Below are 115,343 nucleotides of genomic sequence, written 5' to 3'. Positions count from 1 at the left end.
AAATACATAAACCGATTCAAAGAAGAGTCAAGTTTTTACGAACGCCAACTCAAACTAGGAGAACGATCTAGATGGCTGACCCCCGTGGATTTATAAAGTTTCAAAGAAGCGGTCCAAAGCGACGACCGCCAGAACTTCGCATCGCCGACTGGAAGGAGGTCTACCTACCCTTTAGCGACTCGGAATTAAATGACCAAGCTGCACGGTGCATGGATTGCGGAATTCCATTTTGCCACCAAGGTTGCCCACTTGGAAATATCATTCCGGAGTGGAATGACCTTACCTATCGAAAAGAGTGGAGGGAAGCAATCAATCGACTTCATGCCACCAACAACTTCCCTGAGTTCACCGGAAGACTATGTCCCGCCCCCTGTGAAACCGCATGCGTGGTAGGTATCTCCAACGAGCCAGTTGCTATCAAGCTCGTCGAGCGAGAGATTATAGAACATGCCTTCGCTTTGGACCTTGTAACGCCGATAATCCCTAAAAGCCAAACCGGCAAGCGAATCGCCATTATTGGCTCTGGTCCATCCGGTTTAGCTGCAGCTCAACAACTTACCAGAGCAGGCCATGAAGTTACGGTCTTTGAGAAGGCAGATCGCCTCGGCGGCCTTCTTCGATATGGTATCCCAGAGTTCAAGATGGAAAAAGCTATCTTGGATCGTCGATTAAATCAAATGCGAGAAGAGGGGACCCATTTCTTAACCAATATCGAGGTTGGAAGGGATATCTCGGGTCCCGATCTAGAGGCCAACTTCGATGCCATACTTTTAACGATTGGATCAGAGATTCCTCGAGATCTAAACGTATCTGGGCGGAACCTAAAGGGAATATATCAGGCGATGGACTACCTACCATGGGCTAACCGTCTTCAAGAGGGCGACATCGATGAATCACCTGTCTCCGCTAAGGGTAAGAAGGTGGTGATCATCGGGGGTGGTGACACTGGAGCCGACTGCCTAGGTACCGCACATCGCCAGGGGGCAGCGAGCGTAATGCAGATCGAGATTATGCCGCGACCGCCCATCGAGCGTCCGCAGGCGAATCCATGGCCCACCTATCCTATGACATATAGGGTCTCTTCGGCCCACGAAGAGGGCGGAGTGCGCGACTATGCCATCAACACCGAAGAATTTCTCGGTGATGAAAACGCCAATCTAAAGGGAATTTCCGCCCATAAAATCGAAATGGTGCGCACCGAACGCGGATTCTCTTTTGAAAAGATCGAAGGATCAGAATTTATAATCGATTGCGATCTCGTCTTTTTAGCCATGGGCTTTGTGGGCGCAGCATCTAAGACTCTCCTTAATCAATTTGGGGTAGAGATCAATGAACGTGGTTCCATAGCAACCGACCAGAATTGGATGACCTCCAAGGAAAAGATCTTTGCGGCTGGAGATGCACGCCGTGGACAATCGCTAATAGTTTGGGCAATAGCAGAAGGTCGATCGTCAGCAAGCGCCATCGATACTTACCTAATGGGAACGACGGATTTACCCTCACCGATCGAGACTAAATCTTTTTCAATGACAATCTAGTTAAGCCATATCAGCTCATTATCGGGACTCATCCGTATTATTTCGAGCCTTTTGCCCTAGCAGTGATGGCCGATCTAAGGATCAATCACCTTTGCGACCTGGGTCATCAAATCCCAGGTCGTTATCTTCAACTTCTAAGGGCTATGACTTATTCAAACCTGAAAAACACAATTTGATCGATTAGGACCAGGGCGCATTTTAGCCATAGGCCAAAATCAAGGATTGAGACAAGATCAAGGATTAGGGAGTGTCTTGGCAATTCTTATCGGACCTTGAATCTCTTCAAAAGCTGCAGCGATCGATGGAGTCGCCAACGAAGAAGGTCCATTTGTAACCACTGCCGCACCAGCCACTAGCTCCGAGTTGCTGATTACGGGGTAGTTCGCCAAAATACCTTCGCGGTGGCCCCAACAACCACGCCCCGATGGCGAGTGACAGTCGATATTGATTGTATTGTTTGAGCTACCCGCCCAACCGTCGTTATACATCCAATCGTAGTCAGCCATCAAAACGTTTTGGTAACTGCCAGCCCAAATGCTATTGAACTGAATCCAGTTTCCATCGGCATTCGATGGATTCGGGTCTTTGCCGCTCTTAGCGCCAATCAATGAATCTGACATCAATGCAGTTGTTACTCCGACATATGGTGGTAAGCCTCGACTAGTTCTTTCAGCGTTTACTATCACCAAAACCTGCATCGCTGGGGAGAGACGCCCATAACTGAGGGGAAGGACTATCGGTGAAAATCCCTCGGCAAGGTGTCGCTTATTGATCTCCCTCAACATTGCCTGATTGCACGCCTTGGTATTTACCAAAGCATTCTGGTTGAAGTTGAGGGGGAACTCATCTAAGGGATATCGAGCATTTTTATTACCTGCTACGCAGATATTCCAAGTGACCAAAGAGATCGAGTGATTCTTGGTGGGATTTGCAAATTTAAAGGTGTAACTCTCACCCACAGGGCGCGATGAGCCAAAGACCAACCCTATAGCCAATGTCACTAAGAGTAAAACTCCCCGAACGCCTAGATGTCGCCCCTTTATCACCACTGTCTCCGTGGTCATCGACACGGTATCTCCTAGATCCCCAAGATATGATGACCCTGGTTACCCAAGAGCCTAATCGTACTTAAATCTATATGACCAATTGCCAATAGAGCTAAAGTACACAGCTACATAATCTCTCATCCTTGATGAGAGATCCCAAGGATCCACGCCAACCTATGGCTCGGATTTTGCTTTGGGCCATTTACCTTGCTTTTCAATTCACACGCTATTGAACCCCGCTATTGAACTTTGAAAACATGTCGCCAACAAATAGATGAGATGGCCGGTGAAAATCTTTCACCAACCATCTCATCTAAATCAAAGATAAAACTCGCACTCAGAGTTCACCGATCGCATATGGGCAACTGGGGCAATATTTCAATCTTGCTCTAGAAGTAGCTAGCGAAGAATCTCCTTAGGAGTTACTCAAAGAGCGACATATCATAAGCGACTGCCTTTTGCTTGAAGTACTCTCCCTTGGAGGTAAATCGAGCAATAATAACCAGCGGAATACCAAGTCCAATTGAAATCAGAACAGGAAGCGATGCTGAAAACCCAGCCTGCACCACCACTTGATAGCCAATCCAGAGGAGGAAGACCCCTCCTAGAAACGGCAAAATTCCAGCGAAGATCAAAAGCGAAACCTTCTGGGTTAGAACTTTGCGATGGCCCCAGGCACTTGCGATTCCTGTTACTCCATAATAGAAGGCGACCAGGATTCCAATTTGAGAGATCAGGTTTCCAAAGACGTTATTTACGCTAGAGGAAAAGGTGGTTAGCCAAATCCCTACGAACGCCAACGCTGCCAAAATAATCGTGCCGTAAGCTGGGGTAAGCCAATTCTTATTGATCGAAGCAAATACCTTTGGAAAGACTTTGTCACGAGCCATAGCCAAGGTAATTCTCGAAGCAGGCAACAATGTGGTCTGCGTCGTAGCAATGGTAGAGGTCAAAATTGCCAAAAGCATAATGTAGTTCCACGGAGCCGGAAGAACTTGCTGTGCAAAGTAATAAAGTGCATTTCCACCTTGCTTTTGAATGACACTACTTGGAACCAGCATCTGCATAGCAATATTGTTAATCAAAAAGACTATCAGCAACAAGAACATGGAATTGATTCCAGCGAGGCCAGGATTCTCACTTGCCTCTTGGCTCTCTTCATTCAGGTTCGCGGATGTGTCCCAACCCCAGAAGAAGAAGACGCCGAGAACGGCACCTGAGGCCAGTCCGCTCACTCCATGAAGAGCAAACGGATTCAACCACGCAATATGAAAGCCAGTAGACCCCTTTGGGTGCGAACCCAAAACCTTTATCACAGCGAGGACCGAAAAGATAATTACTGCGACGTATTCAATGGCCACAAGGACCCACTGGAAGTTAGCGGTTGCCCTGATTCCAACTAAGCAAATCCAGGTAATCAGGATGAACCAAAGTGACGCCACCAGTGCGGTCCAATATATAGATCCAGCTGTTGCTGAAGAGACAACGCCCAATGTATTCAAGAAAGAAAGGGTGTTTTGCCCAATTAAGATCGATGCTGAGGTACAAAAGATAACGCTGGCACAGACCTGAACCCATCCATTTACCCAACCTAGGTATGGGCTAACGGTTCTAGAAACCCATGAGTATGAGGCCCCACAGTTTGGATCTTGCTTATTCATGTAATAATATGCAAAAGCAATAGCCAAAACTGGGACAAAGCTGACCAAGATCACCGCTGGCGAGGTAAATCCCACCGCGGCGACCACTAGGCCGATGGTTGAGGCTATCGAATAGGCCGGGGCAACGCTCGCAACTGCTACTGCCGTGGAGTCGAAAAGCGTTAGCACATTCGACTTTAGATGCATCTCGGAGGGTGATCCGGAACCTGCCGGGGCACCTCCAGGTGGCTGATCCTTTGTCATCGACATATAGTTAGATCTCCTTATCAGTATTTTCATAATCAGGAAAATGCGAGGAACGACCCACCGGTTTTATTGACATCTAACCGTCAAAATACCCAAGCAGTCAACAACATAAAGATCAAATCGAAAAAACAACCATTTTGTCACCGATAAGGTCTCTTCCCCCGAATTTCCCCTAGTAATTATTATCACTCCGAACCGAAGTTTTCTATTGTTTTCGTTACAATTGTGATAAATTGATGAAATAAACGCATAAAACTAGCTCATTTACTTAGGATTCCGCAAAATATTGACCTCTCAGGCGATCCGAAGAATCTTTCAAACTTCGAAATCGTCTAAAGAAAGATAAGGACCATTCAACTAACCTTGTAGCTAGAACGTCTTTCTGATCGGCTCGTCTTCTTGAAAAAGATTCACACAAAACCAAAAGTAGGTCTTACCTTGACGAAATCGCCCGGAGGAAAATCCATAGCCGCGAAGCCGCTAGTATTAGTGGGGCTGACGATCGTCTTCTTGATCACAAGCGCTTGTGGCACCGCTGTCACTTCAACTAGTCCATCCAATAGCTCCACAACCAAATCCCAGGTACTGACAGTTCCAACTTCCACGACCTCGTCCACCTTGGCGCTTACTCCGAATAGGGCCGGCATAGCACCGCTATGCTCGGCATATTTCCAAGTGGTCTCTGACTATTTTCTGTTACCCCAAATTGCTCAACAAAGCGCATCGCAAATAAGTAGCGGACAAAGCCTATATCTGGCTGATATCTCAACGCTCAAGAATAAGGCGTCAATTACGCAGGATCCAACCCTAGTTCCGGCCTTAGATCAGCTCACCAAATTGAAGTTCACGCCCAGCGCCCAAGGATCCACGCCAACCAAAATTAATTTTGTCTCCGCCCTCACGTCGCTGCAGAACGGTTTCGCAACGCTTTGTGGAGTCACTCATCCAACTTCGCCACAATCTAGCGCTATAACCAACGCTGCCATAGCAGCTGGAATGACTTCGAGTTGCGCAGCGGCCTCGACGATAACCATATCAAGCGCCGATCCATCCTTCGCCGTTGATACTGTTTCAAGTCAAACAACGTCCAAGCCAGCATGTTTCAAGGACGGATCAATTGGGGTTGTATTGCGGGTTCAGGATATAAGCGCTTCCTTCGTCCAAACCTTTGTAACATTTCCCTGTGGTCAGATGGCGCCAGCTATCCTAGACAGTCTTTTCGGGACAAAGGCGCTAACTCTTTGCTACCCTGGCCCCACATCACCGATACCACCAACGGGCCTCTGATACAGCCGCGACCTAAAAGGTAAAAACACAAGTCGTAAAAAACTTGATATGAAATCCAATATGGCCTCCTCGGCCAAGAATAAGCGGCACTTCGGATTTAACGGTGGCTAGAGGTTAAAGTTCCATTTTTATGAAGTCGCTTTGGAAGTGGTACAGGGGTTCTGCCAGAATGGGATTTGACAAAACTCACAATGGAGAGCCCCTGTGGAAAAAGATCATAAAGCAATTTCTAAAATCTTGGTTGGTTTAGTTGATATTAATTTGATACGCGTTGAAGATAATCTTGGTGAACCGCTCCATGTTCACATTGAGTGTTCTGATTCACAAAAGCAATGTCCAACCGCTGAAGGCAAAGTTCACCATAATGGCCTCAGAGTTGTTGAGGTTGTAGACCTACCGTCTTTTGGTCGCAGGGTTATTCTTTTTTGGTCTAAGCACAGATGGCGATGTGCAAACAAACACTGCCCCCAACTTCTCTTTTAGTGATGATGATCCAAAAATAGCTCAATTTCAAATACCCACAAGGTCGTCTTCGCCTAAGTGATCGGGCGGCTAGATGGGCAACTTATGCTGTTGGAGCCCAGCGTCGTAGCGTTTCTTGTGTGGCTAAGGAACTTGGCTGTGATTGGCATACGATAAATGACGCAGTCGTTGCCTATGGAGCTGCATTGGTGGATGATCCTTCACGTTTTGGTGCTGTGGATGCTCTGGGACTAGACGAGGTCTTGTTCTACCGTGAAGGTAAGTATCACAAACAGAATTGGGCTACAACTATTTCTAGATGTGAGACGTGGTGTAGCTTTAGATGTTGTAGCGGGTCGAGGCGGAGCCAATCCAAAGGCTTGGATTGAAAGTCAAGAACAAAGCTGGCGTGATGGAGTTAAATGGGGAACCCTCGATCTACCTGGTGGTTACAAAGCCGTATTTAGAAAGGCTCTGCCAAAGACAACCCTTGTAGCCGATCCATTTCACCTGATCAAGCTGGCCAACCAACGAATCGATTAAACTAGGCGTCGAGTTCAGAACGAGCTCTGTGGGTCACGCGCAAGAGCAGGTGATCCTTTGTATAGAATACGACGATTACTAACTATGGCAGATGAACGATTGACTAGTTATGCCAAAGATAAGCTCGTTGGACTACTCAAAGCCGACGATCCAGGCAATGAGGTTGCTACTGCTTGGCAGGCCAAAGAGGCCCTAAGGGAGCTATATGCCATTTCTGACCCGAGCCTTGCACGTAGATATGCAGACAGCCTATTTCTAGAACTTACAGGAGCTGACAATCCCAACTCTAGGTGTCAGGGGAGGTGGCATTCCTTGGGAGAACTCTTACATCTTGGAAAGAGGAGATCCTAGCCTGGCACTCTTGTCATGTCACCAATGGACCTACTGAAGCTATGAACAACTTGGTCAAGGTGACAAAGCGTGTCGCCTTTGGCATGACTAACTTCTACAACTTCCGCATTCGAACACTCCTTAGCGGTGGCAAGGTCAATTGGGACCTTCTAGCAACCGTAACACCGACATTTCGTTAATCTCCAGCGTGGCAGATAGAAAATCGTAGCCCTATCAAGATGACCATCTCTAGCTGATAGCTATCAGCTAGAGATGGTCATAGCCGAAGCCTATTGGAAGTCGAAGGTCATTGGAATGGGCAGAACGCAAAGCGTTCTGCCCATTCCAACATTGTTCTCCTGGCAATTTTCCACAGAGTTAGTCAATCTTGACGACGCGCAGGTCCCGCTGAGGGCCAACAACCTCTTATATCAGGACCCAGGGGCTATTGCGATCTTATCCGTGGCACTTTATCGTCGCACCTGGGGACTTAGTTCAAGATAGGCCTTAGTTCAAGATGAGTCATGGATCAAGCTTGCTCTTGTATTCGAGCAGTCTCCGACAACCTAATTCACACTAAACGTGGTGATATGCCAATTCTCAGATAGTTGTAGATTCATCAAATGGGATAGATGTTCTCGTGGATGTTTGGGTTCGCCAATGGCGAACCCAAACATCCACCTTATGAGTTTTAGAGATCTCTGGTCGATAATTGATCGTCGTCCAAGGAGCCATTAGACGTGCCAACCCCTATCTCTATAGCCCAAAGCCAGAGGCTTTATCTCATTTAGATGCTTACTTTCCACCGTTAAATCCGAAGACCCGAATAAGCCGCATCAAATCACGGCTTCGACGAACAAAGAAAACTATTGGTCTATCAAGCTTTAAGATCTGAAAATTAACACCGTCATTGACTTAAAAGCCCATTTAAAAACCCAGCACGAAGCTGATTGAATGCCTTGCAATTGATTATGAATTGCCAAAGTGGCTTTAATCGCACCTTGATAATCACCACATTTATCAGGCAGGTAAAGATCCTTAGGTGTGAACCATTGCCAGCTATGTCAAAATTATCGCTCTTTTCTATGGCAAAAGAGAAATCAGAGCTTAAATTGACCAAGTCGTTGTCTTGATCGTCGCAAATTAGGCCCTCAACAGGCCAAATCTACCATCTCCTTGCGGGCGAATCCATAAAAATCCAATAGAGCTTCACAGCTCTTCAAAAGATAGTTATTCGACCTCGTCGATATCGCCTTGCTCCACGATCTCGGGATCTGACGGTTCTTTTAGGCTCATACCTCGCATTAGGATCATTCGCAAAGCGTTTGCTACCTCTAGCTGCTCTTCCTTGCCAATACCCTCCACCAGTCGGCTCTCTTCGTAATTGTACGAAGGAGCTACAGCTTCGACGGTCTTTCGACCCTCGTCTGAAAGAGCTACGATAACGCGACGACGATCTTGAGAATGACCCTGCCGCACGCATAATCCACGCTTTTCGAGGGTCTTTACTACGCCTGTTAAGGTTCCCTTGGTGACACCGGCCCTACTAGCTAACCGGTTGGATTCCATGTCTCCCCATACCCAAAGGGTAAACATGACTATGAATGCCGTGAAGGACAGGTTGCACTCTCCAAGCACCTCGCGCTCCATGTGGTTACGCAATAGCGATGCAACTCTATATACATTCGACAGCACGCCAGTGGCAAAGACATCGATCTGCCTATCGCCAATTCGTGAATATATATCGCGTTCTGCAGGAGTGAGAACTATGTCGTCATCTCCGATAAATCCCCAAGCCAAACTTTTCCATCCCCAGCATGTGCCTACTATCGACCCCGCATTCGATCAGGCATTAACAGTAATCCTACAACCAAATCATCGAGAGATATCGTCCAACTTGCATCAGTCCAAACCACGCCATCAAAAACTAATTGCAAACGGGATTCCAACCCTCACAGCCAGGACCACATCTCCCTTTAACTCGATATTTGCACGTGCTTATCTCATTAGGAAATCTTCCGGACGCTCAAATAACAAAAATGGCGGCTCGACTTCGAATACGTGCCAATGGATCATTTAGTGATTGAGGCGTCCTCCCATTTTGTGATTCCAAAGGTGAAGGTTAAAATCTCCGCCGGATCATTCACAGTAGCGCCATGCCAATGCCTCTCGCCAGGGGTAACAACCACCAACGAACCCTTTTTTACATGAGCCGGCTCTTCACCTTCAACCCCGATAATGGCGCTCTCTGAAAGAATGTAGATAAATTGCCCACCCGGATGCCGGTGCCAATTGGTCACACAATTTGGCTCATATTGAACATGAAGTATATCGCCATCGGCTGGATTTGGTGAAACTCGAAGGGCTTGAATTGCAACATCCCCACTATATCTCTCTGGTCGAATCGGAAAGGTCTCGCCAAGTTCAACGATCTTCATCTAAAAATTCTTCACAATCTAAATAAAAGTAGCATTCCAATTACAACCACGTCTATATTCTGATCGTTATTGACGACCATTCACCGACAAAACGATGTGATATTCTTCACACTATCAAATCTATCCGAAGTCGATTACTACAAAAATAGCATTCCATGCACTAAATCAACCTTGTCTTCTAAGTGTCGAGCTATCAGGAACAAACGAGTGTGATCATCCACAAAAGACAGAGGTTTGCCATTGCTAATCTCTTAATTGAATAAAGATGGCCAACGCCTCGGACCACCCAACCAACTAAAGTGTCAGTAGATCTTCGTCTACAAGTCTCCTCAAACTTCACTAAAATGATGATTGACACCAATTGAATGAGTTGATTATGTTAGTAAAAACTTCACTCAGACAGGATAACACGCGCCGCCAAGCCATTGTGACATCCACTCCACCCTTATGGACAAGGCTTCCATAGCCGCTCACGCGGCCCTGCCTGGTTGACGCTTCACCGGGTCCCTATGGGTGACGGCGTGCGATGTTCCTCCACATCCCAAGACCCAATGTCGGCCCTTCAGCTTTTAGCGGGGTGTCCTTGCGAGCTTTCGGCTAGTTCATCATGAGCTTGGGTATTGGAGGTAACCCGTTGAGAACGGCTCCTAACCCCTAGGTTGCGTTGTTGCTGTGCCCCCTAAGTTGCGTTGCTAGGTTCCATACGTAGCGAGCATCGAAGCAGTGACCCTAGGTGTCAAGGGAGTTGGCATCTATTCGAATAGAATACCAACCATGCAGGGCGAGAACTTTGATCGAACACGATGTAGCCTTATCCAAAGGATCAAAAAGAAGCTGTTGTCAAGAGGCTGAGGGAGCTGTTGTCAGATCCCAATGCACCCAGAGGTGCAATCGCCGATTTGGCTAAACAAGTCCAGATACCAAAGACAACTATCTACATCTGGAATCGTGAATTAAAGGACCAGATAGATCGCCAAGATCCAACTAAGCGAACCCCAGCCAGTTTATGGAGTTCAGAGGCTAAGTTCCAAGCCGTGCTTGCAACTGCAACAATGTCTGAGTTGCAACTTGGAGAATACCTTCGCACAAAGGGAATCTTGAAAGAAGAGCTAAATGACTGGCGTATTACCTGTTCAAAGGCGAACGATAAGACTGGTGAAGCGGTATCCAAATACAGATCTGCACTAGCAAGTGAGAAGGTCAGATCAAAGAAGTTCGAGTCAGAGCTAAATAGAAAAGAAAAGGCACTCGCAGAAACTTACACATTGCTGGAGTTGCTAAGGAAAAGCCCAGGCGACCTGTCGGGGACAAAGAGGTCGAATGACCTCCCCTTCAGATCGCCTACTTGTAAGTAGAACTTATTGAGGAAGCTCATAACGGCGGAGCTAGGCTTAGACTAGCGGTCAAGGAACTTGGACTGTCACTACGTAGCTTTCAGAGATGGAAAGCTGAAGGTGACAACACCCACGACAAACGCCCCTTTGCCACTAGGGCTAAACCCAGCTTTGCTCTAGATGAATCTGAACGTCAAGAGATCTTAGATACCATGCATAAGGAGGAGTTCTCGTCACTTCCTCCAAGTCAAGTAGTTCCAGCCTTGGCCGATAAGGGAATCTATCTCGGATCGGAATCTACCTTTTATCGAATTCTTCGTGACCACAAGCAAAACAACCATAGAGGTAGAGACAAAACAGCAGTTAAACGTGGTACTCCTAGTCATTTGGCAAATGCTCCCCTTGAAATTTGGGTCACAGATATATCCTGGCTACGTGGACCAGTACATGGAGTTTTTTACTATCTATATTTTGTAATGGACCTTTATTCGAGGAAGATAGTTGGATATGAAGTATACGGATGCGAATCATCTCAGCAACTTGCCGATTTAGTTGTAAGAGCAACTCTCCTAGAAGGAGGAAGAGCTCCTAAAATCTTACATAGCGACAATGGATCTCCTATGAAGGGATCTTCTCTATTAGAGCTTTGCTACAAAATGGGGATCACTACCTCGAACTCACGACCTCGGGTTTCTGATGATAACCCCCACATAGAGTCGCTCTTTCGCACTACCAAGTACTGGCCTGGTTATCCATATGGAGGATTTGAAAACCTTAGAGATAGTCGGACCTGGGTGGAGAAGTTTGTCAACTACTACAACTACCACCACCGACATAGTGGTCTAAAGTTCGTTACTCCCCATGATGTTCATGAAGGAAACCATCTCGAAGTACTCTCGATGCGACAGAAACTCTACGAAACGACAAAGGAACTCAACCCAAAGAGGTGGATCAACTCTAAAGCGAGAGACTGGAGCCCACCTGGCGAGAACCTGGACTACACCTCCGCGAGATAGATCGGTTGTTAGGCAAAGTTTGATCACTTAGATCAATCTAGGGACAAGTCAACTCTTCAATGACTATTTGACTTAGTTGGTAGTAGCAGTAGAAGCAAATTATTGGTGGTAGTGGTCAAGGATTGGGCAAATGTGTCTAAACGCTCCGCGTTTAGACACATTTCAATAATCACTTGCGAAGTGATTATCCACATGAAATAACCGTTGCGAGAAACCGCGAAATCAGACAGACTAAAACGGCTCAAAATTGCCAAATAACCATTAATCTGAGAGCTGGCAAATGGGTCAACTATCCTGACATTCACCGGCCTCGAAAGCAAGGCAGGCGAAAATGTCGTTGCAGTAATGCGAGATTTACAAGGCCCTAAACTTAACAGACAAATAGGTGACGAGGCGTTCCACATCGTGATATCCGCTCTTGCCAGCGGCCTTGAACCTTTACGGACTAATTGTCTATGTTTGCCTGCCACCGACAACGTTCATAGAGACCATACTCCCTTAGGTTGAGCTGCTCGCATCGACCGATCACGCGAAGCAGACGGATAACACCTTTCACCACTTGTAAACATTCGGCCAACCCGTTAGAGAGTGACCTCCCGGGCCAATCTGATATCCTGTTGCGTTTTCACTCAGGTGAATCAAGGATGCTCCGATAGTCACGGTGCAGCGGGTAGAGATAGACGTCCTTGACAGAGAGAGCGTATTGGTTGTAGCGATCAAGTTTGCCCCGACCTTTGGTTTGCCCGACACGGATCCAGTTCGCCGCCTTGTAGCTCGCTTCGGTGAACCGGGCAGACTCCACGAAGGTCTCCAAGAGTACAGGTTGGTACCCGTAGGCGAGTAGCCAGTCGCCAGGGGGAGGCGGCGAGCGACACGGGAGAGGATGTATGAGGCGAGGTTCACAACACGTACCTGAGGAAGAATGAGAAACCTCGCGTTGCCAACCACAAGGTGCAGCCGTGCTTCGCGGGTCGCTTTGTCCCAGCCGATATAGTTATCGCGTGGTGCGCAGCTCCATGGCGAGGCAGCGAAGCCGATCGCACCGATAGTTCCAGAGGAGCTCTCGATGAGATAGCGCCCCTTAGCACCGGCAAAGGTGGTGTAGCCGAGGTAGTGGTAGCTTGCAATGAGGTTTCGCCAGCGCTGCTATTGGGCTTTGGTATCTGCTATGGCGAACTTGATTGGACAGAGATCGTCGAGCGATTCAGGATAGGCAAAGGGTAGCTCAGCGATTGGCTCTGCGTAGCGGGTGATGCGGCCGTTGCCGTTGCCATGCAGTGGCTTAGGCAAGGTGATGAGTCCGTCTCTGTCCATGCGCAACAATGCAACGCGCGCCGACATGTCCTTCTTGCGCCCGTCGAGACGATACCAGCCAAGCGCCTCGCAGACTGCGTCAGCAATTGCCTGTCTTGTCGGGTACACAGCGATCAGGTCGGAGATGACCTCAAGGTCTGCTTGGGAGAAGTCCCGCCCACAGTAGCGCAGTGTTTCACTCATGGTGTCGGACCAGGTGGCGATATGCGCCACTCAACAAGATCAGTCTCGCTCGCAACCCAGGGGAAGAACCGCTCCAGCGCGGCGGGATTCGGGGCCTTTCCCCCAGCGGCGGCACATTCTTGTAGGTAGGCGATGAGATAGGCGAGTGGGTTGCACCCAGCACGCTGGGCGGTGGCGGTAATGGTCCAGATCCGCGCGGCCAGGGTGGCTGCCCATATTGAACCGGATCCATAGCAGTTCTTGCGTATTACTGCCGGGTTGCGAAGTACAGCCTCTGCTGGGTTGTTATCGAGTGGCAACTCGGGAAACTCTTCATGACGGCAAAGGCCTTCCCATTCACGATCCAGTGTTGCGAGCACCTTTATGGCCCCAGGGTGAAGCGTCGGATCGCAAGCCTCAGCCTTTCTGGCAGTATCCATTGCTCTGATGATCCTGGTAAAGTCCTCCTCAGCGCGTAAGCGCCCGGTAGTTCCCGTCTCAAGTGCTTGGCGTGCATGATGTGCTACATAAAGCGACCCGATGCGAGCGAGCCATGAAGTAGTCCAACTCCGCAGCTCTTGATGCGCATCGCTAGCGCGGATGAAGTAGCACCTGATGTGTGCTCAACACCACAACGGGTCTACTCCCTCAAGTGCACCAAGGGACTGGTAGACACTGTAAAAGTCTGAGCTTATCAGGAGCTGTCGGCCAGGTTCGAGCGAACCCGCATCTATATCGATACCCAAATGCTCGGCTACCACTCTCGTCGAGCATTTGGGATCGATCAAGAACACCACGGTGTCGGGACCGAGGAAGGTCCACAGCCACCAGCGGTTGCCCGCTTTGTCAGCTACCGCCTCGAACACCTTCCAGGATGTCTCGTCGATGTGCAGATGCGCCGACTTTGCGTTCCTCTCCCTAATCGCTGCGTCAAGTTGCTCAAGTAGGTCCGAAAGCGCCTTGAGCGCTCCTGTCAAGGTGCCTTTTGAAACCTCGAACCCGTCATTTGAGAGAGCTGCGACGATGCGTTCCAAGGGACGCCCGAGCACGTACTTCTCCACTACCAAGCGGCCCAGGAACCCTGAGGTGAACATTCCCCTGGGGATTGGCTTGGCCGGGACCGGTGCGACGAGCATGCCCCGAGTCTGACACTTGCAGGTGCGCCGGTAAGTAGGGCGGCGATGTCGGTGTCGCACGATGTGTACTTGCCAGTCGATCTGATAGGAGGTCTCTTCGCCGAAGGCGGCATAAGGTGCCCCGCAACCCGAACAGATTCGCTCGTTGTCTGGTACGTCGTGGATCACTTCGACGGTTTCAAGGGCCGAGTAGTCCCGTCGGCCATGCCCTGGACTCCCTGGTTGTTGACCACGGGGGCGTTTCTCACCTGTGATATCGTCTTTGCCTCTTCTAGGCTCGACTGGCTTACTCTTCTCCTACGAGGTGCCAAAGACTGTAAACAGCGGAATTAAATTGACCCACATCAGCGATAAAAATTGACCCACCCAACAGACAATACTCTTGAGTGAATTATCCAATTTCACGAAGGAGTTTTACATGCTGGAGGGTAGGCCACTTATGAACATATTTGATTTGAAGCAACAAGGTCTCAGTTACCGAGAAATTGCCCGAGAAACTGGACATTCAAGAAACACCGTACATAAATATCTAAGAGACGGAGCAAGTTCTAAACCAATCGAGACAAAGCCACAACGAAACTCAAAACTCGATCCCTATAAGTCTGAGGTCGATCGACTTGTATCTGAAGGACTTCTGAGCGTTCCGGCAATCATGTCAAGAATTGTTCCACTGGGTTATACCGGTAAAGAAAGTATCTTGAGAACCCATTGCGTAACGTTACAGAACTATCTCAGCTGAGAACTGAACAGAGAGGAGAACCCATTGCGTAACGTTACAGAACTATCTCAGCTGAGAACTGAACAGAGAGGAGAACCCATTGCGTAACGTTACGGAACTACCTATCTCAAAGATCTGCGAGAGACAGGGGTGTGATCAAATACTTCCGGAAGATTGCATAGGAAGACCACAAAGGTACTGCTCAGCAGCTTGTCGTATGGCAGCTCATAGACAGAGGAAAAGAGGCCTGATTAGAGCAGAGGTACATTTTGGTTCTGCAACTACCCGGAGTCGACCAGAGGAGCGATCCTGGATGGTCAAGTTACTTCGAGATAATGAAGAAGTGATAGTCACCTTCGGTCAAACAGAGATAATGCAGAGCGTCTTACTGCTCGGCTAAACGAATTTCTCAACTGAGATTTTCAGATCCACGGTGTCTTAGAAATGAGACACTTTTACTGACACCAACAACTACTATTGAACTCAATTGGCTGGGTCAATTTTTATCGCTGATGGTGGGTAAAAAAACGTCGCAGTTTACAAAGACGAGCTTGGTAAGCGTTACCACCTTCTCCGAGAGTGCACCAATCTGGCCTTCGAGTTCACTAACCCGTGCTCGAAGCTCGGCGTTCTCCGCTTGAAGACGGGCATTATCGTGGGCCAAATGCGCGTTGTCATCAGCCAGACGTTCTATCTCTGCCCGCAAGTACGCTGTCTCAGTTGTATTCAAACTGTCCATGACTACCAGTTAACACTAATTTGCGCTCCGTGTTCAGTCCTGTTTTCGTCAGGGGTGGTACGGGTTCACCGAACGTTTACCACGACTTTACATAAACATAATAAAAATCCGTATCTTTACGTAAATGAAAGAAAATAGGGTTTCGCGAAGAAGATGGTCGGGCAAGACAACAGTTACAATCCTTGTCTTGATTGCATTACTTTTGATTGTTGTGAGAAACGTAGAGTACGCGAACCACGGCGCTAAATCTACTTCTAGTCCTGGAATATCTCCGTCTAATAGCTCACACGGACTCCTGCTACGTGTGAGTGATGGTGCATCACACTCGGTAACGACACCGGTCGAAGGAACCAATCTCGACTATTCCGGGTTGGCAGAACCATACGGCGATACATCAGTGATGAACGCAGTCAACTCGTTAGCTCTTGGTACGATCCGGTACCCCGGCGGGACCATCGCAAACTACTGGAGTTGGCAGACCGGAACCGTCAATCAACCACCATCGACGACCAAAACCAGATTCGGCACTACCAAGACCCAACCTAGTCGACACCAAACGTACGGTTTCACATTATCCACACTTAAACAACTAACTAGCGCGACGGGAGCTGTTCCCATCTTTGACCTCAATGTGATGACCTCTACGTTGCAAGATCAAATCCAGATGTTGCAGTCCGCGGTGAAGCTAGGGCTGCCTGTTCGCTACGTCGAGCTCGGTAACGAGTTCTACCTATCCAATTCCAACTATCTCAATGCCTTCCCAACAGCAACTTCCTATGCGGATCTGGTCGCGTCATGGGCACCTGCGATACGCGCTGAGTTCCCAAACGTACAAATAGCCGCGGTGGCAAGCATAGCGGTTGCGACGCCACGTGAACAAAGTTGGAATTCGACGCTACTCAGGATTGCCGGTAATGACATCAACGCAGTAACTTTGCACGACTATCCTGGAGTTTCCACCTCAGAGAACACTCCGCACTCGCCGGAAACTCTGCTGGCAGGAGCAAGCATCGAGTGGCAACCCGTTAGAACCATAATCAATTCGTTTCCGCCACGTTTGTCAGTGTGGTTAACTGAGTACAACCTTGGCCCCGGCGCCCGCTCTAAGGGTTCGCCTGCACTAGGAACGACTTGGGAACATGCTTTGTACATAGCCGGGCTTGAAATGCAGATGTTGGCATCAACAAGGGTTACGATCACTGATTACTGGGATCTTTTTGGCAATACCGAAGATGCACAATTCGCCGAAACGCTACCAATCACAACAACACCTACTGGCAGTGCAAGTCAGCTAATCAATCAAGCGATAAAGGGAGCGAATGAAATCACAGTACTTAACATCACGAATGACCCGCCATTGGACGGTTCTGTGAAATCAGTGAGTGGTATAAAAGTGACTACTGCTTCTGGGCTCGAAAAACTTATCTTCGCCAATCTTGGTTCGAGTTCCGTAACTCTTGCTGGCGGAAATCTAGTCCCTGCGGGTGCTTCTGCAGAGCAGTTGAGTGGTTCACTTTCGATACAGGCACTCAATGTGCAGTCAATACATATTTCGAATCACCTGGATTTACCTCCGAATTCAGTTACAGTAGTCACTGTGTAGATCTGAAATGTTCAGCGAGCCGTCTGATAAATCGAGCTAAATTGGCAGATTAAGCTAGCGATATAAATTGAACTTGCATGAAAAGCATCACCTTGTGAATTCCTAAAATCTTCGTACGTACTTCCGATAAGGATAACAAGACCCAGTAACTACCAGAGAAATCACCGTAAGGTATTGAGTGAAGACGTGTCACCATTGCAGTTAATTAGGGCAATTTCACCTAGGAGTTCTTAGCAATCTGGAGGCAAACAGGAGAGCTATACTGACGGCCCTTCAGCTTTTATAGAGCTCACACTCTGACTTGCTCCTTGAAATCAAGCAAAGAGTATGGGAATGTCGTCGTGTTGAGATAGTCGACTAATTCCTTTGTGACTGGTTCAATCTTGGGAATGAAGCGATTGTGGGTTACAGCAGAGCGCCCTTGCTTCCAAACGTGTTCCTGGGGATTAAGTTGCGGAGAATACGGAGGGAAATGGACTGCTTCGATGTGATGCTCCCTAATTGCCTCTTGAGCGACGCTCCCTCTGTGCCATCCTGCCCCATCCCATATAAGCAGAATCTTCTCTCTTGGGTAGATCTTGCGGATCGCCAGCAGTATGGCCGCTGTTTCATGCATAGTCTGGCGCTCTGTTGCAAATGCATGCTCCTTGCCTGTCTTGAGGTTTAAAAACCCATAGATGCTCCGGTTCATTCTGGTTCCATTGGTCTCAATTACAGCTGGTGTGGTTCCTTTCGGTATCCACACTTTCTGAGTAGTTGTCGCCTGAGTGAGAACCATCTCGTCCTCACAGAGAATCACCGTATCTGGATCAGAGAATGCCTCTTTCAGACGTTCTTGCTGCTCGTCTTTCCATTCAGCTACCGCTTGTGGATCAGCCTTCTCGTACTGTTTGCCCGGCAGATGGAAGCTGAACTTACTTTCCCGAAACAGAACGTAATAGCTAGTCCTAGAGGCATAGAGAACACCGTATCTGCGCTTGAGTACTGTAGCCAGGATCCGTGTTGACCAAAACGGGGAACTGCTATAGCCGTGGTCATTGGGAGTTGTAGTCGTGAGCATGATTGCCACTTCATCTCTTTGAGACTTTGAGAGAAGTACCGGAGCGTTGTTATGGCGCTTGTCCTTGAATGCCTCAGTGCCAACGCTGCGGAATGACCGTCGAATTCGCTGTACATGCTTGACAGAGAGGCCTGTCCTGTTGAGGGGACTCCCATCTTCAAGGGTGAGAACTGCCAGCGCCCGCTTATATTCGTCGATGTTTTCAGTCTTCGCCATGAATGCTTCAATAGTGGCGAGTTCCTCGGGTGTAAGCATGTCATGAGAAGATTAACACACTTTACAAGAAATTAAAAGGGCTCATTGGAGCATTTCAGAGTGTTATGCGAATAGCGGGGTCTAGGTGTATATCTCTCCTGTTGCGCTATGAATCAAGTAACAACCTAGGTAACCAAGTTCATTTTGAAAACAAGAGGGACGGGGGAGCCGGTAGCTTTACAAGCTGTGAAACAAAACAAAGCCAATATAGGCTCCCCCGTCCTTTTCGATCCTAGCGATATTTGTAGTGCCTTCGTTGGCTTAAAGGGGGTGAGAGTCCTCCATTACCAGAGAACTGGTCCTGTAGCCGAGATCGCTATTGAAAAGATCGTCTCAGAAGTCCGCTGTCCTATGTTTGGTTTTATAGCGCATGCAAAGGAGCGACCCTTGGCTACCTACATCGATCTTCCATTTGGAGGTACTCCTACGAGGATCAAGTGGAAGAAACTCGGATGGTATGTATCAATCTTTCGTGCGAGAAGAGAAGCTGGACACTTGGTGATCACCGTATTGCAGCTTCACATAGTTTGCTCACAACTAGGGCTGCCAAGTGGGCAACAAAGCAGGTTGGTGGAGGAAGATGCGTATCTGAAGTGGCAAAAGAACTCCCTCAGGCTCAACAACCAGCTACTACTAATTAACAAAAAAGGCTCTATGAATTTCCCTTAGAGTCGCTAACCCCTAAAAACAACCCTATCCAAAAATCACATTAATTTTGGACCATTAAATGGGGACACGCCACCAAGAAAATTAATCACAAACCATGCGGAATAGCGATTTTCAAAGTATGTTTAAAAACCTCTTCGACACGAACGGAACATTGCTCATTACCACTAGCGATCGTCCACAACTCAATAACCCCAGTTAGCTTCCTAAAGAGCTAGAGGCCTGAGATCTCAGAGGGAAGGTGGGTATAAATCACACCACAAGTCCGCCATCGATCAACACAGCCAGGAGGTTTCCTATTTGCGAGCTCCAATGGTCCGTTGCGTGACGATAGTGCGACGATTTTGTTATCCAGCTTCGATTTCATGAGCCCAAAGATATTTAGGATTGTCAATTAGTTAGCCAAATTGGCAGACCCAAGTGTAGTCATTTGATCTAGTTGCCGGCGATAAGTCGATCCATGAGGAACCTAAATTAACTATATTTTGGCGGCACGAAGGTGCCAGAAAACCATTAATCTGAAACTAAGCAAATGCGCCCACTATCTTGACACTCACCGATGGTGACCCATGAAGAGTTGACGTCAAAAAAAGATCTACTTGAGAAACGCTAAGCAATCATCTCAACGTTAAAATAATTTAATTACCCATCTCATCGATGGGACAACTCTCGCATAACCCCAATGAACAGGTCCAAAAGGATAGCTCAAATTGAATATAAACGATTCGGATTTAACATAAACGAGGATCCATAGCGCCTCATTGGGGCTATGGATCCTCTTCATCTCCAAATCAGCCGCTACTAAAAGCTGATCGTCTAAATTAAATTTTCAAAGACACGAGCCCCAGTGCAGGCCTTTCAAGCTCACTTCCAAAGTGGTTACTTCATCGAGTCCAGGATCAAATCCACATCGTCATTTGATGTTAGCGGATTGACAAAACAAAGACGCATCATTCGCTCGCCTCTAAATGTCGTAGGCTGAACAAAGGCCACCTCATTTTGGAGCAATCCCTCGCTCCAGGAGATGTAGTCTTGATCGCTCCAACCCAAACGCCTAAACACCACAACCGTGAGCTCAGGTTCAATTGCGAGATCTAAATATTCACGCTCTATGATCTGATTTCGACAATATGTGGTCACATCTAAGGTCGCCTCGATCGCCTCTTTATAGGCGTTGGTACCATAGGTGGCCAATGAAAACCAAAATGGCAACCCGCGCGAACGACGGGTCAGATGATACGCGTAGCTAGCCGGGTTCCACTCACGCTCTTTGTTGACGTCGTCCAAGTAGGAGGCTTCCTGTGTCATAGCGTATGCAGCGTCCCTGGGATCGCCATAAATTATTGCAGCACAGTCAAACGGTGCAAAGAGCCACTTGTGCGGATCGACCACAAAGGAATCTGCCAACTCGATACCATTGTATAGCTCTGCTAAACGAGGAGCCAACATCCCGGCTCCACCATAGGCTCCATCGACATGGAACCACAGTCCTTTCTCTTTGGCGAAGGCGCCTGAGGTTGCGAGGTCGTCTACGATTCCAGTATTAGTAACTCCGGCTGTAGCTGCCACGCAAAATACTCGTTCCGCATCCATCGGCGAAAGAGAGTCAAAGGTTTCGACAAGCGCATCTCCACGAAGTTTTCCATTGGCGTCGCCTTTAGCCAGTATGACATCTACATCCATAATTCGAGCGGCCATCGAAATGGACGAGTGCGCATCGCTAGAGGCCAATATGGCACCGCGCCCTTTTAGCTTGCCAAGGCGTCGCGCTCGCTCGCGCCCTGCCACTAGTCCACCTAGGTTACCTGCCGAACCTCCTGAAACGAAAGTACCTCCGGCGTTCGGTCCCATTCTCGCCATTGATGCCAAAAATGAAAGCGCCTCATTCTCCAAGTAGATCGCGCCGGCACCCTCAATCCAAGTGCTCCCACAGATACTCGAAGCAGAGACCACCAAATCAAAGAGGGTCGCTGCCTTGGTTGGCGCGACAGGAACAAAAGCCAAAAATCGCGGATTATCCGAGCTGAGCGTTGCCAAAGAATAACCTTCAACAAAGCGCCTAAGTGCCTCTTTGCCACCGATTCCTTCTTTAGTTATGTTGGCTCCATAGAGGCCGGCTAACTCCTCATTCGATTTGGGGCCATCAAGCGGGATTGACTCTACCGCGACTCGACCCAATGAATAGTCGACTATTGCATTAGCCAACTCCTTAGTTTCCTCATTAAAACGATGCATTAATTCCAATGTATCCCCACGTTCACCGAAAAAGAAAGGCCTGGTGCTCAAAGGCCACGTAATAAAAACAGTTCGAAGTACCACTAGTTCATGAGGCTTCGAACATTTGCACTCTAAGTCATGATCATAGTTCGCCAATCAAAGGTATCACCTTGTGATAGCGAGACTAAAAATAGCAAGAATTTATATTATCTTCCAAAAAAATGCATAAAATTATCTCGTTTATGCAGACATACCCGGTAATTTATGCATTCAGACCCTAAGAGCTACCTTCCCAAACCATAGTCATCTCTAAATTGATCGTCTATCTTTCAAATCGACCTTTTCGCCCATCAAAGTGTGGTAATTATTTTGAATGGAACTACACAAGTTATCCGTCCGTCAACTCTGCCAACTCTTAGAGGAAAAAACGATCTCTTCGCTGGAAGTGGTTAGCTATTTTCTTTCTCGCATCGACTCGCTCAATCCCAAAATCAATGCGATTGTCGCAAGAAACGATGAGCAATCAATCGACGCGGCAAAAAAAGTAGATGTGATACGAAGTCAAGGCGGATATCTAAAACCCCTAGCCGGCATACCATTTGGGGTCAAAGACCTCGAAGATGCTATCGGTTTTCCCACCACCTACGGATCTCTTCTTCACAAAGACGCCAAATTAGCAAAGTCAGATTCGCTAATCGTGGACCGATTAAAGGCTGCCGGTGCAATTGCGATAGCTAAAACAAACACTCCAGAATATGGTTCAAGCGCAGAGACCGATAATCGCATCTTTGGAACCACCAAAAACCCCTACGACCTCACTCGGTCATCAGGCGGCTCCTCTGGCGGGAGCGCAGCCGCAGTAGCACTAGGGCTATTGCCATTTGCAAGCGCTTCAGATGGTGGTGGCTCTATCCGAATTCCTGGTGCATCATGTGGAATCAACGTCCTAAAAACTTCCACCGGACGGGTTCCAATAAGTGGCGATCAGCCCCCCAACTGGTGGGACTTCTCTACGAATGGACCCATAGCTCGATCGATACTAGATGGAGCGTGGCTCTATGACTTTGTGGTGGGACCACATATCGACGATCCAAGATCGTTACCCGAAAAAAGCCACGATTGGGCGATAGAGCTACATGATAGGGCTCGCCGTCCTCGTATCGCGTTCAGTGCCGATATGGGCTATTGGAAGACAGATAATGAACTCCTAGCCGGCTTCAATCAGGCACTCAAGGCTCTCGAAGGAGGAGGTTTTGAGGTCCGAGAGGCACCCAATCTATTTGAGACACCGCCCATATTGACTTGGCTAGCGATAGTTCAAGGGTACTTTAGCGCTCGATTTGGAGATTTGGTCGACACTCCTGAATTTAGTCTCTTGAACCAGGACGTGGCAAACATGGTAATCGAGGGATTGAAGATGAGTGCGTCGGATTTAGTCAAGGCCCAAACGATGGCATGGAAGATCTCCCACGACCTCTTTAGCAAGCTCGCAGACATTGATCTCCTAATCACACCAGCATTGGCCGGCCTACCACCAAAGATCGGGGAAAAAGGCAAAATCAATGGCGAGGAGACACTCGACTGGGTCAGCTATTGCGCTATCGCCAATATGGCAAAGACGCCGGCCGGAACGGTATGTGTCGGAATAGGGACCTCAGGAGTACCCATCGGAATACAAATAATTGGAAAACGATTTTGCGAAGTCGAAGTTCTGCGGGTCATGCGATTTCTAGAGGAGCATTTTGGTCAATTCGCACCAGCCGATTTTTAGCGCTCGTTGAGTGAAAGAATCTCCACGAATTGCTTATTTGGAGATACCCCTTGCTCAAAGAGAATTTCTCCTAATCCAAAAGGGTCAAGAGCCCGTAGGGGATCTGCCTCGAGCATAACTCTCTTGCGTCAAAATAAGTTGGGCAGCTCGAGGAATTGATTAACATTGAGTCAATGCGCCTGAGCAATCCCAGATCAGATAGCCTCGAAATTACCAAGTAAAAGCCCGAGTATGGCGATTAGAAACTACATCCTGTTACACTCATTTATGTCAATTTGGTAGCTACAATCAATGACCAACTTTGACAAAAAGATCTCACTTGAGATGAAACCAGAAATTGAATTCTAAACAGAAGACGCTACCGATGGAAAACGAAAACAACGAGCCAGCCACTAGCGATTTTGGAATCTCAGATCTTGATTTCGCACTCTCACGCCTCGGGCGAAGCCTTCGAAAAATTAAGATACCTTCCAGCTTCCTCAATCGTGACATCGACATGAATACATTCTGGCAGCTTTCACCCCTGCGATCTGGGGTTCCACTTAGACCAAGCGAAATCGCTAACGCAATCGGCCTAGATAGCTCAACTGTCTCTCGGGCGCTCCAAAAACTTGAGGCCCAAGGTTTGATCGAACGTCGAATCGACCCAAGTGACGCTCGAGCACATCTCATAGCACTGAGCGCCGAAGGTGCAACAGTTTTAGAGATTGTAGGAAATGCACGACGGGAAAAGATTGCCACAGTATTGTCCCATTGGGATAAGGAGGAGATTTCAACACTTCTTTTTTATCTAACTCGCCTTATTGAAGAGCTCGAAAATGACGCCTAACCTTGGCTCATCCATAGAGTGATTAGGAAATTCATCAACTTTAACCATTTACCATTTGCTAGCGATGTTCTGCCAATATCTATCTTTTTAAAGAAATCTATCACCGGCCGTTTAACTACTCAGAAATAGCCATACCCGCGGGTTCACCTTGTTATCCATATCGTTATCTCTGATATTATGGTAAAAATACCTATAGAATATTTTTCAAAATAAGGAAACCGCACATCATAATGATTAGTCCTAATAGTGAAGTTATCGTCGGATTAATTCCTTTTATCTTGAAAAATTAACGCAATCAATCAAACGGATATGCTGAACAAGGGGCCGCTTTGGTGGATCACTATTGTGTAGCTAAATCGGCCACTGCCTAGGTCGAGTTACCTAATCAAAGACCACACGATAGAATGTCCCCTCAATGGATCGTAAAGCAAAGCTAAGGCGTACAACGGAATATGAGCGACTGGGATCTGAATATGTAGATGTCTCGCAATGGAGAAAGTGGGGACCATACCTAGCGGAGCGCGCCTGGGGAACCGTCAGAGAAGACTACTCATCAAATGGTGACTCCTGGAACTATTTTCCATTCGAAGAAGCACTCTCCCGTGCCTATCGTTGGAACGAAGACGGTCTAGGGGGAATCTGCGACATAGAGCAAAACCTATGTTTAGGATTGGCCTTTTGGAACGAAAAGGACCCATTTCTAAAAGAACGCCTCTTTGGATTAACCAATAGCCAAGGCAACCACGGCGAAGACGTCAAGGAGCGCTACTGGTATATAGACTCGACTCCGAGCCACTCATGGATGCACTTTCGCTACCACTATCCCCAACAACCCTTCCCGTATCAAGAATTACTCGAAGAAAATCAAAGACGCTCACGGGATGAGGCAGAATACGAGATCGAAGATACCCATATCTTTGATGACGATAAATTCTGGGAGATCGACGTCGTCTACGCCAAAGAGTCTCCGGGAATTATTGCCTTTGAAATTTCGGCTCGCAACTGTTCTAGCGAATCAGCCACGCTACACATTCTTCCTAGCATCTGGTTTCGCGATACTTGGAGCTGGAGGGTTGAGGCACAAAAACCATCGCTGAGCTTAGATGGTGACACCATCGTCTCTAGCCACCCCCGCCTTGGAACTAGTTATCTTAAGGGCGATGGCGAATACAAGGCTCTATTTTGCGACAATGAGAGCAACAATGAGCGCCTCTTTGGCAGTGCCAGCACGACCCAATATCCCAAAGATGCAATAAACGACTATGTGGTCACGGGTGCCACAACCACTAATCCGGCCAATACTGGAACAAAGGCAGCACTGCATTATCTCCGAGAGGTCGAAGCGGGCCAGACTACGGTGGTCAGAGTCGTCTTTTCCCACGGAGAAGAGTCACCCATAGACCTGTCGGACGACTTTAGCGATCTCTTGGTAAAACGAAGAGCTGAAGCCGATGAGTTTTATGGGGCACTTTCACCCAAAGCTACTTCGAGTGAGGAAGCTTCCATTATGCGTCAAGCATTCGCCGGCATGTTATGGTCTAAGCAATTTTATCATTTTGACGTAGAGAGATGGATAGACGGCGATCCAGGACAGCCATCTCCTCCCGATGAACGAAGCTCGGGTCGCAATGCTTCGTGGCGACACTTTCACGCACTTGACGTCATCTCAATGCCAGACACCTGGGAATATCCCTGGTTTGCCGCTTGGGATCTGGCTTTTCACTGCATTACCCTTTCACATGTCGATGCAGCCTTTGCGAAGCGACAACTGATTCTCATGTGTCGCGAGTGGTATATGCATCCCTCGGGTGCACTGCCCGCCTATGAATGGGCCTTTGACGACGCGAACCCACCCGTACATGCTTGGGCAGCCCTTAGAGTCTTTGAGATCGACGGTGACGACGACTACGACTTCCTAGAACGTGTCTTTCACAAACTGCTCATCAATTTCACCTGGTGGGTCAATCGCAAAGACACAGAGGGCAACAACGTCTTCCAAGGTGGCTTTCTGGGCTTGGACAACATTGGTCCCTTCAATCGTTCGGATTTACCTCCTACACTTGGCAGACTTGAGCAATCCGATGGCACAGCTTGGATGGCTTTTTACTCCCTTTCCATGTTGGATATCGCTCTAGTACTGGCCGAACACGATGACACCTATGAAGACGTCGCTACTAAATTCTTCGAGCACTTTGCCTACATAGCTGCTGCCATGGATGCACAAGGACTTTGGAACGAGGAGGATGGCTTCTACTTCGACATAGTTCGATTTGCAGATGGTGGATCTCAGCCTCTCAGAGCATTTTCAATGGTTGGCCTCATCGCCATGTGTGCCGTTACGATCCTAGAGCCCGAGGTCTCATCCTTAGTGCCGCAGTTCACGCGACGACTGAATTGGTTCATAAATAACAAACCTCAGTATTCCGGGGCGATCTCATATTCAATCAACGATGACGACCAAAAAAGGATCCTTCTATCAGTAGTTAGCCCCGAGAGGCTGTGTCGCATTCTTGGCCGAGTCCTAGACGAAGATGAATTTCTCTCACCCCATGGAATCAGAGCTCTATCTAAATATCACAAAGATAACCCTCTGCATCTAAACCTCGGAAACGTTGAAGCCAGATTGGACTATGAGCCCGGTGAATCATCGTCTCCTCTATTTGGCGGAAACTCGAACTGGCGCGGTCCAGTTTGGTTTCCCCTCAACTATCTAGTCATTGAGGCGCTTTCGCGTTTTGGATCTTTCTGTGGCGACCAAGTAAAGATCGAGTACCCGAGTGGCTCTGGAAATAACGCAACCTTGGCACAGGTCTCTAACGCACTTACCAAACGATTGACTTCCCTCTTTCAGATAGACGAATCAGGATCACGACCAGCCATGCCAAAGATCAAGAGTCAATATCTCTATTTTCATGAATACTTCAATGGAGATACCGGTGAGGGCCTTGGCGCCTCGCACCAGACCGGATGGACCGGACTGATTGGCGATCTGATCATCCGCTCTGGGGACTCTAACAACTCTCAAATCTAGTTACCCAGCAATGATAATTTTACAAACTATTCGAGAGTAACTGGGTGATCAAACTAGAGAGATTACCAGCAAAAGATGACCTAACAGAAAGGGCGGAACGGGCCAAGGATACAAGCGGCAACTCAATGAAAACCCCTATCAAAAGCATCCAACGTACTAGAACCTAATATTGGGTCAAGATGCCTTTGTGTCTGCCTTGTCCAAGGTCCATTAGCTTTGGCGGGCAAAAGAGTTCGAAAGACTCTCAATCTCATGGCCTTTGTTGACGACGTGGATAGATAAAGGGTAGCGGTGATCTCGAAAAGGACTCATTTCGCTTAGAAACGATAGGCAATGCAGCACAATCCCCCAAATGCAAACGAAACAATGAATACTTGGCCCAACGGAGCTTCAAATCTAAGACGACGGCCATCAAACCCTCACGACATATTTTTAGGAAATCCTAAAATATCCAGCGAGCCTTGGTGGAAATCGATCTTGAGTGGCCATCAAGATAAGACCGGCTATACAGCCTTCATCCTCTCCGGCGGAGGAAATAGAGGAGCGGCCCAGGTTGGGATGTTGAGTGCCCTTCTTGAACATTCAATCTTTCCAGACTTCATAATTGGCGCCTCTGCTGGGGCTCTCAATGGAACTTCATTTGCCATTTCGCCCTCACGCCAAACCCTAAGTGAACTCTTTGATCTTTGGACGAAGATGACCAAAAACAGCCTCTTTCCACCGAGGAGATTTGGTTCCACTTGGCGATATGCCCAGCGGGGAAGTTACGTCTACTCAAATGACGCCCTGGAGAACATCATCAGGGAACATATCCACATCTCAGATCTAAAAGATACACAGATACCTGTCGAGATCGTAGTTACTGACCTTCTAAATGGTGAACCACATAGATTTCACAGCGGAGATCCAACGCCTATATTGTTGGCGTCCTCTGCGCTTCCCGGTACCTTTTCGCCGATCGAAATCAACGGGAAGTTATATATTGATGGCGGAATCGCCGATGACGTCCCAATACGCAGAGCATTGACGCTGGGCGCCAACAAGATCTACGTACTCTATTGCTCTAGTCTCGATCGAACGCACAAAACATTCACTCGTCCAATTGAGGCAGTGCTGGATTCATTTACCCTCGCAAAGATGGCACGCCTCAAGGCCGATATCGCCGACGTAGATGCAAATGCCCAAATAACAGTCTTTGAAAGTCGGCTAGCCCAAGGCGTTGCGTGGCTCGACTTCAGTCATGCACACGCACTCATCGAAGATGGATACAAAAGCGCACTTGAAGCACTCAAAGGCCACGAGACAGCTGGCCTAACCCCAACCAAGAGCTACTTTAGCACCCACCCACCAAAGCGAGATCGCTTTGGCGAAGTCGGCTATAAACCAATTTCAAAGTAAGTCGAGCAATGGCCTAAATAAGAACCAGTCGGGCAAGCCGCGGCCGACGACTACCTCTATAGCAGATATCGAATATTTTCTGCGACAAGTAGTGACAGTCACGAATCCTTGGGGTACCGATCTCAAGATGACACTTCGAAGGTGACGGTGCAACTCAAGCGGGAAGCTTATCTCTCATTTGAAAAATTATTGGGCAAATCCAGCTATATATTGACCAATGTCCAATAGCGCCTGGGCTCCGCCTGGGGCAAAGCCTGCCATTGAAATAAACCCATGGATCATTCCCAAATAACGATGGCTTGTAACACAGACGCCGGATTCAACCAGTGCCTTTGCATACAATTCCCCACCATCTCGAAGTGGATCATACTCGGCCGTTACTATCAAAGATGGCGGCGACTTCCTTAGATTTTCATCGATATAGGCATTCAAAAGCGGGTTTTTTAGATCCGTCTCATCCTTTAAATAACTTCGATTGAAGAAATCCATCTGACTTGCAGTTAAAAAGTATCCCTCTGAAAAAGCGGTCAGCGAATATGTCTCATCCCAATATACAGCAGGATAAATTAGCGCCTGGGCACATATTACAAAGTCAGACTGCGAATTCAAGTAGTTCGAGGAGACAGCTGCAAGGTTGCCTCCGGCTGAATCACCTAAAAGAAAAATTAAACTCTCATCGCAATCAAATTCTGAGATTTTGCTTCGAATCCATTTAATCGAATCAATAGCATCTAAAGCGGCGGCTGGGAACTTATTCTCAGGAGCAAGTCGATAGTCGACCGAGATCATCATAGTTTTAGCAGCAACAGCCAGCTGTCCAACAGTTCCATCATGAGATTCGATCGAACCTAAGACAAAGCCACCTCCGTGAAAATAGACTCCGAGACCCCTTCCAATTCGATTTGCCGGTACATAGACTCTGGCCCTAAGAGTTCGACCCACTAGGCCAATTTCGATATCGTAACTCTTCTCTAGACCATCGCTCTGGCCGCTGCCGAGCTGAGAGAGGTTGTCAAAGTTTCTGCGCTGTTCCTCTAGTGATATCTCACCTGGTGAAACTTCCTCAAGAGCACCAAGTTGGTCGAGCACGAATTGAATTCCGGGATCTAAGGTCAAGGTTTCCTCCTAATTACACTCTAAATAAATCTAGAACACCTTTTAATCCAATAACAATACCGGGGTTTCTCAGAGCCTAATTGCCCTGCACTCAAGAGACAAACCACCAAATTTATCAGCCGATGCCGAAATAACTAAGAACCTAAAAGCTAAAGATCTTGTCACCAACGCCAAACCAGGTAAAACCTAATGAGCATTGGGGGGTGAATTTATAGCTCAATTGGAGGACTTTGCCAAGATTATGGCAACTTCATCATATTGAGATTTGGACAAGATAATTTTGTTGGTATTCACATTTCGCTCTACCTGTTTTGGAGAGGTAGCTCCTGCTATAACGCTCGAAACTGCCTCATTTGCCAAAAGCCACCCAAAAGCTAGGTCGATCAGTTCCATCTCAAATTGACTGGCACAGCTCTCTAACTCCTCAATCAAGTCAAAATTAGCCCGCGCAAACTCACCTGGACGAGAGGCAAGCCTTGTACCTTTTTGCGCCTCGGCCCCCCTCTTGAACTTACCCGTGAGCAGTCCTGAGGCAAGCGGGAAATATGGAAGAATCCCAACTCCAAATGCTTTTGCCGCAGGTATCACCTCATCTTCAACCTTACGATGCAAAAGCGAATAGTGGTTTTGAGCTGAGATAAAACGCTCGTAATTTCTTTCACGGGCGATATGGTCTGACGATGCGATCTGCCAGCCTGCAAAGTTAGACGATCCCACATAGCGAACTTTGCCTTGCTTGACCAATTCATCTAGTGCCGCCATGGTCTCTTCCAAAGGGGTATTGGGGTCTGGCTCATGGATCTGATAGAGGTCGATGTAGTCGGTCTTTAGCCGGCGCAGGCTCGCCTCAAATGCCTTATTGATATATCGCCTTGAACCGCGCGCAATGTCGCCCGTCTCCATCGACATTCCAAATTTTGTCGCCAAAATGATAGAGTCGCGCCGTGGGCCGAGGATCTCTCCTAAAAAGGTCTCTGAACCACCAAGATTTCCATAGATGTCAGCCGTATCGAAAAATGTAATACCCAGCTCGATGGCACGATCAACTACGCTACGACTTGTCTCTAAGTCGCATCGAACTCCAAAATTATTGCAGCCAAGGCCGACCTCTGACACTGTCAGACCACTATTTCCCAGTTGTCTAAATCTCATAACTTCTATTCTTACCTAAGAACGGCACCTTTGCGTGCCCATCGCTCCAAAAACTCAAACTGGAAAAGGCAGTCCTGGATGACATCTAGAAAACTCCGCAGCGACCTCTCGCTTCAATTCAAGAAATGGCTTGTCCAAGATCAAAGCAAGCGAATACAGATCGTCCGCTTCAATCTTGGAGGCAAAGGGTCCTACCTTTATCGAGATCAACCTTCCATATAGCTCCACCTGCATAAAGGATCTTGCCAAGACCTCTCGATCTACCATAGAACGCCTAATCCCTAAAGTCCCTAACGAGGCAAAGATCTCTCTGGAGAACCTATCCGCCTCATCAACCTTACAGATCAGGCTAAATAAAGAGCCAGAACGAGCCTTTTTCGCAACTATCGGACTAACCCACGCATCAATCGCGCCCTTTGCGATAAGCAATTCAACAACTGAAGCCAAAGTCTCAGGGCTTTGATCGTCAATATTAGTCTCAAGCAGGCAGACAACTTCAAAGCTAGAAGGATAGTCATGCGAACCATCCCCCTTGGCCTTAGAGCCACTGACAGCAATTTCTTGGCCATAGGAGTATCTCTGGCCAGGGGTAGTGGCCTCTCCAAGGGCCCCCACTACCATATTGGGACGATCTTCCAGGTGAATCGTCCCACTTCCATATCCGATTTTTTGCGCCCTAAAGGCCATCGTTGGCCATGGCTCAGATGCAAATACGGATAATAGAGCGGCTCCGGTCGGGGTCAAAAGTTCATTTCCTCTCACCGCTTGAGTGAAGGAAAAGCGTGAAATAAGTTCCAGAGTGGCTGGTGATGGCAGATTTAGCACCCCATGAGAGGTGGCAACTAGCCCTCCCCCTACTTCGAGGTCAGAGACTATTACCCCCTCCACCTCAAAGTACTCGAGTGCGATCACTCCCACCAAAAGATCAACAATTGTATCCCAAGCACCGATCTCATGAAAGACGACCTCTTCGAGCGCAACTCCGTGCAATTTCGCCTCAACTTCACCAAGGCGAATAATGGCTTTTGAGAATCCTTCGATAACCCCAAGAGATAGACCGCTTTGTTGAACCAATTTGAGGATATCATCCAAGGCTCTTGGAGGTTGCACCGTTTGGGCCATTACCGAAAACGAGGTAGTTGAAAAGTCACCCTTCTTTACCTTTTTAACGATGATCTCAACACCCGCCAACCCCAAGGCGCCAATAGCGTCATTGACGATCTTTGGTTCCAAACCAAGGTCAAAGCAGAGGGCACCGAACATATCTCCAGAAAGTCCCGACGGACACCACAACCGAAGGGCCTTCAATTTTGATGCTCCACAACTGTTGGTATCTCTTGGGGCTCTTGGTGTTTAGCTGACAACAAATTGATTATTCGAATCGCGCCACAGGCAGCGCCAAAGCCATTGTCAACACCCACCACACTCACACCAGGAGCACATGAGGCCAACATCGCCATCATTGCCGTTTGGCCACCCTGAGAGGCTCCATAGCCAGTAGAGGTGGGAACCGCGATAATCGGATTAGAGATCAACCCACCCAAAACCGAGGTAATAGCACCTTCCATGCCCGCCACCACGATCACTACATCAAATTTTCTAATCTGATCGATCTTAGAAAGTAACCGGTGAATACCCGCCACACCAACATCACAGATCAGATCAAAACCGATTCCACACGCGCTAAGCGTACCGGCCGCTTCATTCGCCACCACAAGATCGGTCGTCCCGGCCGTCACGATTCCAACCTTCTCGGGCCGATTATCATTAGCTGCAATTACAACGGTCGCTAGAGCATCTGGAAACTGATCTCGTCCCGGATAGACCATAGCACCAGGAAAGGCTCGAAGAAGGCTAGCGACCGCCGCCGAATTTGCTCTAGTAACTAGAACCGGTCCTTGTCCTTGTGCGTCCATCTCCATGGCCAACTGAACTATTTGATTTTCGGTCTTACCTGGGCCATAGATCGCCTCAGGGAGGCCAATTCGGGGAAACCTGCCATGATCAACTTCTGCAAAATCACCTGTCGACATTATTTCCTAACTTGGATAAAATTTCGAATTATCGATAGAGCCAACACGCTGTCTAACTATCTCAATCATGCTATGCGAATTAGCAAATTGAACGTGAACCTCCCCGCCCTTACGGAAGGGGATTGCGCTCCCGTTGGTTCAAAATGGATCTAAATCCGTCACTTACAAGATACGTCACTGCGCTCGCAATGCTTCACGTGGCCACAAAAGATAAAAACCAACAAAAAGATAGATCTTGGAGCCTAACCATATCAACCTCGCCCCTGGGTGAAAAGGACCGACCACATCTAACTTAGGGCTCAAATCACCCCTATAGCAAAAACCATCCGTTATCTCATTGCGCCGATTGACTCCACTGCTATTGCCTTGGTTACGACGCGTGGTTGTGGCGCGTGGTTGTGGTTCACAGCGCCATTGATTAGATTTCACCTGTGCTAAGCCAAGATCTCCTTATCGAACTGGACCGACGTAACAACTATTGCTCTGAGAAAGAACGTGCCTATCGATGGTCACTAGGGTAAATTAGATCTATGGGTTATCCAAATAAGCGACTGGGATTTCTAGGCCCCGAAGGTACCTTTACAGAAGAGGCTCTTCTTTCTCAAAAAGACCTCTTGGGATTCGAACTGATTCCATTCATCACTATCGATTCCGTCTTAGATGCGCTCAATTCTGGCGCGATCGACTTAGGGTTCGTACCAATTGAAAACTCCATCGAAGGCACAGTGTCAGCCACGATCGACTCGCTGGTCTTTGATTACGATCTCACAATAGTTCGAGAAGTTATTTTGGACATCCACCTTCAACTTTTGGGACTTCGGGGCGCAACGCTATCCGATATCAAAGAGATCTGGTCGTATCCCCATGCACTTGGTCAATGTAGGAAATTCACCTCTAGCAACCTTCCAAATGCCGTTACAAATGCAAGCACATCAACTGCCGAAGCGGCAAAGATGGTGGCTCTAAAGAACGATGGAGCGATCGGAGCGATCGCCCCAAGAGTCTCTGGAAAGATCTACGACCTCTCGGTAATAGCCGAAAACATCGAAGACCACAAGGGCAACCAGACTCGCTTTTTTCTTGTCCAAAAAGATGGCATTCCGCCCTCGAGCGGCCACGACAAAACTGCTTTGGTATGCTTCCAACTCTCTGATACGCCCGGTTCTCTTTTTTCAATCCTTGCCGAATTCTACGCACGAACCGTAAACCTAATAAAGCTCGAATCACGACCTTCGAAGGAGGGCCTTGGAGACTATTGTTTTGTCATTGAACTAGAGGGCCACGTGAGCGATCCAATAGTGACTGACGCAATCATGAGTTTAAAGCGAAAACTACCTGAGATAAAGTTTCTAGGCAGCTTTCCCAACATGACAGATCCTAAAGGTTTGCCTTTGGAAAGTGACGCTAGCGACCCATCAAGGATATGGATTAACAAAATAATTGACAGGATTCAGGGCAATTTTTGATTAGATTGTACTCCGGAGGGATGGCAGAGCGGACAAATGCGAAGCACTTGAAATGCTTTGATCCAAAAGATCCGTGGGTTCGAATCCCACTCCCTCCGCCACTTACCTAGTAGCACCTATGTTTTGGTGGGCGTTGATACTTCATCTAAAGATACATGACTCCTGGGTTTTAAGCGATAGCCATCATCGAGGTTCGTTGAGGCAAAATCGTCGAGGGACGAGAAGTTCTCACTACTTATTGTCCTGATTCTCTCGCCAAATATCTGGTTCGACAAAGACCAACCGGGCAAAAGGTACCACGGCACGCAAACGCACTTCGGCCAAGTCGATCTCATCGGCCACCGTTGAAAAAGCTAAATCACCATCAAATGCTACCTTGATTGCCACCAGGAGATCGGTTGGCCCTAAATGCATCGTCATCAAATATATGACACGTCTTATGTGATCACTCTCCAAAACTGCGACTCGGATCGCCTCTTCGACCAGAGGATCCGCCGACTCACCAATCAGCAAGCTCCGAACTTCCAGTCCTAGAAATATCGAAATTGCACCTAGAAGTATTCCGATCAACAACGACCCTGCTGCATCGAAGCGATCATTTCCTGTGATTGCACTTGCGCCCAACCCAATTAAAGCTATTAAAAGTCCAGCGATTGCTCCTAGGTCCTCGAAGAGAACGAGTGGTATCTCTGCTACTTTCGTTCGATGTGCAAATTTGAAGATCGACTCGTTGGCCCTTTGGTCATGGGCCGCTTCGCCTTTTGCGTTACGAAAGGAAAGACTCTCTAAAAAAAGACTCGCCACCAAGACGGCTAAACCGACCAGGGGCGAACCAACAGGGTGGGGGTGAACAAGCTTGGTGATACCCTCATAAAGAGAGGCTAGGCACCCTAGCCCAAAAAGCACAATAGCAACCACAAAGGCAACAAGATAACGCTCGGTCGCATAACCAAAGGGGTGCTGAGCATCTCCCTTACGCTTCGATCGTTCAAGGCCCACCATTAATAAACCCTGATTTGTAGTGTCCGCCGTGGAATGCAAGACCTCAGAGAATAGCGATGCTGACCCCGTAATCAAAAACGCAGCCAGCTTTACGATGACGATACCTAGATTGGAGATAAAAGCTACAACAACTGTTCGACGCGAAGAACCTGACACACCAAATGAGCCTAACCGAGTTAACTCACAATAAATTTACGATCTTTTCCAATCAGGTTGGCAATCGAAGACCGAAATCGAATCAACTCATAAAAGTGATCTAATTATATGATCATTCACCCGGGCACCAATTGGCACTGACCTAATAAGCACTAGACGTGGAAATCACCTGTGTCTCTTGCGGTTGATTGTCTCTTGCGGTTGATCGCTTAAGGTTGATCGCGGAAGCCGTCACCAATGAAAAATCCAGGATAAGAATCACAAACTAGCTCAAAATCTCCTATTAGAGGTCTTGTCCATTGGATCTCTGGAGGCTATAAATTCATCTTTAACGGCTTATGACCGAAAGGAAATATCAAATTCCGGGGCCTCACCACCGATTCGATGGATCCGATTTGCATCTTGGGCCACCTCAATCAAGATCTCCCAGGGCGGCTTTGTATCCCTTGCGTCATAGTCACTTCGATAGCTTCTAAGCGCCGACTCCAACTTACGAGAACTGCCTTCAATTTGAGCGGTTGCGCCCATTCCTATCGCACGATCGACAAATTCACTTGCAAGGCCATAGCTAGCCCAATTCTCACAACGTACTCGAACTAGCGGTTTTACATCTGGAATCTCAAATTTTTGTTCTGAAAGATAGAGCGCTATCCGCTCAAAGCCTAGAGAAAAACCACAAGCTGGTGCTGGGCGTCCGAAGCGCTCCAACATATTGTCGTATCGACCACCGCCGCCAATCGAAAAGCCAAACTCAGAGACTCCTAACTCAAAGATGGCACCTGTGTAATAACCCATACCCCGAATTACAGTCGGATCAAACAAAAACCTAACATCGCCGAAACGTCCATTGTGGCCTAAACTTGCGATCGCCGAAATCTCAGATTGAACCGCCTCCGAGAGGTTCATCTCCTCAAATAGACCATGGGGCAACGCGTCGCTTGTGGAGATCTCCAACAGGGTAGAAACCAACTTAGAGGTCGCCGCTTCATCTACGCCCAACTCTATGAGTTCGCGCGAGACTCCATCGGCCCCAATCTTGTCGAGCTTATCCAAGATAATCAAGGCGGCTCCGATCAACCCTTGCGCCACACCGCTCCAGGGCAGAAGCTGATCCAAGAACTTTCTATGGTTATATCGAAGAGTTAAATCATTAATGCCTAGTCGCGACGTAGCGATTAAAGAGGTGGAAATCAACTCGAGTTCAGCCGTCACATTAGGCTCGGCAATTATGTCGATATCACACTGAACAAACTGTCGAAATCTCCCCTTTTGTGGCCGCTCGGCTCGCCAAACTGGGCCAATCTGGATCGATCGAAAGACCGATGGCAACTTTGAGAAGTTTTGGGCATAATATCGGGCAAGAGGAACTGTGAGGTCGAACCGTAGACCCAAATCAGCTAAAGACCCTTCGTCACTTAGGTCACTTAGCTTTTCACCGCGCTTTAAGATCTTAAAGACAAGCTTTTCATTATCTCCGCCGCCCGAACCGATCAATCTTTCAAGGTTTTCCACCGCTGGAGTCTCTATTTGATTAAATCCATGCTCACGGTATGTTCTAAGAATTACCTCCGCAATTTTGGATCGACTTTCGACCTCGCTCGGCAAAAGATCACGCATGCCACGTGCTGGAGATGTGTCAACCTTGACCAAAATATAACCTCAGCTCAAAAATTATCTATAAGTCAAGATAGTAGCGATTTGATAAAAATCCATGAGACAAAGGACCACATTTCAATCGACGCTGGCGGTCGCGATCGCATGGGAGATGACAACAATCAAAGTTATGCTCTTAAATCAATAATAAAGTTGTGACCCAGTTGGACAAATACCCAATCAACCAAAGGCTCTCACAATGTCCAACCACTAGGTGCGACCCTAGATCAAGTCTTGTCTTTACTCTTGACTTTACTCGCATGATCATTTGGGGTGCTGACAACCTTTTTTGCAAAGACTTGTCTTCCTCTCCACAAAGACGCCATTGAAGGAACATCGGGGTCTGTTATTCCAAAAATCACAAGGCCGACCGGGAAAACTCGCCTTGGAAGCTAGCTCTCATCCAACACTGAGCCCTCTGCTAGATCTAACCATAGCGCCCGCCGACTTAGTCAGAAAGCTTCCGTTGGCATAATTGCCCTTAAGCCTGGATCCACCGAAAATTTAGCCGCTCAACTTTGATTTAGACATAGAAAGGGTGCTCTGAACTCGTGGAATGATGTTTGAATACAATTCAAATCCATCAGTTCAAGGAGCACCTTTTAGATGCGAGCATCTGCTAGTGCTTTAGAGTGTTTGATAGTCACCTTTGACGATTCGAACGCAGTTTCCAACAGTGGGTTAATACTCCCTATCACCCTTGCTGAGAAACTTGGCCTTAGGGATCTCTTTGATTTACACATTGACCTAGAGGATCGTCCTGGACGAGCAAATGTTGGCAGAAAAGCTATGGCTATCATTGCATCTATCTTGCATCGCATCTATTTTGGCCGGTGGTGATTGCATTGATGACACTGCAATCCTTGAAAGCCCAAATGCGCAAGTGATTCTTGGTCAGATAATGCCAGCACCATCTAGGTTTGGTGTCTTCTTGCGTAGTTTTGAGACCAGTGACATCGCAGATGTTGAACGAGTTGCAGCTTTGTTGCTAAAACGAGCCTGGCTAGCTGGAGCAGGTCCAGGTGATGAGCCGCTCACCATTGATGTTGATTCCACGATATGTCAGGTATATGGAAACAAAAAAGAAGGAGCTTACTTTGGTTATACCAACCTAAGGGGGTATCACCCACACCTAGCAGCTGTTGGTAAAGCAGCTGTTGGTAAAACAGGTGACATTCTTGGAATAGTGACACGTGAAGGCAACGCCAATACCGCTCGTGGTGCCGGAGAATTTGTAACTCAGGTAATCAACAATGCCAGAGCCGCCGGAGCAACTGGTGAAATAACCATGTGTTTTGACTCTGGGTTCTTCTCAAGAGCCGTTAGAGACGCAGCTAGTGCGGGTGATGTTCGCTTTTCTATTACAACACGGATGTCCAAGAGACTAAAAGGTATCATCTCCGATATCCAAGAGGATGCCTGGACTTCAATTCCCTACTGGCTTGAAGGTGGAGCTGATGTAGCAGAAGTGAAATACCGTCAAATACAGTAAATTGCGCATTTGCAAAAGATTTACAAGACGTTACATGAACGCTAATGCCGTTTGGTTGGCTCTGGTCTGGTTAGCTCTGGTCTGGTTAGTTATTGGTGCAACTGCACACAACCTGGCACGGTGCAACTGCACACAACCTGGCACGGTGCAACTGCACAACCTGGCGCGAATAGGTGCTATTACAGAAACTGTAATAACCACACCAAAGCTTCGACGGTGTTACTTTCAGATCGCAGGACATATCACTCGTTCAGCTAGAAAAGTAATACTGCATCTTGAAGAACACTGGCACTATAAGGATAAGTTCTTAGAGGCTCTTGATCGGATCAGAAAGTTTGAGATCGCCATCACCTGAACATCTGGTTACCTAACACACTGAATATTACTTTAAGGAACTGCTCTAGAAGACAAGGGATTGGGTCACTATGGCCAAAATGAGATTTCAGAATCTCAAAAATGACCAAAAAGGCTCAATCACAAAGCGAATAGGTCATATTTGGCACTCTGAAACCAGATTTAAGCCATAGACCCTCCGTCAAACCTAAATCAGTTCCAAAAAACCGACTTGGATTCACACCGAAGGGCTCAAGCTGGTTTAATTCTGTGGATTCGGGCTAAGGGGTTGTTATCGGCGTTCCATTAGCCGAGACAACGTACCATGTTCCTCCAAAAGCAACGACTCCTTGGCCGTTGGTTGCCCCTGGAGAGGTATCGCCTGCAAACCGATATAGCGGATGGCCACCATAGACAACCTGGGAAGAGTCGTTGCTTTCCTTTAAAAAGGAAACCTTGGTCTTATTAAGACCCACACCTACTACTAAATGCACTGAAGATACTGCTGGCCAAGCGCTCAAACAGGCCGAAGAGGTACAGGTGGCCTTGGTGGCAGAATCAGGAGTAAACATATAGAGAGTCTGCCCGCTAGATAGTGCCAAGATCGACCCGTACTTAGAAGATTCGGTCGTCAACTTGACCCCTGAGCCCAATGACCCAGAAGAGGCCTCCGTAGTAGATGGAGTCGCTCCATATGCTGAATATGCACTAGTAGATGGCGAAGACGAAGCGACCGACGAACCGGTAGCACTGCTAGAAGAGGACCCACAAGAGGCGGCTACTAAAGCTACACTCGAGAGGGCTCCGATGGAAAATAGACGGCGACTTTTCATAGCGCACCTCCAATTACGTGACTCTAGTCACAGATTTGTATAGGTATAACAAAGCTCATTCATCACCATTCATTCCGATTTCTCATGAAATTATGAAAATAAACTGAAGCTAAATGAAATACGGATCAGGCATTACATTTCGGCAGTATCAGTCACGGAGTTCCCCTTCAACCACAACCATGCCTTGGCGTGACTAAGTTCTATAAAAAGTAGCACTGGTCCGGTAGAGGCAAATGGGATAAATTCGATAAATCCGATAGCTTTAGTCATCTATTACCTATTAGAGTGGTTAGTCAAGACCTTGAGCCATCGAAATGAGTAGGAAACAGCTTTGCCAAAACGCCAGACTCTAGATTCACAACAAAAATCCAAAAGGGCAACCAACTTCTTTACCTTTCCCGATCCGGTAAATGAAGTTGCCGCCCGAAGCGTAGCGCTTGGAGTTGTGATCATGGTTGTGCTCATCATAACAACCCACAATCGCCTGCTATTCATACCCCTTTGCTGTGGTTTCATAGCTCGTCTAGCCGCTGGACCAAAGATCTCAATCCTAGGACAGATAGCAACTAAATTAGTAGCTCCCAACTTGCCCAACCATGAGAAACTTGTGGCTGGAAAACCCAAACGATTCGCCCAAGGAATTGGCGTTGTCTTCTCCATAGCAGCAGCCATAGCTGCATTAGCTACGCACTCTGTTCTTCCATCACAGATCATCCTCGCCTTACTTGGAATAGCCGCGGCATTGGAAGCCTTCTTTAGTTACTGCTTGGGTTGCAAGGCATTCGCACTCCTGTTTCGTTTTGGAATCGTCACATACAACGACTGTCCAAGTTGTGTTGTCCAATACGCTAAATGACCTCTCTCTCATAAGCTGATAGGTAGAGAGAAACCTATTGCACCATAGATACCTATCTGCTTTTTCTTGACCCATATGCTCTAGCTCTCCAGATCTATATCCCTATTCGTTCGAAGCAGGTGGGTCGAAACAGGTCAACCTCAAGATTCGCCTTAAAATCAATGGGTAGAATCCAACCAAAAAACTCAACCACCATCGACCCCTAGTCCTCAAACCCCTAGCTGGTAGCGTTAGCATCTTTCACCTGACTATTCCACAACTTGCGAGCACTAAAGCTACAAGCAAATACCAATGTAAAAGATATGAAAATCTTCGCGGGAAAGGGCGGTCTTTTTGGGTAGCACCACAATCATCTCAATAAGATATTGTCCATGGCACGAACACCAAGATCACAATTAGCAATTGCAATGGCGCGCGGCGACGTGGAGGCAGATCTCCTACTTGTCGGTGGAAAGGTATTTTCTAGTGCCACAAGAGAATGGGTAGAGACTTCGCTGGCAATTGGAGACGGTGCGATCGTTGGTTGGGGCGACCGAGGCGCCAAAGAGGTTGTCGACGTCTCAGGCGCTTACCTCATTCCAAGTTTCATCGATGCCCATATGCATTTAGAATCCACCAAACTTTGGGTAGATGAATTTGTCTCTCTTGTTCTAGCAGCAGGAACCACTGCGGTGGTGGCCGACCCACACGAATTAGCAAATGTATTTGGAATTCCTGGAGTGGCGGAGTTGATCGACGCTGCCTCGGACCTTCCATTCACCTTCAAAGTTGTGGCATCATCTTGTGTTCCAGCTTCACAATTTGAATCGCCTGGCGCTGAGATATCTGTTGAAGATATAGAAGATCTAATGGATCACTATGGAGCTATTGGGGTGGCAGAAGTCATGAACTATCCCGGCGTAATCGCCGGAGATCCAATTATGCTCAAAAAAATAGCCAGCGCCAAAGGTAAAAGAGTTGACGGTCACGCTCCCATGGTGCGCGGAAAGTCTCTTGATGCCTATCTAACGGCCGGTGTTGAGTCAGATCACGAATGCACATCCTTTGAAGAGGCTCACGAAAAGCGACAGAAGGGGATGTGGATCTTCATTCGTGAAGGTTCTGCGAGTAAAAATCTCAATGATTTGATAAAGACCGTCCTAGTCGGTGGAACCGATCGAATTGCCCTATGCACCGACGATCGCGAACCCTCGAGCCTGATTAGGCGAGGCCATGTCAATGACTGTGTCGCTATGGCAGTTGCCGCTGGAGTCTCCCCCGAAGATGCAATAATAATTGGATCGACCAACGCCGCACAATACCACAACTTGCACGACTTGGGCAGCCTAGCGCCGGGTTATCAAGCCGATCTATTGGTTCTTGATAACCTAGTGGACTTTAAACCCTCAAGAGTTTACGTTCGCGGTTCCCTCGTCGCTCAAAATGGCACCATCTTAGAGGGAGTCGTCCCCTCGAGGCCGGCACCATCCTGGATGCAATCGAGCGTCCGTCTTGCAAGGCAATTTACCAAAGAAGACTTTGAGATTGAAGTTGATCCCGACAAAAGCTACAAAGTAATCGGGGTACATCACGACTCACTCTCCACCACCCATCTGGTTCGATCGGGTTCGCAGGTCGCCGACTGTGCGAGAATAGCGGTAATTGAGCGCCACCGCGGAACAGGGCGCTTTGGCCTTGGCCTTGTCTCTGGTTTCAACCTCACCCAAGGGGCAATAGCATCAACTGTCGCCCACGATGCCCACAACATAATGGTCCTGGGTTCGATGGCTCAAAATGGTGCATCCGACATGGCAATAGCGATAGAGACTCTAAACGAGATAGGAGGGGGTCAAGTGGCGGTACTAGATGGCCAAGTGATAGCAGTCGTACCTCTTATAATCGGAGGTTTGATCTCTACAAAAAGGGCGACCGAAATCGCTGCGGAACTTGAAAATCTTGAAGCTCAAGCCCACAGTTCCCTTGGCATCACCCTTCCAGCACCCTTTATGGTCCTTTCCTTCCTCGGTCTTTCAGTAATCCCGGAGCTACGGATTACAGATCTTGGACTTATCGATGTAGTCTCCTTCACAAAGACGACCTTGACGAATTAAAGGACCTCCCGGTTGTCTTTGGCGAATCCTTGCCCATGAAATCCTTATTCGGCTATCGACTCAATTGGAATTAACGGATCCCTTTTTAAAGAACGGTGGACACTGACTCATTTAGCCCGAGTTTCTGATTTAGCTCGAGTTTGACAGATCGCTTCCGTCCCATTTGGAAAAGTTAGCTCACAATGCATGCACATGGCTCATTTGGAGTAAAAAACGGTGGTAATTCTGGTAACTTTAAGATAGTTTGAGGTCAAACTAAAACACGGCAAACAAAGAATTTTAAAAAGTGAGGAATACTGTGACCAATGCAGTGATTGTGGACGTAGTTAGAACACCGGGTGGACGCCGAAATGGAAAACTCTCTGGTTGGCACCCAGCGGATCTCGCAGCGCAAGTACTTAAGGCGCTCGTTGAACGAAACGACATAGATCCAGCTCTAATAGAAGATGTCATCATGGGATGTGTCATGCAAGTTGGAGCACAGAGTTTAAATGTCGCCAGAAATGCTGTCTTGGCAGCGGGTTTTCCAGAGTCAGTATGTGCCACTTCGATCGATCGCCAATGCGGATCCTCACAACAAGCTGCTGCATTTGCAGCTCAAGGAATTATCTCTGGCTTCCATGACATAGTAATCGCCGCCGGGGTTGAAGCGATGTCTCAAGTGCCAATGGGATCGTCGGCTATGAACGGTCCCGGTAAGCCCTTTGGCCCAATGGTTGGAGATCGCTACCGCGAGCAGGGAGGTCTTGTAAACCAAGGCATCTCTGCAGAGATGATCGCTGACCAATGGAACCTCTCAAGACAAGATCTAGATACCTACAGCTTGCGAAGTCAAACATTTGCTGCTCAAGCGAGAGCAGAAGGACGGTTCGATCGTGAAATCATTCCAATCGAAATCAAAGATAGCGAAGGCAATCTAACTGGCGAAGTTCAAAGCTCCGACGAAGGCATCAGGGCCACAACCATGGAAGGCCTAGCCAATCTCAAACCCGCATTCAAAGAAAATGGCAAGGTAACAGCTGGCAACTCCTCTCAAATTACCGATGGAGCTTCGGCTGCTCTGATTATGAGCGAAGAGATGGCTAGTCGACTAAATCTCACTCCACGAGCACGTTTTGTCTCATTTTCGCTGGCTGGGGTAGATCCAGTCACAATGCTCACAGGTCCGATCCCAGCTACCAAAAAGATATTAGAGCGAACAAAGATGACGATGGACGACATAGATCTCGTTGAAATAAACGAGGCCTTCGCCTCGGTAGTGCTGGCATGGGAGAAGGAGCTTCATCCAGATATGGCCAAAGTAAATGTCAACGGAGGCGCAATTGCCCTGGGCCATCCACTTGGGGCCTCGGGAACCAAACTTTTGGCTACTCTATTGTGCGAACTTGAGCGAACAAATAAAAGATATGGCCTTCAAACGATGTGCGAAGGCGGCGGCATGGCCAATGCAACCATCATTGAGAGACTAGGATAGTCACCACCGTATTACCCACCCAAAAGGCATCTTTATGGGCGAGTAGACAAAAGAGCAGAACCTCCAACTTGAAATAAATTTGACCAATACCGATCAACTTTCGATCGAGCCTCAATTGGCAAGTTGGAGGTTTCTTTTTCTCCATTTTCGGGCTATTTCAGGATCTATTGAATCTCTTATTGAGCGAGATTATCGCTGTCGCCAGCAATAATCGATCTTGCCCAGGACCAACTCCTGGAGACAATTATACAATTCAAAATCAATTATTTCGGGTGATATCTTTTGACTCTCATTGCGGTTGCTGTAACTTACATGGCTTGAGGGCAGAACCTAATATCCAAAAAGGTAAAAATCCACTAGCTCAATTGCCTCCTAGGTCAATGCTTCTAAAAGATATGAAGTCCTCATCCGAGCAATTTGAAGCAAAGTCTCTTGCCCTCTTGGCATATGGCGTGACTGTGGCAGGATCATCTGATCTACTTTTTTTCCGTGAGCAATAGCTGCCTCTAGGAAATACGCTGTATTTCTAAAGTGAACGTTCTCGTCTATAAGTCCGTGGATAATAGCGAGCTTTCCTTTCAATGATTCGACGTAGTTAGTCACATCGGCTATCTCATAGGCGGGACCCTCGTTCACGGGGGTTCCCATATATCGCTCCGTATAGGCGGTGTCATAGAAGGAAAAGTCCACAACTGGGGCACCTGCTACCCCTACTATAAATCGATCTGGATGTTTGGTCAGTGCACTAAGGGTCATAAATCCTCCGTAAGACCATCCATAGATCCCAACACGATTCGGGTCAATCCCAAATCGCTCACTTAGATAGTCAATACCACTAATCTGATCCTCAAGCTCGATCGTTCCGAACTTTCGACTAAGTTTCGCCTCGAAATCTAGGCCCCGGCCATAGCTACCTCGATTATCAATCTTGGCTACGACGACTCCCCTAGACGCTAAGTATTGAGCCTCTAAATCTATAGTAGAACTCCATGAATTGGTCACCCGCTGGGCATGTGGGCCTCCATAAACCGAGATCACAAGTGGCAGACCCCTAGGATTTCGATCCCCAGGAAGGTAAAGATGGCCAATCAATCTGGTTCCATCAACGGCGTCAAATTCAAAACGCAGAGGTGATGTTAGTGCGAGTTGCTGTGGCGTTAGAGGCTCGTCGCCTAGGTCGAGAAGGACTTCGGAGTCGAAACTCATCACGCGCGAGATATAGGAGTGCGATAGGCAAGAATAGATATCTAAAAATGCTCTGTTTTGAATCGATACAACACAGTCATGGACGCCCTCGCCGCTGGTCATAAGTTCTGGCGCTCCACCAGATATATGCACTCTCGATAGGTCTCTAGCGCAGGGATCCACTATTGTACTTACGAAATAGATGTAGCCGCTCTCCGGATCGAAGTCAACCAGAGAGGTCACCATCCACTCTCCGAATGTGACCTGGTCGACCACGCCATTCGAGTTATAGATCGCGACGTGACTAAATCCCGAACGCTCAGTAGTTGTAATAAAGCGGTTCGCATCAATTGGAAGCACACTTGAGGGCAAATTGACCCAAGGCTCGAGCTTATCTTCTATCCGCGCCACCACAGCTGCTGTATCACAGTCAACAAAATGCCAGGTTAAGGTGGTCTGTCTCCTATTTAATGTTGCAACTAAGAGCGTTTTGGAATCTAACCAAGAGACCTTGGCTATGTAGTCCTCGCTGTCGGTCTCTAAGTCAATTGCTCTTGGGCTACCCTTTTTTACCCCTAGCGACTCCACCTCGTCTATCAAGATTCCAACTTTAGCATTTGGCGCTCCTGCAAAAGGGTAGCGATGACTTTCAGCTCGAATCTCTTTGGCTCCATAGTGAAATATCCAAAATGGCTCGACTCCCGATTGGTCCACAACGCAGTATGCGATGCGACGTCCATCGCCAGAAAGCCAAAAGCCCTCGAGTCGATCAAGCTCTTCCTGGGCCACAAATTCTGCTACCCCAATGAGTTGACCCTCACCTTTGACTTCATCGATTGTGGTCGATTCACCCCCAGATAGATCAACCCGATAGAGTCTTTTTCCATCTGTGCATACCGCAGCATCATTGTCAAGATCCAGTTCAATTCGCTCAATCGATTCACCTTCAAACTCGTAACTGACTCGGGCGAGATCGGGATCGTAGATTAGATAGTGGCCACCAACATTCACCAAAATAAGCGACTTGGTATCGGATTCAAAGAGGACAAATCCACTCACGCCGTTACCCGAAAGACGTAGCCTCTCTCTCCTTAGCTCTTCGGCTAAAGTTGGTAAGGCGGAGCTATCCTCACCATCGATCAAGACTTCGACTCCGCCGCCATCTAGATCTCCTCGACAAAGCGAAAGATTATTCGAATCGCTGGATCGCGCCATCAAAAAGTAAAGATATGGCGAATTCTTTGAAAATGTAGGAGAGATTGGAACAGTCGTTCCTGGATAGGGCCGCTTAGCTAGGGTCTCAAGGTCAAGAACAAATTCATTTAGCACCTAAATAAACCTAATCGTACCATCGACTTTAGGGCCACTTACCAATTTCAGTGATTGTGATAGCCATTGACCTATCTATATCGCGTAGCCATATAGAAACCGCCAGCCAAAAAGACCAGTCCAACCAGTAGGTACCAATTAGAAGCCCCTCCAGGAAGAACTCCCAAATAGTTGACAAAGAGGAAAATAAAGCCAAGAATCAAAAATGATATCAAAAGATAGGCCATCCATCGAGGAGACTTCTTTTGCGAAGTTGGAATTGGAGGCGTGTAGCGCTTTGAGGAGGTCGTGGACCTATTTTTCGAAGAGACGTTATGACCCCCTTTGTTAGCCCCAACAGTTTGCCCTTTGCGAGTTCGTGCCATCTAATAAAATCCTCTCGTTCGAAATTAATCATCTTCATCAATGCCTAGAGTCCCTCGCTACAAGATCTCACGTTAGGATCTAAACATGTCTAATCCCGCGCGAATTCTCATGATTGACAACTACGACTCTTTCGTCTTCAATTTAGTTCAATACTTCGGAGAACTTGGTGCTTGCGTAGATGTAGTACGTAATAACCAAATATCAGTTTCGGAAATTGCCGATCTAAATTACGACGGAATCGTAATCTCTCCTGGTCCAGGCAGTCCAATCGACGCTGGGATATCGCTTGATCTGGTCGTCGAGCTTGGCCCAACAACTCCAATTTTTGGTGTTTGTCTCGGCCACCAGGTAATTGGACAAGCATTTGGAAGTAATATCGTACGCGCGCCAATACCAATGCACGGCAAGACATCCATGATAAACCATAGTGGCACCGGCATCTTCGAGGGAATTAAAAGCCCACTAAAGGTAACTCGATATCACTCACTGATCGTAGATGGCGCCTCTATCCCTGAAGATAATCTAATCGTAACGGCCACGACCTCTGATGGATTGATAATGGCAATGGCCCATAGTATCTATCCCATGCATTCGGTACAATTTCACCCTGAATCTATCTTTAGCGAATCTGGCAAGGAGCTAATTTCGAACTTCCTAACAATTGCAAGAAAGTTCTCCCTTGCGCCAACTACAAGCTAGAACTTTGCCACGAGATCAAACTAATCACTAAAGTTGCCATTAAGGTGGGAAAGCGAAAATTCAAAAGCTCACCTCTTTTGACAACGTCGCCTCGATCATAGCTGAAGATAATTTCTCATCTCAATGGCGGCACCTTGAAAAAGACAAGATACCGCCATGAGCTAGTTTGAAATAGCAGTTATCCGGCTGCGGTAGTGGTCGTAGTGGTTGCTGGAGCTGCGGTAGTGGTCGTAGTGGTTGCTGGAGCTGCGGTAGTGGTCGTAGTGGCTGCTGTGGTTGTAGTTGACGTCGTTGTAGCTGGGCTTCCCGGCCCAGTTGAAACCACAATATCCACACTTGAGTTCGGCGCCACAGCGGTTCCTGCCGGTGGATTTGTTGAGATCACGTCGCCATTTGGAACCGAATTGGAAGATTGATTGGTTGTATTCCCAAGGGATAGACCAGCAGTTCCAAGAGCGTTAGCTGCTTGTGCAGAAGGCTTACCAGTCACATCTGGGACACTAATGGTCGATGGACCATTAGATACCGTCAAAGTAACCGTTGATCCGGCTGGCACCTTAGAGGCTCCAGTAGGGTTCTGTTTAATTACCGTCCCGTTAGGGCTAGATGAATTTACATATGTTGTAGTGATTGAAAAGCCAAGGGGTACTAACTGAGATTCTGCATTGCCAATCGTCTGATTGGTCACATTTGGCAACGTTACTAAGGCTGCCCCTGAAGAAACCTGTATTGAGACGCTGGTCCCACTCGAAACTGATGAACCAGCCACCGGAGATTGAGAGAGCACGGTTCCAGATGGCACCGAACTTGACTGTTGGTAGTTTATTTTAAAGCGCAGGTGCGACGCTCCAAGAGAAGTCGTTGCGCTAGAAAGCGTATCACCTACCACACTAGGAACCGATACCGAAGCAAGGGTTGTATTAGTGGTAGAGGGGTTATTGCTCTTATGGCCTTGAACCAACCTAAACAAAAAGAAAAAAAGGCCAAGGACAATGATCGCTGCCAAAATGGCTACCACCGTCCCTGTATTTTCTCTCCTTCTCTTTGGCGGAGCCGGAATTACAGGAATTATGGTCGTTCGTTCAGCCTCATTCGAGGCCATCATAGTTGTTTGAGAGTAACCTGAAACCTCAGACATCACCGTAGTGGTATCGCCATAGTCAGGCATAACTCGATCTCGTGCCGCATCGACAGGACGCCCTTGGATAAACCTAAGCAAATCAGCTCGAAAATCCTGAGCCGTCTCGTATCTATCATTAGGGACTTTGGCTAAGGCTTTATCAATTATCGCTACCAAAGCAGCCGGAGTCTCACTCCGCAGTCTTGACACCGACGGAGTGGGCTCATTGACTTGCTTCATCGCCACAGAAACGGTCGAATCACCGCTAAATGGCGGCTTGCCAATGACCATTTCAAATAGAACTACCCCAAGTGAATAAACATCGCTGCGGCCATCTAGAACCTTACCTTCGGCCTGCTCTGGAGATATATAAGTCGCTGTCCCCATGACAGATCCGGTCTGAGTTAGATCTTCATTGGCACTCTGGGCTCGAGCGATCCCAAAATCAGTTACCTTTATGTGACCATCCGAGGTAATTAGAACATTTCCGGGCTTGATATCTCTATGAACCACACCATGGCGATGGGCATAGCTAAGCGCGGAAGCGACATCCGCAGCGATAGCTGCAGCATAATCAAACGAAAGCGTACCGCTCTTTCTGATCAAAGATCCGAGCGTTTCTCCTTCAATCAACTCCATGACTATGAAATAGGAGTTCTCGCTGCGCCCCCAGTCAAAGACTGAGACAATGTTTGGATGGCTAAGATTCGCTGCGGCTGTTGCTTCACGTCGAAACCGCTCCACAAACGCACTAGACGTACTCAACTCCGGAAATAAGACCTTAAGGGCAACCAAACGATCTAGTAGCAGGTCGCGGGCACGAAAAACGTCTGCCATTCCTCCACGGGCAATCTTGTCGACGATCTCGTATCGACTTCCATAAGGCTGAGCCACTTTTCTGTTTACCCTCCAACTACCGAACTGGATTAACAGCTGCACTTAACATAGCCTTGACTACTGGTCCCGCGTATTGAGCACCAGTTGAATTCGAACTCATACCTGGTTGTGCGGGAACGACCACCGCGACGGCTATCGTCGGGTGATTAGCTGGAGCAAATGCAACCATCCAATTATCGTTTCCATTTGGACTTGACTGGTTCGAAGCCAACAAGTTTAGCTGAGCCGTCCCAGTTTTAGCCGCAATTGCAACACCGGGTATTGCAATTCCACCGGCTGTTCCAAATCGAACCACGCCTTCCATTAGCGAAGTAACCTTGGCGGCTGTCGCGGCCGAGGTGGCTACCAACCACGGATGATTTTGATATTTCTTGACAACGTTTGCTTGCGGACCAGTAATCTCACTCATCAAATGCGGCGCCATAATTACACCATGATTAGCTATGCCAGCAGTTGCCAACGCCATCTCAAGTGGAGTAGCTGCCACGTCATACTGACCGATCGCTGAATAGGCTAGCGTCGGTAACCTGGTGGAAAAAGATGCTGCCGAAGGAAAGGTAGCCGATGCTACTCCATAGAGATCAAGGGGCGGTGTTTGATTAAAACCAAATGACTTCGCTTCACTTGCCAGAGAAGAAGCACCTAGGTCTAATCCGATCTGGCCGAAGCCGGTATCACATGAAACCGCCAACAAGATTCCAATTTGGCCACCGCAGACTTCATAGGCATAGTTATGGAGTCGATTAGTAGTGTCTGGAAGAGCAATCGAACTTACATGGGGATAAGACTTGACGGCAAGAGATGGATTGTGATCGTAAACCGCTGATGAAGTTACAATTTTGAAAGTTGACCCTGGAGGATATCTACGTCGATAGGCTCGGGCGAGCATAGGTTGGCTGGGATCTTTAATATAGCTATTCCAAGCTTTCGTCTCGGTCGTTCCAGAGTGCGACGAAAGCAGATTGGGATTATACGATGGATTCGAATACATCGCTAATATCGCACCCGTAGATGGATCAATCGCAATAACAGCTCCGCGCAACTTACCCAGAGCGCTAGCGGCCACGCTTTGGAGCTTTGAAGAGATAGTTAAGGTGACATTATCGGGAGCTGTCGTTGGATTTAACAGAGATGACAAAGAGTTAGGCGTTACACTATGAGGCGTTAGGTAGGAGTTGTAATATGCTTCAATTCCATCTTTTCCGTACAGAATTGAATCATAACCACTGATATCGGCATAGAGTGGCCCGTTGGGGTACTGTCGTTGATATTTATAGACGTCAGTAGATTTAACTGTATCAGCCACGACGGCACCATCTGCGGTGAGAATTGCACCCCGGTTTTGTGAAAATTGAGTTGTTATATTTCTAGAATTTCCTGGAGCGTTAGCTAGAGAGCTTGCATCCAAAAATTGAATTCTATTCAACTGAACAAATAGACCCAGAAACAAGACCATTAAGAAGATTCCAAGAAGGCGAATTCTGCGCTCCATCATCCTCCTCCGCTAACCAATGTCGGAGTAGTTGAGGAAAGAGTTGAAGTCGTGGCGGAATAACTCCTAACCTGGGAGGTCAAATTACTGATATAGTTTCGCGCAGCCGAGAGAGAGGTCTCTGCCACACCGGCCTTTATTTGGACTACATACGAATTGGGCAAGGCGTTCAGTTTGATCTTTTCAACCTCAACCACCTTTGGCTTGAACCACAAAATTCCCCCGGGACGACCTTGATAGATCACAACATTAGAGGTATTGGAAGCACCGACAAAATAACTTCCGTTCACATAGGAGTTGATGCCATAGGCTCCAACCCCCAGAATGACCAAAAGTAGGATTAAAAAAGCAGCAATCCTAAGGTACATCCCAGATTTATGAAACTCCGACTTAGATATCGGAATTGGGATAGATTGCAACATTGGACCACGAAGAGATGCGTCCTCGCCTTCGATCTTTACCACATGAGGAGCAAAACGTATCAGCGGCGAAGCGGCCACTCCTTGACTGTGAGTCTCTAGATCGCGAATCGACTCGTCGCCAATTGGTGCCAACGCAACAACGACAGCGGAGGCGTTATCTACGCCCCCAGCCAAAACAGCTGCCTCGACAACCTTAGATGCTCCGTCTTGAGCGGATTTGGATCTACGCAAAATTTCTGCGATCTCCAAATCACCTAACTCATTGGTCACCCCATCCGAACACAAAATAACCTGGTCTCCTGGGTCTAGATATATCTCCCAGAGATCTGGCCCAACGGTCTCATCTACCCCCACGACCTTAGTCAAGACGTGACGCGACCTCGAGTGGGCGACTTCATCCTCGCTCATTCGACCGGCACGCATCATCTCTTCAACCCAAGAGTGATCCACGGTCAACTGAGTTATTTCACCTTTTCTCAAGAGATAGGCCCGCGAGTCGCCAACATTTAGCAGATATGCCTTGCGGGGACTCTTGTCCCCTTGGATTTCCTCCAAGACGAGGCTAACGAAAGTTGTGCCCATGCCATGGAGGTCGGGGTTGGCCATACCCATCGTAAAAACCATCTCATTTGCATAAAAGAGAGCGCTCTGGATTGCGTCAGAGTCCAGTTCACTTTGGTTCACTCTCTCAGTAAAGGCGTCGACTGCTATTCGGGCTGCGGTCTCGCCACCATTGGCTCCACCCATACCATCGGCCACTATAAAGATCGAACCATCAGCAAAGACATGGTCCTGGTTGTCTCGTCTGACTTTTCCAGTGTTGGTAGCACTACCCCAATCCAAAAGGGCCATCAGATCACTTCCATGCTAGAGTGACCAATCGAGATTCGATCTCCCTTGGAAAGGGGCCTTGGAGTGTTGATCCGACCGGAGTTTACAAAGGTACCATTGGTTGAACCCAAATCCTCGACATAGAGGACGTCGTTGTCTACCCACATTCGAGCGTGCACAGCCGAACCAAATTCATCGTCCCCCAAAGAGATCGTGCATCCACTGGAACGACCAATTGTCGTCAATCCGTTGATATCGAAGATAAGATCTTCCCCAACACCGTCTCTTTTAAACTTCACTTGAAATCCGCTTTTTGCTTGTGACCTTCGTTTTGATCCAGATCTTCCCGATGAAGACGAAGTTACAGTTTTCTTAGCTTGATTGGTCTCACCACCGCCTTGTGATAAAACTTCAAATTCGCTCTGTGACTTCTCCTTCCTTTGTAGATCATTTGTTCTGATTTGAACCCAAACAGCCCTTATAACTCTTAGAAAAAAGAGCCATATAAGGGCAATTAAAACATACTTAAATAGATCCAGCAGCCCTATCGGCATAGGTTATTGACGTCCAATTTTAATTCGAACCACTCCGAACTCTATAACATCCCCATCATCTACGGATATCTGGGAAATTCGCCGTCCATTAACTTTAGTACCATTTGTCGATTCGAGATCTTTAAGCGTCACTACCCCGTCCTTATTCAGGGATATCTCCGCATGATTTCGAGAAATCTTAGGATCATCGATTACTACCGCACAAGAAGGAAGACGCCCTACGGTGATAGTTTTTTCCGTGATCGGCACCCTAAGTCCGTTGGGCATTTCAAGATATAAGTGACCTAAATAATCTGGATCTTCTATGTATCTTGACTCAATTGCAAATGTACCCCGAGGAAGGTCTTCGTCAATTTCAATTCTCAATGCCGGGAAACCGACGAACTTATATCTATGTTCTTTAGCAGTCTGTTGAACCAGTGCAAGCAATTCGGAGTTGAGAGCAGTCGCGATATCGGAGAGGCTATGCCAATCCGAAGAACTCAACGCAACTAAATAATCATTTGGAACAAGGGGTCCACGCACGCCAATGCGCTTTTCGAGTTCCATATGGCGCGAAAGCTTCTTGCCAATCTCAGATGGTTGGATGCCCTTTCGTGAAAAGCGTCCAAAGGCCCCTTCCACTAAATGTTCGAGCCTATTTTCAATATCGTTTAGCCCCACGGCTATATGATAGTTCATAATTACAATGACGCCATTTAGTGCAAGATAATACCTGATACTTTGCGAATGATTACTTAATTAGCCCTCATTTATCTAGAGATCTCCTATTAGCCCATAGAGCCTGTAATCCTCCCGCGATTCCCAAGCGTTCGCGTATCATCCCAAAAGACTTAAATGTGGTCGCCTTAATCCCTAGCCTGGGAATGAGTTATCTCAGAGCATCTCTATAGAGACAACCAAAGATGAACCTTCGTTTGATAATTGCCAGAGTGAAATGACCACCTGGAATTTGAGGCAAACCTATAATCTTTACAAGTGAAATGAAATAGTGACGCCAATGACATGCTCCGCCAATCACGACAAAGTCTCTAAAATGACCCTCGTAGTGCCATCTATCGGGCGATTCCCAAGTTACCTGGGCGCTGTCGATCGCGGATGGGATGGAGAAAAGACCCTTTTTCGCTCATCCAAGGATCTAGTTATCCTGGCGGAACGGGATCCAAACTTAGTGCTTGCCAAAATGGCTGATCGCTCCAAAGAAGGAGTTCGCTATAACGAAGATGGAAGCACTAGTGCAAGAGCTCCCGCACTTCATCGGTGGATGTGGGATAGAGAATTTGTAGGGAGAATCACTCTCCGCCTGCCAACTGTTGGCTATGAGGAGTTGCTGCATCAAATAGGCCACATTGGCTATGAAACGATGGAGTGGAAACGAGGTCAAGGTTATGCAACAAAAGCTCTTTTCCTGATGCTAAATGTGGCTTCCAAAGAGGGGATGACCAACGTGGAATTAGTGACAAAGACCAACAACATCGCTTCGCAGCGTGTCGTTACAAATAACGGCGGAATACTTATTGAAGAGTTCAACGAGTCGAAGCGTCTTGGCGGTGGAAAAGTATTTCGTTGGCGGATCGACCTCTCGGAAAGTCCTAGTATCTCCACGAGTGATTGAAGAAATTTACAAACTTCTATTTGGCTAACGCCCCAATAAACCGCAAAGGGCCGAACTTAACTTCGGCGACAAAGACCAACCAAATCATACAATGAGGTCATCTAAATCGCCGAATTGAACCCAAAAGAGTCGTGGTCCCAATTACGAAGTAGTGTCGGTAGAACATCGCTTTCCCTGTTGGTCATGGCCCCTATCCACCTAGGTGAGACCACTTGAAGATCAACAATACTTACAGAACGACAAAACAGCGGCGTCAAAGTTGCTAGTGATCTCTTAGCTGGGAGTCAAAGTTGCCTAGTCGCCAAGTGCGATCGGAGGAGCTAAATCGGTAAATCCAGATTAGCGACTTTAGATCGCCAACCTAATATATCGATCATGCACCGAGGTCGAACTCTTCACCGGTTCGAACACAGCATAAAAGCAACGAATATCTGCCTCAAAGAAAAAGACAATAAAGATATATCAGGCGGACTTCCCTCAGAGCTCGAGATTGCCAACGTGTAGTGCTTAGTGTCGTTTCTTGTGGCATCGATATAAAATCCTATGGGGGATTAGTCAACTATAGTAAAATCCAAGCTAAGAGAGTAAGCCTTTGTGGCGCCCGTGCGAAAAGAATCACACGTCTTAATGCACGCTGAACTCTAAGCGACTATTTCCACTAATACGACGCCATTAGATCAACAGAGGCGTCAACGAAAAGCCGCCCCTACAACGAAGGGATCCTAGTGAATATGGCAAAATTTATAAGCTATCATTCGCGCTATGGTCCAAGAGGCATGGCCGTACGACTAGTGACGACACCTTCTTGGCGCTACCTTATTTAGGTGGTTTTAGTTCCTTGATCAAACACCCAGTAAGCGCCAGACATCAGGCGCCGTCCAGGCTCGGGGCATAGGAGAGCTACCCAAGCATCACCAAAGAGCAAACCTCTCCGAGTGGGTAGTGAGAGACGTAAGCGTCAATGGTGGGCGAAGGGGGACTTGAACCCCCACGTCCTTTCGGACACAGGAACCTGAATCCTGCGCGTCTGCCTATTCCGCCACTCGCCCAACTCAACAAAACATGTTAGTTCCTATCTGGTCCCACTTGCGCACGCCACGATGGCAGATTCCTTTTATCGTAAAAATTCTTTCAGATAGATGCGACGAGAAAGACTAAAATAACGAGCGCACTTTTGCAAAACTAGGTCAAATAGCTAGAAAACTTCATAGATAAACGATTCCCCTTATTACGGGTATCCCTTTGACGGAAATCTCTAAAAAGACTAAGCAGAGAGGAGAAAGTGGCGGAGAGGGAGGGATTTGAACCCTCGGACCCAGTTTCCCGGGTCAACTCATTAGCAGTGAGACCCATTCGACCACTCTGGCACCTCTCCAAGCCAACTAAAAGTTTAGTAGGTTTTTTCCTAGGTTGTGAAGCCTCTTTAGTCAAAATCGCAATGATATACATTATCTTCTTTCACAATTGGCGAATTTGCCAACTAAGATCACCGAAGGTATTGCAGACCCATAAGCATAAAAGCAAGCTTGAAAGGCCAAAATGTCTAGCCCGTTGACTGATCTTCAATCTGTCGTTATGGGACTCCTTCAGGGAGTCAGTGAGTTATTTCCTATCTCTTCTCTTGGTCATTCAGTAGTTTTTCCCGCACTTTTTGGTTGGAACAACCTAGTTGCCGCTCAAACCGCAAAGCACTCGTTTTTCCTAACGTTCCTAGTGAGTCTCCATGTTGCCACGGCTTTGGCACTGATTGTCTACTTTAGGAACGAATGGGTAAAGATAATTTCAGCATTCTTTCGATCGATCAAAAAAAGACGTATTGACGACAAATATGAAAGATTGGCATGGCTCTTGGTGGTCGCCACAATTCCCGCAGGAATAGTTGGCCTCATCTTCGATCATGTTTTAAAGAGTCTCTTCGCCAAACCCCTTGCGGCCTCAATATTTTTAATTGTCAATGGCGGCATCCTGATCGCTGGAGAAGCGATCATGAGACGCGCGATTAAAAACAAGGCGACGATATCCGCGGAAGGCAGAGATTGGGCAGAGGGAGAACGGCCCCTAGCAACGCTTAAGCTCAAAGAAGGCGTAATAATCGGAGTTGCTCAAATTTTTGCTCTCTTTGCAGGAATTTCCCGATCGGGTGTCACCATGGTCGCCGGTCTTGTTCGCGGTCTGGACCATGAAGATGCCGCTAGGTTCTCGTTCCTTCTGGCAACACCGATCATTCTTGCAGCTGGACTTTATAAACTGCCAGAGGTATTTGGATCCACCGGCAACGGCGTTAGAGTTCAGATGCTCATAGGTGGCGTAGCTGCATTTATTGCCGCATTTATCTCAGTTTCATTTCTATCGCGATACTTCAAGACCAAAAATCTCCTTCCTTTTGCGGTCTATTCAATTGTGGCCGGTATCGCCCTAACAATTAGATTCTATTAATAACGAGGGTCGCATTGACTATTGAGTTCAATGGATAGATGCGATCTTAATTATCATCGCCTAGGTCGAAGGGAGACCACAAAACGTGAGCGCGCTTTGGATTGCGATATTTGCTCCGCTTGGTGCATTGGCTCGCTACTATCAATCCAACTTAGTGGCAGGCGCATTTGGAAAATCTTTTCCATATGCAACCCTCTCGATAAATGTCATTGGCTCTTTCCTAATGGGCCTTTTATTTTATTTCACTTTGGATCGCCTCAGCGTTTCACCATCTATTAGAGCTGGAGTGCTAACTGGATTTCTAGGTGCCTATACGACGTTTTCGACGTTCTCTATCGAAACATTGAGTCTCTTTCAAGAAGGTAAGGTCACCAAGGCAATCTCTTACTCGCTCATGTCTGTTATTTTAGGATTGGGTGCAGTTTATCTTGGAAGCGTCCTAGGTAAGAAGTAGTATTGCCATAATGATGATGATCCATGTCTATCTAACTGAAGGCGACCGCGAAAAAAGGGCTTCCTTGGCCGATGTAGTTCTACGCGAGCTGCACGACAACTCTCTGGCAACTGGTGCCACATTGCTACGCGCCGTTGGAGGCTTTGGAGAACACCGAGAGATCCACAAAGCTACAATTTTAAATCCAGAGGCACACCTTCCTTTGGTCATTGAATTCTTTGAAGAAAACGATGACGCAATGCGAGCCGTCAACTACCTAAAGAAGCACCCGGGCCTTAAAATTATCAGTTGGCCCATCACTATTCACCAATAGCCTTTGGTCTGGACAATCTTTCGACAATAAAGAGAAGCCTTGGGTCCTGATACCCATCTAAGGCTCTAAAACTACAGCGATAGATCCAATACAAAAGATCAAGTTGAACCCTTGTCCACCATCTTTAACTCGGCTCTCCTTACCATCATGTGCGTCACCAAGACCCCATAACAGATAAGTAACGCCTGTACGATAAGAACTTTTGGGTCTTTCTGATTTGGCACTGCTAGCGCCTTTATCAGATCAGAAAGACAAGCACCGCACCTCTGCTACCTGATAACTTTTTTAGGCCTGAGAATTAACACCTGAAATAAAGTTAAATAGTTTGATTAGCATTTTCAGGGAAACGCCACATCAAATGCCCAATGATGGATTCGATTGCGGTTCAAAAATCCACCTCTCAAAAAAGCGCCCAATCAAATAATTGTGGTCTGCTTAGCGCCATAACCCGACCGTTGCATCTGAATGATAAATGGTGAGTCTACTCACTAGATGCACCTTTTTCAAGGTTCTTCCTTCGGGCTTCATTCTCACTCGCCCGAGGGTCGTTCTTGCCTCTTTGAGCACCGCCAGTATTGCTAGCGGTCTTACGTTCTCTCTTGCGATGATGAGTCATCCCATCATCGCAACTGCCGCCTGTACCAAATGGCCTGGGAACGGGCAGGGCGCTGGACCCAACTGGCCCACAACTGATAACCGACCAGTCACGGATATTCAATGAAGCATTCTCATCTCGATCCACCTCAACATGACAAGTATCACAGATAAGTCTCTTTGCGAGCTTTGCACCCGTGAGTCTGCCTGTGCAGTTGTGGTGGATTTGCGACGAGGGAAAGAAGCGATCTACAACGACTACCTTGACTCCGGCACGTTCGGCCTTATAGGTAAGCGTTGGTTTGAAGGCTCCGAGTCCGGCATCAGATACCGAACGGCGCAATGCCCGTCTTCCCATACTTCGACCCATGGCAGCGATGTTAAGGTCTTCAATCTTAACTTCGCTGTAGTTATCCACCAGGTAACAGGTTAACTGATGGATACTTTCACGACGGACGTATACGGCTTTACGGTCTAACTTGACAAGCTTGGCTTTCGCTTGCCTGTGACCGTGTGATCCGGGTATCCGTCGGATGAGATTGCGCCCAACCCTACGACGCTCATTCATAGTAGCTCTGAGCGGAGCGGGGTTAGGAATAGCTGTTATGCCGCCATTGCTGTCTGCGATAGTAGCAAGTGACCTTAGTCCTAGATCGACACCGGCGCGGGGGTCTTTCTTGGACATAGTTGCAGACGGTGGAGTAACTACGCTTGTCTTGATCGCGAGCTGGCAGGAGACGAACAACCGACCCCATCTCTGTGATAGAGTGCGCTTGAGTAGACGAGCATTGTTCTTAGCTAGGTGACGCTGTATTCTGCGCGTGTTCTCCATAGAGCGTAGCGCACCTATCATCGGCAGCACGATTGTTCGATGATCGTCCTCAAAACCCATAGTGCCAGTCGTAAAACGTACTCTGTTGCGGTCTTTTCTCTTAGACTTGAACTTCGGGAAGCCGACCTTTCTACCCTTTCGTCTGCCGTGTTTAGAGCTAGACCAGTTAGATAGCGCGCGAACTAGGTCAGCTATACCAGAGGCATACGCCTCTTTGGAGTTATCTCCCCACCAGGGCGCGACCTCGTTCTTCTCCTGGTTCCACCGTTTGCGGAGAGCCTCAAGAGTCCACGGTGTGGATGGGTAGCTTACGTCTGTTCTCTTGGCATCCATATCCGACTTGACTTTGGCTAGTGCCCAGTTGTAGGCGAAGCGTCTAGCACCAAAGTGAGAACGGATACCAGATGCTACCTGTGGATCTTTTGGCCACTCGACCTCAAACGAAGCCCCTGTGACCGTCCAACCAGTCGGAACCTTCTCGCCGGTATCGTCACATAGCTGCAAATAGTACGCTGACTGGCTCTAGTGCATCTCGGTATTGCTCGAAATCTCCGGTGAGCGATATCTTCCTTGTTGGGTTACCTTCGTCAAGAAGAACCTTACCTCCGGTGAGATCGGATACTCTTTGAGCCTGTGCTTTTGTCCGCATTATCGCGATCATGAGCACACCGCATCAATAGCACGCTGAGCTTTGTTAGCAGCCGAACGGCGACCGTATAACCGAGCACACAAAGACGTGAGTAGCTCCGTGACATCACGCACTAAGTCATCGTCTACCTCGCCTGGGTCTACCACAACCAATTTCCTGGACTGAGCCTCAAGTGCGGCCTCTATGTATTCGGCTCCAAGCCGGCAGAAGCGGTCTCTGTGCTCTATCAGAATCGTGTCTACTGTTGGGTCTTTAAGTAACGACAGAAACTTTCGCCTATGTCTGCGAAGTGCCGAACCAACTTCGGTTACTACGCGATCTATTGAGTACCCGTGCTCTGTAGCCCAGGTAAGAACTCTGGCAACCTGGCGATCTAAGTCTGATTTTTGATCTGCAGAAGACACTCGTGCATATATGACGGCAGACTTAGATACGGACGGTTGAGACTCTAGGTCTCCCACCAATATCAGTTGCCCTACTTTAGCGCAGGGACAGGCAGAGTACCGGCACGATACCACTTATATGCCGTTTGAGGATGTATACCTTGGGACAGCGCCCACTCACGCAAGTTCATTACATATCGTTATAGCACATCTCTGCGTCAACTGTTGCAACCCCTGACTGTGGTCATGCTTTGGTTTTATCGTCCATAGAAATTCAACACATACCTAACTTAAGGGTTGCTAACTTGATGCTATACTTAAAGTATTGATTTACAAATTCATCATATGATAAAAGAGAGTTTCAATGAGCACACCTCTTCACCAACTTAAAGCGGAGTTCTTTAAGTCGATGGCACACCCGATGAGAATCCGTATCTTGGAGCTTCTGACCCAAGAGTCGATGACCGTTTCGGCACTCATGGCCGAGATCGGCGCTGAAGCTTCCCACTTAAGCCAACAACTAGGGGTGCTAAGGCGAGCTGGGCTCATAGTCTCAGAAAAATCAGGGTCTACAGTGACTTACTCAATAGTTCACCCAGAGGTTGGCGATCTCTTAAAAGTCGCCAGACACATCCTTACCGAGGTCCTAACCAACGCCACCTCGCTTCTAAAAGATCTTCAACAGTCATAGGCCACTTAATGAGCAACGAAGAATCGACGAAATCAGAAAGTCGTAATAAGAAAGAAAATAATCTACTTAGAGCTGTGTTGGGTAGAAAAACTACAACCCAAACCGAACCCCTACCCGACTCTGAAACCTTTATTCGCCCCGACATTAATTCAAAATCGCTGGTGTTGCGTCACGTTGACGTCGGTAGCTGTAACGGATGTGAAGTTGAACTCGGCCTCTGCTTCGCGCCAATCTACGACATAGAGAGCTATGGAATCTCTCTGACTGCATCCCCACGCCATAGCGATGGTCTGATAGTCACAGGAGTAGTTACCTCCAACATGGCAGCACCACTTATGGATGCCTATCGAGCCACACCCGCTCCCAAGGTAGTCATTGCACTCGGAGATTGCGCGATCAATTGCAACGGCCTTGGCGATGGATATGGAGTTGAGGGAGCTGTAGGTGAGTTTTTAGAGGTCGACCTTCAAATTCGAGGCTGTCCTCCCGAGCCCAAGTCGATAATCGCCGAACTCCGGCGGATCGCAAAAGCATGATATCGACCCAAATACCCAATCCAAAAGCAGTCGAATCTGACCAAATCAAAAAAAGATTTGACCCAATGGGTCGTTTCTTTGTCATTATGATCTGCACTCTTAGCGCATTGGTTGCTATTTCTGCTACCACCATCGCCCTTTTAGCGATCACTCGACCGCCTTGGCATGGCTCAACGAACTTATTTCTAGCAATATATGGCTTAAAACTCGCAACAGATCCTCTCTCTGGGGTCTTTCTCTTGATCTCAGGCTCCCTTGGGGTAATGGTCATACCCCACCTCTATGGTTACTTGCGAAGAAATCATCTTCCAACAACAACCGTCATAGCAATACCGATCTTCATCTTCACTATGGCTCTCGTTCCGCTCGCCAACTCTACTCCTACCTTCTTTTTTTTCTGGGAGTTGATGGCTCTAGCCTCAGTACCCCTAGTCGCCGCCCACCCCAATGATCAAAGCGGTCGACGCGCTACCTTTGTCTATCTGGCAATGACACAACTGGGAGCGATGGCGATTCTTGTCGCTTTGGCAATTATCTCCGCATCGCACCCAGGAACCCCATTAGCTGGCCTTTCGGCCCTAAGTAGCCGCGACTCGAACACTCTTAGATCCCTGGCCTTTCTGTTAGCCTTAATTGGCTTTGGCTCCAAGGCTGGTATTGTACCATTTCATATTTGGCTCCCAAAGGCACATCCCCAAGCGCCTGGACCAGCTTCAGCCCTAATGAGCGGTGCAATGGTGAGCCTTGGAATCTACGGCATAATTAGGTTTTGTATCCTCTCTTTGGGGACCGGGGCTAAGTGGTGGGCGATAACCTTGATCGTATTTGGATCAATTACTGCCATCTATGGAATCCTTCAGGCCTCAGTTAATAAGGATCTAAAGGTGCTTCTTGCCTATTCAACGGCTGAAAACATGGGGTTAGCCCTCATAGCGATAGGGCTATTTCAACTCTTTAGGATCCTTCACCTACCCAATTTGGCCGCCGAAGCACTTGGGGCTGGCGTATTGATCCTTGTTGCCCATGGCCTATTCAAGGGACTAGCTTTTTTAGTAGCCGGCTCGATTCAAAGCGAAATAGGTATAACCGACCTCGATCAACTTGGTGGACTCGCCAAAATAATGCCGGTATCAACGGTTGGCTTTGGAATAGCGGCCCTCTCGGCTTCTGGTCTCCCATTTGGAAGTGCCTTCATTGGAGAGTGGCTCCTGCTTCAAACAATTATTCATCTTCCAAGAGATATTGGCTCCCTGGTCCTCATCGGTCCTATTGCTCTTGGTGTAGTAGCACTTACCGCTGGATTGAGCGTGCTAACTATGGTCAAAGCATTTGGAATTGGATTTTTAGGTACGCCAAGATCCAAGAGAGCAGGCGAAGCCCACGAATCATCTACGACCATGTCGACCTCAATAATCGCCCTTATGATCGCCAACCTTGGTCTCGCATTTGATCCGGGTGTGATAAATTTTGTCATCCTTCATCTGAGCGAATCAATCAGCGGGGTTTATCCCAGAATCGCCCTTGGATCTCGCATCTCTATTACCACCACTTCGTCTGCGATCTTTCCTAGCATAGGTGCGGCTCTGTTTATAGTGGGTGCAATTGCGATCTATCTAATCCGACGCTTAACCGCTTCGAAGAGACCACAGCCATTAGATGAGATTCGTTGGGGCTGTGGAGCCAAAGAATTGACCCCTAAGATGCAATATACCGCAACCTCATTTGCTGAACCCCTAGAGCGGATCTTCTCGGACATCTTGGTTCCTCGTCGAGATATCGAGACCGACGCCTTTGATTCACTTGATCTAATCGTAAAACGAATAGATCTCCGAGAGTCTCCTCATGACGCTATCGAGACCGCCCTCTGGAATCGATTGGCCAGAGCTCTAGATCTTGTCGCTAGTCAATTCCGACGCTTTCACAATGGATCGCTCATTCGGTATTTAATGCTCGGTGGATTGGGATTTGCCGTAGTAATGGTGGTGACACATTGAGTTATCTTTCCCTCATCCTTCAGATCACGCTAATCGTAGTGATCTCGCCACTAATTGGCCAACTCATGATCAAGATCAAATCTAAAGCCGAAGGAAGAAGAGGACCTTCCTTGCTTCAAGGTGTTCGAGAACTTGGCAAACTCCTCAAAAAGGGAGAGATCAACCCGATTGGAACTGGGAGCGCCTTCGCGCTAGCACCGGCGATCTATTTAGTATCCACCCTGGTTTTATCTGCCATAATTCCGCTAATTGCCCTCAAACTTCCGGGCTCATCTAACTACGACCTCTTCTGGGTGGTAGGAATCCTACTGATTGGAACAATTGCCCTCGGCCTTGGCGGACTCGATACCGCCACAGCCTTTGGAGGAATGGGAGCCAGTCGTGAACTTATGGTGGCCGCACTTATAGAGCCAAGCATACTTATGGCCATCTATGCGCTTTCAATTCGGGCAAACTCATCCAATATCTTCAATATCGTGCATGCAACCCTCTCAAATCCGCAACAGATCGCCTCGCCACAGAGTGCCTTAGCGCTAATTGGCCTTGTTATCGTCGTCGTTGCCGAGGCTGGCAGGATACCAATAGACAATCCATCGACACATCTAGAGCTCACCATGATCCACGAAGCGATGGTACTAGAGGTAAATGGACCAAAATTGGCAATGGTAAAACTGGCCTCTTCCATGAGGTTGGTTATCCTGATTGGCCTTGTGGTAAACCTATTTTTTCCAATTGGCATCTCATATTCAACCTCCTCTGTCGGATCGATCATCTTGGGGATCGTGGCACTTGTCATAAAGGTCTCCCTTTTGGCTGGTCTGTTGGCATTTGTGGAGGTATTCTTAGCCAAGTTACGCCTCTTTAGGGTTCCGGAGCTTCTAGCTGGATCCTTTGTCTTTGGCTTTCTAGCCGTCACTGCATCATATTTTCTACCGGTCATCAAGGCTTAGGAGTTCTAGATATGTCTGTGGGATCCTTTACCAGCCTCTTTTACTTTGACATTGGCGCCTTTTTATTTTTCACCATGGCCATTGCCTGGAGAAAAAGTCTCTTTGGGCAAGTCCGACTCTTACGCGCAAATGCAATTGCGCTCTTTTTGTTGGGGCTACTCAGTGGTATCTATGCCAAGGACGCTGCGCTTATTGGCCTTTCTATTGTGATATTGCTAGTGCGAGCATATGGAATTCCCACCATAATCGCAAGGGCAATTCCTCATTCAGGCGACCAATGGGAGTCGACTCGCGTTGTAAATACGACTGCTTCAATCTTGATTGTGGCAGCAATAACTGCATTTGCATACATATTGACAGAGCCGTTGGTGGCTCTAAATCCGACCAAACGGATCGCAAGCCTTCCTGTTGGAGTCTCCGCACTGCTAATAGCCGTCTTTCTCATTGTAACTAGAAGGCGCATCGCAACTCAATTGATCGCCTTTGCCCTCTTTGACAACGCAATTTCGGCCTGTGCCTTCGTCCTAACCGAAGGAGTTCCATTGGTAGTTGAATCTGGCGCGCTATTAGACGTTCTTCTTTTGATCTTTGTCCTGGTCGCCCTGGCATCCAATATGAGGAGTCAGACACAGAGTATGGATATTGCAGAACTAAGGGAGTTGCACGAATGAACGCATCCGATCTACTTGGTTTAATCGTGCTTCTACCGATCCTTGTATCGGTGGCACTCTATTTCTTTGGGTGGAACGGTGCCACCCAAAAAATGGAAGTTGTTAGCGTCCTGGCGATAGGAGTCGCCTCAGTGGTTATATACCTTGACTCACGCCACGGAAAACTCCTACAATTTCATAACCTTCTTTCTGGAGATGCTCTAACAGCTATCTTGCTGGGGCTTACCTGCGTTGTCTCGACGATGGCAATCCTTGCCAGTCGTGAATATCTCGAGCGCCATCCCGGTGATCAAACCAAACTCGTTCAAAGCAACAAGGGCTACGCCATGGCAATGCAGATCTTTATTGCAGCGATGACGCTAGCTGTCGTATCGGACAATCTGGGACTTACATGGGTAGGAATTGAAGCCACCACCATATCTACAGCATTCCTAGTTGCACACAAAGCCACCACCAAAGCTTCAGAGGCCGCCTGGAAGTATGTAATCATCTGCTCTTTTGGAATAACAATCGCCTTTTTTGGAACCGTTATCTTATATTTCTCAGCGATCAACTCCGGAATGAGTCCAGCCAACGCCTTAGTCATTCACGACTTGGTAAAAAATGCCTCACACATGAGAAACAATGCGACCACTTTGGGCCTTGGACTACTGCTCATTGGATACGCCACCAAAGTTGGTCTCTTTCCATTTCATACTTGGTTAGCCGACGCTCACTCCCAAGCGCCAGCGCCTGTTTCTGCACTCATGAGTGGTGTCTTGCTTAGCGTTGCCGGCGGAGTCCTACTTCGCATCTCAGAGATCAGTCGCCTCAGCATCGGCCACAAAGTCTTTAGCGACGTTCTTATGACGATGGGAGTAGCCACCATAGTCATAGCGGCGATGTTGCTTGTGCGCCAAAAGGACTACAAACGCCTATATGCCTATTCGTCACTGGAAAACATGGGCCTTATAGCAGTTGGAATTGCAGTTGGAAGCAAGATCGCTATCTATGGACTTATAATCCAAATCGTTGGCCATGGTATCTCCAAAGGAATCGTCTTTATTACAACCGGCCACATCTATGACGAGTTAGGTGATACCTCTATCGATTCGCTTCGAAGCCTATCGCATCGAAGTCCAATCCTTGCCACCTTCGCGATCATTGGAACAGTTGGAATCTTGGGATTTCCTCCCTTTCTTCTCTTTGGAGGAGAGACCTCGATTGCCTTTGGGTTGATTCGATCCCACGACATAATCGCATTGATAATCGTCGCTGGCGCACTTTTGATAGCTGCTATCTCGATCTATCGCCATGGTATCGCCATGCTCTTTGGCCCAGTTGGCCCAGGTCAAGATACAAGGCCATTTTCAATTAAAACAAGAGCGACTCTAATGCTCTTTGGAGCAAGCCTTCTATCGCTTCTTTTAGGAATCGATGGCCCAAATGTAACCACCATTGCGCGCGCTGGAGCCAATGCCATTGGAGTGAGCTTGTGACGAATTCTATAAATCAGCAGCTTCATCAAATCACTAGCGGAATCTCGGTAATTAGAAGCAGCGAAGCCACCGACTCCGATAGTCTTTTGGGTCGAGTCGCCTTTTATCTCAATGAGGGCTATCGCCTTAGCCTTGTTTGTGCTAAGCCACTTCCTCAAACTATTCTTGTTACCTATTGTCTGGTGGGGAAAAACCCCGATCGACGCCATGAGATCCAATTAGAGGTAAAAAGAGAGCGACCCGAACTACCAAGTCTGGCCAAAATCAGCTTTTCGGCATCCCGATTTGAACGTGAGATGGCCGACCTTTACGGGATTATTCCGCTGAATCATCCTCTACCAAAGAGGCTTGTACGCCATGGCCATTGGCCAGAAGAATGGTACCCCATGATCTCGAGCCAAGAAAAACCCAAGTTCGAATCAGATCGCCAAGTTGGCTACCCCTTCCAAGAGGTAGCCGGAAGTGGAATCTATGAAATTCCAGTTGGTCCTATCCATGCTGGAATGATCGAACCGGGCCACTTCCGTTTCTTCGCATTAGGTGAGACTGTCATACGCCTTAGAATCCGCCTCTGGTTTCTCCATAAGGGGCTAGAAAAACTATTTGTAGGCAAGACTCCAGCTGAAGCGATAACTCTCGCTGAAAAGATTTCAGGTGATACGTCATTTGGCCATAGCCTAGCTATGACAATGGCGATCGAAGATGCCCTTGGAATCACAGTACCGACCCGAGTTGCAAGTGCCAGAGCGATCCTTCTGGAGGCTGAAAGAATCTACAACCACATAGGAGATATCGGAGCACTCGCCAACGACGTAGGGTTTTCTTGGGGAAATGCAATAGCGCTAGATCTCAAAGAGGAGATGATGCGCCTCAATTCGTCTCTAACCCAAAGTCGCCTACTTCGAGGAACCCTTGGAGTAGGGACAGTTAAGATCTCCGATCACCTCGATCTGATTGGAATCGATCGAATTGCCTCAAAATTTGAAGAGCTGATCGAGATACTCACCAACCATTCAATGGTAAGAGATAGGTTCCATGGAACCGCAATCTTGGGCGTGGCCCAAGCAAAAGAGATGGGCTGTCTTGGGGTTGTGGCCCGAGCGAGCGGCATAGAGGTAGATGCCCGAATCGACCATCCCTTTATGACAATTGGACCTACGGCATCAACCCTAGAAACCGGAGACGTAAATAGTCGGTTCCTGCAAAGGGTGAATGAGATAAGGGCATCAGTCTCTTACATTAGAGAGCTCGCCCGCTTTCTAAGGGTTGAAGAACCCATCGCACAAGTGTCAACGCCTCCTAGGGAAAGCGGCTTTTCTCTCGTCGAAGGTTGGAGAGGCACTATTGCTCATCGAGTCGAGATCAAAGACGGTATTATAACCAATGCTAAGATAGTCGATCCCTCGTGGTTCAATTGGCCCAGCCTTCCAATTGCCATGACCAACACTATCGTGCCCGACTTTCCCCTGGTAAATAAGAGTTTCAATCTTTCATATTCAGGAAATGATCTCTAAGAACACAAAACTCCCTCAAACAATTGGGCTCTTAGTTGCAAATTACTCTATGGCCAGATCAAATTTCCACAACTGATATTGCAGTTAGGTATTAATCTAAAGCGAGCGCAAGACTCTCTTTAGGACCTTACCTTGAGAATCTGTGGGTAAGAGATCGACGATACGAATCGACTTGGGTACTTTGAATGACGCAAGTCGTTCTCTAGCAAAGGCCAAAATTTCATCGACTTCGCATGCAACGTTATCTCGCAAGACGACAAAGGCTGTGATCGCCTCTGACCAATAGGGATCAGGAACACCCACCACTGCCACTCGCTCAATTGCGTGGTGTTGAGAGATAACACGTTCAACCTCGACTGACGAGACATTAAAGCCGCCGGTTTTAATGACATCCTTCAAGCGATCGACAAAAAACAGATTTCCCGACGAGTCGATTCTCATCACATCTCCTGTGTGAAGCCAACCATCGCCAAACAACTTCTCGCTTCGATCAATGTCATTGAAATAACCACTTGTAATCCCTGGACTTCGAGCGATAGCTTCACCGACATTGGTATCGTTTCCATCTGGGTCGACAATCCGAATCTCAAGTGCGGGCATCGCTCGTCCAATCCAAGAAGGATCTCTATCTGGAATCTCTTCCATCGTATGAAACCACCCCGAAGTCCCTACTTGAGCCAATTCAGATTGACTCCAATAGGTGCCCCATAGAATCTTCGGATGGACCGCCGACCAGGCATCTAGCATTGCTTTGGGAACCAAACCGCCATAAGTTATCGCTCTGGCCAAGGTGGAGACTGTTGCATTTGTAAAATTCAAACTCTTTGACATAGCAAGATAAAAAGTTGGAGTTTGGGCCATTATCGTTATCTTCTCGGACAGAATCAGGGCAATTGCCCTATCGGGATCGATAGTTGCTGGCAAAACTACAGTTGCTCCCACTTGGGTTAAAGTAGTCATGGTTCCAATTCCCGCCATTGTAAAGAAGGGCATTACGAACAACCACCGATCATCACGCGTCAAAGATAGGTCGATGCTCCACGAGGGAATAGTGGCAATCAGATAATTTCGATTTGAAAGCATCACCCCTTTAGGTTTTGCCTCGGTACCACTGGTGAGAACGATCATGGCTATATCATCTTCGCCTGCCTCTCGATTAGGGACAAATGGAGCCATCGTATCAAAATGCGATAGATCGACCAACTTTTGTGTTCGCTTTAGCTTGCCTTTATAGTCCCCATCTCTATCAGCGATGACCACCAATTCAATAGAGTGTGCATCTTTGATCACACCTTCGTACTTCTCCAAAAACACGCGATCAACAAAGAGAACACGAGGCCTCAGTGAGGCAAAATGATCCTCAATATCCAAAGGGGTCAACAGTGGATTTACTCCAGATAATGGCATACCTACCTTCAGTGCGCCATACCAAAGAGCAACATAGTCCAAAGAGTTCTTAGCAATTGCACAGATTCGATCTCCGATTTCCATTCCAGCTTGGCTCAGTGCACTTGCCACCTTGTCGGAATAGTTATCGAGTTCCAAATAGGTCATAACACTCCTATTTGAATTCAAATCGTAAGAAACCACCGCCTGGCGATCGCCAAAGTGCAAGGCATTGCGCCTTAACTGATCGGCGAGGCTCGCGCGCGTCATTGTATCCTTATAACGACTCACTGTGACTCCACCTTTGATTTAGTTAGAACAGACAAAGTCCATCCTTGGAAAAAATTAATTAAAATTTGTCAATCTTTTAGCTGCCTCGACGATCGAAGTCAACTTTGACCCCGGAGGAAATGCGTCAACACCAAGGGCTTCTAAGGTCCTCTTAGCAGATGGAGTAATGATTCCTCCAACTATAACTGGTGGCGGCGACTCCAACTTAGCGATCTCATCGACCAGCGACAATACCAAATCCAGACGTCCACCGACATTTAACCCCACCAGGTCAGGGTCCTCCTGGATAACTGCACTCATTATCTCGTCCCTAGTGGCCATACCTAAAAGCACAATCTCAAAACCCGCTTCTCGCAGGGCGTGTTCGACGACGGTGATTCCTCTCCAATGGCCATCTAAACTCGTCTTTGCCATCACGACTCTAGGCGAATAAGGAGGTGGTTGGTTAAAAGTCAAATGGAACCTCCCAGCTTCCAAACGAACTTCTAAAGACCGAGCCAATCTCACCTAAGGATACTTCAGCCTCTGTTGCGGCCATCATTGCCGGCATTATATTCGAAGAGGACACACATGCCTCTTCGAGCCCTACAAGGGCGTCCCTAAGTACCTTTTGATCTCTTGTTGCTCGCAAGTCAACGAGTCGTTCCATCGCATTGTCAAAGGCGTCTCGCGGGGCTTCAAAGGCCTCAATCTCATATGGAGAGACGTCATCCATAAAGCAGTTAACTCCGACCTTTGCCACACGGTTGGTCTCAATGTCATATGCGGCCTCATTTGATCCTGCTACTGCCCTCCTGTATAACCACCCTGACTCTAGAGTGGCGATATAACCACCCTGGGCTACAATCTCATCGAAGACTCCAAACCCTTCCTCAACAAGTTGGCCAGTGAGGCTCTCAATTAAATATGACCCACCAAGTGGGTCAACGACTGAAGTCAAATTTGATTCGTTTTGAAGGATCTGCTGAATTCGAAGCGACATCTGGTGCGCATGCTCACTTGGAATTGTGATGGCTTCATCGTAACCAGAGACCCCTAAAGATTGAGCACCCCCCAAGACCGCGGCCAGAGCCATCAAAGTGCCTCGAACGATATTGTTTAGGGGTTGTTGATAGGTCATAGCTGATCCAGCTGTGACTACATGAATTCTAAGTTGGCGAGCACGCTCGTCGTCGACTCCGTAGCGCTCTTTGAGCATCCTCGACCACATAACCCTTGCCGCTCGAAGCTTTGCGATATCTTCAAAGATATCCATCGACGTTCGAAGGTTGATGCCACCGATAGACCTTGCGACTTGGGCAACTTCAATATTGCCCCTCTCCACAATTCCATCCAAGTACTCTTTGGCATTCGCCATGAGCAACCCTAGCTCTTCTTTGGCATTTAGCCCGGAATCCGCCCCGTTGTAGGCGGCTATCGAAACGGGAACCCATCGGGGAAGATTTCGGTGACAAAACTCAATTAGATCAAGATTCAACCTCAAACCATCGCGTGGAGGAATCTGCTCCTTGGCGATACACCCCAAATATGTCAAATTGAAGTCAGATTGACCGGTGCCCGCCAGACGCTTTAGATCAATACCACGACTAGCCGCCACATTCCAGTAGCATGCATTCGCGAACGGGCCGTGCTGTACGACTGCCCCACCGGCGTGCGCGTAGGTATTTTCAATATCTATTCCATCAAGAATCGTCGCAAAGTCACGAATCGACAAAATAACTGCCCCAGTTAGCCCCACATCACCACTGCGCGCCAACACCTCGGGATTATCTACGTCATATAGATGATCCGCAGTCATCCTGTCGTGCTCCATCAAAAAGCCACTCTCACCGTGGCTCAGTAAAAACTTAATCCTCTCGGACTCGTCGATTGGATTCCCAAAGCCAGAAAGTTGAAAGATCCTCCACGGCTTTGTGCGATACATCTTTGGATATGCGCCACGAAGATATGGGGGCTCGCCTGGCGAAGTCGAAAGAAGCTCTCGATGACCCTCTGGAATATCTCCATAACCATATATGGGTTTAAGCTCTATTCCACTCGTCGTTCTTCTGATCTCGTCGGCCATTCATTGGCTCCTAATCACGACTAAGACTTCTACCATCAAAGCCATCGACACGAACCATATCCGAGACCTCCATCCTGGTCAACTTAGTTGGAAAGGGGTTCAGTGGCCATCCAACGGCTATTGTCGCGGCCGTTATAAAGCCATCGGGAACATTCAATAACTCCTTTACTTGGGGCTCTGAGATACACAGCAGGGTCGTTAGAGCAGTTCCTAGCCCTTCGGCACGAGCAGCCAATAGGAAATTCTGAACTATTGGATATATGGAACCTCCACCAACGACGCTTATGCGTCCAAGTCCAGCATCAGTTGGATGCAGTCCATCCACCTCGGCACAGACCACTACTAGCGCTGGAACTTCTTCTAAGTGCTCTGCAAAATAGTCTGCGGCTTGAACGGTCTTATCCAGAGCACCAGCACGCACTTCCCCGCTCCCAATGCCAGCTAAATAGGCTCGCCACGGGCCGATATACCAATCTTTGAGTGCTTGTCTTTTCTGCTTATCCCGCACCACTATGAACCGTACCGGTTGGCGATTTCCACCTTGTGGGCCAAATCGTGCTGAGTCGAAGGCCCTGAACAAGACGTCGTCTGGCACCTCTCGATCTTGAAAATATCTACAAGTACCTTGTGTACGCATCGCCTCTACAAGATCCATCTTCGCCTCCAAAAATCTTACCGATGTGGCAAATGTTACCAAACGCCCCATTGGTAAAAGAGAAATTATTCAACTTTCAAAACTAATTACCAGGTGGATAAATTAACATGGTCAATAAACCATCTCCCTGGAAATGGCTAACTAATAATCACATAAAAAGTATTTTCGCTATCGCAGTCGCCAAATTAGCTGATCTTTACGTACGCTTACCCGTAGCATTGAAATTCGCACAAGGCGAAAACTTGCTTGCGAGCTCATATTGCACTCTCGATAATCGTTATCAGACCGGTTGGTCGTGATGCCTTGATGGAAGTGATACTAGGCAACCTCAACCAAAAGACGCGGCCGCAAGCCCCATCTGTAACGGTGCGGAAGTTCACAACTCTATTTAGAAAACTTTATCAAAATAGAAATCTACCGAAGCGCGAGGTTATTCCATCGATGTTTCAATACTTTAAGTACTTTATTAGTCTTATTTTCATCAAACGATAGCGCACCATTGACTAGTTCAACCAAAATTAGCTCAGTTGCGGCGATAAGTTTGTCTAGAATTTTGGTCGCCACAACTGTGCTTAATCCAACTGTGCTTAATCCAATAGTCGAGCCGAATGCTAGGATCATGCGCCTTGATAGTTCGGTTGTAGACCCAGCTAGTCTTAGCGCCATGGAATTCTCACCATAGAACACCCTAGAACAGAGTGGAGACAAGGTCGTATGCGAGAGAAAGCGACCATAGGCCACTAAGCGACTTTACAACTGAGATATTTTTGGCGTGAACATCTCCATTTCCAGTGAGCCAAGCAAAACAAATCTGGCAAAATAGATCGAGTGCTACTACCACCTCTGCGCTGCAAACTGACACTATCGCCGCTGCAACTTCTTCGTAACTTAGTAGGTACTTATCGCCTGGCCAACGACCCAAAAGTTGACAAGCATTCCGCTGGCGGCATAAACGCAGCAAACATATGCGTGCGTTACTACAAGCATGCACGTGCTAGAATAGCGGCATGAGGACGACAGTAGAATTCGATAAGGACACCGCCCAGGCCATCGAGGCCCTGCGGCGCGAACAACACCTTGGCATGTCCGAGGCGGTGAACGAACTGATTCGCCGAGGCCTGGTTGCCCAGGTCATACATCCCCCGTTCCGCCAGCGCACAGCACCGCTCTCGGTAAGCGTCGACGTCTCGAGCGTCGCGGACGCCCTCGAAATCCTCGATGGCGTGGCGACCCGCTGATGCTAGTTGACGCCAACGTCCTGATCTATGCCGTCGACGAACGGTCGCGAGCTCATAGCGCCGCTCGGAATTGGCTCGAAGAAGCACTCAACGGCTCGCGCCGAATCGGGCTGCCCTGGCAGTCGCTGCTGGCCTTCGTTCGCATCGTCACCCATCCGCGAGCCCTGCCCGTCCCACTCACTCCAGTTGATGCGTGGTCATTCGTCGCCGACTGGCTCGACGCCCCCGCCGCGTGGGTGCCCGATCCGGGACGCGGGTACCGAGACATCCTTACACGGCTAGTGATCGATCTCGACCTGCGAGGCAACCTGGTCAGCGACGCCGCGCTCGCCGCGCTCGCCATCGAGCACGGCCTGGCTGTCATCAGCGCTGACTCCGATTTCGCGCGCTTCCCCGAACTTATCTGGCTCAATCCGCTCAACTCCTAATACGCTGCGGCGGTGGGCATGTGGGGCACCTGCGGAGATATTTCCTATTGACTTTGGTGACCAAATTGGCCGAGAACGAAAAGGCCTCAACGCCTGAGTAGCCATACCGGTAAACCCAGCGAAAGCCAAGCCGGAATGGTTATTATTCGTTCCAATTTCACGGCGTCGCCAAAATCTACCCTCGCTGGCAGAACTGGAGCCAGGCACTTCGGCGACTGAATCTTAGGATGTCTCCCTGGAACGCGCTGGAAGCGATTTGGTACCCACGCTGGAAGAGAGAGCCGGATGCGGTAGAAGTCGCAGGTCTGGTTCGGAGGGCGGACCAGAGAAACCCACCGACGGAAACGTTGGCAGGGCGCTCTGGTTCGACCCTACCAAAACAAAGCCTATTGTAGGCTCCCCCGTCCTTTTCGATCCTAGCGATATTTGTAATGCACTCGTTGGTTTAAAGGGAGTGAGAATTCTTTACTACTGCAGAAATGGCCCTATGGCTGAGATTGCAATTGAGCAAGTTATCTCAAAAGTGACCTGTCCGCTTTGTCTCAATCCGGCACAGGTAAAGGAACGACCCTTTGTCACCTATATCGATCTTCCTTTTGGGGGTACCCCTACGAGGATCAAGTGGAAGAAACATCGGATGACTTGTAATCAATCTTCATGCGAGAAGAGAAGTTGGACGTTAGTGATCACCGTATTGCAGCTTCACATAGTGTACTTACAACTAGAGCTGCCAAGTGGGCGACAAAGCTGGTGGGTATGGGCCGATGTGTATCTGAGCTAGCAAAAGAACTCAACTGTGACTGGGGCGTAATAAATCGAGCAGTAACCATCTACAGTAGAGCTCTACTAGAAGCTGATAAGAAGCGAATTGGAAAAACAAGGGCTCTTGGCTTTGACGAGACCCTCTTTGTGAGAACTGGTAAATATCGCACGCAGAACTGGTGCACAACTATTTGTGATGTCGCGGAAACCGACAGCTGATCGATATCGTCGAATCAAGGAGCTTTACCGAAGTAGCAAAATGGGTAAAGAAACGTCCAACTCACTTTAGGGAAAGAATTGCCTATGGCACTTTAGACATGTCAAATTCCTATGCTGCTGTCTTTAGTGTTACCTTACCAAAAGCAACCCAAGTGGTAGATAGATTTCACGTCATCAAGCTTGCCACTACTGCACTAGATGGAGTACGCAGACGGCTGCAGCTAGAGAGAACTGGTCACAGAGGTAGAAAAGATGATCCTTTGTATCGATCTCGCAAGCTACTTGTGATGAAGGGGAAGAACTTAGATGAAAAGACCACCAAGCGTATAGAAACGCTTCTTGAATTGGGAGATCCAAACGCTGAGGTTGCGCTTGCCTACAGAGTAAAAGAAGCATTATCTGACTTTTATGAGTGTAGGGATATTCACCAGGCACAAAAATACTTAGAAGAGATTGTCGATCGCATATCACTTGTGGCTATGCCACTAGAGCTTCGCAGACTTGGAAAGACTCTCAAATATTGGTTTAAAAACATACTTATCAAGTTTCGTAAGTTTCGCCTTCACCGAGACCAGATTGGAGCTAATCCTTAGTAGAACAGATGTTCTACTAAGGTGGCATGGTGGATCTCTCAGGCTTTATGGTACGCTTCGCTTCAAAGTAAGCATGTGAAGATCATTTGATCAAATTGCTTATGCTATGACGGATTTAGATGTCCAAAGTGTGACTCTGACCAATTTACTTTAGTAAGGCCAAATCATTTCAAGAAATGCAGCGTCTCGAGCTCCACTTTTTCAATGTAAATCTTGTCGACGTCAAACTAGCGTTACCTCCAGGACTATCTTTCATCGAAGCCATATCTCTTTATCCAAGTGGTTCTCCGCTATCTATCTATTGTCCAACGACAAGCGTGGTCTTTCGGCTACTACCCCCTAGCCATTAGAGCCTGACTATTCCGATTCTCTGGACCACTATTGGTAGAATCTTTGGACCACAGCACCAGTATCTTTGGACCACTGTACCGAAGTCTTTGGACCAGACTTTCCTGATCCCTTTAACCTATCTCTAAGTTACCTCAATCCCGGTAGATGTCAGGCTAGAAGGTCCCTTAATTAATGCCTAAATGGCTCGTCTTTTTGATATTTATTTGTCCATAGTCCTCTCGTTGTTGGATTAGAAAGTTGTCTTTCGCTTTTCTGAGGATTACGGACAACTCTAAGCCAGGAGTAGCACGAGGGGTAACTGGTCCCAATGGGTAGTTTCGGAACCAGTTACCCTTCTTTTTATTATTTGTTTATCGGTAGTAGCGATAGCGGTGGGCCCTGTGGTCGAGATCTGGCACCTGCATGTAAACGCGAAGCGCTTATTCACATGTGTCAGATTATTTGCGAGGCAAGCGTGCAGGCGTCCACCGCTCACTAAAGATGGCCTGATCTTTAGTTTGTTAGATTCGCTTAACCAACGGTTAGCTCGTCATAGGCAACTGCGCCATCACAATGAGGACACAGTCCTCCAAAGCCAACACGACGCATGAATTTCTGACATTCGTCGCAGCGTTGCTCCCCGAGGGCTCGCTCCCCGCAGATATCACACTCATATACAGTGATTGGCTTTAGCGGCTGTTTCTTACCTACAACAGGTACCTTGGATTGGCTGTTGTCGCGTCGAGCTCGATAAGCACTAGCTCTACAACGCTCTGAGCAGTAGGTCTTACGACCCGATACTAAGAAATCACTATGGCAAACCGGACAAGCTATCGTGACGCTATCGTGACGCAACGGGATTTCGTTACTCATGAGCCGTCTCCCATTTCGCTATGTTGTGCTCGTATCTTTCGCATTGACTCGCCTTTCATCTCGAGGCGCATTGAGTCATGAACGAGACGATCGAGTATTGAGTCTGCAACTGTTAGATCTTCAAAACTTTGATACCAAGTGCTAACGGGAAGTTGTGAGGCGATGATGGTAGATCCAACACCAATGCGCTCGTCAAGAATATCTAGTAGCTCTCGGCTACCCCGTGATGCAATTGGTGCTAGACCAAAGTCGTCTATCAAGATAACGTCCTTGGACCTTATCTTGGTGAGGAACGACTTGTAGGTGCCATCGGCTCTTGCTATGGTTATCTGTTCAAGTAGATGCGACAGTCGAAAGTAACGCACTGTATGGTCCGCCACGATTGCGCTATGGGCTATAGCACAGATCAGATAGGTCTTACCGCAACCAGTAGGACCGGTAACTAAAAGGTTATGGTGACGTCTTAGAAAACCAAGTGAGAGTATCTCGGCTACCTTGGCCTTAGGAACACCCCGATCAACTGAAAAGTCTATTTCGCCTGGATGAGCTAAAACTTTTAATTCCGCCTCTTTTATACGTCGTTGGATCCTACGATTAACCCTTAGATCAACTTGTGCACCAAGGATCATGGCCAGCCTCTCTTCGAATCCCAATGACAGTGAGGCTGGTTCATTTAATTGCCGATGAAACTCTTCCAGAGCGCCCGATAGTCCTAGGCTATTTAGGTGTTGGGTAACTATGGCCTCAGATGACATCTTCCATACCTCCGTAGTAGCAGGCACCCCGGATGTTGTCATGAGTTGTGATGCATGGCAAATTTGGGGTTTCAATTACCTCTGTCTCAAAGAGTCCCTTGGAAGCGATGCTCCTAAGAGAAGATGACTTAGTGGATCCAATAGCTATTGCATATGCGCACGATTGCTCACATACTTGAGCTCCGTAGAGTTTGGCTACTTCAGCTATCTGAGCTAAAGAGCCAATTGCTAATCCAGTAGATGGCCCCACTCTATCTAGGATTACCTCGGCGAAGCTAACTGCTGATGGGCCTATATTTTTGATCTGCGTAATCAGTCCATCGATGGATGTGGATCTTTGATAGATGAGGTGATTTTGTGGCATATGTGCTTCGATGGTGGTGTATTTTCCAGATAGCATCGATCTTGTATGAATAGCCACGCAGTTGCTACCTTCATAGATCTCAATCGTATCGATGGTTGCCTTAGCACTTAGGGAGCTATTTGCTAGGCGGTATGGAACGCTGTAGTAGTTTCCTGCTACCTTGACGTGGTAGTTGGATCCTGCTCTGGCATTAGACCAGATACCGAATTGGAACTTATGAGGAGGAAGTGGAGCTAGGCAGTTAGCTTCGAATTCTACGAATCTATCCTCGCGAGAGAAGTCCTGGCCACCTATCTTGTTGTTATTTAGCCGATTGATCCCATCTAAAAGTGCTACATTGAGCTCAGCTATAGAGTAAAAGCGTTGATTTCTCAGTCTCCCGAGAATATCTCTTTGTACATAGCCAACCATCTGCTCTACGCGAGCTTTGTCTTTTGGCCTGCGAACCCTGGTCGGAGCTATTAAAGTACCAAGATGGTTGGCAAATTCCTTGAAAGAATTATTTAGCTTCAGCGCAGTCTTAGGACCTTTGGCGGTAGTTACCGCTGCAGCCATATTGTCTGGGACTAATCGACCTACAACACCGCCAAAGAAGTAGAGAGCCCTTTCGGTTGCATCTATCACACAAGATACATCTTGATATCTGGTAGCCCAAATAAATGTCTTGCCTGAAAAGGCAAGAGTAGCAACAAAAATAGAGGCTTGGTAGTCGGGATCACTAGCACCTGGCGATGAGTAGATTCCCACCTTATCCCCAGCGAAGTCAATCAATAGCTGATCCCCTGGTACATGCTCTAAGTGCATCGTGAGACTACGGTCTTTTTTGGCTTGACGGATAAATTCGGCAAATTGCGAATATCCATAGTGCTCATCGGGAAATTGCTCACAATACTCGTCAAAAAGTACTTTACGAGTTGGTGGATTCGGCTTGGCTAGCTCTGTGAGTATCGCATCCAAATTCGGCATTACCGCTCCATTGGATTTTGGACCCGGACTATTTGGATAGCAGATAGCAGAGAGTGCCTCATCGTCAAGGTCGCATGCCTCTTGGATACTAACGCCTGCTTTGGCGAGCCTATCGAGATGTCGACTTACGCTTTGGTGTGAGATACCAAGCGATGTTGCTATCTCTCTATTGCTGTAACTACCCTTGGCTACAAGAGCCAATAAATTACGGATATCTTTCATATCCACCTTCCATTTCTTTGAAGCCATTTATGTTCATTCCTCCTTTGGCGTCCACATTTTTTGGGACGCCAAAGCAAGTTAATCAGATAAAGAATCAGGTGGTCCAAAGATTTCGGCGAGGTGGTCCAAAGATTGTGGAATCATGGTCCAAAGATTTCAGCGAGGCGGTCCAAAGATTGTGGAAAAGTCAAGAGCCCTTGCTAAATTCGTTGAAGTATCTTATTCGACTGGCTGGTTGATGCTAAATAAGCTACCTAAGGCAATGGCTGAGCGTAATAGCTGAGCGTAATGGCTGACCGAGATGGTTTATACAAACTTGGAGAAAACGCCTGAGTAGATGAGTTCTTTTTAGATGGTGAGAGCCATGGCGAAGGCAGAAGAGGAAAGGGAACAAAACAAACCAATGTTCTAATTGGAGTGTCGATTAGCAATGGTGCTCCTACTCATTGCTTCATGGAAGTAATCAAAGATACCACTGCTAAATCACCCAAAGATGTTTTTGTGAGACGTTGAGATTCTAATACCAAGCTGATAAGTAATGGTAACCCAAGTTACGGGGTATGTGCTGAAAGACCTTGGACTAGCGCACTGGTTCACTCTATCCAAAGACGAACAAGCACATGTAACATTCAAATGGCTCAACATCCTGATAGGGAACTGCAAGAAATTTATCGACGGAACATACCACGGACGTGAGGAACATAAGCAACTTATGCCTCGAGGAATTTGCATACCGATTCAACCCAAGGCACTTTGAAATGTCCTTGGTAGAGCGACTTCTCAATACATGTGTGTTTGCGTCTCCACATCCGCTACTCCGCGAATCTGACTCCAAAATGGCTCTTGCTTACGAAACTTGATAAGTATGTTTAAAAAGATCATGGCCTTTCACGAAGAACGAATGACCAATGGTCCTACCGAAGGACTCAACAACTTGATCAAAAGAGTAAAGCGTGTAGCTTTTGGCTTTACCAACTTCGAAAATTACCGCATAAGAGCACTACTCTATGGCGGAAAGCCCAACTGGAGAGTACTTGATTCCATCGTGGTGAAATAACTAAGCCACCAATACCCACTTTCATTTACCAAAGACAACAAACAACAAGATGATCATCATGTTAGTGATGCCCTTTGTTTTGGCGTATCTGAGTTGACTAACCCTACTTTCGGCAACCACCCCATGAAAGCCCAGGTAATGACCATATTGGTGTCTGGATTTGGGCACTACAGTTGAGCAATCACCTTCTTGGTTCGAGCTAGGGTATCTACTACTCCAAGAATAGAGTAGATCTCTTTTTGGGTAGAGTTTGGAGTAGAGGAGATACGAAGGTTATGTAGACGTTTGTTATCATCTAACATCGTTACGTTCAAGCGGCTATGGGTAGACACTTGAGCAAGAATGCTGTGAACACTTCTTTTGTCACCGGCTTGAGATAAGCTAAGTGCAATTGCTCCATAGAGGTGATAAGCAACTACTGAAATAAATAGATGAGCAGCGGTACGACTAGCTAGTTGGTGATAGATCGGTCTCATCCCTAGATTGCTCTTTAGGGCTTTGAATGCATCCTCTACCTTTGTTAGGGTCATATAGAGCTTCCAGATCTCTTCTGGTTCTAGATCGTTCCTATTGGTCTCAATCACATATGCACCATAGAGAGTCTCAGCTGCTTCTTTTACTTTTGGTTTCTCAGTCAAAACCAGCTCTTTGACTTTTTGGTCATCGCCAGTTATGGCATCTATCTCATAGCGACGTGCAATAGAGCGATGCTCTTGCTTTAGCTTTCCTATTCTTGAAGCCACAGTTGTGGCATTGGAATATTGACCACGCTTAACTGAGTCAGCTAGTTTGTCAAATGCACTCTGGAACTTAGTTTGCATACCTATAGCAATTGCCTCTTCTTTATCCCTGCGACGCTCTGAGATACATAGGATCTGCTTTATCTTGTTGTCCATGGAGTCACTTGCGTATGGTTGAGCTCTATTGGAATGGTTGGCTTGGGGTTCATTGCTCTGGGGTTCGTTGACAATTGACTCGACACCGAGGGAATCGCCGCCAAGTGACTCGTTGGCTTGTGGAGGGCCATACATGGAATCGATACCGAGGGAATCGCCGCCAAGCGACTCGTTGGCTTGTGGAGGGCCATCCATGGAATCGACAGTAACCGACTCATTGCCCGACTCGGCAGCTTCTACCTCAGCACCCGCCTCGGCAACTTCTCCCTCGGCAACTTCTACCTCAGCACCCGCCTCGGCAACTTCTCCCTCGGCAACTTCTACCTCAGCACCCAGGTCATCACCCAGTTCTTTGATGTAGATGCTCTCATTGGAGGAGTTCTTGATCTCTAAGAAGGTATCTTTTCCTTGGCGTAGTTCAGCTAGATAGTGTCTAGCTGCATTAGCGCGTGTAATTACCAGATAGCTAAGACCATAGGACTCAATCAGTGCGATGTTGTCATAAGTTGCTATCCCTCTATCCATGATAACCGTTGGGAGATCTTCGCTAAAGAGTCCCTGTCTTAGGTGACTAGAGATACTAGATAAGACATCACCAAGGGTTTCAGGCTCTGACTGATTACCGGGATATATGTGGCTATAGATCGGTAGTCCACGATCATCCACCAAAAGGGCAAGACTTACTAAAGTACAGTCGAAGCGCTTCTCTTTGGAGTGGCCATATTGGGCTAGATCATTACCAAGTGTTCGTCCCTCAAAATAGGCATTGGTAAGATCAAATAAAAAGAGACGCTTATTAGTTGGGTAAAGCTCATTCTCGGCTTTGATAAGTGCCATCTCGATTGAGTCTTTAGCTTCGTAGATAGCATCAGCTATCTCATAAATAGCATCTTTACCGATATTGCTAAGGTCTTGGTCTACCAATTCATAGAGTGCAGAGTCCTCTTTTAGGAAGCGATGTGTTTCAAGATCAGAAGAAGGAGCAACCAAACGAGCACATATTACAGCTTTAGCAATTGCTGTCTCTTTTTCACTAAGGCCACACCGTAGTAGTTGCTCTTTGATCTTCAATCTGTCATAGAAGCTACTAGCTATTAGTTCAGGACCTAAGCGCCTAATATCAGATGCCTCTAGAGATGATGTATTGACATTTAGGAACTCGGCATCTTTTGTGATTACTTCAGAATCGGAGCGAAGTGTTTGAGTAACAGAAAAGCTAGATAGAACTTTATCGGCTATCGACTTTAGTTCTAGGTCACCTTCAAACAGAGACTCAGAGCCAGCTAGTCTCATCGTCAATATCTGAGCTAGCTTCTTGTAGTCCTTAGGATCGATCTCAAGTCGTCCTAGATCCATAACTATCTCTTGGCGTACTTTGTCTCCTTCGCGATAAGACCTAACTAACTGATGCTTTATATATTTAGTTCCAGTTGCCTTATTCTTAGTGGTCTTCTCGCGAATGAACATATAACAAGTATACCAGATGAATTACCTTGTAGGTCAATATTCATAGCTAACTCTAAGCTTAGGGCACTACATTCGCCACTTGAGAAAACCGAACTTCATCTACCAGCATCTCCAAATAGGGGTTACCCCCAAATAGGGGCTAAAAGGGGGCTTAAACGGGGTCTTGGGGGGAATTCAGTCGAGTGGCGGGGAGGAACTTCCCCTCCCCGCTCTCACAGAACCGTGCGTGAACCTCTCAATTCACACGGCTCCTAGCGAACCGACTTTTGGTATTACCCCAAATGACCAGTGAGCCCAAAGATTGGGTTCACGTTCGGCTATTTGAGATAGGTATTTCCAAGCATTTGCTCGTATGCTAAGTCGCCTGTACTTTTTGCGTGCCCATCTAATCAAATAGATATTGATACGTCGGAGGAGTTGGCCTAATCTGGATTTGTAGAAGCGTCCATAGTAGTTGATCCAGCCTAAGATCACCGGGTTGTAAAGCCTGGCGAGTTCGGCTATGGTTTGGCCTGTTTGGAGGTGAATACGAAACCGCCTAAGTTCTCTGCCCATTTCTTCTACCGCTTTATCTGAAGCCGCTGGCAGGAAGTTGTTAAACTGCTGCTTGAACTTATTGCGGGCGTAGCGTGGTGCAAAGGTAAATCCTAGAAAGTCAAAGCGTATTTGTTCGAACTCTCCTTTACGGTTGGAGTCCTTACAATAGACGATTTTGGTCTTTTGTGGATGTAACTCCAACTTGACCTGCGTCATTCTCTGACCTATAGCCTCTAGGATCTCTTCGGCTCGTTTCTTTGTTTTCACATGTACCAAAAGGTCATCCGCGTATCGTTCAAACGGGGCATAGGGTAAGTTCTTTACCATCCATTTGTCAAAAGCGTAATGTAAGAACAGATTCGCCAAAATCGGAGAAATCACCCCGCCTTGGGGTAATCCTTGCTCTCGATCTATTAGTTGTCCATCTTTGTTTTGCATTGGAGCTTTCAACCAACGTTTGATGTAGAGAATTATCCATGGCTCTGATACGTGCATAGAGACAGCTTTTAGCAGCAGTTCATGATCTATTGTGTCGAAGAAGGCCTTGATATCTAGATCAATGACCCAATCGTACTTCCAACATCTCTTGCGTGCTTTTTCAATGGCATCATGGGCTGAGCGATTCGGCCTGTAACCATAGGAGTCTTCGTGGAAGACCTCTTCCAATCTTGGCTCTATGTAGGCTTTAGCTACCCCTTGGGCGATGCGATCTTTGACGGTTGGAATACCTAGGATTCTTTTACCGCCATCTGACTTGTCTATCTCGACATATCTAGTTGCCGCTGGAAAATAACTTCCAGAAGCCATTCGATTCCAGAGTTGGTAGAGATTGTTCTTTAGATCCATCTCAAAGACTGAGATGGACTGCTTATCAATCCCTGGTGCTCCTCGATTGGCTTTTGCCTCTTTGTATGCTTTAAGTACGACGTACTTGTCGATATCAAAAGCTTTTTCTTGTCGTGGTCTTGTCATTTGATCCCTCCCCCTCAACTTTTACCTTGAGAAGTTGTTCATTTGCATTTCCTGTTCACTCCATCCCCTTGGCTCCATCCTCATTACAAGGACTTCGTAGCTACTACGGGATGGTCCGCCCCCAATCCATAGGCATTTGGTACTTTCCCTCTTGTTGATCTGCAACTTGTAGGTTTTTCCTCATCTATGGGCTTAGCCCATGTGGGCTTAGCCAAGAACGTCTAGGACTGGGTTCTCATGTTCCACATAAACGCCTGATGTTAAGCTCACGCCACCTACACGCCGGATGCCCAAGGAGCACTAATTGGGTTAGTCTCCAAGTTGTCCCGAAAGTTCGACGTCCCTCGGTTTCGACATCATCCATACCAATTTCGAACGCTTCGTCAGTGGTTTGTTTTCACTCGTCTTCTTAACTCATACCTGAAAGAGTCATTGCTCTAACTTTTCCGTACCGCTTTGGACAACAGTCTTTAGCTAATGCCCCGTACGGTGGTTTGGAATCTCCTCCCAAAAGGCGATCCCGGAGGGCCTACCTCCATCATCTATGTAGCATTGCAGTGTGATTGTTATCAGCTTCTACATGATTTACAACCTCTTTCATTCATGACGCACGTCGAGTGGCGGGGAGGAACTTCCCCTCCCCGCTCTCACAGAACCGTGCGTGAACCTCTCAATTCACACGGCTCCTAGCGAACCGACTTTTGGTATTACCCCAAATGACCAGTGAGCCCAAAGATTGGGTTCACGTTCGGCTATTTGAGATAGGTATTTCCAAGCATTTGCTCGTATGCTAAGTCGCCTGTACTTTTTGCGTGCCCATCTAATCAAATAGATATTGATACGTCGGAGGAGTTGGCCTAATCTGGATTTGTAGAAGCGTCCATAGTAGTTGATCCAGCCTAAGATCACCGGGTTGTAAAGCCTGGCGAGTTCGGCTATGGTTTGGCCTGTTTGGAGGTGAATACGAAACCGCCTAAGTTCTCTGCCCATTTCTTCTACCGCTTTATCTGAAGCCGCTGGCAGGAAGTTGTTAAACTGCTGCTTGAACTTATTGCGGGCGTAGCGTGGTGCAAAGGTAAATCCTAGAAAGTCAAAGCGTATTTGTTCGAACTCTCCTTTACGGTTGGAGTCCTTACAATAGACGATTTTGGTCTTTTGTGGATGTAACTCCAACTTGACCTGCGTCATTCTCTGACCTATAGCCTCTAGGATCTCTTCGGCTCGTTTCTTTGTTTCCACATGTACCAAAAGGTCATCCGCGTATCGTTCAAACGGGGCATAGGGTAAGTTCTTTACCATCCATTTGTCAAAAGCGTAATGTAAGAACAGATTCGCCAAAATCGGAGAAATCACCCCGCCTTGGGGTAATCCTTGCTCTCGATCTATTAGTTGTCCATCTTTGTTTTGCATTGGAGCTTTCAACCAACGTTTGATGTAGAGAATTATCCATGGCTCTGATACGTGCATAGAGACAGCTTTTAGCAGCAGTTCATGATCTATTGTGTCGAAGAAGGCCTTGATATCTAGATCAATGACCCAATCGTACTTCCAACATCTCTTGCGTGCTTTTTCAATGGCATCATGGGCTGAGCGATTCGGCCTGTAACCATAGGAGTCTTCGTGGAAGACCTCTTCCAATCTTGGCTCTATGTAGGCTTTAGCTACCCCTTGGGCGATGCGATCTTTGACGGTTGGAATACCTAGGATTCTTTTACCGCCATCTGACTTGTCTATCTCGACATATCTAGTTGCCGCTGGAAAATAACTTCCAGAAGCCATTCGATTCCAGAGTTGGTAGAGATTGTTCTTTAGATCCATCTCAAAGACTGAGATGGACTGCTTATCAATCCCTGGTGCTCCTCGATTGGCTTTTGCCTCTTTGTATGCTTTAAGTACGACGTACTTGTCTTTTGTCAAAAGCTTTTTCTTGTCGTGGTCTTGTCATTTGATCCCTCCCCCTCAACTTTTACCTTGAGAAGTTGTTCATTTGCATTTCCTGTTCACTCCATCCCCTTGGCTCCATCCTCATTACAAGGACTTCGTAGCTACTACGGGATGGTCCGCCCCCAATCCATAGGCATTTGGTACTTTCCCTCTTGTTGATCTGCAACTTGTAGGTTTTTCCTCATCTTTGGGCTTAGCCCATGTGGGCTTAGCCAAGAACGTCTAGGACTGGGTTCTCATGTTCCACATAAACGCCTGATGTTAAGCTCACGCCACCTACACGCCGGATGCCCAAGGAGCACTAATTGGGTTAGTCTCCAAGTTGTCCCGAAAGTTCGACGTCCCTCGGTTTCGACATCATCCATACCAATTTCGAACGCTTCGTCAGTGGTTTGTTTTCACTCGTCTTCTTAACTCATACCTGAAAGAGTCATTGCTCTAACTTTTTTAGTACCGCTTTGGACAACAGTCTTTAGCTAATGCCCCGTGCCATTATCGATAAGGTGGTTTGGAATCTCCTCCCAAAAGGCGATCCCGGAGGGCCTACCTCCATCATCTATGTAGCATTGCAGTGTGATTGTTATCAGCTTCTACATGATTTACAACCTCTTTCATTCATGACGCACGTCGAGTGGCGGGGAGGAACTTCCCCTCCCCGCTCTCACAGAACCGTGCGTGAACCTCTCAATTCACACGGCTCCTAGCGAACCGACTTTTGGTATTACCCCAAATGACCAGTGAGCCCAAAGATTGGGTTCACGTTCGGCTATTTGAGATAGGTATTTCCAAGCATTTGCTCGTATGCTAAGTCGCCTGTACTTTTTGCGTGCCCATCTAATCAAATAGATATTGATACGACGGAGGAGTTGGCCTAATCTGGATTTGTAGAAGCGTCCATAGTAGTTGATCCAGCCTAAGATCACCGGGTTGTAAAGCCTGGCGAGTTCGGCTATGGTTTGGCCTGTTTGGAGGTGAATACGAAACCGCCTAAGTTCTCTGCCCATTTCTTCTACCGCTTTATCTGAAGCCGCTGGCAGGAAGTTGTTAAACTGCTGCTTGAACTTATTGCGGGCGTAGCGTGGTGCAAAGGTAAATCCTAGAAAGTCAAAGCGTATTTGTTCGAACTCTCCTTTACGGTTGGAGTCCTTACAATAGACGATTTTGGTCTTTTGTGGATGTAACTCCAACTTGACCTGCGTCATTCTCTGACCTATAGCCTCTAGGATCTCTTCGGCTCGTTTCTTTGTTTTCACATGTACCAAAAGGTCATCCGCGTATCGTTCAAACGGGGCATAGGGTAAGTTCTTTACCATCCATTTGTCAAAAGCGTAATGTAAGAACAGATTCGCCAAAATCGGAGAAATCACCCCGCCTTGGGGTAATCCTTGCTCTCGATCTATTAGTTGTCCATCTTTGTTTTGCATTGGAGCTTTCAACCAACGTTTGATGTAGAGAATTATCCATGGCTCTGATACGTGCATAGAGACAGCTTTTAGCAGCAGTTCATGATCTATTGTGTCGAAGAAGGCCTTGATATCTAGATCAATGACCCAATCGTACTTCCAACATCTCTTGCGTGCTTTTTCAATGGCATCATGGGCTGAGCGATTCGGCCTGTAACCATAGGAGTCTTCGTGGAAGACCTCTTCCAATCTTGGCTCTATGTAGGCTTTAGCTACCCCTTGGGCGATGCGATCTTTGACGGTTGGAATACCTAGGATTCTTTTACCGCCATCTGACTTGTCTATCTCGACATATCTAGTTGCCGCTGGAAAATAACTTCCAGAAGCCATTCGATTCCAGAGTTGGTAGAGATTGTTCTTTAGATCCATCTCAAAGACTGAGATGGACTGCTTATCAATCCCTGGTGCTCCTCGATTGGCTTTTGCCTCTTTGTATGCTTTAAGTACGACGTACTTGTCGATATCAAAAGCTTTTTCTTGTCGTGGTCTTGTCATTTGATCCCTCCCCCTCAACTTTTACCTTGAGAAGTTGTTCATTTGCATTTCCTGTTCACTCCATCCCCTTGGCTCCATCCTCATTACAAGGACTTCGTAGCTACTACGGGATGGTCCGCCCCCAATCCATAGGCATTTGGTACTTTCCCTCTTGTTGATCTGCAACTTGTAGGTTTTTCCTCATCTTTGGGCTTAGCCCATGTGGGCTTAGCCAAGAACGTCTAGGACTGGGTTCTCATGTTCCACATAAACGCCTGATGTTAAGCTCACGCCACCTACACGCCGGATGCCCAAGGAGCACTAATTGGGTTAGTCTCCAAGTTGTCCCGAAAGTTCGACGTCCCTCGGTTTCGACATCATCCATACCAATTTCGAACGCTTCGTCAGTGGTTTGTTTTCACTCGTCTTCTTAACTCATACCTGAAAGAGTCATTGCTCTAACTTTTCCGTACCGCTTTGGACAACAGTCTTTAGCTAATGCCCCGTACGGTGGTTTGGAATCTCCTCCCAAAAGGCGATCCCGGAGGGCCTACCTCCATCATCTATGTAGCATTGCAGTGTGATTGTTATCAGCTTCTACATGATTTACAACCTCTTTCATTCATGACGCACGCCGAAACTGGGGCTAAATAGTTCCATACGGTCTCATCCACAGCGCAACTATCGATACGTATCGGATAAAGAAGATCACTTAGGGCTAGATAAAGAGTCTTACCGCGTATGAAATCGAGTACCCCACCCCGGCAGAAACGCAAGAGCCGCTTTCATGGTCTGTCGCCCGGTCTAAATAACTGGGGTCACGAGCTTCTACACATTTCATTAAATGTTTTTAAAGACCCAAAGTTCTTATCGTGCAGGCGTCACTTATCAGTTGGGGGAGGTTGGAGAACCACATGATGGTTGGGAGAGCCAAATAACACATGGACCCCGCTAAAAGCTGAAGGGCCAATATATCTCATAGGGATACCTGGTGGAGATGAGGGGACTCGAACCCCTGACCCCCTGCGTGCAAAGCAGGTGCTCTTCCAGCTGAGCTACATCCCCAGATTTTCAACAAGAATAAATCTAATTAACCTATCCCTGTTGTTCTTGATTATCTCAAGAGTGACCATCTAGATATCAAAATATATCTAGTGGGGCTAGCTGGACTCGAACCAGCGACCTCAGCATTATCAGTGCTGCGCTCTAACCAACTGAGCTATAGCCCCAAAAAAGTCACATGAACAACTTAGCAGGTAAATGACTACTTGCTGTCGTCCATGATGCTAATACCTATACCGTTGCCTATTTCAGAGGACAGGTTATAGAGTACCCCGCCGACAAAAGTTACAACCGTAGAGATCAAAACCCATACCGCGCCAAAGCTTAGTTGGATAACCATAACCTGTGACAGTGAAACACTGTAATTAGTTGTGCCGAACAACTGATCAACCAGGTGATTCAATTTAATAATATATCCGCCTGATGCCATTACCGACCAGATAACGAGCGTTGCCAAACTTCCAACAATAACTAGACCCAGGTAAAAAAAGAAGGAGACCTTCAAAAGGGAGACTAATGATATGTGCTTAATTTTTATCCGCTGCGTCGGCTTGGGTTGCCGACGCTGCTTTTGCTCTCGCGCGATTATCTGGGGCCGCGCAGGCCGTTGACGTGTAGCTCTTTCAGTTACCATCTCTTTAGGATGTTACCTTTCATACTCTTGGCGCCTCGGTGTTATGTCGGCACTTATCCGCCGTCTTATTCGGACTCTATCGGTACCACAGGTGTAACCGAACTTACAAACTGAGTCGAATCTAGTTCGATTATCTTAACACCCGTCGCGTCTCTACCCTGATCAGCAATTGAAGATACCGTAGTTCGAATTGTCGTACCTCCAGATGCTACTACAATCACCTCATCGTTAGCAGATGTAGCAAAAGCTGCAACAAGCTCTCCTCGGGCATGTGTCAATCGAATTGCACGGACACCTTGACCACCTCTGGTCTGAACGCTAAATCTCGCCACCTTTGTCCTCTTGGCAAAACCGGCTCCTGTAACCATTAAAACTTCAGATCGAGTACCGGTTTCAATCGCTGCCACTACAGTATCATCAATTCGAAGACGAATGGCTCTCACCCCAGATGCACTTCTGCCCACTGGCCTCACATCCGATTCGGCAAACCTTATTCCCATGCCGTGTTTCGTCAAGACCAATATGTCACTATCGGGCGCTACCACCAAGACCTTTACCAATTCATCACCATCACGTAGTGCCAAAGCGATCAGACCTTCACGGCGTGACTTATCGTATTCAGCTAACCTAGTCTTTTTGACTAAGCCCATCCTGGTAAAGAAGACCAGGAATGAATCTGGATAATATGTTTGGGTATCCAAAACAGTTGCAACAGATTCATCAGCATCTAAAGCAAGCAAGTTGACAAGTGCCATCCCTCGAGCTGTTCTCTCCCGCACACCAAGTTCATGGGTCTTAATTCGATAGACCTTACCTTTGTTGGTAAAGAAGAGAAGATAGCTATGCGAATTGGTATGAAGAACCTCAGAGACAACATCTTCGTCTTTGACCTTGGCTCCTTGAACGCCCTTTCCGCCACGGGCCTGGGTTCTAAATGAGTCAGAACTCATGGCTTTGATATAGCCACTCTTGGTTAAGATTACAACCCGCGGTTCATCTTCGATAAGATCCTCGTCACTAAAGTCACCTGGATCTGTCACAATTTGGGTACGCCTTGGATTCTTAAATTCATCCCGAACAGAGATCAGTTCGGACTTTACAACCCCATTTACGGCTTCGTCATCGGCTAAAAGACTCTCTAAAAAGGCAATTGTTTCTCTAAGGGCCAAGATCTCATTTTCAAGTTCAGTGCGACCAAGTCTTGTTAGACGCCCAAGTGTCATATCTAGGATGTGGTTAGCTTGAATTTCACTAAAAAGAAAGGGCTCGCCCATAAGTCCGCTTCGAGCACTTTGTCGATCGTCTGAAGCCCGAATAAGTGTAATAACTGCATCTAGTTGATCGATACATCGAAGTAAACCTTCAACGATATGCGCCCTAGCCCTAGCTTTAGCGAGTCGAAACTCACTTCGTCGCCTAACTACCTCAATTTGATGATCTATGTAGGCTCGTAAAGCTTGAACAAGATTCAAGGTTCTTGGAACACCATCCACGATCGCTAGCAAGTTGACGCTAAATCGCGACTCCATTGGAGTCAACTTGAAGAGATTATTTAAGACGACATTGGGATTGGCATCTCTTTTTAGGTCGATAACCAGACGGTTGACTCTTCCCGCTGAGTCGTTTTGTACCTCTCGAATTCCTTCGAGTTCACGGTTGTTAGCGAGTTCCGCTACCTTGCGTTCGATCTGCTCTACCGATGTTTGGTATGGAATTTGAGTTACTACTATGCGATGGCCGCCGGTGCGAGTCTCCTCGATCTCTGCGAGTGCCCGCATCTTGATTGAACCCCTACCTGTTCGATAAGCATCAATTATTCCTGCGCGTCCCAGAATCTGAGCACCAGTTGGGAAATCTGGCCCTTTAACGAAGGTCATCAAATTGTCTGGCGTAGCCTCTGGATTATCAATCAGGTAGATCGTTGCGTCAACAACCTCCTCAAGGTTATGAGGAGGAATATTGGTGGCCATTCCAACCGCGATACCCTGAGAACCATTGACCAGTAAGTTAGGAAAACGAGCAGGCAAAACAGAGGGCTCTTGCTCGGAACCATCGTAGTTCGGAATGAAATCTACAGTATCTTCATCGATTCCAGACATCAGCTGAAGAGCTAGCGGAGTCAGTCGGCACTCGGTATATCGAGCTGCTGCTGCACCAGTATCTGGATCTGGCGATCCAAAGTTACCATGACCATCGATCAACGGATGGCGTAGCGAAAAATCCTGCGCCATTCGAACCAATGCTTCGTAGATAGCCGAGTCACCATGAGGGTGAAACTTACCCATCACGTCGCCAACTACCTTGGAGCACTTTACATGAGGTCTATCGGGACGTAGCCCCTCTGCAAACATCGAATAAAGAATACGACGATGGACGGGCTTTAAACCGTCTCTAGCATCTGGAAGGGCTCGCGATACAATTACCGACATCGAATATTCTAAGAAAGATCTTTCCATCTCTTCTTGAATCTCAATCGGCTCCACCGAGCCGATTATTCCGCCATCTGAATCTGACGTTGAAGGACTCAACTGATAGCTCCTAACTACAACGACTAAAAACCTAAGGGATCATTTACCAAAATTGAAAAAGTAATGATCAACCAATTACACCTTCACCAAGATAAGGAGAAGCTAAATGTCTAAGAACCTAACGTCCTTGGCATTTGTCTGGATGAACTTTCGTCTCACTTCAACGTCATCACCCATCAAAACAGAGCAAACCTCGTCAGCGAGCGCTGCTTGTTCAACCGAAATCTGCAATAGTGAGCGCTTTGATGCATCCATGGTGGTATCCCTCAGCTCATCAAAGTCCATCTCGCCAAGGCCCTTGAGGCGTTGAAACTCATCTTTATGATTCGGAGAATTACTCAGAAAACGAACTCTAGCTGCCTCATCTTTTAGATAGATCTTGGATTTACCTACTCGTGTAGAAAAAAGTGGAGGTTGTGCAACGTAGACGAAGCCGCCCTCAACTAGGGCCCGCATCTGTCTAAAGAAGAAGGTCAATAACAAAGTGCGGATATGGGAGCCATCGACGTCTGCATCGGCAAGAATGATCACCTTGTGATATCGAATCTTACTTACGTCAAAGTCATCGGCCATCCCACCACCGATCGCTGAAATTAATGCCTGGACCTCTTGATTTTTGAGCATCTTATCCAAACGAGCACGTTCAACATTTAATATCTTGCCTCTAATTGGCAAAATTGCCTGTGTCTTAGGATCTCTAGCGTCCTTAGCTGAGCCACCTGCGGAGTTTCCTTCAACGATAAAGAGCTCGGATTCCGCTGCATTCTTTGAAGAACAATCCACCAACTTACCTGGCAATCCAGCGCCTTCAAGAGCGCTCTTTCGCCTGGTTAGGTCACGAGCCTGCTTGGCAGCTAATCGAGAACGAGCGGCTGCTATCGCCTTTGAGGTAATCAGTTGAGCTTCTTTGGGATTCTCTTCGAACCATTCACTCAGTCGTTCGTTTGAAGCTCGCTCAACCATCGATCGAATCGATGCATTTCCAAGACGTCCTTTGGTTTGACCTTCAAACTGAGGGTCTGTAAGGCGAACCGATATAATCGCCGAGAGGCCCTCTCGAACGTCTTCACCCGCTAAGTTCTCGTCTTTTTCTTTCAATAAAGCTCGCGAACGAGCATATTTATTTAGCACTGTCGTCAGCGCTTTGCGAAACCCCTCTTCATGAGCGCCTCCATCGATAGTTGAAATTCCATTGGCAAACGAGTGAATGCTCTCGTAGTATGCAGTATTCCATTGGAAAGAGATCTCAACTTCGGAAGTGTCTTCAGATGCTGAAAAATAACCAACTTTTTTGAATAACGCCTCTTTTGACGAATTCAAATGAGCCACAAAGTCGACTATGCCACCAGCATAACAAAAGCTCTCGCTTTGACTTCGTCCACTTCGCTTGTCGTAAAAATCTATTCTTAGGCTCTTATTCAAAAAAGCCATAATCTGAAGTCGCTCAGTAATGGTTTGGGCACGAAATTCAATGTCGTCAAAGATCGTAGAATCCGGGTAAAAGGTTACAGTAGTTCCATGGTCTCTGCCTCTAGATCGACCAACATCATAGAGGGCTCTTTCCACAGTTCCCCCGTCAACAAAGGACATCATGTAGGAGCGCTTATCTCGGTCTATCTCAAGAACCAACCTCGATGAAAGTGCATTAACAACTGAAACACCTACACCGTGCAATCCTCCTGAGACTTTATATCCCCCACCGCCAAATTTTCCACCGGCGTGCAAGACTGTGAGAACAACTTCGGCTGCACTTTTGCCTGGATAGCTTGGGTGTGGATCGACTGGAATTCCACGTCCATTGTCACTAACGCGAACTCCGCCATCCTCTAAAAGAGTAACTACGATATGGTCACAATGACCAGCCATGGCTTCATCAACGGCGTTATCAACTACCTCCCAGACCAAATGGTGCAAACCAGAGGTGCTTGTCGATCCGATATACATACCAGGTCGCAAGCGAACGGGCTCAAGTCCCTCTAGAACTGTAATAGAGTCAGCATTGTAAGCGGCTGTGACGCTTGTAGTCCCTAGATCACTTTCCAACGTTGTCACCTTCCAGATTTAGAGTTTGGGCCTTTACTCGCGATCGCAATTGCGTCTCAATGCCGGTAAAGCCATAACCACGACTTGTCAATTCAGCGATAATTTTGCGTGACGCCAAGGTAAGAGAGGTCTTCGTTGGTGGCGAATCCACAGCTACTACCAAGATACTATCCTTAACCAAAGTAGGCCTGGAATGTGCACCTATGAGAACTCCCACCAACTCGTTCCATGATTGAATAATCTCATCCAATAAAAGCGAGTCATTTTTATCAATCATCTTTTTTACGATTGCAATTGAATTCGTAAAAGGATGCAGACTTGCATCATCCATACTTTCGATCGACCTACTCACAGAAGTGAACCGCTTTCAATTACTAATTTTTGATTAACTTTTTCATCGATTTGATGATCAATACTTGTAGTCACAATGGCCTGTGCGCTTTTCGTCCGTTTCAATACCTTTTCAATTCTTTCCTCGTCAAGCTCTGAAAAGACGTCGTCCAATAATATGATTGGATCTTCACCGATTCGCGATCGCAACAACTCATGGAGCGCCATCTTTAACGAAAAAGCTAACGTTCGCTGCTCACCTTGAGATGCTTCATATCTAGCATTTAGACCATTGATCCTAAAGATAATGTCGTCACGGTGTGGCCCGACGCTCGTTATTCCTCGCCTAATATCGTCTCTTCGAGAATCTAACAGATCCGACATTAAGTTCGTACGAACAGAAGGCACATAACTTGTTAGGACCTTCTCACCTTTTCCCGCTATATCAGCATACAACTCATTTAGGATGGGCTCGATCCTAGACAGTAGGGAAAGGCGCATTCGAATCAGCCTTTCACCTTCAATTGCTAATGATTCGTCGAATATCTCCAAAGAATCATAGCCCACACTACCATCGCCTCGTTGTAGTGATTTGAGGATATGGCTTCGATGCTGAAGTAATCTTTCGTAATTGTCTACGGTCTCGCTCGCTCGCGGACCCATCAAAATCAAGGAGTCATCGATGAATTCCCGTCGATGAGCAGGAGATCCTGAGACAATCTCAATATCTGAGAGCGTGAAGACTGTGAGCGGAATCGCTCTAACTACATCTCTTCGTGGTGTTACATTCCGATTTAACAGGAGCCGATCGGAGCCTCCCCTATTTAGCGAGAGTTCCAAGAGAAGTTCGCGCTGGTTAGAAAAGATATTTGCCCTTACGATGGAGGATTCACACTCTTTTGTAATCATGGAATCCTTTGGCGCGCCCCTGAATGATCGACCAGTGATCGCATAGGAAAGAGCCTCGATAATAGAGGACTTTCCCTGACCATTGCGACCAACGATTGCTGTAACGCCCACGGAAGAAGGGGTAATCGTTACCGATCGTACTTTCCTAAAATCAGTAATCTCTACAAAGCCGACAAACAGCGCAATTCCATTTCACTAAGGGCAAAAAGATCCCTTCAACAAACGTCGATCAACTCTCGGGCAAAATAATTCCACAAAGAGCTAAAGATCCACTTACGCTGAGAGATGCTGGCCTGCCTACTGACGAATTGGCATTAGCAGATAAGTCAAGTCGCTATTGTCTGCGTTAGCAATTCTAACCGCCTTGTTGGTTGCAACTATTTCTAGAGCGGCATACTCAGATCCAACGGCATCGATTCCTTCATTTAGCAGTTCAGGATCAAAGGCAAGTGAAATCTCCTCGTCGCCGATGTAAGTTGCCTCTAGCTCTTCAGTGGCAGTTCCAACTTGAGGAATATGAACACTCATAAAGAGGCGTGTCTCCGTTATGTCGAGTCTCAGGTTAGTCATATCTCGATTTTCGCGAGCCATTCTTCGCAGTCGGCGTAGAGCTTCAACGATCTCACGCTTGGATACGACGAGCCGTTTTGGATAGCTGGGCTGGATTACCTGTCGATAATCGCGATATCTTTCTTCGATCAATCGAGTTACCAACAAAAAGTCACCAATCTCGAAGGCGGCTTCTTTATCACCCACAGATACACGAAGCTCTTCTTTTTGAGATCTAAGAGCTAGTAGTTTCTCAAGTTCGGTCAGCGAGCGAGCTGGCACAATAACTTCCGAATCGCTCTCGAGCAGATTCACTCCTCGAAGGTCTCGTATCGCCATACGTACTCCGTCTGTGGCAACCAAACGAAGGCCGCCATCGATGGCTGCAAATAAAACTCCCGTGTAGACAAAATCTCGAGCATCACCTTTAGCTGAAGCTCTAATCACCTGGGCCAAAGCTTCCTTTAGTTCGCCCGCATCCACGGTCACTGGAGCGACAGTCTCGTCTCTTAGATACGGTGGATTGAAGTCGGCCACGAGATTTACAGACATCTTGGCTCGTTGTGAACGCATGGTCAGTGCCATATCGTCAACATCAATTTCCACTATGCCTTCCCCAAGAGATTTAATTAGGTCGCTGGTCAGTGGAGTCGGAATAACACAACTTCCATCTTCGTGACCCAATACTTCAATTCTTACCTCAATTAAAATATCGGTTTCATGGGCGTAAATTACCAGATTGTCACCTGTTAAGTCTAAATGAACGCCATTTCCAAAAGATCGGCTCTCAAGTGCTCTGGATGCTATGCCGATACTTTCTGATAAGAGGTCTCTCTCGCAACTAAAACGCAACTAATAACTCCTTGAATTAAATTTAAATGATAACTGTAGTAATAGGGGCTGTGGACTGTGGATATCTAGCCATTGTTCCAGCTTGTGGTATATAACTTATCGGACTTTTTTCCACAGGGTTAGTCGAGGCTGTGCATGGTGTTTTTGCAGTTTCAAAAGATTGCTTACTTTTCATCTTGTTTTCAACATTCGTTTACCAATTATTCACAACTTATCCACAGGGTTATTCACAGCTGTTGACTTCTTATCTTAGATAGCAGAGCTGTGACGCGGTTATAGGTCTCTCTATCTTCGCTCATCTTGGATTCCACCTTGTTGACTGCGTGCATGACTGTGGTGTGATCTCGGTTTCCAAACTCTTTTCCAATTGCAGGGAAGCTCAGTGTTGTGAGCTCTCTAAAGACATACATAGCGACTTGGCGCGCCTCGACAAGCGGTCTCTTTCTTGATGAACCTTGGATCTCTAGAGGTGAGAGGCCATAGTAGGACGATATCGTCTCAATTATCTCCTGTGGAGTGATTGTCTTTGGAGTTGAGCCGTCAACTAAGTCCACTAAAAGCTCTCTGGCCAATGGAACTGTAATTTCGAGGTTATTTAGCGATGCGAAGGCGGAGACTCGAATAAGTGCCCCCTCTAGCTCTCTAATATTGTCTGAGATAGCTTGTGCTATAAACTCCAGTACGTCAAAAGGTACAGGATTTGGCATTAGCTCGGACTTTTTCCGAAGAATTGCCAGACGTGTTTCAACCTCTGGTGGCTGCACATCTGTTATCAGTCCAGACATGAAGCGACTTCGAAGTCGTTCTTCTAGGGTTGCAATAGCCTTTGGTGGGCGATCCGAGGTGATGACCATCTGTTTTCCGGCTGAATGTAGATGGTTGAAGGTGTGGAAGAACTCCTCTTGGAGAGATTCTCGGCTCTCGAGAAACTGGATATCATCGATCAGCAGTACGTCACATTCGCGATAGCGACGTTTGAAGGCCGTAGTGGTGTTTTTTCTAATTGCATCTACAAATTCATTTAGGAATGTTTCAGTGGAAACGTACCTAACAGTAAGGGCGGGATAGTTCTCAAGGGAGTAATTTCCAATCGCATTGAGGAGGTGAGTCTTTCCAAGACCTGCTTTTCCATGGATGAATAGGGGGTTGTAGCTTCTCGATGGAGTTTCAGCTACCGATAATGCAGCTGCATGGGCAAAGCGGTTGGAGCTACCGATGACAAATGCTTCAAAGGTGTGGGAGGGGTTGATAAGGCCACGAGACGTTTCGTTGGCTTTAGCAATTTTGGAATCTTTAGCGGAAAAGCCCCCCGAAGTGTTAGTCGGCTCAAAGAGAGGTGAAAGGGTATTTGAGCGAGTTGATCCAGAGGATCGTGGCGCTTCCACCTCTTCGATGTGTTTTTCTGCGCGAATAGTTACGTTTGCATTTGAGATGCCTATCGCCTCGAGTGCTTGTGTAATCGTCGTGAGATGACGTTCTTCGATTCGAGATTTTGCTATCGTCGATTGAACTACAAGCGTAAGAGATTCGCTTTCATCGTCGATTGGGATAATTGTCTCAAAGAGGGCATACCACGAGGACTCACTAATACGTTCGAGAATGTGTGGGCGACATAGTCTCCATATTTCATCAGCGTCGCGCATCGTGTCTTCCTCGTATTCGGTTTTTTGTTTCGTTTGTCTTTAGGGTATAAAAGTTGAGTTACCAATGTGAGATGGTGACTATGATTCTAGATAATTCGAAGTATGTAATTCTCCATCGATTCGCTATGAATTTGCTCTTGTGACCATCTTGTATGAGATGGCGGTTCGACCATGGGCTAGATAAGGCTATTATGGAATTTTGTTCATAAAGCGCTAATGCGCGATTCAATTCGAATTTTATGAGATTTTGGAGTAGTAACGATGAAGAGAACTTTTCAGCCTAACAATAGGAAGCGCTCGAAAAAGCACGGATTTAGACACCGTATGTCTACAAGAGCAGGTAGAGCCGTTCTCAAAGCCCGTCGACTCAAGGGTAGAGTAAATATTAGCGCTTAGGGATTAATGGATCTTTTTGATCATAGTCACCGCCCATATAGATCTAAATTTCATAGATAGCTCGATTTAATCTCTAAGTTTGCTCGATTTTTTTTACGAAATTGCCAGTTATTTAGGTAGCAAAATTAGTATCGACCGCAAAATTGAGTGTTGTTGTGGCAGTTTTGTAATATTTTTGCTATTTAATTTCAGTCTTGGCATTGCAAATCGTTGCAATAGATGATTTTGAGTTTATGTTCACAAGGTGACGTCCCTAGGTTTGTTGGGCGGAGTTGTTATTTCAGCGAGAGTTAATTGTGGACTCGATTAGAGAATCAAAGGACTTTCAAGAGGTTAGAAACCTTGGCAAACGCAGCCGAAAGCAGTGTTTGGCCCTTAGTTATCTCAATAAGGGCTCAGAGCTGTCGATCGGAATGGCAGTTCCAAGGAAGGTCGGCAAGGCTCACGTTCGAAATAAGATTCGGCGGCGAGTAAGGGAGATATTTCGTAGTCGCGAAGATGCTATAGGCTCTGGTATGTACGTTATATCTGTCTATCCTGGCGCCCATCTTCTGAGCTATGACGATCTCAAAGAGATGCTAGAAGATTTGATCGAGATTGTCAAGAAGAAAGCCATGGCCTAGTTGAGTTCCATGGTCGTAGTCCTAAGGTGAAGGTTTTTTGAGATGAAGAAGTTAGTGCTTGGTGCCATAGCAGGCTACCAAAAGGTTAGATTTGGCAGAGTGTCGCCTTGTCGCTACTTTCCTTCGTGCTCAGACTATAGCATTGAGGCAATTGAGACACATGGTTTAGCCAAAGGCGTTGGTCTTTCGCTCAAGCGTATAGCAAGATGTAATCCATTTGGTGGATCTGGGTTTGACCCAGTACCCGAAGCGAACGGTAAAAAGGTAGTTCGATGACTTATTTGGGTGATTTATTCAAGCCCCTATTCGACTTAATTGCAGGGCTAATCGCCTTCTATTATGGGTTTTTGCATAGTTACTCCCTATCAATTGGCCTGTTAACTGTAACGGTTATGGCTTTTTTGTGGCCCCTTACCGCCATGAGTACCAGATCGATGATCTCCATGCAAAAGTTGCAGCCTGAACTTAAGGCTCTTCAAGCTAAGCATAAGGGCGATAAGGTACGGCAAAATGAAGAGATGCAAAGGCTCTTTAAGGAAAATAAGGTCTCGCCAGCCGGTGGATGTCTGCCAATGCTATTGCAGTTTCCTGTTCTCTTTGTCATGTACGACGTTATTCGTGGACTTACCAACAAGTTGCCCAACGGTACCGCGGCACCTAAGTACGTGGGTCAGTCGACTTTGATCTATAAGAACCTAAAGGCCTCCAATGGCAATATGCACTCCATCGGACTGAATTTAGGTACTGCTGCTACGCACGTTCACACTGGTTTTATCAATGCTCTTCCTTATTACGGACTAGTCGCATTGGCGATTGGTCTGGTATTTCTATCAACCTGGCAGATTTACTCCAAAAATCCAGCTGCTGCAAATGCAAACCCGCAGCAGGCTGCGATTATGAAGTATTCGCCCCTAATTTATGGTGTAATTTACATAGGCATTCCAGCCGGTGTAAACCTTTACTTTGTAGTTTCGTCACTATTTAGAATTGTCCAGCAAGAGTTTATGTGGAGGAGAGATCCGGTTCTAAGGAGCCATTCAATCGATGCACGTAAGCAGGCCGATGAGATTAAAGCTCAGAAGGCTGCTGGGACATATGTGGCGCCTCCAAAGGTAGGTTTCATGGATCGAATGAAAGAGGCTCAGGGCCAGACCCAACCGAAGAATTCGGGAAATGGCGGAACTCCTCGTTCGGGAGGTGGAACTACTCCACCAAGACCGCGTCCAGCGACAAGTCGCAATGGTAACTCGCAAGCCAAGAAAAAGAAACGCTAGTTTGTTGCGGCTTTTATAGAATTCAAAGAGGATTAAATCAAGATATGGAATGGGTAGAGACTACAGGTCGATCTGTCGAGGAGGCAATGACAGCCGCTCTTGACCTTTTAGGGGTTGACGAGAGTGAGATTGATTTCGAAGTATTAGAGGAGCCAAAGACTGGCATGTTTGGTCGGACAAAGCGTGAAGCTAGAATTCGCGTTAGAGTTAAACCAAATATTCCTCGTTCCAAGGATGCTGCTCGCAGGACTAGGCGTCGGCGTGAGCGACCTGGTGGCTCCAGTGAACGAACATCGACCTCTAATGAGCGACCAACTGCTTCAAATTCAAGTACTCACACTAGCTCCAATGGCAGAGGGCGTTCAGAGGCTGCTTCAATCAACAATGAGAAAAACAACTATGAAAAGAGCGATGTTGTTGAAGAACGAGAAACTCCTGCTAGAGAAGTTTCAAATGAACGTAACGGAAGAAGGGTTCCAACAAAGATGACTGAAGAGGACTATCAAGATGAAGTCGAGGAGGCCATTCCGTTGGTCGATCAGGCGGGAGCTGCTCAAGAGTTTCTGGCTGGTTTGATGAGGGAGTTTCACATCCCAGGGCAGATCTCTGTTTCATCAATGGAAGACGACCAAATATCGATCGATATAACTGGAGATGCGAATTTTGGCCTTTTAATTGGACCTAAGGGGCTTGTAATGGCCTCAGTTCAAGAGTTGGCTAGAGCTTCTGTTCAAAATCGATTTCGTCGTGCCAATGCTCGCATCAATGTGGACATAGCGGGTTTTAGAGAGCGACGTCGAACTTCCTTGGAAGCCTTTGCTATCTCTGTAGCGAACCAAGTTAAGGTTTCTGATCGTCAAAAGGCTCTTGAAGCGATGAATTCATCGGATCGAAAGATTGTCCATGACGTTTTGAATGATATGGAAGGTATCTTTACCCGTTCAGAGGGGCGTGAACCACGTCGCTATGTTGTGGTGTCGCCTAGGCCATGGGAGTCAAATGGCGACTCTGAAGATTTTGACCGTGACCGTGACCGATAGGTTACGGTAGTCAAACTATGACAGATGCCTCAATTTCTGATTCCTTGGAGCCTTGGTATCAAGAGAGTCGGTTGATTGGCGGGATCGGTTCCGATAGCTTAGAAAAATTGCTAGAGATGGCCTCGAACTACATCGATGTAGTTCGAGGCCATCTTGGTTCGGGTAACCTTTCGATTTTAGATCTCGGCTCTGGAGTTGGTATTCCGGGATTATTGATGGCCCTTTTAGACGACGCTTTATTTGTTACTTTGGTCGATGGAATGGCGAAACGCTCTGCATTGGCAAGTCGATACTCGATAGAGTTCGCTTTAGCGGATCGATTGATCGCTCGAAACGGACGGGCTGAAGAGCTAGGAGATGTTCTTGGACGCTTCGACTGTGTGGTTGCTAGGTGCTTTGGAGCACCTCCGATATTGGCAGAGATAGCATCGGGTTTTATTAGACCCGGTGGGATCTTGCTAGCTAGCGAACCGCCGACGCCCACCGACGCCCAAGGCTTCGACAATACACGTTGGTCTGTGGCGGGACTTTCTAAACTTGGTTTTGGAGTTCCTACATTTGTTCATTTAGATTTTCACTTTGTAGTTATCCCCAAGCTTCAGGATCGTGTTAGAGGCCGTGCTTTTCGAAATATAGTGAAGAATCCACTCTGGTGACCTAAGGCCGCTAAAGGGCTATCAGAGGCCCTTAGGTTGGTAGACGTCTTCTGTAGGGTTCCACCTATCCGTTTTCGAGGTTTCAGGGTCTTTTTGGTGAGTTTGGATCCGCTTTGGCTGGTTGCCTAGCCGCCGTTATCTTTGTAGCGATCTTGCTATACGGCGCCCAAAGAGTAATCTTCCGGACGCAATATTTTTTGGATATGTCTATTCCTTTTCATCTTCGATGAGTTGTTCGGTGATTCGTTTGAGGTCTTCGAGGTTATCGAATTCGATGACTACCCTTCCTTTTGACTTTGGTGAGTTCGATTTGGGCATTTGCACTTCGACCTTGGTATCTAGTAGGTCGACCAAGATTTTCTCGAGTTCCATAATGCCAGCGGGTTTAAATTGCTTCGTGTCTTTTTTTGGTTTGCCGACCTTAGGCACATTGTTTTCTCCAAGAAGTGCCTCAAGTGCCCTTACTGAGAGGTCTTCCTCGACGATTCTCTTTGCGTATTGTTCTTGCTGCGTGCGATCGCTTATGGAAAGTAGCAGACGAGCGTGGCCAGGTGAGATGCGTCGTTCTACTAAGAGTCGCTGGGCATTTGCCGGTAGTTGCAGTAGCCTCATTGAGTTTGTTATTACCGCACGCGACTTTCCAATTCGGGTTGCAAGAGTTTCATGGGTGAATGCGAACTCTTCAATCAGGCTCTGGTAGGCCATCGCCTCTTCGATTGGATTTAGATCCTCTCGATGCAGGTTTTCTACCAGAGCTTGCTCTAGCGACATCTTGGAGTCGGCCTGTTGTACTATTGCAGGTACCGTATCTAATCCAACCCGTCGGGCGGCTCTCCAGCGGCGCTCCCCCGCAATGATTTGGTATTGACCTTCTTCGATCTCGTGTACCAAGATTGGTTGAATGATTCCCATTGCGCCAATCGATGCGGCAAGGCTTGAGAGGGCTTCTTCATCGAAGGATTTGCGCGGTTGATCGGGGTTGGGTCGAATGTGCGATGTGGGAATCTCTTTGTAAGTTGCTTGGCGATCTTGTGACTCACCTTGGGGTATCAGGGAACCAAGTCCCCTACCGAGTCCAGCCTTTCGTACCATCAGTTTATTTCCTTGGCTAGTTCGCGATAGGCCACTGCCCCACGGGATATGGGGTCAAATACTGTAATTGGTTGTCCGTAGGAGGGTGCTTCAGAGAGTCTCACGGAACGAGGAATCACTGTTTTGCAGACGATCTGTGGATAGTGCGATTGTACGTCTGCGGCTACCTGTTCGGCTAGTTTGGTTCGAGAGTCGTACATAGTGAGCACTATATGGGTAACCTCGAGGGTTGGATTGAGGTTAGATTTTACAAGCTTTACGTTTCGGAAGAGTTGGGTGAGTCCTTCTAATGCATAATATTCGCACTGAATGGGAACAAGGACCTCGGCAGCAGCAACAAGTGCATTGATGGTCAGAAGGCCGAGAGACGGTGGACAGTCGATAATGATGAGGTCAAATTCGTCCGAGACTTCATCGAGCGTCCTCTTGAGGCGATTCTCGCGACTGAGTTGGCTTACCAATTCGATCTCTGCACCGGCCAAATCTATGTTAGCTGGTAGAACGAAGAGGTTTTTGACAGCGGTTGGTTCGATTGCATCCTCAATGGGTACATCATGAAGAAGGACGTCGTAGACAGTAGTGGCTAGAGCTCTAATGTCGATTCCCATACCGGTACTCGCGTTACCTTGGGGATCTAGGTCTATCACCAGGACGCGTTTTCCCGATTCGGCGATTGCGGCTGCTAGATTTACCGAAGTGGTAGTTTTCCCTACCCCACCCTTTTGGTTAGCGATGGCGATGATTCTAGTTTGATTATCAGTCACGGTCTCCCCGTCCATACATTTACGGCATTTGTTTCACGTGAAACACACATTTGATCGATGCCTGCAGCGTTAGTCTTTCAAGAAGGATCTTCAAGAAGGATCTTCTAGAAGGTGACGTGAGATTTAGGCGTTTGCTTTGGGCTGCTGGGGCGATATCTAGTGGTTTCACTTATGTTAGTTAGGCTACACCATTAAGGGTGGCATTGCTACTCGTTTTCGGTGTCGGTTTGCTCTTTTGTCTATTCGGATCTACCTAATGGATCGCAACGTTGAGGTAATTTCGATTCGAGATCGCGTAGTGACAGGTACGGCAGTTATTGATCTCATCAATCGATGGTATTTCCGGAAGGATTGAGATCTCGTTGGGGTATCTCCGATTCGGGTGGATTTGTAAGGTTTTGGCGGCGATCTGAGACTATCTTGATTTCTCGTGAGCTTTTTGCTTTTGCTATGACAGTAGTTCGGATTGTCAAGGGGGTAGTGATTGGTTGAACCAGTGGCACCGTTGAACCAGGGGCACCGTTGTACTAGGCCGAGAAGGATCTGTTCAAGACGATCTAGTTCGCATTGAATTGCTGGGGGCCATCCTTAGTTTTTGGCTTAGAGTTGGCTACACCGTGACTGTTCTGTTTTGCTCTGTTGAATCGTGTACTCTATCCAGGTGGCGCGTTTAAAGAAGCGTTTTAATTTTTGTCGAAAGGTATAGGAGTTGCATTTGAGTGGTTATCTCTATTGATAGATCTCTTTGGTTGCTAATCTCGCCGGAGTGGAAGCAAGACCTTAATTGCCCGGGTCTATGGTGATGGGGAGTTCGGGACTTAGAGCGATCCTGTCTTGTTAGTTATTCCTTTATCTTTTTGGCTAGCTTCTACCTTGTTTCCTGTCTTTAAAATTTTGCCTTCTTTAATGCGTTACCTTCGCCTAGTCAAGTGCTATAAAGAGTCTTTTTGTTTTTGAATTGGCTGTTGGGTGAGGTGATTAGTGGCTTTCTTTTCCAGGGTTTTTCTTAGATATGCCCTGTCAAAGCCATGTTTGGCATGTTACCTAACCTATAGTTCGGTGATCATTCGTCAGTGCGATTGTGTTTCACGTGAAACACCTATAGCCCTAGGCCTCGGATTATTCTGGCTAGTGACCGGTCTGCGTCGTCGTATTATTCTGATTGTTTTGCATTTGGTCTGTAGTTAGCCGGTAGTTTGAGTATTTTGTTCAGCAACTAAATAAGTTAGGTGCTGGATCGACCGCTTTCATGGCAGGTATGGTCTCGGCAGATTCTCAGTAGGTGAGATCGATCTAGAAAAGCTGCGCAATCCATTTCGTTCGATATCGATAATACAGGAGGATGGTTTTGCTCCTGACTACGATCAATATGGCGAACATTACCCCTGGCGATCGGAAGGTCTCTTATGTTTTGGTGTGATCGTTTTTTTGATTCCCCTTCAAGGGTCTCTTACATTGGTTCGCCGATCAGCCCAAATATCCAGTGCCGAGTTAGTTTCCTTGGCTGTCAATTTTATGTCCAGTCAATTTTCTGGGCTCTGTCATGGTTGGTTTGGATAGTGGTGACGGGGGAGTTGTTCGATCTTTATTTCGCCGAGAGGCACAAGGGTCTTTAGGATCGCGATATCGAGATTTAAAGTAAGCAACAGAACTAATTGGAAGATTTTCGTAGCAATTGCTCTTTGAGATAGCTTTGTGTTTCTAGGCAACCCGAGGTTGGATCTCCTCCTGGCCAGCAAGTATTTGGTCCGAAATGTAGCGGAACTAGCCCTAATTGTTCTACCGGGTGTTATAGAGGTACCAGTTGGGATTGGTGCAAAGCATGGCAATCGAAATCCGGGCTCTTGGTTGGCTGGTTTCGTAGCCATAGGTTGGGCGATAATCGGTTTTGTGTCCATCACCCAGCTTTTTTATAAAGCGGAAGATTGTGCCGTTTAGGGCAGAGGCTATGGTGCGTTATCATCGGATGTAGCTGGTGGTTTGCATAGAACTTTCTTCGTATGGTTCTTAGGGAGTTTTGAGGTAGCACGATTTTTTTGTGTCGTTTTGCTTCGCCATGGTTAAGGGGAGGTCATTATGGTGATGGTTTCCATTGGTTTTGCGGTCGATTTGTTGCACCGCAAGGGTGAGGACTAAGGGCGAGTTGTTCGTTTTGCTTCGCCATGGTTAAGGGGAGGTTGCTGGGTTTGAGCCGGTTGGTAAAGATGGGGTGCATTAGTTGGGGCTTTAGGGTTGGGTCAATAGGGGATCTATCCAAGGAGCACCCTTTGGTGGATAGACTTTTGAGTATCTTGCTTCTATGGATATGAGGCTTTTTCTAGGAATTGATCCAGAGCTGGGACTACTGGTTTGTCCTTCGTTTTAATATGGTGCCTTGTGTGAGAGCTCTTGGGTTGTATTGAGTGGCGGCTAATGCGGTCGAGGTTGTCTAGTACTGTGTCTGAGCGTAATGGAAGTCCTGGTAGATGCTCAAAGACAGATTGTGGATCGGTTTGGTGGTCTCAGGAGCCACTATAAGGACTTCAGGTCGGTGCGACTGTGGTGTCTAGAAGATGCTTCTGACTGGCGACTGGCGACTGGCGACTGGCGACTGGCGACTGTTGGTCTTCTTGGATTTATTGCATTTGTTGTGTGGTTTTGCTAGTTAAAGTGAACCGCTTCGGGATTGGACTATAGCTAAAGTTTCTTGTGCCATCAAGATAGGCTGTCTCTAAGGTTTGTGGTTGGTTTTAGTAGGTCGTCCCATTTCGCGGCAGCCTTTTGATTGAGATCTCTTTGTCTTGGTTTGGTCGATGGCCATGACAGGATCCCTGGTGTAAGAGTTTATTCCAGGAGAATTATCCGTGAGTTTTCCGGGATGGTTTCCTGTTTTTCTGAGTGGATGATTTATGCACTTGTGGTTATGTGAGGCGTGCTATTTTGGGATTGTGGTGAACTCTACCTGGTGAGGACCTATCTGGTTCTTACGGTGTGTCAACTGACGCGATAAAGAGGCCTATCTCTTCGGAGATCGTTTCGAAGTTAAATCCGCCCATGGGGGAGGGTAGTTGGAGCGAGTCTGAGGTAGTGTGATCGGGTTGCTGAATCGATTCAGCGATGAGCATTCCCCAATAGAGAGCTTTGGAGTTTTGATCGCTTGCTTCTATGGGTTCATGGTGATGGTGGGCGATAGCATTGCAGAATTCGTCAGGATATCCCCATTTGGTTAAGATTGAGTTCGAGAGTTCTGAATGTGTGACACCAAATTGGATGAGTTCGAGTTCTTCCTGGTAGGGTCCGCGTTCAGCTAGTGGTTGTAGGAGGGTTTCTTTTTGAATTTGATTGCAGGTATCTCTGTCGCTGTTGTAGATTATTACCTCACCAAAATCCGCCAAGAGACCTCCAGTTAGTCCAAATGATCGATCTAGCGACATTGCTTCTGCAGTCTTTGCTGTGGCGATAGAGTTGGCGAGGAGTTTGTGCCATATTTGCGTGGGAATATCGATTGAAGCTCTAAGTAGTGATGCGAGTGCTATCGACCTGATTGCCAAAAGACCCAGGATTGAGACGGCGAAGTTGAGGTTAGATACTCTTCCGGGAAGACCATAGTAGTTTGAGTTGGCAATTCGAATTATGTTCGCACTTAATATAGGATCACTGTTGATCAACTTAGATATATCACCGGTCCCAGAGTCGGGGTTGTCTATGGCTGAGACGATCATTGATGCTACTGAAGGGTTTGTGTTGGCGTTCTTCAGGAGCGATACTAACTTTGAAAGTGTTGAAGTGGACATAATTACCCCTCGCGTCTTTGCTTTGAACGTTGTTTCACACCATACATGGAGGCATCAGCTCTATTTAGGAGTTCTTCGGGGGATATCGCGGGATCGCTGGAGGTAAATGAGCCGAAGCTTCCAGAGATTCTTATTTGTGTATTTGCGAAGTGGACTGGCGCCTCCATGGATGACTTTAGTTCGGCGATGATTGTTGTGGCTTCAGCGTTGTCGAAGATTCCAGGGCAAAGGACTACAAATTCGTCTCCAGCATAGCGATAGGCTAGATTGCCATCTCGACAGCCATAACGTAGACCGTTGGCAGCTTCTATCAATATACGGTCCCCAGCCTTATGACCTAAGCTGTCGTTTACAACTTTGAAATCATTTAGATCGCAGAAGATTACCGTTATGCCCTTAATCTCTTTATTGGTGAGAGCTTGATGGTGGCTATAGAGATCGTTCATCATCGCTGCTCTGTTGGGCAGTCCGGTGAGGGGGTCATGTGTTGCGGCATGGGCCATCTGTTCTTCGCGGAGGCATCTGTCTGTGATGTCTTCTGCCGTGCCTGCAAATCCTGCTCGCCCGTCACCAGAGATAATTGGTGAAATGGTATATAGGATTCGTTTGGTGGTGCCACTAAAGGTGACTAGATCAATTTCGCTCTCTGTTACTACGCCAGATAGGGTCTTTAGTACGGCCTCCTCGATTATAGGACGACTTATTGGAGGAATCTGGTCAATCCATCCGGTGCCAAGGAGGGTCTCGACCGGACTTTGATATATCTGTGCCAGAAAGTCATTTGCGAATTCGGTACGTAGGCCTACCTCGCTGTAGAAGATTCCTATAGGAATCTGATTTGCTAAAACCCAGAGGCGCTCTTGATAGAGGGCGAGCTCGTGATGGGCATCAAATTCGGTTCGGTCTGTGATCTCTAGCATCATCTCGCTATTGGAGAGCGGGGTTGCTAGACAAGAAATTGGTATCGTAATTCCAGTGGCGTGAACTAGTTCGCCCTCGAGACTTTGAGCGTGGTTGAGCTTAGCAGGAATCTCTATAGTGGTAATCTGGTCAAGTCGTTGACCGATGATATCGATAGCAGCCGTAGCCATCAGTGTTGCGGTTGCATTGTTGATCCAAATGATTTCTTCTCGAGCTACGAGAATTAGCGCCTTTTCGGTATTGGTAAGAAAGTTCCGTAGCGAACCAAGGAGTTCTCGATCTGAGCTAGTCGTAACTTGCATAGCATCTCCGGTACCTTCGACTAATTAGCTGTCTTTAATATCGGGGCGATTATAAGTTTTCTTTAGTAACACAACCAAGGCCAAGGGCAATTTGGCCCTTGTTTTTTTGAGAAGCCTTCATTATTTTTGCTATGGGGATGGCGATGGTATCTCAGGTGTGTTTTAGAGTTGTTTCGATCTATTTAGGTGGTAGGTAAAGTCTAACTTTAAGGTTTAGATGGTCTGAATCTAAACCTTAATCTGAGATTTACACAGTTGTGGATAACCCTGTGTATAACTACTGTTGGTCAGCTTTCCAGCTGGTCAGGCCGCTAATAATAGCGGCTGATATCTCGATGGAGTAGAGGCTCCATAGGTGTGGCTCCCCGATTGCTACTACTACAGATGGTGTTCTTGTAAGTTGGAGCATTCTATGTGTAGAACCTAATACTTCAACCGACGGTATAGGTAGGACTTTTTCTAACTCATCTGCGATAGTTTGGGCGATAGATCGCCCGATAGTTGATGTATATCTGAAGCCTTGAAAGTAGGAGATACATCCTTGGTTTGAGCGAGATATTTCAAGGAAGATCGAGAGATCTGCACCGGAGGTATTGGTGAGGCTTGCGATGGTAGTGATGTCGGGATGGATAAAGCTAGTGGAGCGAATGCCCTCTTTGTTTAGCGATTGGCGGATCATCTCGGCATTCACGGCAAGACTGAGCGGGGCCGCAATGGCAAGCTTTAATGTTCTTATATCTTTTGCCGGGTCTCCAAAGCGCAAGGCTTCTTTGAAGCTAGTTACTGTAACCGAACTACGACCGATGTTTCGTTCCAGTTCGGCTATTGTCTCTGCTCCTGATATGCCATCTCCAGAGAGACCCACATTAATTTGGAACTCTCCTACGGCTCGAAGGGTCTTTGGTCCAAAGACACCATCTACCTTGCCTGGATCAAAGCCGAGCCATGAGAGACGACCTTGCAGTTGGGCAATATCGTCACCTCTAAGCATGGGCGTCTTTAGATAGAGCAAGCGGTCGCCCAACTTCCAGTGGGCCTCAATTAAGACATGCCAAGTCAATCCATCACAGATTCCATTTGGAGTGATGCCTTTTGACTGCTGAAATGCGCGAAGTTGGTTTTTGGTTGAGGAGCCAAAGGTACCTAAGTCATCTACGGCTACATACCCACATTGGGTAAGTAGCCGCTGTAGGTGTCCTACTGAAGTGGGTTTAGACCCTGGTCCAATTGGGATATCGGCCTCGCCGAGGTCGCTCTCAAATTCTTCGTTGGCGCCAGCTTTGAACGAACGCTCTGTCATGGACCTTAGAGGTGTGCCTCTATTTCGCGAAGTAGTGCTGATTTCGATCGAGCTCCCACCATGCGTAGCACTGGCTCGCCCTTCTTGAAGAGAATTAGTGTCGGAATGCTCATTACCTCGTATCGGCGTGCCGTCTCCATGTTCTCGTCGACATCCAATTTGCCGATCTGGAGTACTCCCTCTTTCTCGCGCTGAATCTCCTCTAGGATCGGAGCTATCATCTTGCAAGGGCCACACCATTCTGCCCAAAAGTCTACGAGCAAAAGATCATTGTTTAGCAGTTGCTCGTCAAAGGATTTATCCTTTAAAATTTCCATCTTTTTATCTAGCCTTTCGCCATTAGTTAGCTACAAAAATACGACCAATTCGATCGACATTAGCGCTCGTCATTTAAAACGCAATTTTAAGGTTGGTCTATTCCTTTATCTGGCCTGAGTCAATGGGTCACTTGGTGTTCGAGCCAACGCTCTGTGTCGATTGCTGCCATACATCCCGACCCTGCAGCTGTTATAGCCTGACGATATTTGTGGTCTTGAACATCACCGCAGGCAAATACTCCCTCCACGGAGGTGTAGGTGCCATCATGGGTGATGATGTAGTTATTTTCATCAAGGTCGATCTGACCCTGGAATATGTCGGTATTGGGGACGTGGCCGATAGCAACAAAAAGACCCGTGACTAATAGCTTCGAGGTCTCCTTGGTGGCTCTGTTTTGCAGAACTATCGCCTCGAGGGAGTTTTCACCGATAAGTTCACTAACGACAGATTCCCAGATGAATTCGATCTTGGTGTTAGCCATAGCGCGATCGGCCATGATTTTAGAGGCTCGTAGCTCGTGGCGTCGTACTATCACGTAAACCTTTGTTGCAAATTTTGTAAGGAAGATCGCCTCTTCCATGGCTGAATCTCCACCACCGACGACAGCAATCTCTTTTCCTCTAAAGAAAAATCCATCACATGTGGCACAAGTCGAGACCCCGTGGCCGATTAGTTCTATCTCTCGGTCAACGCCAAGCATCAATGATCTAGCTCCAGTTGAAATGATGACGCTGTCGGTCTCATAGGCTGGATCAAGATCATTGAGATCTCCAACTTGATCTGTGGTCCAAAGACGAAATGGGCGAGTGGAAAAGTCCACCTTGGAGACTTTGGCGCTGTGTATCAAAGTTCCGAATCGCTCGGCTTGGGCTTTGAAGTTCCCCATCAATTCCGGACCATCAATTCCATTGATAAAGCCAGGAAAGTTCTCAATCTCTGTTGTAAGCATCAATTGTCCACCTGGCTGATCCGAGGTGGAGGAGATCTCTCCTTCGATCATTACGGGGGATAGATTAGCTCTTGCGCTATAGATGGCGGCGGTGAGTCCGGCTGGTCCCGATCCGACGATTGCTACCTTAGTCTTTTGGGTCATCTTTTTATTGTTCCTTGGTTTATAAATCTTTAATCATTGAGCGCTTTGATTCGCTTTGACCATATAAAGAACCCCGCGGCGCTGAAAATAACTCCCAAAACTAGGTAGGTGATCCAGACATTGTCTCCAAAGAGATAGACCGTCATCGCTCGGATGATGCCAATTAATAGTAGGATCGCTACGGTAGAGGCAAGGGCTGCGCCCAAAAGGCCGAAGATCAGAACTCTCACTATTCGATAGATGGGTGAGATCCCCTTTTCTCTGATCGAATCGGTAACTTCAATTACCAAGTTTGTCGCGCGTTCTGGCCAGTCGCTCTTTTTGGACGGGGCGCTTTGTGGATTGATCTCTTGGTCCATTGGAATCTCCGTTGTCAAATCGTTATTGTGGTCTGGGTGGATTTGGAATCAATAGATTTAGGTGTATCTAAGTTGTTCCAGTTGGCTCTAGTTGTTCTAAATATCTTCATCAGTTCGAATTGGTTAGTGTTCACTTGAAGGCATCTACGCATCTCGTCTTTATTTAGTTTTTCTAAATCTAGTTTTTCTAAATGAACCAACTCGATAACTTGATCTGGCTCTTATGATTCGAAAAATTTGGGGCAAAAGAAGTCTTCAACTATCAATTAGTTTATTCGCCCCATGTACCCGATAAAATGCTTTTTCCTTCTAGAAGCCCTAATGCCAAAGTTATCTCAGTGGGCTTTTTCTTGAAGGGTGAAGGCCACCCCAATAGTCCTTGGGCCACTGTGGGAGCCAATTACAGGTCCAATTATCGCCACTGGGATATCTTTTAGTTTTGTGATCTCTTTTATCTTTGCGACGAACTCATCGGTGTCTGGCGCTAAAGCGCTAATCACCGCAATCTTTTCTATCTGGTCCGCTTGGCCTTGAACGAGGTCGTAGAGATATTCAAGCGCGCGCTTTCGGGTGCGTTGCTTTGAAGGTGCCTCAATTACCCCGTCTTTTACCTCGATGATCGGCTTTACTGAGAGGATTGAGCCCAGCGTTGCGGCTGCAGGGCCTATTCTGCCGCCCTTTCTTAGGTTATCAAGAGTGTCTAAGGCCCCAAAGACGCGCGTTCTCGCTTTTGTGTTCCTAATCAAAGTTGCCAATTCTTCGATTGGCAACGAGGAGTTTTCACTTCCTAGAACGGCTAGTGAGCCTTGGCCATATGTTGCCAATTCAGAGTCGATGACTATTATCGGAATCTTTGATTGGCCGACCTCTTCGCTAGCGCGGGTAGCGCTTTGATAAGTTGCTGAAAGTTTCGAGGAGAGAGTGATGACTATAATTCCGTCATAACCACTCTCAATCGCCTCTGTCATGGCTTCGACGAAAGCCGCTATAGAAGGGGCGGCCGTTTGCGGAAGGGTTGGCGAGCTTTGTGACTTTTCCCAGAACTCTTCGACGCTCAATTCGATTACGTCTTTGTAGGACTTATCGCCGAAGGTAATAGTAAGTGGAACGATACCTATCTGTAGTTCGTCGATCAAATGCGGCGGTATATCCGAAGCTGAATCCGTTATGATTTTGATCTTGCTCATTTTGTTGTTCTTCCGCTTCTGGTGATTGTTGAAATTCCATAACCTAAGGCCACAACTGAACCGAAGGCAATTGACCCCAATATAAGTTCGACGCCAATATAGACAATCAATTTAGCCCCATTTGAAGCACCTAGGTAGTTTGAGACAACCTTTATGACTATCCCCATGGCTAATGACGGTATCGCAATGCGAATCCAAGAGTATAAAAGAGATCTCAAATAAGGTGAAAGCGCTAGTCGGCGCATGACAATGGCTGCGATGACCGCTGAGACGCTGTAGCTAATCGAGACTGAGAGAGCAAGACCAAAGACGCCATAGCTATGGATTAAAACTATTGCCAGAATAATATTTAGCAGGTTCTCGATGAAATAGATCCAAAATACCTCTTTGGCTCGCCTTGCACTTTGAAAGCCTTGTACGAGTGCTAGGTAGGCTCCGAATCCCGGTAATCCAAGGCCTAGAGCGATAAGGCTTTTGGATGTCAAGTTGATGCCAATAGCACTTGCTGCTCCGTGGCCAAGGAGAATCTGAACTATCTGATGTGACATGGTGACATAGATGGCACTGAAGGGGATCAATAGGGCTACCGAGATTCGAGCCCCACGAGTTAAGTTGCGACGGAAGGCCCCTATCTCGTGGTGGGAGTAGTATTCGGCAAGGTCTGGCAAGATTGCAGCCATGACCGAAAAGGCTGCAATGCCATAGGGGAGCTGAAAAAATAGATATGAATTGTTATAGGCACTCACAGAGCCGGGGGAGTGGCCCTCTGCAAGGGTGAGCATGAAAAATAGAGAGACTTGATTGGCAAGCACATAACCAAAGGTCCACCCCGAAAGGCGAGTGATCTCTTTTACCGCGGGGTTGGAGAGGTCAAAACGAACAGAGAGGGCAAAGCCTCGTCCTCTCATTGCATATAGGACGATTGCACATTGAAGTGCTACCCCCGCAGTAGTTCCGATCCCTAAGAGCCAAAGTAGTGAACCGCCATTTGCGAGAGAGTTCAGCTTTTGTGCCTCAGTTAGAGAGGAGAATGAGAAGTGAAAGATTGCCAGGGTGATGATAGCTATGACGTTGTTGGCAATGGGCGCAAAGGCGGGGACGGCAAAGTGTCTAAAGGTGTTAAGTAGGGCTGTTCCGATTGAGATGACCCCATAGAAGAAGAGTTGTGGGGCAAAGAACCTAAGCAGATTTATTGCCGCTCGTATTTGAAGGTCACGATTTGGTGCATGGTTGGAGAGGAAGTAACCATGAATTATCAACCCTGCCACTAATTCAAA

Annotated in this window: 97 protein-coding genes, 5 tRNA genes and 9 pseudogenes (1 of these 111 only partly in view); 49 read left to right on the top strand and 62 right to left on the bottom strand. The window is 47.3% G+C overall.

Features of this window, described 5'->3' with window-relative positions:
• Positions 1 to 71: 71 nt before the first annotated feature.
• Positions 72 to 1,538: a glutamate synthase subunit beta gene (locus ACIDITHRIX25_RS81500; protein ID WP_201733560.1), complete on the top strand. Its 1,467-nt coding sequence runs from the start codon at positions 72 to 74 to the stop codon at positions 1,536 to 1,538.
• A gap of 233 nt (positions 1,539 to 1,771) precedes the next feature.
• Here ACIDITHRIX25_RS81500 and ACIDITHRIX25_RS81495 read toward each other — a convergent pair whose 3' ends face one another.
• The gene (locus ACIDITHRIX25_RS81495; protein WP_201733559.1) at positions 1,772 to 2,602 is read right to left on the bottom strand and encodes a hypothetical protein; all 831 of its coding nucleotides are present in this window, start codon (positions 2,600 to 2,602) and stop codon (positions 1,772 to 1,774) included.
• A 404-nt stretch (positions 2,603 to 3,006) separates the two neighbouring features.
• Positions 3,007 to 4,494, bottom strand: coding sequence for an APC family permease (locus tag ACIDITHRIX25_RS81490; RefSeq protein WP_201733558.1), 1,488 nt, complete (start codon positions 4,492 to 4,494; stop codon positions 3,007 to 3,009).
• Positions 4,495 to 4,929: 435 nt separating this feature from the next.
• Here ACIDITHRIX25_RS81490 and ACIDITHRIX25_RS81485 point away from each other — a divergent pair, with 435 nt between their 5' ends.
• The 5 genes and pseudogenes from ACIDITHRIX25_RS81485 to ACIDITHRIX25_RS81465 all read left to right on the top strand — a co-directional run bounded on the left by ACIDITHRIX25_RS81485 (position 4,930) and on the right by ACIDITHRIX25_RS81465 (position 7,617).
• Complete coding sequence (locus ACIDITHRIX25_RS81485; protein ID WP_201733557.1) at positions 4,930 to 5,778, top strand: hypothetical protein; 849 nt, start codon at positions 4,930 to 4,932, stop codon at positions 5,776 to 5,778.
• Positions 5,779 to 5,982: 204 nt separating this feature from the next.
• On the top strand, positions 5,983 to 6,261 hold the full coding sequence (locus tag ACIDITHRIX25_RS81480; RefSeq protein ID WP_201733556.1) for a transposase family protein: 279 nt from the start codon (positions 5,983 to 5,985) through the stop codon (positions 6,259 to 6,261).
• A 252-nt stretch (positions 6,262 to 6,513) separates the two neighbouring features.
• Positions 6,514 to 7,134: pseudogene (locus tag ACIDITHRIX25_RS81475) on the top strand (ISL3 family transposase).
• On the top strand, positions 7,074 to 7,313 hold the full coding sequence (locus tag ACIDITHRIX25_RS81470) for a transposase (RefSeq protein WP_349632167.1): 240 nt from the start codon (positions 7,074 to 7,076) through the stop codon (positions 7,311 to 7,313). The pseudogene ACIDITHRIX25_RS81475 and the gene ACIDITHRIX25_RS81470 overlap by 61 nt, the downstream one beginning before the upstream one ends.
• A gap of 73 nt (positions 7,314 to 7,386) precedes the next feature.
• The gene (locus tag ACIDITHRIX25_RS81465; RefSeq protein ID WP_201733554.1) at positions 7,387 to 7,617 is read left to right on the top strand and encodes a hypothetical protein; all 231 of its coding nucleotides are present in this window, start codon (positions 7,387 to 7,389) and stop codon (positions 7,615 to 7,617) included.
• Between the two features lie 726 nt (positions 7,618 to 8,343).
• On the opposite strand, the gene ACIDITHRIX25_RS81460 is transcribed toward ACIDITHRIX25_RS81465, so the two are convergent.
• On the bottom strand, positions 8,344 to 8,913 hold the full coding sequence (locus ACIDITHRIX25_RS81460) for a MarR family winged helix-turn-helix transcriptional regulator (RefSeq protein WP_052607141.1): 570 nt from the start codon (positions 8,911 to 8,913) through the stop codon (positions 8,344 to 8,346).
• A gap of 272 nt (positions 8,914 to 9,185) precedes the next feature.
• On the bottom strand, positions 9,186 to 9,551 hold the full coding sequence (locus tag ACIDITHRIX25_RS81455) for a cupin domain-containing protein (RefSeq protein ID WP_201733553.1): 366 nt from the start codon (positions 9,549 to 9,551) through the stop codon (positions 9,186 to 9,188).
• A gap of 860 nt (positions 9,552 to 10,411) precedes the next feature.
• On the opposite strand from ACIDITHRIX25_RS81455, the gene ACIDITHRIX25_RS81450 reads away from it, so the two are divergent.
• Together ACIDITHRIX25_RS81450 and ACIDITHRIX25_RS81445 are read left to right on the top strand one after the other, a co-directional pair.
• The gene (locus ACIDITHRIX25_RS81450) at positions 10,412 to 10,906 is read left to right on the top strand and encodes a hypothetical protein (RefSeq protein ID WP_201733552.1); all 495 of its coding nucleotides are present in this window, start codon (positions 10,412 to 10,414) and stop codon (positions 10,904 to 10,906) included.
• 5 nt (positions 10,907 to 10,911) lie between these two features.
• Positions 10,912 to 11,901: an IS3 family transposase gene (locus ACIDITHRIX25_RS81445; RefSeq protein ID WP_201733602.1), complete on the top strand. Its 990-nt coding sequence runs from the start codon at positions 10,912 to 10,914 to the stop codon at positions 11,899 to 11,901.
• A 625-nt stretch (positions 11,902 to 12,526) separates the two neighbouring features.
• Here ACIDITHRIX25_RS81445 and ACIDITHRIX25_RS81440 read toward each other — a convergent pair.
• From ACIDITHRIX25_RS81440 to ACIDITHRIX25_RS81425, 4 genes and pseudogenes are all read right to left on the bottom strand, one after another.
• Positions 12,527 to 12,703, bottom strand: coding sequence for a hypothetical protein (locus ACIDITHRIX25_RS81440; RefSeq protein WP_349632166.1), 177 nt, complete (start codon positions 12,701 to 12,703; stop codon positions 12,527 to 12,529).
• Between the two features lie 113 nt (positions 12,704 to 12,816).
• A pseudogene (locus tag ACIDITHRIX25_RS81435) lies at positions 12,817 to 13,029 on the bottom strand (Druantia anti-phage system protein DruA); the annotation flags it as partial.
• Between the two features lie 18 nt (positions 13,030 to 13,047).
• On the bottom strand, positions 13,048 to 13,323 hold the full coding sequence (locus ACIDITHRIX25_RS81430; protein WP_201733550.1) for a hypothetical protein: 276 nt from the start codon (positions 13,321 to 13,323) through the stop codon (positions 13,048 to 13,050).
• 71 nt (positions 13,324 to 13,394) lie between these two features.
• A pseudogene (locus ACIDITHRIX25_RS81425) lies at positions 13,395 to 14,471 on the bottom strand (IS66 family transposase).
• 460 nt (positions 14,472 to 14,931) lie between these two features.
• On the opposite strand from ACIDITHRIX25_RS81425, the gene ACIDITHRIX25_RS000000104490 reads away from it, so the two are divergent.
• Complete coding sequence (locus tag ACIDITHRIX25_RS000000104490) at positions 14,932 to 15,252, top strand: winged helix-turn-helix transcriptional regulator (RefSeq protein ID WP_052606642.1); 321 nt, start codon at positions 14,932 to 14,934, stop codon at positions 15,250 to 15,252.
• Between the two features lie 79 nt (positions 15,253 to 15,331).
• A complete protein-coding gene (locus ACIDITHRIX25_RS81415) occupies positions 15,332 to 15,631 on the top strand; it encodes a hypothetical protein (RefSeq protein WP_201733548.1) in 300 nt (99 codons plus the stop codon).
• Between the two features lie 96 nt (positions 15,632 to 15,727).
• Here the strand turns inward: ACIDITHRIX25_RS81415 and ACIDITHRIX25_RS81410 are convergent, their stop codons facing one another.
• On the bottom strand, positions 15,728 to 15,961 hold the full coding sequence (locus ACIDITHRIX25_RS81410; protein WP_160291716.1) for a hypothetical protein: 234 nt from the start codon (positions 15,959 to 15,961) through the stop codon (positions 15,728 to 15,730).
• A gap of 133 nt (positions 15,962 to 16,094) precedes the next feature.
• Here ACIDITHRIX25_RS81410 and ACIDITHRIX25_RS81405 point away from each other — a divergent pair, with 133 nt between their 5' ends.
• Positions 16,095 to 17,573 carry a hypothetical protein gene (locus tag ACIDITHRIX25_RS81405; RefSeq protein WP_201733547.1) on the top strand — a complete coding sequence of 493 codons (1,479 nt, stop codon included), beginning with the start codon at positions 16,095 to 16,097 and terminating at the stop codon, positions 17,571 to 17,573.
• Between the two features lie 289 nt (positions 17,574 to 17,862).
• On the opposite strand, the gene ACIDITHRIX25_RS81400 is transcribed toward ACIDITHRIX25_RS81405, so the two are convergent.
• A complete protein-coding gene (locus ACIDITHRIX25_RS81400; protein ID WP_201732178.1) occupies positions 17,863 to 18,888 on the bottom strand; it encodes an IS630 family transposase in 1,026 nt (341 codons plus the stop codon).
• A gap of 270 nt (positions 18,889 to 19,158) precedes the next feature.
• Between ACIDITHRIX25_RS81400 and ACIDITHRIX25_RS81395 the strand changes: the two genes are divergently transcribed.
• A complete protein-coding gene (locus ACIDITHRIX25_RS81395) occupies positions 19,159 to 19,557 on the top strand; it encodes a hypothetical protein (RefSeq protein ID WP_201733546.1) in 399 nt (132 codons plus the stop codon).
• 876 nt (positions 19,558 to 20,433) lie between these two features.
• Here ACIDITHRIX25_RS81395 and ACIDITHRIX25_RS81390 read toward each other — a convergent pair.
• Entirely contained in the window at positions 20,434 to 21,789 is a 1,356-nt protein-coding gene (locus ACIDITHRIX25_RS81390) for a pyridoxal phosphate-dependent decarboxylase family protein (RefSeq protein ID WP_201733545.1), read from the bottom strand.
• A 355-nt stretch (positions 21,790 to 22,144) separates the two neighbouring features.
• On the opposite strand from ACIDITHRIX25_RS81390, the gene ACIDITHRIX25_RS81385 reads away from it, so the two are divergent.
• The 4 genes from ACIDITHRIX25_RS81385 (at position 22,145) to ACIDITHRIX25_RS81370 (ending at position 28,800) form a co-directional block, all read left to right on the top strand.
• A complete protein-coding gene (locus ACIDITHRIX25_RS81385) occupies positions 22,145 to 23,542 on the top strand; it encodes an amidase (RefSeq protein WP_052607108.1) in 1,398 nt (465 codons plus the stop codon).
• Between the two features lie 364 nt (positions 23,543 to 23,906).
• A complete protein-coding gene (locus tag ACIDITHRIX25_RS81380; RefSeq protein WP_201733544.1) occupies positions 23,907 to 24,371 on the top strand; it encodes a MarR family winged helix-turn-helix transcriptional regulator in 465 nt (154 codons plus the stop codon).
• Positions 24,372 to 24,786: 415 nt separating this feature from the next.
• Positions 24,787 to 27,402 (top strand): MGH1-like glycoside hydrolase domain-containing protein, encoded by a 2,616-nt coding sequence (locus ACIDITHRIX25_RS81375; RefSeq protein ID WP_082058823.1) that lies wholly within the window; start codon positions 24,787 to 24,789, stop codon positions 27,400 to 27,402.
• 333 nt (positions 27,403 to 27,735) lie between these two features.
• Positions 27,736 to 28,800: a patatin-like phospholipase family protein gene (locus ACIDITHRIX25_RS81370; protein WP_052606857.1), complete on the top strand. Its 1,065-nt coding sequence runs from the start codon at positions 27,736 to 27,738 to the stop codon at positions 28,798 to 28,800.
• A 186-nt stretch (positions 28,801 to 28,986) separates the two neighbouring features.
• Here ACIDITHRIX25_RS81370 and ACIDITHRIX25_RS81365 read toward each other — a convergent pair whose 3' ends face one another.
• The 4 genes from ACIDITHRIX25_RS81365 to larB form a co-directional block, all read right to left on the bottom strand.
• Positions 28,987 to 29,916: an alpha/beta hydrolase gene (locus ACIDITHRIX25_RS81365; protein WP_052606858.1), complete on the bottom strand. Its 930-nt coding sequence runs from the start codon at positions 29,914 to 29,916 to the stop codon at positions 28,987 to 28,989.
• 216 nt (positions 29,917 to 30,132) lie between these two features.
• A complete protein-coding gene (locus tag ACIDITHRIX25_RS81360; protein ID WP_201733543.1) occupies positions 30,133 to 31,068 on the bottom strand; it encodes an aldo/keto reductase in 936 nt (311 codons plus the stop codon).
• Positions 31,069 to 31,122: 54 nt separating this feature from the next.
• Positions 31,123 to 32,376, bottom strand: a complete 1,254-nt coding sequence (gene larC, locus ACIDITHRIX25_RS81355) for a nickel pincer cofactor biosynthesis protein LarC (RefSeq protein ID WP_201733542.1) — start codon at positions 32,374 to 32,376, stop codon at positions 31,123 to 31,125.
• Positions 32,373 to 33,101 (bottom strand): nickel pincer cofactor biosynthesis protein LarB, encoded by a 729-nt coding sequence (larB, locus tag ACIDITHRIX25_RS81350; RefSeq protein WP_201733541.1) that lies wholly within the window; start codon positions 33,099 to 33,101, stop codon positions 32,373 to 32,375. Before larB ends, larC begins: the two co-directional genes overlap by 4 nt.
• Before the next feature lie 530 nt (positions 33,102 to 33,631).
• Between larB and pheA the strand changes: the two genes are divergently transcribed.
• Positions 33,632 to 34,567, top strand: coding sequence for a prephenate dehydratase (pheA, locus tag ACIDITHRIX25_RS81345; RefSeq protein ID WP_201733540.1), 936 nt, complete (start codon positions 33,632 to 33,634; stop codon positions 34,565 to 34,567).
• A gap of 14 nt (positions 34,568 to 34,581) precedes the next feature.
• Positions 34,582 to 34,668, top strand: a tRNA-Ser gene (locus ACIDITHRIX25_RS81340).
• A 130-nt stretch (positions 34,669 to 34,798) separates the two neighbouring features.
• On the opposite strand, the gene ACIDITHRIX25_RS81335 is transcribed toward ACIDITHRIX25_RS81340, so the two are convergent.
• Entirely contained in the window at positions 34,799 to 35,725 is a 927-nt protein-coding gene (locus tag ACIDITHRIX25_RS81335; RefSeq protein WP_201733539.1) for a cation diffusion facilitator family transporter, read from the bottom strand.
• Between the two features lie 336 nt (positions 35,726 to 36,061).
• Entirely contained in the window at positions 36,062 to 37,375 is a 1,314-nt protein-coding gene (locus tag ACIDITHRIX25_RS81330; RefSeq protein ID WP_201733538.1) for a histidine--tRNA ligase, read from the bottom strand.
• A gap of 609 nt (positions 37,376 to 37,984) precedes the next feature.
• Between ACIDITHRIX25_RS81330 and ACIDITHRIX25_RS81325 the strand changes: the two genes are divergently transcribed.
• From ACIDITHRIX25_RS81325 to ACIDITHRIX25_RS81315, 3 genes are read left to right on the top strand one after another with little or no spacing between them, the layout of a single operon-like run.
• Positions 37,985 to 38,218 (top strand): hypothetical protein, encoded by a 234-nt coding sequence (locus ACIDITHRIX25_RS81325; RefSeq protein WP_201733537.1) that lies wholly within the window; start codon positions 37,985 to 37,987, stop codon positions 38,216 to 38,218.
• A complete protein-coding gene (locus ACIDITHRIX25_RS81320) occupies positions 38,178 to 38,870 on the top strand; it encodes a transposase (protein ID WP_201733536.1) in 693 nt (230 codons plus the stop codon). The genes ACIDITHRIX25_RS81325 and ACIDITHRIX25_RS81320 overlap by 41 nt, the downstream gene beginning before the upstream one ends.
• A 34-nt stretch (positions 38,871 to 38,904) precedes the next feature.
• A complete protein-coding gene (locus ACIDITHRIX25_RS81315) occupies positions 38,905 to 39,225 on the top strand; it encodes a hypothetical protein (protein WP_201733535.1) in 321 nt (106 codons plus the stop codon).
• Positions 39,226 to 39,484: 259 nt separating this feature from the next.
• Here the strand turns inward: ACIDITHRIX25_RS81315 and ACIDITHRIX25_RS81310 are convergent, their stop codons facing one another.
• Both ACIDITHRIX25_RS81310 and ACIDITHRIX25_RS81305 read right to left on the bottom strand, forming a co-directional pair.
• A complete protein-coding gene (locus ACIDITHRIX25_RS81310; RefSeq protein ID WP_052604447.1) occupies positions 39,485 to 40,036 on the bottom strand; it encodes a COG4315 family predicted lipoprotein in 552 nt (183 codons plus the stop codon).
• 132 nt (positions 40,037 to 40,168) lie between these two features.
• Positions 40,169 to 40,306, bottom strand: a complete 138-nt coding sequence (locus ACIDITHRIX25_RS81305) for a hypothetical protein (RefSeq protein WP_160291711.1) — start codon at positions 40,304 to 40,306, stop codon at positions 40,169 to 40,171.
• Positions 40,307 to 40,367: 61 nt separating this feature from the next.
• Here ACIDITHRIX25_RS81305 and ACIDITHRIX25_RS81300 point away from each other — a divergent pair, with 61 nt between their 5' ends.
• The 3 genes from ACIDITHRIX25_RS81300 (at position 40,368) to ACIDITHRIX25_RS81290 (ending at position 44,456) form a co-directional block, all read left to right on the top strand.
• Positions 40,368 to 40,892 carry a DUF4395 domain-containing protein gene (locus ACIDITHRIX25_RS81300; protein ID WP_201733534.1) on the top strand — a complete coding sequence of 175 codons (525 nt, stop codon included), beginning with the start codon at positions 40,368 to 40,370 and terminating at the stop codon, positions 40,890 to 40,892.
• 371 nt (positions 40,893 to 41,263) lie between these two features.
• Positions 41,264 to 42,982 carry an adenine deaminase gene (gene ade / locus ACIDITHRIX25_RS81295; RefSeq protein WP_052604449.1) on the top strand — a complete coding sequence of 573 codons (1,719 nt, stop codon included), beginning with the start codon at positions 41,264 to 41,266 and terminating at the stop codon, positions 42,980 to 42,982.
• 298 nt (positions 42,983 to 43,280) lie between these two features.
• Positions 43,281 to 44,456 (top strand): thiolase family protein, encoded by a 1,176-nt coding sequence (locus ACIDITHRIX25_RS81290; protein ID WP_052604450.1) that lies wholly within the window; start codon positions 43,281 to 43,283, stop codon positions 44,454 to 44,456.
• A 372-nt stretch (positions 44,457 to 44,828) separates the two neighbouring features.
• Here ACIDITHRIX25_RS81290 and ACIDITHRIX25_RS81285 read toward each other — a convergent pair whose 3' ends face one another.
• Positions 44,829 to 46,970 carry a S9 family peptidase gene (locus tag ACIDITHRIX25_RS81285; protein ID WP_201733533.1) on the bottom strand — a complete coding sequence of 714 codons (2,142 nt, stop codon included), beginning with the start codon at positions 46,968 to 46,970 and terminating at the stop codon, positions 44,829 to 44,831.
• A 71-nt stretch (positions 46,971 to 47,041) separates the two neighbouring features.
• The gene (locus tag ACIDITHRIX25_RS81280) at positions 47,042 to 47,335 is read right to left on the bottom strand and encodes a cell division protein CrgA (RefSeq protein WP_052604452.1); all 294 of its coding nucleotides are present in this window, start codon (positions 47,333 to 47,335) and stop codon (positions 47,042 to 47,044) included.
• A gap of 85 nt (positions 47,336 to 47,420) precedes the next feature.
• Here ACIDITHRIX25_RS81280 and ACIDITHRIX25_RS81275 point away from each other — a divergent pair, with 85 nt between their 5' ends.
• Positions 47,421 to 48,035 carry an anthranilate synthase component II gene (locus tag ACIDITHRIX25_RS81275; RefSeq protein ID WP_201733532.1) on the top strand — a complete coding sequence of 205 codons (615 nt, stop codon included), beginning with the start codon at positions 47,421 to 47,423 and terminating at the stop codon, positions 48,033 to 48,035.
• Between the two features lie 178 nt (positions 48,036 to 48,213).
• On the opposite strand, the gene pknB is transcribed toward ACIDITHRIX25_RS81275, so the two are convergent.
• The 5 genes and pseudogenes from pknB to ACIDITHRIX25_RS81250 all read right to left on the bottom strand — a co-directional run bounded on the left by pknB (position 48,214) and on the right by ACIDITHRIX25_RS81250 (position 54,032).
• Positions 48,214 to 50,094 carry a Stk1 family PASTA domain-containing Ser/Thr kinase gene (gene pknB, locus ACIDITHRIX25_RS81270; RefSeq protein WP_249685759.1) on the bottom strand — a complete coding sequence of 627 codons (1,881 nt, stop codon included), beginning with the start codon at positions 50,092 to 50,094 and terminating at the stop codon, positions 48,214 to 48,216.
• Complete coding sequence (locus tag ACIDITHRIX25_RS81265; RefSeq protein WP_201733531.1) at positions 50,069 to 51,547, bottom strand: peptidoglycan D,D-transpeptidase FtsI family protein; 1,479 nt, start codon at positions 51,545 to 51,547, stop codon at positions 50,069 to 50,071. The genes pknB and ACIDITHRIX25_RS81265 overlap by 26 nt, the downstream gene beginning before the upstream one ends.
• Positions 51,548 to 52,227: 680 nt before the next feature.
• A pseudogene (locus ACIDITHRIX25_RS000000104485) lies at positions 52,228 to 52,818 on the bottom strand (protein phosphatase 2C domain-containing protein); the annotation flags it as partial.
• Entirely contained in the window at positions 52,818 to 53,351 is a 534-nt protein-coding gene (locus ACIDITHRIX25_RS81255) for an FHA domain-containing protein (RefSeq protein WP_213333459.1), read from the bottom strand. The pseudogene ACIDITHRIX25_RS000000104485 and the gene ACIDITHRIX25_RS81255, both read right to left, overlap by 1 nt.
• Positions 53,352 to 53,354: 3 nt before the next feature.
• A complete protein-coding gene (locus ACIDITHRIX25_RS81250; protein ID WP_201733528.1) occupies positions 53,355 to 54,032 on the bottom strand; it encodes an FHA domain-containing protein in 678 nt (225 codons plus the stop codon).
• A 319-nt stretch (positions 54,033 to 54,351) separates the two neighbouring features.
• Between ACIDITHRIX25_RS81250 and ACIDITHRIX25_RS81245 the strand changes: the two genes are divergently transcribed.
• Complete coding sequence (locus ACIDITHRIX25_RS81245; protein WP_052604459.1) at positions 54,352 to 54,966, top strand: GNAT family N-acetyltransferase; 615 nt, start codon at positions 54,352 to 54,354, stop codon at positions 54,964 to 54,966.
• A gap of 962 nt (positions 54,967 to 55,928) precedes the next feature.
• On the opposite strand, the gene ACIDITHRIX25_RS81240 is transcribed toward ACIDITHRIX25_RS81245, so the two are convergent.
• Both ACIDITHRIX25_RS81240 and ACIDITHRIX25_RS81235 read right to left on the bottom strand, forming a co-directional pair.
• Positions 55,929 to 56,015 (bottom strand) — tRNA-Leu (locus tag ACIDITHRIX25_RS81240).
• A gap of 234 nt (positions 56,016 to 56,249) precedes the next feature.
• Positions 56,250 to 56,341 (bottom strand) — tRNA-Ser (locus tag ACIDITHRIX25_RS81235).
• Between the two features lie 164 nt (positions 56,342 to 56,505).
• Here ACIDITHRIX25_RS81235 and ACIDITHRIX25_RS81230 point away from each other — a divergent pair.
• From ACIDITHRIX25_RS81230 to ACIDITHRIX25_RS81220, 3 genes are all read left to right on the top strand, one after another.
• Positions 56,506 to 57,402 (top strand): undecaprenyl-diphosphate phosphatase, encoded by an 897-nt coding sequence (locus tag ACIDITHRIX25_RS81230; RefSeq protein WP_052604460.1) that lies wholly within the window; start codon positions 56,506 to 56,508, stop codon positions 57,400 to 57,402.
• An 85-nt stretch (positions 57,403 to 57,487) separates the two neighbouring features.
• Entirely contained in the window at positions 57,488 to 57,856 is a 369-nt protein-coding gene (crcB, locus tag ACIDITHRIX25_RS81225) for a fluoride efflux transporter CrcB (RefSeq protein ID WP_052604461.1), read from the top strand.
• Between the two features lie 10 nt (positions 57,857 to 57,866).
• Positions 57,867 to 58,169, top strand: coding sequence for a DUF190 domain-containing protein (locus ACIDITHRIX25_RS81220; RefSeq protein WP_052604462.1), 303 nt, complete (start codon positions 57,867 to 57,869; stop codon positions 58,167 to 58,169).
• A gap of 481 nt (positions 58,170 to 58,650) precedes the next feature.
• Here ACIDITHRIX25_RS81220 and tnpB read toward each other — a convergent pair.
• Together tnpB and ACIDITHRIX25_RS81205 are read right to left on the bottom strand one after the other, a co-directional pair.
• A pseudogene (tnpB, locus tag ACIDITHRIX25_RS81215) lies at positions 58,651 to 60,256 on the bottom strand (IS607 family element RNA-guided endonuclease TnpB).
• Positions 60,253 to 60,818: pseudogene (locus ACIDITHRIX25_RS81205) on the bottom strand (IS607 family transposase). The pseudogenes tnpB and ACIDITHRIX25_RS81205 overlap by 4 nt, the downstream one beginning before the upstream one ends.
• A 173-nt stretch (positions 60,819 to 60,991) precedes the next feature.
• On the opposite strand from ACIDITHRIX25_RS81205, the gene ACIDITHRIX25_RS81200 reads away from it, so the two are divergent.
• From ACIDITHRIX25_RS81200 to ACIDITHRIX25_RS81170, 7 genes are all read left to right on the top strand, one after another.
• Complete coding sequence (locus ACIDITHRIX25_RS81200; protein ID WP_052605612.1) at positions 60,992 to 61,318, top strand: ArsR/SmtB family transcription factor; 327 nt, start codon at positions 60,992 to 60,994, stop codon at positions 61,316 to 61,318.
• A gap of 8 nt (positions 61,319 to 61,326) precedes the next feature.
• Positions 61,327 to 61,854: an NADH-quinone oxidoreductase subunit B family protein gene (locus tag ACIDITHRIX25_RS81195; protein WP_082058630.1), complete on the top strand. Its 528-nt coding sequence runs from the start codon at positions 61,327 to 61,329 to the stop codon at positions 61,852 to 61,854.
• Positions 61,855 to 61,919: 65 nt separating this feature from the next.
• Positions 61,920 to 63,848 (top strand): proton-conducting transporter transmembrane domain-containing protein, encoded by a 1,929-nt coding sequence (locus ACIDITHRIX25_RS81190; RefSeq protein WP_201733525.1) that lies wholly within the window; start codon positions 61,920 to 61,922, stop codon positions 63,846 to 63,848.
• The gene (locus ACIDITHRIX25_RS81185) at positions 63,845 to 64,798 is read left to right on the top strand and encodes a respiratory chain complex I subunit 1 family protein (RefSeq protein ID WP_201733524.1); all 954 of its coding nucleotides are present in this window, start codon (positions 63,845 to 63,847) and stop codon (positions 64,796 to 64,798) included. Before ACIDITHRIX25_RS81190 ends, ACIDITHRIX25_RS81185 begins: the two co-directional genes overlap by 4 nt.
• Before the next feature lie 11 nt (positions 64,799 to 64,809).
• Positions 64,810 to 65,469: a hypothetical protein gene (locus ACIDITHRIX25_RS81180; protein WP_052605615.1), complete on the top strand. Its 660-nt coding sequence runs from the start codon at positions 64,810 to 64,812 to the stop codon at positions 65,467 to 65,469.
• On the top strand, positions 65,466 to 66,947 hold the full coding sequence (locus ACIDITHRIX25_RS81175; protein ID WP_052605616.1) for a proton-conducting transporter transmembrane domain-containing protein: 1,482 nt from the start codon (positions 65,466 to 65,468) through the stop codon (positions 66,945 to 66,947). Before ACIDITHRIX25_RS81180 ends, ACIDITHRIX25_RS81175 begins: the two co-directional genes overlap by 4 nt.
• Complete coding sequence (locus ACIDITHRIX25_RS81170; protein WP_200891247.1) at positions 66,944 to 68,461, top strand: hydrogenase large subunit; 1,518 nt, start codon at positions 66,944 to 66,946, stop codon at positions 68,459 to 68,461. Before ACIDITHRIX25_RS81175 ends, ACIDITHRIX25_RS81170 begins: the two co-directional genes overlap by 4 nt.
• Positions 68,462 to 68,557: 96 nt before the next feature.
• Here the strand turns inward: ACIDITHRIX25_RS81170 and ACIDITHRIX25_RS81165 are convergent, their stop codons facing one another.
• The 6 genes from ACIDITHRIX25_RS81165 to ACIDITHRIX25_RS81140 form a co-directional block, all read right to left on the bottom strand.
• Positions 68,558 to 70,138: a class I adenylate-forming enzyme family protein gene (locus tag ACIDITHRIX25_RS81165; protein ID WP_201733523.1), complete on the bottom strand. Its 1,581-nt coding sequence runs from the start codon at positions 70,136 to 70,138 to the stop codon at positions 68,558 to 68,560.
• A 54-nt stretch (positions 70,139 to 70,192) separates the two neighbouring features.
• The gene (locus ACIDITHRIX25_RS81160; protein ID WP_213333458.1) at positions 70,193 to 70,594 is read right to left on the bottom strand and encodes a cobalamin B12-binding domain-containing protein; all 402 of its coding nucleotides are present in this window, start codon (positions 70,592 to 70,594) and stop codon (positions 70,193 to 70,195) included.
• Positions 70,584 to 72,203: an acyl-CoA mutase large subunit family protein gene (locus tag ACIDITHRIX25_RS81155; RefSeq protein WP_201733521.1), complete on the bottom strand. Its 1,620-nt coding sequence runs from the start codon at positions 72,201 to 72,203 to the stop codon at positions 70,584 to 70,586. The genes ACIDITHRIX25_RS81160 and ACIDITHRIX25_RS81155 overlap by 11 nt, the downstream gene beginning before the upstream one ends.
• Positions 72,204 to 72,213: 10 nt before the next feature.
• Entirely contained in the window at positions 72,214 to 72,858 is a 645-nt protein-coding gene (locus tag ACIDITHRIX25_RS81150; RefSeq protein WP_052605644.1) for a nitroreductase family protein, read from the bottom strand.
• A 414-nt stretch (positions 72,859 to 73,272) separates the two neighbouring features.
• Positions 73,273 to 73,524 carry a hypothetical protein gene (locus tag ACIDITHRIX25_RS81145; protein ID WP_052605620.1) on the bottom strand — a complete coding sequence of 84 codons (252 nt, stop codon included), beginning with the start codon at positions 73,522 to 73,524 and terminating at the stop codon, positions 73,273 to 73,275.
• A gap of 22 nt (positions 73,525 to 73,546) precedes the next feature.
• Positions 73,547 to 73,849: a HipA domain-containing protein gene (locus ACIDITHRIX25_RS81140; RefSeq protein ID WP_283770439.1), complete on the bottom strand. Its 303-nt coding sequence runs from the start codon at positions 73,847 to 73,849 to the stop codon at positions 73,547 to 73,549.
• A gap of 16 nt (positions 73,850 to 73,865) precedes the next feature.
• Between ACIDITHRIX25_RS81140 and ACIDITHRIX25_RS81135 the strand changes: the two genes are divergently transcribed.
• The 5 genes and pseudogenes from ACIDITHRIX25_RS81135 to ACIDITHRIX25_RS81115 all read left to right on the top strand — a co-directional run.
• On the top strand, positions 73,866 to 74,096 hold the full coding sequence (locus ACIDITHRIX25_RS81135; protein WP_201733519.1) for a ribbon-helix-helix domain-containing protein: 231 nt from the start codon (positions 73,866 to 73,868) through the stop codon (positions 74,094 to 74,096).
• Positions 74,096 to 74,524, top strand: coding sequence for a TA system VapC family ribonuclease toxin (locus ACIDITHRIX25_RS81130; RefSeq protein WP_082058633.1), 429 nt, complete (start codon positions 74,096 to 74,098; stop codon positions 74,522 to 74,524). Before ACIDITHRIX25_RS81135 ends, ACIDITHRIX25_RS81130 begins: the two co-directional genes overlap by 1 nt.
• A gap of 657 nt (positions 74,525 to 75,181) precedes the next feature.
• The gene (locus ACIDITHRIX25_RS81125) at positions 75,182 to 75,505 is read left to right on the top strand and encodes a hypothetical protein (RefSeq protein ID WP_249685757.1); all 324 of its coding nucleotides are present in this window, start codon (positions 75,182 to 75,184) and stop codon (positions 75,503 to 75,505) included.
• Positions 75,502 to 76,098: a transposase gene (locus ACIDITHRIX25_RS81120; protein ID WP_201733599.1), complete on the top strand. Its 597-nt coding sequence runs from the start codon at positions 75,502 to 75,504 to the stop codon at positions 76,096 to 76,098. The genes ACIDITHRIX25_RS81125 and ACIDITHRIX25_RS81120 overlap by 4 nt, the downstream gene beginning before the upstream one ends.
• 86 nt (positions 76,099 to 76,184) lie before the next feature.
• Positions 76,185 to 76,435: pseudogene (locus tag ACIDITHRIX25_RS81115) on the top strand (transposase); the annotation flags it as partial.
• A 524-nt stretch (positions 76,436 to 76,959) separates the two neighbouring features.
• Here ACIDITHRIX25_RS81115 and ACIDITHRIX25_RS81110 read toward each other — a convergent pair.
• The 3 genes from ACIDITHRIX25_RS81110 to istA are packed head-to-tail and all read right to left on the bottom strand — an operon-like array spanning position 76,960 to position 79,635.
• Positions 76,960 to 77,301, bottom strand: a complete 342-nt coding sequence (locus ACIDITHRIX25_RS81110; RefSeq protein ID WP_201733516.1) for a hypothetical protein — start codon at positions 77,299 to 77,301, stop codon at positions 76,960 to 76,962.
• A complete protein-coding gene (gene istB / locus ACIDITHRIX25_RS81105) occupies positions 77,298 to 78,098 on the bottom strand; it encodes an IS21-like element helper ATPase IstB (RefSeq protein WP_082058385.1) in 801 nt (266 codons plus the stop codon). The genes ACIDITHRIX25_RS81110 and istB overlap by 4 nt, the downstream gene beginning before the upstream one ends.
• Entirely contained in the window at positions 78,046 to 79,635 is a 1,590-nt protein-coding gene (istA, locus tag ACIDITHRIX25_RS81100) for an IS21 family transposase (protein WP_201733515.1), read from the bottom strand. Before istA ends, istB begins: the two co-directional genes overlap by 53 nt.
• A gap of 169 nt (positions 79,636 to 79,804) precedes the next feature.
• On the opposite strand from istA, the pseudogene ACIDITHRIX25_RS81095 reads away from it, so the two are divergent.
• A pseudogene (locus ACIDITHRIX25_RS81095) lies at positions 79,805 to 80,468 on the top strand (IS1595 family transposase); the annotation flags it as partial.
• Positions 80,469 to 80,473: 5 nt separating this feature from the next.
• Positions 80,474 to 80,665 carry a transposase gene (locus ACIDITHRIX25_RS81090; RefSeq protein WP_201733514.1) on the top strand — a complete coding sequence of 64 codons (192 nt, stop codon included), beginning with the start codon at positions 80,474 to 80,476 and terminating at the stop codon, positions 80,663 to 80,665.
• 167 nt (positions 80,666 to 80,832) lie between these two features.
• Here the strand turns inward: ACIDITHRIX25_RS81090 and ACIDITHRIX25_RS81085 are convergent, their stop codons facing one another.
• The 13 genes from ACIDITHRIX25_RS81085 to dnaA all read right to left on the bottom strand — a co-directional run bounded on the left by ACIDITHRIX25_RS81085 (position 80,833) and on the right by dnaA (position 98,968).
• Entirely contained in the window at positions 80,833 to 83,028 is a 2,196-nt protein-coding gene (locus ACIDITHRIX25_RS81085) for an IS1634 family transposase (protein WP_201733513.1), read from the bottom strand.
• Positions 83,029 to 83,268: 240 nt separating this feature from the next.
• Positions 83,269 to 84,537: a group II intron reverse transcriptase/maturase gene (gene ltrA / locus ACIDITHRIX25_RS81080; protein WP_201733475.1), complete on the bottom strand. Its 1,269-nt coding sequence runs from the start codon at positions 84,535 to 84,537 to the stop codon at positions 83,269 to 83,271.
• Positions 84,538 to 85,212: 675 nt separating this feature from the next.
• A complete protein-coding gene (gene ltrA / locus ACIDITHRIX25_RS81075; RefSeq protein ID WP_201732520.1) occupies positions 85,213 to 86,454 on the bottom strand; it encodes a group II intron reverse transcriptase/maturase in 1,242 nt (413 codons plus the stop codon).
• A 716-nt stretch (positions 86,455 to 87,170) separates the two neighbouring features.
• Positions 87,171 to 88,439 (bottom strand): group II intron reverse transcriptase/maturase, encoded by a 1,269-nt coding sequence (gene ltrA / locus ACIDITHRIX25_RS81070; RefSeq protein WP_201733475.1) that lies wholly within the window; start codon positions 88,437 to 88,439, stop codon positions 87,171 to 87,173.
• Positions 88,440 to 89,407: 968 nt separating this feature from the next.
• Positions 89,408 to 89,483 (bottom strand) — tRNA-Ala (locus ACIDITHRIX25_RS81065).
• Between the two features lie 90 nt (positions 89,484 to 89,573).
• Positions 89,574 to 89,647, bottom strand: a tRNA-Ile gene (locus tag ACIDITHRIX25_RS81060).
• Positions 89,648 to 89,682: 35 nt separating this feature from the next.
• A complete protein-coding gene (locus tag ACIDITHRIX25_RS81055) occupies positions 89,683 to 90,114 on the bottom strand; it encodes a DUF3566 domain-containing protein (protein WP_201733512.1) in 432 nt (143 codons plus the stop codon).
• A 65-nt stretch (positions 90,115 to 90,179) separates the two neighbouring features.
• Positions 90,180 to 92,642 (bottom strand): DNA gyrase subunit A, encoded by a 2,463-nt coding sequence (gyrA, locus tag ACIDITHRIX25_RS81050; RefSeq protein ID WP_235347729.1) that lies wholly within the window; start codon positions 92,640 to 92,642, stop codon positions 90,180 to 90,182.
• A 102-nt stretch (positions 92,643 to 92,744) separates the two neighbouring features.
• Positions 92,745 to 94,685, bottom strand: coding sequence for a DNA topoisomerase (ATP-hydrolyzing) subunit B (gene gyrB / locus ACIDITHRIX25_RS81045; protein WP_052605627.1), 1,941 nt, complete (start codon positions 94,683 to 94,685; stop codon positions 92,745 to 92,747).
• Positions 94,675 to 95,016 (bottom strand): DciA family protein, encoded by a 342-nt coding sequence (locus ACIDITHRIX25_RS81040; protein WP_152625999.1) that lies wholly within the window; start codon positions 95,014 to 95,016, stop codon positions 94,675 to 94,677. The genes gyrB and ACIDITHRIX25_RS81040 overlap by 11 nt, the downstream gene beginning before the upstream one ends.
• A gap of 17 nt (positions 95,017 to 95,033) precedes the next feature.
• Positions 95,034 to 96,083, bottom strand: a complete 1,050-nt coding sequence (gene recF / locus ACIDITHRIX25_RS81035; protein ID WP_268749153.1) for a DNA replication/repair protein RecF — start codon at positions 96,081 to 96,083, stop codon at positions 95,034 to 95,036.
• A gap of 138 nt (positions 96,084 to 96,221) precedes the next feature.
• Positions 96,222 to 97,325, bottom strand: coding sequence for a DNA polymerase III subunit beta (dnaN, locus tag ACIDITHRIX25_RS81030; protein WP_052605630.1), 1,104 nt, complete (start codon positions 97,323 to 97,325; stop codon positions 96,222 to 96,224).
• A gap of 227 nt (positions 97,326 to 97,552) precedes the next feature.
• Entirely contained in the window at positions 97,553 to 98,968 is a 1,416-nt protein-coding gene (dnaA, locus tag ACIDITHRIX25_RS81025) for a chromosomal replication initiator protein DnaA (protein WP_052605631.1), read from the bottom strand.
• Between the two features lie 261 nt (positions 98,969 to 99,229).
• Between dnaA and rpmH the strand changes: the two genes are divergently transcribed.
• The 6 genes from rpmH to ACIDITHRIX25_RS80995 all read left to right on the top strand — a co-directional run bounded on the left by rpmH (position 99,230) and on the right by ACIDITHRIX25_RS80995 (position 102,957).
• Positions 99,230 to 99,364: a 50S ribosomal protein L34 gene (gene rpmH, locus ACIDITHRIX25_RS81020; RefSeq protein WP_082058636.1), complete on the top strand. Its 135-nt coding sequence runs from the start codon at positions 99,230 to 99,232 to the stop codon at positions 99,362 to 99,364.
• A gap of 296 nt (positions 99,365 to 99,660) precedes the next feature.
• Positions 99,661 to 99,987 carry a ribonuclease P protein component gene (rnpA, locus tag ACIDITHRIX25_RS81015; protein WP_160291806.1) on the top strand — a complete coding sequence of 109 codons (327 nt, stop codon included), beginning with the start codon at positions 99,661 to 99,663 and terminating at the stop codon, positions 99,985 to 99,987.
• Positions 99,988 to 100,029: 42 nt separating this feature from the next.
• Positions 100,030 to 100,263, top strand: coding sequence for a membrane protein insertion efficiency factor YidD (yidD, locus tag ACIDITHRIX25_RS81010; RefSeq protein WP_052605633.1), 234 nt, complete (start codon positions 100,030 to 100,032; stop codon positions 100,261 to 100,263).
• The gene (locus tag ACIDITHRIX25_RS81005) at positions 100,260 to 101,261 is read left to right on the top strand and encodes a YidC/Oxa1 family membrane protein insertase (RefSeq protein WP_052605634.1); all 1,002 of its coding nucleotides are present in this window, start codon (positions 100,260 to 100,262) and stop codon (positions 101,259 to 101,261) included. The genes yidD and ACIDITHRIX25_RS81005 overlap by 4 nt, the downstream gene beginning before the upstream one ends.
• A 44-nt stretch (positions 101,262 to 101,305) precedes the next feature.
• Complete coding sequence (jag, locus tag ACIDITHRIX25_RS81000; protein ID WP_052605635.1) at positions 101,306 to 102,301, top strand: RNA-binding cell elongation regulator Jag/EloR; 996 nt, start codon at positions 101,306 to 101,308, stop codon at positions 102,299 to 102,301.
• 17 nt (positions 102,302 to 102,318) lie between these two features.
• Positions 102,319 to 102,957, top strand: a complete 639-nt coding sequence (locus ACIDITHRIX25_RS80995; RefSeq protein ID WP_201733511.1) for an RsmG family class I SAM-dependent methyltransferase — start codon at positions 102,319 to 102,321, stop codon at positions 102,955 to 102,957.
• A 207-nt stretch (positions 102,958 to 103,164) separates the two neighbouring features.
• Here the strand turns inward: ACIDITHRIX25_RS80995 and ACIDITHRIX25_RS80990 are convergent, their stop codons facing one another.
• The 10 genes and pseudogenes from ACIDITHRIX25_RS80990 to murJ all read right to left on the bottom strand — a co-directional run.
• Positions 103,165 to 104,049 (bottom strand): ParB/RepB/Spo0J family partition protein, encoded by an 885-nt coding sequence (locus ACIDITHRIX25_RS80990; RefSeq protein WP_052605637.1) that lies wholly within the window; start codon positions 104,047 to 104,049, stop codon positions 103,165 to 103,167.
• The gene (locus ACIDITHRIX25_RS80985; RefSeq protein WP_249685755.1) at positions 104,049 to 104,813 is read right to left on the bottom strand and encodes a ParA family protein; all 765 of its coding nucleotides are present in this window, start codon (positions 104,811 to 104,813) and stop codon (positions 104,049 to 104,051) included. The genes ACIDITHRIX25_RS80990 and ACIDITHRIX25_RS80985 overlap by 1 nt, the downstream gene beginning before the upstream one ends.
• A 2,963-nt stretch (positions 104,814 to 107,776) precedes the next feature.
• Positions 107,777 to 108,586, bottom strand: coding sequence for an HDOD domain-containing protein (locus tag ACIDITHRIX25_RS80980; protein ID WP_201733509.1), 810 nt, complete (start codon positions 108,584 to 108,586; stop codon positions 107,777 to 107,779).
• 2 nt (positions 108,587 to 108,588) lie between these two features.
• Entirely contained in the window at positions 108,589 to 109,809 is a 1,221-nt protein-coding gene (locus ACIDITHRIX25_RS80975) for a GGDEF domain-containing protein (RefSeq protein ID WP_201733508.1), read from the bottom strand.
• Between the two features lie 277 nt (positions 109,810 to 110,086).
• Complete coding sequence (locus ACIDITHRIX25_RS80970) at positions 110,087 to 111,109, bottom strand: peptidoglycan-binding protein (RefSeq protein WP_052606099.1); 1,023 nt, start codon at positions 111,107 to 111,109, stop codon at positions 110,087 to 110,089.
• A 5-nt stretch (positions 111,110 to 111,114) separates the two neighbouring features.
• A pseudogene (gene trxA / locus ACIDITHRIX25_RS80965) lies at positions 111,115 to 111,432 on the bottom strand (thioredoxin); the annotation flags it as partial.
• Positions 111,433 to 111,545: 113 nt separating this feature from the next.
• Positions 111,546 to 112,520 (bottom strand): thioredoxin-disulfide reductase, encoded by a 975-nt coding sequence (trxB, locus tag ACIDITHRIX25_RS80960; protein WP_201733507.1) that lies wholly within the window; start codon positions 112,518 to 112,520, stop codon positions 111,546 to 111,548.
• Positions 112,521 to 112,549: 29 nt separating this feature from the next.
• Positions 112,550 to 112,879: a hypothetical protein gene (locus ACIDITHRIX25_RS80955; protein ID WP_052606093.1), complete on the bottom strand. Its 330-nt coding sequence runs from the start codon at positions 112,877 to 112,879 to the stop codon at positions 112,550 to 112,552.
• Between the two features lie 335 nt (positions 112,880 to 113,214).
• On the bottom strand, positions 113,215 to 114,066 hold the full coding sequence (locus ACIDITHRIX25_RS80950) for a DegV family protein (RefSeq protein WP_052606091.1): 852 nt from the start codon (positions 114,064 to 114,066) through the stop codon (positions 113,215 to 113,217).
• Positions 114,063 to 115,343, bottom strand: the 3' portion of a protein-coding gene (murJ, locus tag ACIDITHRIX25_RS80945; RefSeq protein WP_052606088.1) for a murein biosynthesis integral membrane protein MurJ. 336 nt of this gene lie beyond the right edge of the window; 1,281 of the gene's 1,617 nt are visible here — the last part of the coding sequence; the start codon falls outside the window, past its right edge — the gene reads right to left on this strand; its stop codon occupies positions 114,063 to 114,065. Before murJ ends, ACIDITHRIX25_RS80950 begins: the two co-directional genes overlap by 4 nt.

Source organism: Acidithrix sp. C25, assembly GCF_904848545.2.
Note: the sequence above shows the minus strand (reverse complement) of the source record. Positions and strands in the feature narration are given on the sequence as shown.

What these genes read in the sequence shown, in the direction of transcription:
- ACIDITHRIX25_RS81500 (WP_201733560.1), top strand. Translation starts at nt 72, where the DNA reads ATGGCTGACCCCCGTGGATTTATAAAGTTTCAAAGAAGCGGTCCAAAG.
- ACIDITHRIX25_RS81495 (WP_201733559.1), bottom strand. Translation starts at nt 2,602, where the DNA reads ATGACCACGGAGACAGTGGTGATAAAGGGGCGACATCTAGGCGTTCGG.
- ACIDITHRIX25_RS81490 (WP_201733558.1), bottom strand. Translation starts at nt 4,494, where the DNA reads ATGTCGATGACAAAGGATCAGCCACCTGGAGGTGCCCCGGCAGGTTCC.
- ACIDITHRIX25_RS81465 (WP_201733554.1), top strand. Translation starts at nt 7,387, where the DNA reads ATGGTCATAGCCGAAGCCTATTGGAAGTCGAAGGTCATTGGAATGGGC.
- ACIDITHRIX25_RS81455 (WP_201733553.1), bottom strand. Translation starts at nt 9,551, where the DNA reads ATGAAGATCGTTGAACTTGGCGAGACCTTTCCGATTCGACCAGAGAGA.
- ACIDITHRIX25_RS000000104490 (WP_052606642.1), top strand. Translation starts at nt 14,932, where the DNA reads ATGCTGGAGGGTAGGCCACTTATGAACATATTTGATTTGAAGCAACAA.
- ACIDITHRIX25_RS81405 (WP_201733547.1), top strand. Translation starts at nt 16,095, where the DNA reads ATGAAAGAAAATAGGGTTTCGCGAAGAAGATGGTCGGGCAAGACAACA.
- ACIDITHRIX25_RS81400 (WP_201732178.1), bottom strand. Translation starts at nt 18,888, where the DNA reads ATGCTTACACCCGAGGAACTCGCCACTATTGAAGCATTCATGGCGAAG.
- ACIDITHRIX25_RS81390 (WP_201733545.1), bottom strand. Translation starts at nt 21,789, where the DNA reads ATGCATCGTTTTAATGAGGAAACTAAGGAGTTGGCTAATGCAATAGTC.
- ACIDITHRIX25_RS81385 (WP_052607108.1), top strand. Translation starts at nt 22,145, where the DNA reads ATGGAACTACACAAGTTATCCGTCCGTCAACTCTGCCAACTCTTAGAG.
- ACIDITHRIX25_RS81380 (WP_201733544.1), top strand. Translation starts at nt 23,907, where the DNA reads ATGGAAAACGAAAACAACGAGCCAGCCACTAGCGATTTTGGAATCTCA.
- ACIDITHRIX25_RS81375 (WP_082058823.1), top strand. Translation starts at nt 24,787, where the DNA reads ATGGATCGTAAAGCAAAGCTAAGGCGTACAACGGAATATGAGCGACTG.
- ACIDITHRIX25_RS81370 (WP_052606857.1), top strand. Translation starts at nt 27,736, where the DNA reads ATGCAGCACAATCCCCCAAATGCAAACGAAACAATGAATACTTGGCCC.
- ACIDITHRIX25_RS81360 (WP_201733543.1), bottom strand. Translation starts at nt 31,068, where the DNA reads ATGAGATTTAGACAACTGGGAAATAGTGGTCTGACAGTGTCAGAGGTC.
- larB (WP_201733541.1), bottom strand. Translation starts at nt 33,101, where the DNA reads ATGTCGACAGGTGATTTTGCAGAAGTTGATCATGGCAGGTTTCCCCGA.
- pheA (WP_201733540.1), top strand. Translation starts at nt 33,632, where the DNA reads ATGGGTTATCCAAATAAGCGACTGGGATTTCTAGGCCCCGAAGGTACC.
- ACIDITHRIX25_RS81325 (WP_201733537.1), top strand. Translation starts at nt 37,985, where the DNA reads ATGCGAGCATCTGCTAGTGCTTTAGAGTGTTTGATAGTCACCTTTGAC.
- ACIDITHRIX25_RS81315 (WP_201733535.1), top strand. Translation starts at nt 38,905, where the DNA reads ATGAACGCTAATGCCGTTTGGTTGGCTCTGGTCTGGTTAGCTCTGGTC.
- ACIDITHRIX25_RS81310 (WP_052604447.1), bottom strand. Translation starts at nt 40,036, where the DNA reads ATGAAAAGTCGCCGTCTATTTTCCATCGGAGCCCTCTCGAGTGTAGCT.
- ACIDITHRIX25_RS81305 (WP_160291711.1), bottom strand. Translation starts at nt 40,306, where the DNA reads ATGACTAAAGCTATCGGATTTATCGAATTTATCCCATTTGCCTCTACC.
- ade (WP_052604449.1), top strand. Translation starts at nt 41,264, where the DNA reads ATGGCACGAACACCAAGATCACAATTAGCAATTGCAATGGCGCGCGGC.
- ACIDITHRIX25_RS81280 (WP_052604452.1), bottom strand. Translation starts at nt 47,335, where the DNA reads ATGGCACGAACTCGCAAAGGGCAAACTGTTGGGGCTAACAAAGGGGGT.
- ACIDITHRIX25_RS81275 (WP_201733532.1), top strand. Translation starts at nt 47,421, where the DNA reads ATGTCTAATCCCGCGCGAATTCTCATGATTGACAACTACGACTCTTTC.
- ACIDITHRIX25_RS81265 (WP_201733531.1), bottom strand. Translation starts at nt 51,547, where the DNA reads ATGATGGAGCGCAGAATTCGCCTTCTTGGAATCTTCTTAATGGTCTTG.
- ACIDITHRIX25_RS81255 (WP_213333459.1), bottom strand. Translation starts at nt 53,351, where the DNA reads ATGCCGATAGGGCTGCTGGATCTATTTAAGTATGTTTTAATTGCCCTT.
- ACIDITHRIX25_RS81250 (WP_201733528.1), bottom strand. Translation starts at nt 54,032, where the DNA reads ATGAACTATCATATAGCCGTGGGGCTAAACGATATTGAAAATAGGCTC.
- ACIDITHRIX25_RS81245 (WP_052604459.1), top strand. Translation starts at nt 54,352, where the DNA reads ATGACATGCTCCGCCAATCACGACAAAGTCTCTAAAATGACCCTCGTA.
- ACIDITHRIX25_RS81230 (WP_052604460.1), top strand. Translation starts at nt 56,506, where the DNA reads ATGTCTAGCCCGTTGACTGATCTTCAATCTGTCGTTATGGGACTCCTT.
- ACIDITHRIX25_RS81220 (WP_052604462.1), top strand. Translation starts at nt 57,867, where the DNA reads ATGATGATGATCCATGTCTATCTAACTGAAGGCGACCGCGAAAAAAGG.
- ACIDITHRIX25_RS81200 (WP_052605612.1), top strand. Translation starts at nt 60,992, where the DNA reads ATGAGCACACCTCTTCACCAACTTAAAGCGGAGTTCTTTAAGTCGATG.
- ACIDITHRIX25_RS81195 (WP_082058630.1), top strand. Translation starts at nt 61,327, where the DNA reads ATGAGCAACGAAGAATCGACGAAATCAGAAAGTCGTAATAAGAAAGAA.
- ACIDITHRIX25_RS81190 (WP_201733525.1), top strand. Translation starts at nt 61,920, where the DNA reads ATGGGTCGTTTCTTTGTCATTATGATCTGCACTCTTAGCGCATTGGTT.
- ACIDITHRIX25_RS81180 (WP_052605615.1), top strand. Translation starts at nt 64,810, where the DNA reads ATGTCTGTGGGATCCTTTACCAGCCTCTTTTACTTTGACATTGGCGCC.
- ACIDITHRIX25_RS81175 (WP_052605616.1), top strand. Translation starts at nt 65,466, where the DNA reads ATGAACGCATCCGATCTACTTGGTTTAATCGTGCTTCTACCGATCCTT.
- ACIDITHRIX25_RS81155 (WP_201733521.1), bottom strand. Translation starts at nt 72,203, where the DNA reads ATGGCCGACGAGATCAGAAGAACGACGAGTGGAATAGAGCTTAAACCC.
- ACIDITHRIX25_RS81150 (WP_052605644.1), bottom strand. Translation starts at nt 72,858, where the DNA reads ATGGATCTTGTAGAGGCGATGCGTACACAAGGTACTTGTAGATATTTT.
- ACIDITHRIX25_RS81145 (WP_052605620.1), bottom strand. Translation starts at nt 73,524, where the DNA reads ATGGCGCTAAGACTAGCTGGGTCTACAACCGAACTATCAAGGCGCATG.
- ACIDITHRIX25_RS81135 (WP_201733519.1), top strand. Translation starts at nt 73,866, where the DNA reads ATGAGGACGACAGTAGAATTCGATAAGGACACCGCCCAGGCCATCGAG.
- ACIDITHRIX25_RS81130 (WP_082058633.1), top strand. Translation starts at nt 74,096, where the DNA reads ATGCTAGTTGACGCCAACGTCCTGATCTATGCCGTCGACGAACGGTCG.
- ACIDITHRIX25_RS81125 (WP_249685757.1), top strand. Translation starts at nt 75,182, where the DNA reads ATGCGAGAAGAGAAGTTGGACGTTAGTGATCACCGTATTGCAGCTTCA.
- ACIDITHRIX25_RS81110 (WP_201733516.1), bottom strand. Translation starts at nt 77,301, where the DNA reads ATGAGTAACGAAATCCCGTTGCGTCACGATAGCGTCACGATAGCTTGT.
- istB (WP_082058385.1), bottom strand. Translation starts at nt 78,098, where the DNA reads ATGACAACATCCGGGGTGCCTGCTACTACGGAGGTATGGAAGATGTCA.
- istA (WP_201733515.1), bottom strand. Translation starts at nt 79,635, where the DNA reads ATGGCTTCAAAGAAATGGAAGGTGGATATGAAAGATATCCGTAATTTA.
- ACIDITHRIX25_RS81090 (WP_201733514.1), top strand. Translation starts at nt 80,474, where the DNA reads ATGTTTAAAAAGATCATGGCCTTTCACGAAGAACGAATGACCAATGGT.
- ACIDITHRIX25_RS81085 (WP_201733513.1), bottom strand. Translation starts at nt 83,028, where the DNA reads ATGTTCATTCGCGAGAAGACCACTAAGAATAAGGCAACTGGAACTAAA.
- ltrA (WP_201733475.1), bottom strand. Translation starts at nt 84,537, where the DNA reads ATGACAAGACCACGACAAGAAAAAGCTTTTGATATCGACAAGTACGTC.
- ltrA (WP_201733475.1), bottom strand. Translation starts at nt 88,439, where the DNA reads ATGACAAGACCACGACAAGAAAAAGCTTTTGATATCGACAAGTACGTC.
- ACIDITHRIX25_RS81055 (WP_201733512.1), bottom strand. Translation starts at nt 90,114, where the DNA reads ATGGTAACTGAAAGAGCTACACGTCAACGGCCTGCGCGGCCCCAGATA.
- ACIDITHRIX25_RS81040 (WP_152625999.1), bottom strand. Translation starts at nt 95,016, where the DNA reads ATGGATGATGCAAGTCTGCATCCTTTTACGAATTCAATTGCAATCGTA.
- dnaA (WP_052605631.1), bottom strand. Translation starts at nt 98,968, where the DNA reads ATGCGCGACGCTGATGAAATATGGAGACTATGTCGCCCACACATTCTC.
- rpmH (WP_082058636.1), top strand. Translation starts at nt 99,230, where the DNA reads ATGAAGAGAACTTTTCAGCCTAACAATAGGAAGCGCTCGAAAAAGCAC.
- yidD (WP_052605633.1), top strand. Translation starts at nt 100,030, where the DNA reads ATGAAGAAGTTAGTGCTTGGTGCCATAGCAGGCTACCAAAAGGTTAGA.
- ACIDITHRIX25_RS81005 (WP_052605634.1), top strand. Translation starts at nt 100,260, where the DNA reads ATGACTTATTTGGGTGATTTATTCAAGCCCCTATTCGACTTAATTGCA.
- jag (WP_052605635.1), top strand. Translation starts at nt 101,306, where the DNA reads ATGGAATGGGTAGAGACTACAGGTCGATCTGTCGAGGAGGCAATGACA.
- ACIDITHRIX25_RS80995 (WP_201733511.1), top strand. Translation starts at nt 102,319, where the DNA reads ATGACAGATGCCTCAATTTCTGATTCCTTGGAGCCTTGGTATCAAGAG.
- ACIDITHRIX25_RS80990 (WP_052605637.1), bottom strand. Translation starts at nt 104,049, where the DNA reads ATGGTACGAAAGGCTGGACTCGGTAGGGGACTTGGTTCCCTGATACCC.
- ACIDITHRIX25_RS80980 (WP_201733509.1), bottom strand. Translation starts at nt 108,586, where the DNA reads ATGTCCACTTCAACACTTTCAAAGTTAGTATCGCTCCTGAAGAACGCC.
- ACIDITHRIX25_RS80975 (WP_201733508.1), bottom strand. Translation starts at nt 109,809, where the DNA reads ATGCAAGTTACGACTAGCTCAGATCGAGAACTCCTTGGTTCGCTACGG.
- ACIDITHRIX25_RS80970 (WP_052606099.1), bottom strand. Translation starts at nt 111,109, where the DNA reads ATGACAGAGCGTTCGTTCAAAGCTGGCGCCAACGAAGAATTTGAGAGC.
- trxB (WP_201733507.1), bottom strand. Translation starts at nt 112,520, where the DNA reads ATGACCCAAAAGACTAAGGTAGCAATCGTCGGATCGGGACCAGCCGGA.
- ACIDITHRIX25_RS80955 (WP_052606093.1), bottom strand. Translation starts at nt 112,879, where the DNA reads ATGGACCAAGAGATCAATCCACAAAGCGCCCCGTCCAAAAAGAGCGAC.
- ACIDITHRIX25_RS80950 (WP_052606091.1), bottom strand. Translation starts at nt 114,066, where the DNA reads ATGAGCAAGATCAAAATCATAACGGATTCAGCTTCGGATATACCGCCG.